109 protein-coding genes, 1 tRNA gene, 1 other RNA gene and 1 riboswitch (2 of these 112 running past the window's edge) are annotated in these 115,343 nt (G+C 38.7%); of the genes, 45 read left to right on the forward strand and 66 right to left on the reverse strand.

The features are described 5' to 3' along the window. The 6 genes from CFY84_RS04805 to CFY84_RS04830 form a co-directional block, all read right to left on the reverse strand. Positions 1-233 carry the 5' portion of a hypothetical protein gene (locus CFY84_RS04805; RefSeq protein ID WP_407640186.1) on the reverse strand. Its footprint begins 181 nt before the window's first position, so 233 of the gene's 414 nt are visible here — the first part of the coding sequence; its start codon is at positions 231-233; the stop codon falls past the left edge of the window. After that, positions 199-498, reverse strand: coding sequence for a YcgL domain-containing protein (locus tag CFY84_RS04810; protein WP_088823045.1), 300 nt, complete (start codon positions 496-498; stop codon positions 199-201). The genes CFY84_RS04805 and CFY84_RS04810 overlap by 35 nt, the downstream gene beginning before the upstream one ends. A 48-nt stretch (positions 499-546) precedes the next feature. Continuing rightward, positions 547-1,698 (reverse strand): ribonuclease D, encoded by a 1,152-nt coding sequence (locus tag CFY84_RS04815; RefSeq protein ID WP_088823046.1) that lies wholly within the window; start codon positions 1,696-1,698, stop codon positions 547-549. A 129-nt stretch (positions 1,699-1,827) separates the two neighbouring features. After that, positions 1,828-2,424 carry a recombination mediator RecR gene (gene recR, locus CFY84_RS04820; protein ID WP_088823047.1) on the reverse strand — a complete coding sequence of 199 codons (597 nt, stop codon included), beginning with the start codon at positions 2,422-2,424 and terminating at the stop codon, positions 1,828-1,830. A 15-nt stretch (positions 2,425-2,439) separates the two neighbouring features. Continuing rightward, positions 2,440-2,769 (reverse strand): YbaB/EbfC family nucleoid-associated protein, encoded by a 330-nt coding sequence (locus CFY84_RS04825; RefSeq protein ID WP_088823048.1) that lies wholly within the window; start codon positions 2,767-2,769, stop codon positions 2,440-2,442. Between the two features lie 15 nt (positions 2,770-2,784). Next, on the reverse strand, positions 2,785-3,972 hold the full coding sequence (locus tag CFY84_RS04830; protein ID WP_088823049.1) for an O-succinylhomoserine sulfhydrylase: 1,188 nt from the start codon (positions 3,970-3,972) through the stop codon (positions 2,785-2,787). A 180-nt stretch (positions 3,973-4,152) separates the two neighbouring features. On the opposite strand from CFY84_RS04830, the gene CFY84_RS04835 reads away from it, so the two are divergent. From CFY84_RS04835 to CFY84_RS04845, 3 genes are all read left to right on the forward strand, one after another. Next, positions 4,153-5,058 carry an NAD(P)-dependent oxidoreductase gene (locus tag CFY84_RS04835; RefSeq protein ID WP_265734645.1) on the forward strand — a complete coding sequence of 302 codons (906 nt, stop codon included), beginning with the start codon at positions 4,153-4,155 and terminating at the stop codon, positions 5,056-5,058. A 100-nt stretch (positions 5,059-5,158) separates the two neighbouring features. Then, positions 5,159-5,428 carry a YARHG domain-containing protein gene (locus tag CFY84_RS04840; RefSeq protein ID WP_088823050.1) on the forward strand — a complete coding sequence of 90 codons (270 nt, stop codon included), beginning with the start codon at positions 5,159-5,161 and terminating at the stop codon, positions 5,426-5,428. A gap of 67 nt (positions 5,429-5,495) precedes the next feature. Continuing rightward, positions 5,496-5,924 (forward strand): HIT family protein, encoded by a 429-nt coding sequence (locus CFY84_RS04845; RefSeq protein ID WP_088823051.1) that lies wholly within the window; start codon positions 5,496-5,498, stop codon positions 5,922-5,924. 40 nt (positions 5,925-5,964) lie between these two features. On the opposite strand, the gene CFY84_RS04850 is transcribed toward CFY84_RS04845, so the two are convergent. Beyond that, entirely contained in the window at positions 5,965-6,915 is a 951-nt protein-coding gene (locus CFY84_RS04850; RefSeq protein ID WP_088823052.1) for a LysR family transcriptional regulator, read from the reverse strand. Positions 6,916-7,101: 186 nt separating this feature from the next. On the opposite strand from CFY84_RS04850, the gene CFY84_RS04855 reads away from it, so the two are divergent. After that, entirely contained in the window at positions 7,102-7,734 is a 633-nt protein-coding gene (locus tag CFY84_RS04855) for a LysE family translocator (protein ID WP_088823053.1), read from the forward strand. A gap of 55 nt (positions 7,735-7,789) precedes the next feature. On the opposite strand, the gene CFY84_RS04860 is transcribed toward CFY84_RS04855, so the two are convergent. Further along, positions 7,790-8,404, reverse strand: a complete 615-nt coding sequence (locus tag CFY84_RS04860) for a YidB family protein (protein WP_088823054.1) — start codon at positions 8,402-8,404, stop codon at positions 7,790-7,792. A gap of 83 nt (positions 8,405-8,487) precedes the next feature. Next, entirely contained in the window at positions 8,488-8,955 is a 468-nt protein-coding gene (locus CFY84_RS04865) for a DUF6231 family protein (RefSeq protein WP_088823055.1), read from the reverse strand. A 34-nt stretch (positions 8,956-8,989) separates the two neighbouring features. On the opposite strand from CFY84_RS04865, the gene CFY84_RS04870 reads away from it, so the two are divergent. Then, complete coding sequence (locus CFY84_RS04870; protein WP_088823056.1) at positions 8,990-9,859, forward strand: DUF2797 domain-containing protein; 870 nt, start codon at positions 8,990-8,992, stop codon at positions 9,857-9,859. Here the strand turns inward: CFY84_RS04870 and lpxB are convergent. Further along, positions 9,842-11,020, reverse strand: coding sequence for a lipid-A-disaccharide synthase (lpxB, locus tag CFY84_RS04875; protein WP_088823391.1), 1,179 nt, complete (start codon positions 11,018-11,020; stop codon positions 9,842-9,844). The two genes, CFY84_RS04870 and lpxB, sit on opposite strands and share 18 nt — an antisense overlap. Before the next feature lie 233 nt (positions 11,021-11,253). On the opposite strand from lpxB, the gene CFY84_RS04880 reads away from it, so the two are divergent. Further along, positions 11,254-13,362 (forward strand): TonB-dependent siderophore receptor, encoded by a 2,109-nt coding sequence (locus tag CFY84_RS04880; RefSeq protein ID WP_088823057.1) that lies wholly within the window; start codon positions 11,254-11,256, stop codon positions 13,360-13,362. 83 nt (positions 13,363-13,445) lie between these two features. Here CFY84_RS04880 and CFY84_RS11365 read toward each other — a convergent pair whose 3' ends face one another. After that, the gene (locus tag CFY84_RS11365) at positions 13,446-13,568 is read right to left on the reverse strand and encodes a hypothetical protein (RefSeq protein ID WP_265734646.1); all 123 of its coding nucleotides are present in this window, start codon (positions 13,566-13,568) and stop codon (positions 13,446-13,448) included. Positions 13,569-13,668: 100 nt separating this feature from the next. Between CFY84_RS11365 and CFY84_RS04885 the strand changes: the two genes are divergently transcribed. The 3 genes from CFY84_RS04885 to CFY84_RS04900 all read left to right on the forward strand — a co-directional run bounded on the left by CFY84_RS04885 (position 13,669) and on the right by CFY84_RS04900 (position 18,363). Beyond that, positions 13,669-15,234 (forward strand): PepSY-associated TM helix domain-containing protein, encoded by a 1,566-nt coding sequence (locus CFY84_RS04885; protein WP_088823058.1) that lies wholly within the window; start codon positions 13,669-13,671, stop codon positions 15,232-15,234. A 978-nt stretch (positions 15,235-16,212) separates the two neighbouring features. Then, complete coding sequence (locus CFY84_RS04895) at positions 16,213-17,595, forward strand: GntP family permease (protein ID WP_088823060.1); 1,383 nt, start codon at positions 16,213-16,215, stop codon at positions 17,593-17,595. A 9-nt stretch (positions 17,596-17,604) separates the two neighbouring features. Then, the gene (locus CFY84_RS04900) at positions 17,605-18,363 is read left to right on the forward strand and encodes a glucose 1-dehydrogenase (protein ID WP_088823061.1); all 759 of its coding nucleotides are present in this window, start codon (positions 17,605-17,607) and stop codon (positions 18,361-18,363) included. A gap of 247 nt (positions 18,364-18,610) precedes the next feature. Here the strand turns inward: CFY84_RS04900 and CFY84_RS04905 are convergent, their stop codons facing one another. The 5 genes from CFY84_RS04905 to CFY84_RS04930 all read right to left on the reverse strand — a co-directional run bounded on the left by CFY84_RS04905 (position 18,611) and on the right by CFY84_RS04930 (position 25,880). Next, positions 18,611-19,120, reverse strand: a complete 510-nt coding sequence (locus CFY84_RS04905) for a gluconokinase (protein ID WP_088823062.1) — start codon at positions 19,118-19,120, stop codon at positions 18,611-18,613. A 398-nt stretch (positions 19,121-19,518) separates the two neighbouring features. Further along, positions 19,519-20,148, reverse strand: a complete 630-nt coding sequence (gene eda, locus CFY84_RS04915; RefSeq protein WP_088823064.1) for a bifunctional 4-hydroxy-2-oxoglutarate aldolase/2-dehydro-3-deoxy-phosphogluconate aldolase — start codon at positions 20,146-20,148, stop codon at positions 19,519-19,521. 46 nt (positions 20,149-20,194) lie between these two features. Further along, positions 20,195-22,027, reverse strand: a complete 1,833-nt coding sequence (gene edd, locus CFY84_RS04920) for a phosphogluconate dehydratase (RefSeq protein ID WP_088823065.1) — start codon at positions 22,025-22,027, stop codon at positions 20,195-20,197. Positions 22,028-22,416: 389 nt separating this feature from the next. After that, the gene (locus CFY84_RS04925) at positions 22,417-24,669 is read right to left on the reverse strand and encodes a TonB-dependent siderophore receptor (protein ID WP_088823066.1); all 2,253 of its coding nucleotides are present in this window, start codon (positions 24,667-24,669) and stop codon (positions 22,417-22,419) included. A gap of 131 nt (positions 24,670-24,800) precedes the next feature. Then, positions 24,801-25,880, reverse strand: coding sequence for an ABC transporter substrate-binding protein (locus tag CFY84_RS04930; protein ID WP_088823067.1), 1,080 nt, complete (start codon positions 25,878-25,880; stop codon positions 24,801-24,803). A gap of 373 nt (positions 25,881-26,253) precedes the next feature. On the opposite strand from CFY84_RS04930, the gene CFY84_RS04935 reads away from it, so the two are divergent. Then, positions 26,254-27,093 (forward strand): Crp/Fnr family transcriptional regulator, encoded by an 840-nt coding sequence (locus tag CFY84_RS04935; protein ID WP_228149599.1) that lies wholly within the window; start codon positions 26,254-26,256, stop codon positions 27,091-27,093. Positions 27,094-27,219: 126 nt separating this feature from the next. Then, the gene (locus CFY84_RS04940; protein ID WP_088823068.1) at positions 27,220-28,890 is read left to right on the forward strand and encodes an arylsulfatase; all 1,671 of its coding nucleotides are present in this window, start codon (positions 27,220-27,222) and stop codon (positions 28,888-28,890) included. 63 nt (positions 28,891-28,953) lie between these two features. On the opposite strand, the gene CFY84_RS04945 is transcribed toward CFY84_RS04940, so the two are convergent. From CFY84_RS04945 to CFY84_RS04970, 6 genes are all read right to left on the reverse strand, one after another. Next, entirely contained in the window at positions 28,954-31,155 is a 2,202-nt protein-coding gene (locus tag CFY84_RS04945) for a TonB-dependent receptor (protein WP_088823393.1), read from the reverse strand. 121 nt (positions 31,156-31,276) lie between these two features. Continuing rightward, entirely contained in the window at positions 31,277-32,299 is a 1,023-nt protein-coding gene (locus tag CFY84_RS04950; RefSeq protein WP_088823394.1) for an ABC transporter substrate-binding protein, read from the reverse strand. Positions 32,300-32,370: 71 nt separating this feature from the next. Next, positions 32,371-33,294 carry a TauD/TfdA dioxygenase family protein gene (locus tag CFY84_RS04955; protein ID WP_088823069.1) on the reverse strand — a complete coding sequence of 308 codons (924 nt, stop codon included), beginning with the start codon at positions 33,292-33,294 and terminating at the stop codon, positions 32,371-32,373. 225 nt (positions 33,295-33,519) lie between these two features. Continuing rightward, positions 33,520-34,308, reverse strand: coding sequence for an ABC transporter ATP-binding protein (locus CFY84_RS04960; protein ID WP_407640187.1), 789 nt, complete (start codon positions 34,306-34,308; stop codon positions 33,520-33,522). After that, on the reverse strand, positions 34,305-35,924 hold the full coding sequence (locus CFY84_RS04965) for an ABC transporter permease (RefSeq protein ID WP_088823070.1): 1,620 nt from the start codon (positions 35,922-35,924) through the stop codon (positions 34,305-34,307). The genes CFY84_RS04960 and CFY84_RS04965 overlap by 4 nt, the downstream gene beginning before the upstream one ends. Positions 35,925-36,309: 385 nt before the next feature. Further along, on the reverse strand, positions 36,310-37,377 hold the full coding sequence (locus CFY84_RS04970; RefSeq protein WP_088823071.1) for a DUF475 domain-containing protein: 1,068 nt from the start codon (positions 37,375-37,377) through the stop codon (positions 36,310-36,312). Between the two features lie 74 nt (positions 37,378-37,451). Continuing rightward, positions 37,452-37,577, reverse strand: a riboswitch (yybP-ykoY riboswitch). Between the two features lie 411 nt (positions 37,578-37,988). Here CFY84_RS04970 and CFY84_RS04975 point away from each other — a divergent pair. Together CFY84_RS04975 and CFY84_RS04980 are read left to right on the forward strand one after the other, a co-directional pair. Further along, a complete protein-coding gene (locus tag CFY84_RS04975) occupies positions 37,989-39,080 on the forward strand; it encodes a 3-deoxy-7-phosphoheptulonate synthase (RefSeq protein WP_088823072.1) in 1,092 nt (363 codons plus the stop codon). 48 nt (positions 39,081-39,128) lie between these two features. Beyond that, positions 39,129-39,650 carry a protein tyrosine phosphatase family protein gene (locus CFY84_RS04980; protein ID WP_088823073.1) on the forward strand — a complete coding sequence of 174 codons (522 nt, stop codon included), beginning with the start codon at positions 39,129-39,131 and terminating at the stop codon, positions 39,648-39,650. Here CFY84_RS04980 and ispF read toward each other — a convergent pair. After that, positions 39,647-40,132 carry a 2-C-methyl-D-erythritol 2,4-cyclodiphosphate synthase gene (gene ispF, locus CFY84_RS04985; protein ID WP_088823074.1) on the reverse strand — a complete coding sequence of 162 codons (486 nt, stop codon included), beginning with the start codon at positions 40,130-40,132 and terminating at the stop codon, positions 39,647-39,649. The genes CFY84_RS04980 and ispF overlap by 4 nt on opposite strands. A gap of 161 nt (positions 40,133-40,293) precedes the next feature. Here ispF and CFY84_RS04990 point away from each other — a divergent pair, with 161 nt between their 5' ends. After that, positions 40,294-40,872, forward strand: a complete 579-nt coding sequence (locus CFY84_RS04990) for an A1S_1983 family putative colistin resistance protein (protein WP_143218760.1) — start codon at positions 40,294-40,296, stop codon at positions 40,870-40,872. Here CFY84_RS04990 and ispD read toward each other — a convergent pair. From ispD to CFY84_RS05015, 5 genes are read right to left on the reverse strand one after another with little or no spacing between them, the layout of a single operon-like run. Beyond that, positions 40,861-41,604 (reverse strand): 2-C-methyl-D-erythritol 4-phosphate cytidylyltransferase, encoded by a 744-nt coding sequence (gene ispD / locus CFY84_RS04995; protein ID WP_088823076.1) that lies wholly within the window; start codon positions 41,602-41,604, stop codon positions 40,861-40,863. The genes CFY84_RS04990 and ispD overlap by 12 nt on opposite strands. Beyond that, positions 41,570-41,968 (reverse strand): septum formation initiator family protein, encoded by a 399-nt coding sequence (locus tag CFY84_RS05000; protein WP_088823077.1) that lies wholly within the window; start codon positions 41,966-41,968, stop codon positions 41,570-41,572. The genes ispD and CFY84_RS05000 overlap by 35 nt, the downstream gene beginning before the upstream one ends. Positions 41,969-41,972: 4 nt before the next feature. Continuing rightward, positions 41,973-43,262: a phosphopyruvate hydratase gene (gene eno, locus CFY84_RS05005; protein ID WP_088823078.1), complete on the reverse strand. Its 1,290-nt coding sequence runs from the start codon at positions 43,260-43,262 to the stop codon at positions 41,973-41,975. A gap of 40 nt (positions 43,263-43,302) precedes the next feature. Next, positions 43,303-44,163, reverse strand: coding sequence for a 3-deoxy-8-phosphooctulonate synthase (gene kdsA, locus CFY84_RS05010; protein WP_088823079.1), 861 nt, complete (start codon positions 44,161-44,163; stop codon positions 43,303-43,305). Positions 44,164-44,183: 20 nt separating this feature from the next. Then, entirely contained in the window at positions 44,184-45,821 is a 1,638-nt protein-coding gene (locus CFY84_RS05015) for a CTP synthase (protein ID WP_088823080.1), read from the reverse strand. A gap of 256 nt (positions 45,822-46,077) precedes the next feature. Between CFY84_RS05015 and CFY84_RS05020 the strand changes: the two genes are divergently transcribed. Continuing rightward, positions 46,078-46,545, forward strand: coding sequence for a hypothetical protein (locus tag CFY84_RS05020; protein ID WP_143218761.1), 468 nt, complete (start codon positions 46,078-46,080; stop codon positions 46,543-46,545). A 66-nt stretch (positions 46,546-46,611) separates the two neighbouring features. Here CFY84_RS05020 and CFY84_RS05025 read toward each other — a convergent pair whose 3' ends face one another. Further along, entirely contained in the window at positions 46,612-48,021 is a 1,410-nt protein-coding gene (locus CFY84_RS05025) for an aminotransferase-like domain-containing protein (protein ID WP_088823082.1), read from the reverse strand. 217 nt (positions 48,022-48,238) lie between these two features. On the opposite strand from CFY84_RS05025, the gene CFY84_RS11285 reads away from it, so the two are divergent. Then, positions 48,239-48,388, forward strand: a complete 150-nt coding sequence (locus CFY84_RS11285) for a hypothetical protein (RefSeq protein WP_171289003.1) — start codon at positions 48,239-48,241, stop codon at positions 48,386-48,388. Positions 48,389-48,441: 53 nt separating this feature from the next. On the opposite strand, the gene CFY84_RS05030 is transcribed toward CFY84_RS11285, so the two are convergent. Next, entirely contained in the window at positions 48,442-48,927 is a 486-nt protein-coding gene (locus CFY84_RS05030) for an Lrp/AsnC ligand binding domain-containing protein (RefSeq protein WP_088823083.1), read from the reverse strand. Positions 48,928-49,053: 126 nt separating this feature from the next. Between CFY84_RS05030 and putA the strand changes: the two genes are divergently transcribed. The 6 genes from putA to CFY84_RS05060 all read left to right on the forward strand — a co-directional run bounded on the left by putA (position 49,054) and on the right by CFY84_RS05060 (position 57,140). Continuing rightward, a complete protein-coding gene (putA, locus tag CFY84_RS05035) occupies positions 49,054-52,788 on the forward strand; it encodes a trifunctional transcriptional regulator/proline dehydrogenase/L-glutamate gamma-semialdehyde dehydrogenase (RefSeq protein ID WP_088823084.1) in 3,735 nt (1,244 codons plus the stop codon). 112 nt (positions 52,789-52,900) lie between these two features. Continuing rightward, on the forward strand, positions 52,901-53,986 hold the full coding sequence (gene trmA, locus CFY84_RS05040; protein WP_088823085.1) for a tRNA (uridine(54)-C5)-methyltransferase TrmA: 1,086 nt from the start codon (positions 52,901-52,903) through the stop codon (positions 53,984-53,986). A gap of 330 nt (positions 53,987-54,316) precedes the next feature. Then, positions 54,317-54,541 (forward strand): hypothetical protein, encoded by a 225-nt coding sequence (locus CFY84_RS05045; protein ID WP_088823086.1) that lies wholly within the window; start codon positions 54,317-54,319, stop codon positions 54,539-54,541. Positions 54,542-54,645: 104 nt separating this feature from the next. Continuing rightward, complete coding sequence (prmA, locus tag CFY84_RS05050) at positions 54,646-55,551, forward strand: 50S ribosomal protein L11 methyltransferase (protein WP_088823087.1); 906 nt, start codon at positions 54,646-54,648, stop codon at positions 55,549-55,551. Between the two features lie 6 nt (positions 55,552-55,557). After that, positions 55,558-56,028, forward strand: a complete 471-nt coding sequence (locus CFY84_RS05055; RefSeq protein ID WP_088823088.1) for a zinc-ribbon domain-containing protein — start codon at positions 55,558-55,560, stop codon at positions 56,026-56,028. Positions 56,029-56,156: 128 nt separating this feature from the next. Continuing rightward, a complete protein-coding gene (locus tag CFY84_RS05060; RefSeq protein WP_088823089.1) occupies positions 56,157-57,140 on the forward strand; it encodes an alpha/beta hydrolase family protein in 984 nt (327 codons plus the stop codon). Positions 57,141-57,401: 261 nt separating this feature from the next. On the opposite strand, the gene CFY84_RS05065 is transcribed toward CFY84_RS05060, so the two are convergent. Continuing rightward, on the reverse strand, positions 57,402-57,671 hold the full coding sequence (locus tag CFY84_RS05065) for a hypothetical protein (RefSeq protein ID WP_088823090.1): 270 nt from the start codon (positions 57,669-57,671) through the stop codon (positions 57,402-57,404). 72 nt (positions 57,672-57,743) lie between these two features. On the opposite strand from CFY84_RS05065, the gene fis reads away from it, so the two are divergent. The 6 genes from fis (at position 57,744) to CFY84_RS05095 (ending at position 64,042) form a co-directional block, all read left to right on the forward strand. Next, positions 57,744-58,013: a DNA-binding transcriptional regulator Fis gene (gene fis, locus CFY84_RS05070; protein ID WP_005014868.1), complete on the forward strand. Its 270-nt coding sequence runs from the start codon at positions 57,744-57,746 to the stop codon at positions 58,011-58,013. 70 nt (positions 58,014-58,083) lie between these two features. Continuing rightward, positions 58,084-59,658, forward strand: coding sequence for a bifunctional phosphoribosylaminoimidazolecarboxamide formyltransferase/IMP cyclohydrolase (gene purH / locus CFY84_RS05075; RefSeq protein WP_088823091.1), 1,575 nt, complete (start codon positions 58,084-58,086; stop codon positions 59,656-59,658). Positions 59,659-59,733: 75 nt separating this feature from the next. Next, positions 59,734-61,017, forward strand: coding sequence for a phosphoribosylamine--glycine ligase (gene purD / locus CFY84_RS05080; protein WP_088823092.1), 1,284 nt, complete (start codon positions 59,734-59,736; stop codon positions 61,015-61,017). Positions 61,018-61,381: 364 nt separating this feature from the next. After that, positions 61,382-62,254 (forward strand): MetQ/NlpA family ABC transporter substrate-binding protein, encoded by an 873-nt coding sequence (locus tag CFY84_RS05085; RefSeq protein ID WP_088823093.1) that lies wholly within the window; start codon positions 61,382-61,384, stop codon positions 62,252-62,254. Between the two features lie 76 nt (positions 62,255-62,330). Further along, positions 62,331-63,350 (forward strand): methionine ABC transporter ATP-binding protein, encoded by a 1,020-nt coding sequence (locus CFY84_RS05090; protein WP_088823094.1) that lies wholly within the window; start codon positions 62,331-62,333, stop codon positions 63,348-63,350. After that, a complete protein-coding gene (locus CFY84_RS05095) occupies positions 63,347-64,042 on the forward strand; it encodes a methionine ABC transporter permease (protein WP_088823095.1) in 696 nt (231 codons plus the stop codon). Before CFY84_RS05090 ends, CFY84_RS05095 begins: the two co-directional genes overlap by 4 nt. Positions 64,043-64,091: 49 nt before the next feature. On the opposite strand, the gene CFY84_RS05100 is transcribed toward CFY84_RS05095, so the two are convergent. Beyond that, the gene (locus tag CFY84_RS05100) at positions 64,092-64,742 is read right to left on the reverse strand and encodes a hypothetical protein (protein ID WP_143218763.1); all 651 of its coding nucleotides are present in this window, start codon (positions 64,740-64,742) and stop codon (positions 64,092-64,094) included. Positions 64,743-65,097: 355 nt separating this feature from the next. Between CFY84_RS05100 and dapD the strand changes: the two genes are divergently transcribed. The 5 genes from dapD (at position 65,098) to CFY84_RS05125 (ending at position 68,339) form a co-directional block, all read left to right on the forward strand. Beyond that, positions 65,098-65,919: a 2,3,4,5-tetrahydropyridine-2,6-dicarboxylate N-succinyltransferase gene (gene dapD / locus CFY84_RS05105; protein ID WP_088823097.1), complete on the forward strand. Its 822-nt coding sequence runs from the start codon at positions 65,098-65,100 to the stop codon at positions 65,917-65,919. 75 nt (positions 65,920-65,994) lie between these two features. Further along, on the forward strand, positions 65,995-66,711 hold the full coding sequence (gene queE, locus CFY84_RS05110) for a 7-carboxy-7-deazaguanine synthase QueE (protein WP_088823098.1): 717 nt from the start codon (positions 65,995-65,997) through the stop codon (positions 66,709-66,711). A gap of 23 nt (positions 66,712-66,734) precedes the next feature. Further along, on the forward strand, positions 66,735-67,400 hold the full coding sequence (queC, locus tag CFY84_RS05115; protein WP_213062819.1) for a 7-cyano-7-deazaguanine synthase QueC: 666 nt from the start codon (positions 66,735-66,737) through the stop codon (positions 67,398-67,400). Positions 67,401-67,419: 19 nt separating this feature from the next. Next, positions 67,420-67,821, forward strand: a complete 402-nt coding sequence (locus CFY84_RS05120) for a hypothetical protein (protein WP_088823100.1) — start codon at positions 67,420-67,422, stop codon at positions 67,819-67,821. A 59-nt stretch (positions 67,822-67,880) separates the two neighbouring features. Next, the gene (locus CFY84_RS05125) at positions 67,881-68,339 is read left to right on the forward strand and encodes a peroxiredoxin (RefSeq protein ID WP_088823101.1); all 459 of its coding nucleotides are present in this window, start codon (positions 67,881-67,883) and stop codon (positions 68,337-68,339) included. Positions 68,340-68,343: 4 nt separating this feature from the next. Here the strand turns inward: CFY84_RS05125 and CFY84_RS05130 are convergent, their stop codons facing one another. The 8 genes from CFY84_RS05130 to CFY84_RS05165 all read right to left on the reverse strand — a co-directional run bounded on the left by CFY84_RS05130 (position 68,344) and on the right by CFY84_RS05165 (position 77,605). Beyond that, on the reverse strand, positions 68,344-68,916 hold the full coding sequence (locus tag CFY84_RS05130; RefSeq protein ID WP_088823102.1) for a YceI family protein: 573 nt from the start codon (positions 68,914-68,916) through the stop codon (positions 68,344-68,346). A 32-nt stretch (positions 68,917-68,948) separates the two neighbouring features. Then, positions 68,949-69,506, reverse strand: a complete 558-nt coding sequence (locus tag CFY84_RS05135) for a nicotinate-nicotinamide nucleotide adenylyltransferase (protein WP_088823103.1) — start codon at positions 69,504-69,506, stop codon at positions 68,949-68,951. Positions 69,507-69,682: 176 nt separating this feature from the next. Beyond that, complete coding sequence (gene pstB / locus CFY84_RS05140; RefSeq protein ID WP_088823104.1) at positions 69,683-70,603, reverse strand: phosphate ABC transporter ATP-binding protein PstB; 921 nt, start codon at positions 70,601-70,603, stop codon at positions 69,683-69,685. 15 nt (positions 70,604-70,618) lie between these two features. Next, the gene (gene pstA / locus CFY84_RS05145; RefSeq protein ID WP_088823105.1) at positions 70,619-72,007 is read right to left on the reverse strand and encodes a phosphate ABC transporter permease PstA; all 1,389 of its coding nucleotides are present in this window, start codon (positions 72,005-72,007) and stop codon (positions 70,619-70,621) included. After that, positions 72,004-73,383 carry a phosphate ABC transporter permease subunit PstC gene (gene pstC / locus CFY84_RS05150; RefSeq protein WP_088823106.1) on the reverse strand — a complete coding sequence of 460 codons (1,380 nt, stop codon included), beginning with the start codon at positions 73,381-73,383 and terminating at the stop codon, positions 72,004-72,006. The genes pstA and pstC overlap by 4 nt, the downstream gene beginning before the upstream one ends. A gap of 79 nt (positions 73,384-73,462) precedes the next feature. Further along, positions 73,463-74,494 carry a substrate-binding domain-containing protein gene (locus CFY84_RS05155; protein ID WP_088823107.1) on the reverse strand — a complete coding sequence of 344 codons (1,032 nt, stop codon included), beginning with the start codon at positions 74,492-74,494 and terminating at the stop codon, positions 73,463-73,465. A gap of 217 nt (positions 74,495-74,711) precedes the next feature. After that, positions 74,712-76,229: a pyridoxal phosphate-dependent decarboxylase family protein gene (locus CFY84_RS05160; protein WP_088823108.1), complete on the reverse strand. Its 1,518-nt coding sequence runs from the start codon at positions 76,227-76,229 to the stop codon at positions 74,712-74,714. A gap of 2 nt (positions 76,230-76,231) precedes the next feature. Continuing rightward, positions 76,232-77,605 carry a diaminobutyrate--2-oxoglutarate transaminase gene (locus CFY84_RS05165; RefSeq protein WP_088823109.1) on the reverse strand — a complete coding sequence of 458 codons (1,374 nt, stop codon included), beginning with the start codon at positions 77,603-77,605 and terminating at the stop codon, positions 76,232-76,234. Between the two features lie 455 nt (positions 77,606-78,060). Between CFY84_RS05165 and CFY84_RS05170 the strand changes: the two genes are divergently transcribed. Then, a complete protein-coding gene (locus tag CFY84_RS05170) occupies positions 78,061-78,765 on the forward strand; it encodes an SIMPL domain-containing protein (RefSeq protein WP_088823110.1) in 705 nt (234 codons plus the stop codon). Between the two features lie 57 nt (positions 78,766-78,822). Further along, positions 78,823-79,218 carry a hypothetical protein gene (locus CFY84_RS05175; protein WP_143218764.1) on the forward strand — a complete coding sequence of 132 codons (396 nt, stop codon included), beginning with the start codon at positions 78,823-78,825 and terminating at the stop codon, positions 79,216-79,218. A 39-nt stretch (positions 79,219-79,257) separates the two neighbouring features. On the opposite strand, the gene CFY84_RS05180 is transcribed toward CFY84_RS05175, so the two are convergent. Both CFY84_RS05180 and CFY84_RS05185 read right to left on the reverse strand, forming a co-directional pair. Next, positions 79,258-80,352 carry a fatty acid desaturase family protein gene (locus tag CFY84_RS05180; protein WP_088823112.1) on the reverse strand — a complete coding sequence of 365 codons (1,095 nt, stop codon included), beginning with the start codon at positions 80,350-80,352 and terminating at the stop codon, positions 79,258-79,260. Between the two features lie 15 nt (positions 80,353-80,367). Then, positions 80,368-81,438 carry a flavin reductase family protein gene (locus CFY84_RS05185; protein WP_088823113.1) on the reverse strand — a complete coding sequence of 357 codons (1,071 nt, stop codon included), beginning with the start codon at positions 81,436-81,438 and terminating at the stop codon, positions 80,368-80,370. Between the two features lie 142 nt (positions 81,439-81,580). On the opposite strand from CFY84_RS05185, the gene fabR reads away from it, so the two are divergent. Together fabR and CFY84_RS05195 are read left to right on the forward strand one after the other, a co-directional pair. Next, a complete protein-coding gene (gene fabR / locus CFY84_RS05190) occupies positions 81,581-82,282 on the forward strand; it encodes an HTH-type transcriptional repressor FabR (protein WP_088823396.1) in 702 nt (233 codons plus the stop codon). An 86-nt stretch (positions 82,283-82,368) separates the two neighbouring features. Then, positions 82,369-83,391: an AI-2E family transporter gene (locus CFY84_RS05195; protein ID WP_088823397.1), complete on the forward strand. Its 1,023-nt coding sequence runs from the start codon at positions 82,369-82,371 to the stop codon at positions 83,389-83,391. A 38-nt stretch (positions 83,392-83,429) separates the two neighbouring features. Here the strand turns inward: CFY84_RS05195 and rapA are convergent, their stop codons facing one another. From rapA to CFY84_RS05220, 5 genes are all read right to left on the reverse strand, one after another. Beyond that, positions 83,430-86,267, reverse strand: coding sequence for an RNA polymerase-associated protein RapA (gene rapA / locus CFY84_RS05200; protein ID WP_088823114.1), 2,838 nt, complete (start codon positions 86,265-86,267; stop codon positions 83,430-83,432). 126 nt (positions 86,268-86,393) lie between these two features. Continuing rightward, positions 86,394-87,038 carry an RluA family pseudouridine synthase gene (locus CFY84_RS05205; RefSeq protein ID WP_171289034.1) on the reverse strand — a complete coding sequence of 215 codons (645 nt, stop codon included), beginning with the start codon at positions 87,036-87,038 and terminating at the stop codon, positions 86,394-86,396. Positions 87,039-87,204: 166 nt separating this feature from the next. Then, positions 87,205-88,506, reverse strand: coding sequence for a glutamate-1-semialdehyde 2,1-aminomutase (gene hemL / locus CFY84_RS05210; protein ID WP_088823115.1), 1,302 nt, complete (start codon positions 88,504-88,506; stop codon positions 87,205-87,207). A gap of 23 nt (positions 88,507-88,529) precedes the next feature. Next, the gene (gene thiE / locus CFY84_RS05215; protein WP_088823116.1) at positions 88,530-89,138 is read right to left on the reverse strand and encodes a thiamine phosphate synthase; all 609 of its coding nucleotides are present in this window, start codon (positions 89,136-89,138) and stop codon (positions 88,530-88,532) included. Positions 89,139-89,305: 167 nt separating this feature from the next. Then, complete coding sequence (locus CFY84_RS05220; protein ID WP_088823117.1) at positions 89,306-90,076, reverse strand: OmpW/AlkL family protein; 771 nt, start codon at positions 90,074-90,076, stop codon at positions 89,306-89,308. 326 nt (positions 90,077-90,402) lie between these two features. Between CFY84_RS05220 and CFY84_RS05225 the strand changes: the two genes are divergently transcribed. Further along, positions 90,403-91,830 (forward strand): CYTH domain-containing protein, encoded by a 1,428-nt coding sequence (locus CFY84_RS05225; RefSeq protein ID WP_088823118.1) that lies wholly within the window; start codon positions 90,403-90,405, stop codon positions 91,828-91,830. Between the two features lie 38 nt (positions 91,831-91,868). On the opposite strand, the gene CFY84_RS05230 is transcribed toward CFY84_RS05225, so the two are convergent. The 9 genes from CFY84_RS05230 to CFY84_RS05270 all read right to left on the reverse strand — a co-directional run bounded on the left by CFY84_RS05230 (position 91,869) and on the right by CFY84_RS05270 (position 102,384). Further along, on the reverse strand, positions 91,869-92,501 hold the full coding sequence (locus CFY84_RS05230) for a hypothetical protein (protein ID WP_088823119.1): 633 nt from the start codon (positions 92,499-92,501) through the stop codon (positions 91,869-91,871). Between the two features lie 73 nt (positions 92,502-92,574). Further along, a complete protein-coding gene (locus CFY84_RS05235) occupies positions 92,575-95,340 on the reverse strand; it encodes a M16 family metallopeptidase (RefSeq protein WP_143218765.1) in 2,766 nt (921 codons plus the stop codon). A gap of 27 nt (positions 95,341-95,367) precedes the next feature. Continuing rightward, a complete protein-coding gene (locus CFY84_RS05240; RefSeq protein ID WP_171289035.1) occupies positions 95,368-96,039 on the reverse strand; it encodes a DUF421 domain-containing protein in 672 nt (223 codons plus the stop codon). 72 nt (positions 96,040-96,111) lie between these two features. Next, positions 96,112-96,684, reverse strand: coding sequence for a nicotinamide riboside transporter PnuC (gene pnuC / locus CFY84_RS05245; protein ID WP_088823122.1), 573 nt, complete (start codon positions 96,682-96,684; stop codon positions 96,112-96,114). 34 nt (positions 96,685-96,718) lie between these two features. Next, the gene (locus CFY84_RS05250; RefSeq protein WP_088823123.1) at positions 96,719-97,846 is read right to left on the reverse strand and encodes an acyltransferase family protein; all 1,128 of its coding nucleotides are present in this window, start codon (positions 97,844-97,846) and stop codon (positions 96,719-96,721) included. Between the two features lie 92 nt (positions 97,847-97,938). Continuing rightward, the gene (pgaD, locus tag CFY84_RS05255) at positions 97,939-98,352 is read right to left on the reverse strand and encodes a poly-beta-1,6-N-acetyl-D-glucosamine biosynthesis protein PgaD (RefSeq protein ID WP_088823124.1); all 414 of its coding nucleotides are present in this window, start codon (positions 98,350-98,352) and stop codon (positions 97,939-97,941) included. A gap of 10 nt (positions 98,353-98,362) precedes the next feature. Further along, positions 98,363-99,634, reverse strand: coding sequence for a poly-beta-1,6-N-acetyl-D-glucosamine synthase (pgaC, locus tag CFY84_RS05260; RefSeq protein WP_088823125.1), 1,272 nt, complete (start codon positions 99,632-99,634; stop codon positions 98,363-98,365). Between the two features lie 16 nt (positions 99,635-99,650). Next, entirely contained in the window at positions 99,651-101,654 is a 2,004-nt protein-coding gene (gene pgaB, locus CFY84_RS05265; RefSeq protein ID WP_088823126.1) for a poly-beta-1,6-N-acetyl-D-glucosamine N-deacetylase PgaB, read from the reverse strand. A gap of 382 nt (positions 101,655-102,036) precedes the next feature. Continuing rightward, complete coding sequence (locus tag CFY84_RS05270; RefSeq protein ID WP_088823127.1) at positions 102,037-102,384, reverse strand: FKBP-type peptidyl-prolyl cis-trans isomerase; 348 nt, start codon at positions 102,382-102,384, stop codon at positions 102,037-102,039. A 352-nt stretch (positions 102,385-102,736) separates the two neighbouring features. On the opposite strand from CFY84_RS05270, the gene CFY84_RS05275 reads away from it, so the two are divergent. After that, positions 102,737-102,958, forward strand: coding sequence for a hypothetical protein (locus CFY84_RS05275; protein WP_088823128.1), 222 nt, complete (start codon positions 102,737-102,739; stop codon positions 102,956-102,958). Here CFY84_RS05275 and CFY84_RS05280 read toward each other — a convergent pair whose 3' ends face one another. The 3 genes from CFY84_RS05280 to CFY84_RS05290 all read right to left on the reverse strand — a co-directional run bounded on the left by CFY84_RS05280 (position 102,959) and on the right by CFY84_RS05290 (position 104,860). Next, positions 102,959-103,495: an acyl-CoA thioesterase gene (locus tag CFY84_RS05280; protein ID WP_088823129.1), complete on the reverse strand. Its 537-nt coding sequence runs from the start codon at positions 103,493-103,495 to the stop codon at positions 102,959-102,961. Between the two features lie 119 nt (positions 103,496-103,614). Continuing rightward, positions 103,615-103,869 carry a putative hemolysin gene (locus tag CFY84_RS05285; protein ID WP_228149601.1) on the reverse strand — a complete coding sequence of 85 codons (255 nt, stop codon included), beginning with the start codon at positions 103,867-103,869 and terminating at the stop codon, positions 103,615-103,617. Positions 103,870-103,906: 37 nt separating this feature from the next. After that, positions 103,907-104,860 carry a patatin-like phospholipase family protein gene (locus CFY84_RS05290; protein WP_088823130.1) on the reverse strand — a complete coding sequence of 318 codons (954 nt, stop codon included), beginning with the start codon at positions 104,858-104,860 and terminating at the stop codon, positions 103,907-103,909. A 137-nt stretch (positions 104,861-104,997) separates the two neighbouring features. Here CFY84_RS05290 and CFY84_RS05295 point away from each other — a divergent pair, with 137 nt between their 5' ends. Together CFY84_RS05295 and CFY84_RS05300 are read left to right on the forward strand one after the other, a co-directional pair. Next, positions 104,998-105,804 carry a YdcF family protein gene (locus CFY84_RS05295; protein WP_088823131.1) on the forward strand — a complete coding sequence of 269 codons (807 nt, stop codon included), beginning with the start codon at positions 104,998-105,000 and terminating at the stop codon, positions 105,802-105,804. A 143-nt stretch (positions 105,805-105,947) separates the two neighbouring features. Then, on the forward strand, positions 105,948-106,718 hold the full coding sequence (locus CFY84_RS05300) for a DUF481 domain-containing protein (protein WP_228149603.1): 771 nt from the start codon (positions 105,948-105,950) through the stop codon (positions 106,716-106,718). A gap of 52 nt (positions 106,719-106,770) precedes the next feature. Here the strand turns inward: CFY84_RS05300 and eat are convergent, their stop codons facing one another. Beyond that, positions 106,771-108,126: an ethanolamine permease gene (eat, locus tag CFY84_RS05305; RefSeq protein ID WP_088823133.1), complete on the reverse strand. Its 1,356-nt coding sequence runs from the start codon at positions 108,124-108,126 to the stop codon at positions 106,771-106,773. A gap of 234 nt (positions 108,127-108,360) precedes the next feature. Here eat and CFY84_RS05310 point away from each other — a divergent pair, with 234 nt between their 5' ends. Both CFY84_RS05310 and qhpR read left to right on the forward strand, forming a co-directional pair. Next, on the forward strand, positions 108,361-109,365 hold the full coding sequence (locus tag CFY84_RS05310; protein ID WP_088823134.1) for a phosphotransferase enzyme family protein: 1,005 nt from the start codon (positions 108,361-108,363) through the stop codon (positions 109,363-109,365). A gap of 86 nt (positions 109,366-109,451) precedes the next feature. Beyond that, the gene (gene qhpR / locus CFY84_RS05315) at positions 109,452-110,495 is read left to right on the forward strand and encodes an AraC-like transcriptional regulator QhpR (RefSeq protein WP_407640188.1); all 1,044 of its coding nucleotides are present in this window, start codon (positions 109,452-109,454) and stop codon (positions 110,493-110,495) included. Positions 110,496-110,535: 40 nt separating this feature from the next. On the opposite strand, the gene CFY84_RS05320 is transcribed toward qhpR, so the two are convergent. Further along, positions 110,536-111,879, reverse strand: coding sequence for an aspartate aminotransferase family protein (locus tag CFY84_RS05320; RefSeq protein ID WP_088823135.1), 1,344 nt, complete (start codon positions 111,877-111,879; stop codon positions 110,536-110,538). A 164-nt stretch (positions 111,880-112,043) separates the two neighbouring features. Between CFY84_RS05320 and CFY84_RS05325 the strand changes: the two genes are divergently transcribed. Beyond that, positions 112,044-112,817 (forward strand): DeoR/GlpR family DNA-binding transcription regulator, encoded by a 774-nt coding sequence (locus tag CFY84_RS05325; RefSeq protein WP_088823136.1) that lies wholly within the window; start codon positions 112,044-112,046, stop codon positions 112,815-112,817. A gap of 63 nt (positions 112,818-112,880) precedes the next feature. Here CFY84_RS05325 and CFY84_RS05330 read toward each other — a convergent pair. From CFY84_RS05330 to coaD, 4 genes are all read right to left on the reverse strand, one after another. Continuing rightward, a tRNA-Met gene (locus CFY84_RS05330) sits at positions 112,881-112,957 on the reverse strand. A gap of 53 nt (positions 112,958-113,010) precedes the next feature. Next, positions 113,011-113,369: RNase P RNA component class A (gene rnpB / locus CFY84_RS05335), an RNA gene on the reverse strand. A gap of 21 nt (positions 113,370-113,390) precedes the next feature. Beyond that, positions 113,391-113,660 (reverse strand): YfhL family 4Fe-4S dicluster ferredoxin, encoded by a 270-nt coding sequence (locus CFY84_RS05340; protein WP_088823137.1) that lies wholly within the window; start codon positions 113,658-113,660, stop codon positions 113,391-113,393. A 1-nt stretch (position 113,661) separates the two neighbouring features. Beyond that, complete coding sequence (coaD, locus tag CFY84_RS05345; RefSeq protein ID WP_088823138.1) at positions 113,662-114,153, reverse strand: pantetheine-phosphate adenylyltransferase; 492 nt, start codon at positions 114,151-114,153, stop codon at positions 113,662-113,664. 148 nt (positions 114,154-114,301) lie between these two features. On the opposite strand from coaD, the gene smpB reads away from it, so the two are divergent. Further along, a complete protein-coding gene (gene smpB / locus CFY84_RS05350; protein ID WP_088823139.1) occupies positions 114,302-114,778 on the forward strand; it encodes an SsrA-binding protein SmpB in 477 nt (158 codons plus the stop codon). 190 nt (positions 114,779-114,968) lie between these two features. Here smpB and pgeF read toward each other — a convergent pair whose 3' ends face one another. After that, positions 114,969-115,343, reverse strand: partial view of a peptidoglycan editing factor PgeF gene (gene pgeF, locus CFY84_RS05355; protein WP_407640197.1) — the 3' portion only. Its footprint extends 360 nt past the window's final position; 375 of the gene's 735 nt are visible here — the last part of the coding sequence; the start codon falls outside the window, past its right edge; it ends in the stop codon at positions 114,969-114,971.

The following is a 115,343-nucleotide window of genomic DNA, read 5'->3' on the forward strand; positions in this document are numbered from 1 at the left end:
TCAGACACCGTGGGCGTCACTAAGCATGCAAATAAAATAAGTGTTGTGATTGTACAAAAAGCCGAATATGGCTTAGTAATCAAATACCAACTGAGCAAAACCAAAAACACGCCTACACAATAAACAGTGATTGCAATCATCCCTTCTGGAAAGGCATCCAATAAAGAAAGTAATTGATGTAAAACACCGTCTTGTGTATTAAGCACCGCGTAATCCCTCAGGTTCAACCGCATTCGGATTAATTAAGCCTTCAGGCGGTACTTGAATAAAAAAGCCTCTCGTGGTGAGAGAATCAATCACATGGTGAATATTTACACGTGCAAGTTTTTCGCGTGTGCTTAAATCTAAGCTCATTACAAATGTCGCTTTACCAAAGGCAACGCGCATCGCATCAGGAATGACAGACAATGGATCTGTGTTCTCATCTTGCTGTTCTGATCGCGCAATATAAAGGTACATTTCATCTTTTTTGCTTGAGCGGTAAATATCACAATTCATAACAGACCTTTATCGTTAAACAGCTTATCTTTTCAATTATACAAGAGATCAATGCGAGTTTTTCATTTGTTGTGCTAAATTTTGCTCGTCTTGACGTAACAAATCAAGTAGTGGCACAACCAATAACTCATAACGCCAACCGGTTAAATAGCTTGATAAGTGTTGTGTATGATTATGGCGTAACACCACATGATGATACAGCTCACTGAGCCATTTTTTACGCATCAGCACTGCACGTGGTACTTGCGTTTGCTCTGCAACATGATCAATGAGAGCATCTATTTTTTCAGAGACCTCTTTAGTAATAAATTTAACAGGTCGTGCCATACTTGATGGCCAATCATCTTTTGGCGGTAAATTTTTTAATAAATCTAAAATCACACTGCCATATTCACGAATAGTGCTTGGACGAAGCCCTTGAATGCTTGCCAATTGAAAATGATTTTTTGGACTTTTTTCTACAAGCTCAATCATTACATTGTTTTTAATCACAAAGCTTTTTGGAATATTAATCGCTTTAACCAACTGATCACGCCATACACACAACTGTTGTAATTGCATCAATTGACGGCGTGAATGGCGATAATTGGCAACATCTGTATATAACTTTTTAATGGGTGTTTCTTTGGCAATATCACGTGCCAAAGAAGCGCAATCTTCTTCAACATAACTAAGTAGATTTTTCTCAATCAGTGCCTGCTTGATATGATCAGCCAATTCAGGCAAATAGGCGACATCATTCACTGCATAAAGCAATTGTTCATCACTCAGTGGACGCTGTGTCCAATCAGATCTAGTTTGGTCTTTTTCAATATGAATGCCTAAACAATCTTTTAAAGCATTTTGATAACTGGTTTGTAACCCGTAGCCTAAAAAGGACAATGCAAGTTGTGTATCAAAAACATTTTGAAGCGGTTTTTTGCCTGAATAGTAATAAATTAGATCGATATCTTCACTACAGGCATGAAAAATATTTTGCTTTGCATTGGCAATGGTTGTCCAAAAAGCACTGAGATCAAGTGTTGTACCATCAAGCAGAAAAATTTCATGCTCAAAATTAATTTGAAATAAACCCAATTTCGGCCATAACGTGTCGACCTTTATAAATTCGGTGTCTAACGCATAGGTATTTTGATGACCCATTTTATCTAACACACGAGTCAGTTCATCTTGGTGTTGTATAAATTGAAACGTACTCATGTGAAGTGCCTAATGTTAAAAAACAATCATATTGCGGATATGAAGGTTTATATCACGCAAGTCCAATATCTCGTCACCTTTTACAACAAAGGTGTTTTATTTTTATGCAATTAATAAGATATATGCTGATTATTTGAACTGCAAGCGCTGATGTAATGCTTGGCCCAACGTATGGCTGTCCACATATTCAAGTTCACCACCTTGTGGTACACCTTGTGCAATTCGTGTCATTCGTAAAGGCAAATGTTTACATGCTTCAAGCAAATAATGTGCTGTTGCTTGCCCTTCAACGGTGGCATTGGTGGCAAGAATAACTTCTTCAATTTGACCTTGTTGTAGTCGTGCCATTAATGCAGGAATGCCAATTTCTTCTGGACCGATTCCATCTAAAGGCGACAAACGACCGCCCAATACATGATATTTGCCACGAAAGCTTCCTGTTTGCTCAATGGCCATTACATCCGCAGGAGACTCTACCACACACAATAAGCTGTCTTCTCGGTCATAAGCTTGGCAAATGGAACAAATATCATCTTCTGTTAAAGAATGGCAAATGGAACAAGTTTGGATATGATTTACCGCATCATGAAGTGCATTGGCCAATATTTCAGCCCGCTCTTTATTTTTCATAATCAAGTTTAATGCCATGCGCTGAGCCGACTTTGGCCCAACGCTAGGCAAAATACGCAGTGCCTGTACCAATTCATCAAATTTTGGGCTAAACATGCGTATATGTCCTCTTTAAAATAATCCAGCAAGACCTGGTGGCAAGCCTGAACCTGCACTAGCAGATTTCATGGTTTCATCAGCAATCACTTCTGCTTGACGTGATGCATCATTCATTGCCGCAGCAATTAAGTCTTCGATCATGTCTGCATCATCTTGTAATAAATCTGGATTAATTTCTATACGTTTTACAATATGACGACATGTCATCGTCACTTTGACTAAACCGCCACCTGCTTCTGCATGGACTTCAATGCCTGCCAAAGACTCTTTGGCTTTTTTCGCATTTGCTTCGACTTCTTTTTGCATGCGTTGTGCTTGTTGCATCAACATATTAATATTCATCACAAAGCTCCACTATTAAATCAAATCTAAACCGCGAGATAAGTCGCGAATAATATCATGAATATCTTCTAAACCCACAGAAAGTCGGATTAAGCCTTCTTTAATCCCTGCAGCTTGTTTGGCTTCTTCAGATAATTTGCCATGTGTTGTGGTGGCAGGATGGGTAATGGTTGACTTTACATCACCCAAATTTCCTGTAATTGAAATAAATTGTGTACTGTCAATCACGGTCCATGCCGCAGGACGCCCACCTTTGACTTCAAATGAGACAATACCACCAAAGCCTGCTTGTTGCTTTTTCGCAAGCTCATGCCCTGGGTGATTTGGCAATCCTGCATAATAAACTCGCTCAACTTTCTCATGCTGCGCTAGCCATTCAGCAATTTGCTGTGCATTTTCACAATGGGCTTTCATACGGATTTTAAGCGTCTCTAAGCCTTTTAAAAATACCCATGCATTAAATGGACTCATCGATGGCCCAAGTGTACGCACCACAGAAAAGACATCTTCAAGCAATTGATGTTGGCCAACCACGGCACCACCTAATGCACGCCCCTGCCCATCAATGTATTTTGTTGCAGAGTAAACCACCAAATCTGCACCCAACTTTAATGGACGCTGTAATGCTGGTGTACAAAACGTATTATCAACCACTAGTAATGCATTTGATGCATGTGCAATGTTTGCAATCGCTTGGATATCACCAATTACAGCCAATGGATTTGATGGAGATTCCATAAAAAACATTTTGGTGTTTGGACGAACATGCGCTTGCCATGCATCTAAATCTGTTAAATCAACAAAATCAATATCAACGCCAAATTTACGAATGTAACGGTCAAATAAACCCACAATTGAACCAAAAACATCGCGTGAACAAATGACATGGTCGCCTGCGTTTAAATATGCCATTGTCACTGCAAGAATAGCACCCATGCCTGAGCCTGTTGCTACAGCACGTTCACCACCTGCCAAAGCGGCAAGACGTTTTTCAAACATGGCAACTGTTGGATTGGTAAAACGCGAATATACATTTCCAGCTTCTTTGCCCTGAAATTTATTGGCTGCTTCTTGTGCGTTTTTATAGACAAACGAAGAGGTTAAAAAAATCGGTTCGCCGTGTTCACCTTCATGCGTCCGTTCATGCCCTGTTCGAATGGCCAATGTATCTAATGCCAATGAATAATCTTCTTGTTCACTCATACTTGTGCTCTAAATTTACCAGCTTAATTATTATAGTATTGTGAGCGTCTAGATGAATCGTGGTCAAGTAGAAACTGATTTACTCAGCATAAAGATGACATATCAGCACACCATGAAATCAAACAAGACCGACTGATTAATACGAGTTTTATCTAGACGAATTTAAAAATGCCGATTACGATGAAAAAAACACACAAAGAACAAGGACAGCACATGACACAAATCGTATCGTTCATCGGACTTGGTGCAATGGGTTACCGCATGGCAGCACATTTACCTCAAACCTTTTCAGAGGTTCGTGTATGGAACAGAACATTTGAAAAAGCACAACAACATGCCAAAGATTATGGCACACAAGCCACCTCTCTTGAGGAAGCAGCTCAAGCAGATATTATTTTTTCATGTTTGCCAACCAGTCAAGATGTCGAACATCTCATTGCAACGCTTGAGATTAAACCTGGTGCCATTTGGGTGGACTGTACAAGCGGTGTACCTGCAAGCGCCAAAAAACTTATTGCTGAGCTCAAACTAAAAGATGTCGATTATTTAGATGCACCTGTAAGTGGTCAAACCATTGGTGCTGAAAAAGCCACATTAACATTTATGGTGGGTGGCTCAGCTGATGCATTTGAACGTGCCTTACCTGCAATGCAAGTCTTAGGGAAACTCATTAAACATGTGGGCGATTCAGGTGCAGGCTTTGCGGTTAAGGCTGTAAATAATATGATGATGGCAATTCATTTATGCGCGGCATGCGAAGGTGCTTCAACATTAAAGTCACATGGTGTCAATGTGCAAGAAGCATTTGAATGTATTAATGCCTCAAGCGGACAAAGCGCAATTACCACATCTATTTTACCTAACCGTGTATTTAACCGCGCATTCCCATCTACATTTGCCTTGGCCTTGTTAGCGAAAGATACAGGCATTGCATTGGATTTAGTGCAAGAAAATAAGCTCTCAGCACCTATAATTGCAAGCACACAAAGCTTGGTACAAGCGGCAAGCAATTTGGTGGAAGCAGGCAGTGATTTTTCAACTTTAGCCAAAATGTATGAATCTATTAATAAAGTCACGATTGAGTAACCCGACAATGGGGGTCTTGTTTTTTTAATCATAAAGCCCCATATTAAAATACAAGGACATACTATTTTTAGTACCATCCACTGTATAAACGAGGTATCTCATGAATAAGTTTTCTGCTGTATTTCTTGCAAGTTTAGCGTCATTCGCTTGTGCTTCTGCGTTTGCAGCACCAACATCTCAAGAATGCCAAAAGTTGCAAAATGACTATAATTTAATTTACGCATCTAAAGGTTTCTGTTTTAAAGATGCTGATGCTAAAGCAAAATATGGCAATGACAACTGTTTTACCAGTAAGCCAAAATTCTCTGAAAAAGAGCAACAACGTATTGATCAAATCAAAGATCGCCAAAAAGCATTAAACTGTAATTAATGAACCAGCTGCCCTCTTCTTTGGGCAGCTTTTCATTTGAATTTAACTAAAATCGGTTTATTGAACCATGAATAGCACATACGACCCACAAAACATTTTTGCCAAAATTCTTCGTCAAGAAATTCCTGCCATTAAAGTCTATGAAGATGAGCAAACTTTAGCATTTATGGATATCATGCCTCAAGCCAATGGACACACTTTAGTGATTCCTAAAGCAGAAGCTGTGACTTTATTAGATTTATCTGCAGAACAAGCAGCCTACACCATTCAAATTGTACAAAAAGTCGCGCGTGCTATTGAAATTGCATTAGATGCTCAAGGCATTGTACTTATGCAACTCTCAGGTGAAGCTGCAGGTCAAACTGTGCCGCATGTTCACTTCCATTTAATTCCATCTTCAATCCATGAAATGAGACAACATGCCGCTCAAGCAGGCGATCCTGAAGAAATTAAACAGACTGCTTTAAAAATTAAAGCTGCACTTGAGCGTGTATAAAATAGATAGCCATGCAAATCTATGACATGGCTATCTAAAATTACATATTAGGCACTCGATTGAGTAAAGTGAGTGTGGGTTCATCTGCTAATTTTTCTAATAAAAACTGAATTAATACTTTCATTTTACTTGGTAAATAACGCGTGGGCGGATATAACAGCCAAGCTTCGCCACTATAATAGGTTTCAAAAGTCCAATCAGGTAACACTTGGATTAATGTCCCTTCACGAATGGCATGCTGCGCAACAAAATACGGTAAACTCGCAATTCCCATATGCTGTAATGCTGCATTCAAACGAATGCCTGTATGGTTGGCATAATAACGCCCTTGTACAGACACCGTAATACTTTTTTGGACTTGAATAAACTTCCACTTTGCATCACTTGGTTGTTCACCCAAACAAATACACTGATGCTGTTTTAACTCATGTGGTCCAGTTGGCTGACCATACTGTTTCAAATACTGTGGTGTTGCAACCACCACATGAGGAATTGTGGTTAAGCGTTTACCCATGAGTGTTCCTGTTGGTGCATTGGTAATTCGAATCACTGCATCCACAGCATCATCAATAAAGTCAATATATCGGTCTTCTAGCAATAAATGTACAGACACATTGGGATAGCGCTGAAAAAATTCAGGCAAATGTGGATGGATCATATAATGCCCAATCGCTTTAGGCACACTTAACCGAATAACACCATGTGGCTCATCGCTTAAATGTCCTGAGCTTTCTACCACTGCTTGTGCTGCTTTTAACATTTCAGCGCAATGTACATAAATCTGCTGCCCTGACTCACTCAAACCCAATTTTCTCGTGGTACGCTGTAATAATTTAACAGCCAAAGCACGCTCTAAACGTGATACTGCACGACTTACAGCGGATGGCGTTTGCCCCAACTGCCTTGCTGCTTCAGAAAAACTGCCTGTATCCACCACTTTGACAAAAACTGCCATCTCTTGTAGTAAATTTAAACTTTGATTTGTGCTCATAGAGAATAAATGATTTGATTTTTAGATAGATTATCACGTTTAAAACAAGCGTATAAAATAACAATCAAGCGCAAAGAAGCACCATATGCTTTTATATTACGATCATTTTCAACCACAGATTAATTTTGATCATACTCATGTCCATCGCATCTTGAATATGCACCATGCAAGCAGGTAGGTTTAATTATGTTTTTTTCACATGCATTGATTACATTAACCATTGTTCATTTGCTTGCACTGATGTTACCAGGTCCTGACTTTGTATTAATTGTTCGTCAAAGTATTCGTTATGGCCGTAAAATTGCATTGCTAAGTGCTTTAGGCATTGCATGCGGCTTGTCTGTCCATGTTATGTATACCGTATTTGGCTTAGGCTTTATTATAAAAACCACGCCATGGTTATTTACTGTATTTAAATATATTGGTGCAGCTTATTTTGTTTATCTTGGTATTCAACTGCTGAGAACACCACGTCAAGCACAAACCACATTAACAGATGCTCACACTCAAACAGACACACACATGACAGCGACACGTGCTTTTGTCACGGGGGTGATGACCAATGCTTTAAACCCCAAAGCGACCATTTTCTTTTTGGCCATTTTTACCACCATCATTGACCCTCAGACTGCTTTTTCAACCCAACTTCTTTATGGTGTATGGATGTGTATTGTGGCTGCACTTTGGTTTAGTTTGGTCAGTGTGGTATTTTCGCAGCATAAAATTCGCCATGCTTTTTTAAAAAAGGGTTGGTTACTTGATAAAGTGGTTGGGTCAATCTTAATTATTTTGGCAGCAGAGCTGATCATTACACACTAAAACATCATTAAAAAAGGTGGCTCATCGCCACCTTTTTTAATGTCTTATATACGTTTTATTTGATGAATCCTGATACTAAGCCCAATACCTTTTTAATATCATCATTGGCTTCTTTGTTATCAGATTGCTCACCCTGTGGGGTTAATGCATTAATAATTTGTGGTAATACGGTACTGATCGCACTATAAACATCACTTTTTTCACTGTTGGTTTCATTGGCAACTTGTGAAACATCTTGATCATCAAATAGACCCTGTACATGGCTATTTGATACATTATCACCTGCTGCAGATGGATCTACCCAACTTTGCACTTGACTCGTTAAACCTGCACCACGCAATTTATCAAGCGCAGCTTGTAAACCGCCTTGTTGCTGAATCCAAGATAAAATTAATGGCACAACAGCCACTAAAATAGATTGGGCATTCAAACCCCCACCACTACTGCCTTGTTCTGCATTTTGATTATTGTTACTGCCGCCAGTTAATGAACCGACCACTGAACCCAATACACCACCTAGGCCTGATGAGCTTTGATTATTGTTATTGTTGCCAAGCTGACCAATGACTGAACCTAACACGCCACCTAAGCCTGATGAGCTTTGGTTATTTTGTCCGCCGCCTAATGCTTGCTTTGCTAAACCCTCGACAATACTTGCTAAATTGGTCATGTGAAAACCTCTATAATTATATGTTGACTATAAAAATACTAACGTACTTCTAAAATACTGTATGTTACTTTTTGCTATTTATCTTACCAGCGGAATTTATTCCAATGCTCAGGGTTGGCCCAAAAACGTGAATTTAACCAATCAGGTACTTGCTTATAATTTAAAATATTAAATTGCCATACCATCAATTGTTCATCATCTAGAATTTGATTTAACATTTGCGTTAAACCTAATGCTCTTAACTGCTGAGCTTGTTTTTGATCTGCAATCACAATTAAACGTTTGGCCATTAAATCACGGAGCTTCACAATCAGTTGTGATTGCTGTTCATTGGGTAAATCAGAAACAGTTTGCTCATGCAAGACCACCACAGCCAAATCATAACGCTGTGTAAATGGCAGATTTAAAAAATCAGATGCGTTAAAATATTGCCAATTGATTGCTTCAGGCGAGTACACCGTAATATCTTGCCCAAGGCACAATGCAGTATGAATCGGCTGTTGTTGACGTAAATCGTCTAATAAAGACGTTAAAACATGTTGCTCAGCCATGCCTGCACCTTTTCAAATTTGAGAGAGAATTTATATGGAGTTTCAAGGCATTTGCCATAAAATGCATGCCGATTTAGCCAGTCTCAGTATAACAGATCAAGATACTGAACGAGCCAATGTTCAATACACGTTTATTCTCGATCAAGCTAAAATCGACTTACCGCTTACCATAGGTCAGCATATCGAAATTTCATGGACAGGCAAAATTTATTGCACGTCATGTGGTAAAAAAACACCCAAATCTTATGCACAAGGGCATTGTTTTCAATGTTTTAAAACCAAAGCCTCATGTGATATGTGTATTATGAAACCAGAAACTTGTCATTATCATTTAGGCACATGCCGTGAAGATGATTTTGCCAAGCGTATTTGTTTTCAGCCGCATATTGTTTACCTTGCCAATTCAAGCGCGTTAAAAGTTGGAATTACCCGTATTCATCAAATGCCAACCCGTTGGCTTGACCAAGGGGCAAGCCAAGCATTGCCAATTATGAAAGTCGGTTCACGGCGCTTATCCGGCCATTTAGAGGTCATGTTTGCTGAACAAGTTGCAGATAAAACAGATTGGCGTAAATTATTAAAAGGTGATGCCGAACCTATCGATTTAATTTCATTGCGTGATGAGCTTATTGATGAATTCTCAAGCCAAATTGAATTAATAGAAGATGAATTTTCCATGAACTTTGAATTTGATGAGCATGTTGAGCGCTTAGATCAAGCCAAAGTCCAAGAATTTGTTTATCCTGTTTCAAGCTATCCAAGCAAAATCAAATCACATAACCTCGAAAAAGCCTTGACCATTCAAGGTACATTACAAGGAATTAAAGGCCAATATCTCATCTTTGATACCGGCGTGATTAATATTCGTAAATATACAGGCTATGAATTAGTGATTCGGAATTAATGCCATAATTGCAGCCACAGGGTCATCTGTCTCACCTGAAATAAGACGTTTATGCATACTTAGATGTTGCATTTGCTGAATTTTAGCAGTTTCTTCGTGCATCAAATCTATGATGTGCTTTGCTAACTGCTCAGGTGTGGCTTGGTGCTGAACCAATTCCTGAATCACTTGTTTGCCTGCAATAATATTAGGTAAAGAAAAATAAGGAATCTTAATCATACTTTTAATGATGTAATAAGTTAGCCAATGGAGTTTATAAAAGGTCACCATAGGACGATGTAATAACATGGCTTCTAATGTGGCAGTCCCCGATGCTAAAGCCACAATATCACTTGCAGCCATTACTTGACGGCCGATTTTTGATTCTGTCTGCGTATTGTCAAGTAAATGCACTTTGTCTTGTAACGATGTCGGATAAGCCTGAAGTATTGTTTCAATTTGCTGATGTCTAGCTGCATTAATTGCAGGCACAATAAAGTCGTATTCATCTGAAGATTGGCATACACGCGTTGCTGCATCAAAAACCAAAGGTGCAAGACGTTCGACTTCACCACGGCGACTGCCCGGCAATAAAGCAATATATTTTTTATTTGGGTTCAATCCCAATGTCTGTTTGGCCTGTGCTAAGTCATGTTCTAATGGTAATTGCTTCGCCAATGGGTGTCCTACAAAAATTGCAGGCACATCAAATTGGCGATAAAAGTTTTTTTCAAAAGGAAATAAACACATCACAAGATCAATACTTTTCTTGATACCAAAGACACGTTTTTGCCGCCATGCCCATACCGATGGACTCACATATTGCACAGTTTGAATGGGCAGCTTCAGTTGTTTTATTTTTTTGGATAATCTTAAATTAAAATCAGGCGCATCAATACCAACAAAAACATCTACAGGCTGTTTTTGCCAACGCTCGACCAAACCATCTCGGACAGCAAATAAAGTTTTTAAATCTTTTAATACTTCAACAATCCCCATGACTGCCAAAGTTTCCATTTTATAAAAGCTTTCAAACCCCTCAGCAATCATTTGTGGGCCACCAATGCCTTCAAAATGTGCATGAATCCCTGCTGCTCGAAATTGTCTCATTAATTCGGCACCTAAGGTGTCCCCTGAAACTTCACCCACCACAATTCCGATTCTGATTACTTGGTCTGTCACGCCGTTATCCTGCATTCATGTTTGTCACATTATAGGACTTTTTAAGAATTGATAGATACTATTTCACATTCAGCAAGCTTGATTAGTTTCAAAAAAGATATTATGAATTAAATATTTATAATTTTTTTTTATGACGTCATTTAAAAAATTCATGCAAATATATGTTGCGATTATGTGTCTTTTCGTGAATCATACTGAGAATTGTTTACACTTACGCTATCGAGTGCATTACCATGCCATTCAAACGCTCTTCCCTCTCCCTTGCAATCATCAGTATCACTTTAATTTCGACAAGTTTTGCTCAACAAGCGATTGCTGCCGATGATGTTTTTCTTCCAACCATTACCGCACACTCGGATCAAACACAAAATCAAAGCAGTGAAGCCAGCAAGTCATATACAGTCAAAAAGAATGCTAGTGCCACAAAATTAAACATTAGCACCAAAGAAACACCGCAAACGGTGAATGTCGTTACGCGACAGCAAATGGATGATTTTAACTTAACCACAACACGTGATATTTTGAGCAACACGCCAGGTGTTACTGTCACGGGTCTCGAAACCAACCGTACCACCTATACCGCACGTGGCTTTGATATTTCGAATATTTTAGTGGATGGTGTCGGCGTTCCAACGGTCGATAGCTATAACTATAATAACTCTGACAATGATGGTTATTTTTATGACCGCATTGAAGTGATTAAAGGTGCCGATGCACTCACCAATTCACTTGGTGACCCAGGGGCAACCATTAACTATGTTCGAAAAAAGCCAACTCAGACATTTCAAGCCAATGCAGCTATAAGTTATGGTTCTTGGGATACACAGCGTTATGAAGCAGATATTGCAGGTCCATTGACCCAAGATGGTCGAGTACGTGGACGAATTACAGCTTATGAAAAAGCGGGAGACTCGTATTTAGATAAGTACTCTGAAGAAAAAAATGGTGTACAAGCCATTCTTGAAGCAGATCTTACCGATACAACTTTGGCATCTATCGGCTATTCACATACCAACCAGTTAACCAATGGCTCACAATGGGGTGCATTACCTTTGGTCAATCAAGCCGGCCAACAATTAAGTTATGCACGAAGCTATAACTATGCGCCGTCTTGGACCTATTATGATTGGACGATTGATAACTACTTTGCCACCATTGAACAAAAGTTAGGCGACAATTGGACAGCAAAATTACATTACAATGATACCCGCTCTGATTTAACCAACAAAATGTTAAATTTGTGGGGTACACCAAGTGCAACAGACAGCACATCAGGGATTAATCTGTATCCGAATATTTACAACCAAAAGTTTGCCAAACAAACTGCAGATGCCAATATTTCAGGCTCATTTCCTTTATTTGGTCAGCAACATGAAGCAAGCTTTGGTTATACGTGGTCAAAAAGTACCACGCGTAGTACATATGCAAGCGCATCTATTGGTTATACAACGGATCTTGCCAGTTGGTCACCTGCGGAACCAACATGGAACAGCATGACTGTGGTTCCAACAGAGCAATATACTATTCGCTCACTATATGGCTCAGCACGTATTCATCTGAATGATGACTTAAAAGTCATTTTAGGTGCCAACTACTCAGAAATTGATTTTAAAGACACTTATAAGAAAAATAAAACTTCACCATATGCAGGGATTACTTATAACTTCAACCCTACCTATACCGGTTATGTCAGTTATACCTCAATTTTCAGACCACAAACGGTGATTGATTTAGCCACCAAACAAGTGGCTGTGCCTGTTGAAGGTGAAAGTTATGAAACTGGTGTGAAGGGTACATGGCTCAATGACCGTATTACAGGTTCTTTATCTATCTTTAGAACAGAGCAAAGTAATTTTGCATTAAACCCTATCTTTATTGGCAATGGCTATTATTCATATTTAGGGACAGTCCGTTCTCAAGGGGTTGAACTTGGCTTAACAGGCAAAGTAACCGATGATTTAGATTTGATTTTTGGCTATACCAAATTCAGTTTAAAAGACACAAGCAATGGTATCAATCCTCGTCAATATAACCCAACCCAAACCTTTAATGTTTTAGCGACTTATCGTGTTCCACAGTGGCCAAAACTTAAAATTGGTGCAAGTGTTAGATGGCAAGATGACATCGCTGACCCAAGCACAAGTAATGGATATGGTTTGATTCAGCAAGATGCATATGCACTGTTTGGCTTAATGGCAAGTTATGACTTCAATAAATATGTTTCAGTGCAAGTCAATGGTAATAATTTGACCAATGAAAAATATTTAACTGGACTAAATGGTGGTCAAGGGTATTATGGCGCACCAGCCAACTATAGCGTTGCATTTCGCTTTAAATACTAAATAGAGATGACTTTTATGTACATGGATACCATCAAATACAGACTCAACATTTTTTCTCGTGTCGTGCTTTCGTGTGTCGGTGGTTATCTATGTACCATGTATTTTTCTTTGGTCTTGGCAAGTCTGTTCACTTCAGTCATGCCACGTGCTGAAGCAGTCTTTTTATCTGCATTTTTAGCTATCTTATTTTTCGTATTTTTTTTCATGACATCCTTCGCAATCCACTCATTTAAACATGTGATGGTGTTTGGGTTATCTACCACTGCGCTTTTTTATATTTTGTCATATATATTGGGCTAAATAAGTATGAATAAGTCAATCCGCCAATCAATGGCTTGGTTACACTCATGGACAGGATTGCTCTTAGGTTGGCTATTATTCGTTATTTTTGCATTAGGTTCATTATCTTATTACCGTCATACCATCACCACGTGGATGCAGCCTGAATTACAACAAATTCAAGTCAAACAAGAACAGGCTTTAGAGTCTGTTTTTCATTATTTAAGTCATGAAGCGCCTACTGCCAAGGGCTGGTATATTAATTTAGCCTCACAAGAGGCACCTAGCACGCGCGTCTATTGGCAAACTTCAGATGGCAATTATGTCAGTAAAGTACTTGACCCCAACAGTGGACAAGACATGCAATTATCACTCACTCAAGGGGGTGACTTTTTTTATAACTTTCATTTTCAATTGTTTGCAATTCCGATCACGATTGGACGACTGATTGTCTCTTTTGCTGCTTGTATCATGCTGATCGCTTTAATTTCAGGCATCATCACACATAAAAAAATATTTGCTGAATTCTTTACATTAAGAACATTTAAGTCCCAACGCTCATGGCTTGATTTTCATAACATGGTGTCTGTCATTGCATTGCCTTTTTTTCTGATGATTGCTTTTACAGGGCTGGCTATGTTCTTTTACTTGTATCTACCAACAAGCTTACAAAAGCTTTATCCTGAAAATCGCTTCGGTTTTTTTGATGAAATTCGCACAATACAAGCACAACATGTACAAAATAGCGAAGCCAAACCCAGTCCAATGCTTGATTTCACAACCATTCAACAACGCATTAAAACCTTATGGCCAACACAACCTGAAATTGACAGTGTGCAAGTTTTACAGCCTTTTACAGATCAAGCCAAAATTGTGCTCAGACAAAAAGAAGACCACTCCATCACACTCAATGCAGAACAACTGACTCTCTCATTGGTTACAGGTGAATTACTGTCCGACTCAAGAAATCAACACCCTGTTGCTAAGCTCTATGGTGGGATTTATGGTCTACATATGGCACCCTTTGCTACCCCTTTATTAAAACTAGCCTTCTTTTTTTCAGGTATTCTAGGCTGTTTAATGATTGCATCTGGCCTGTTGTTGTGGAGTGTTAAACGTCATATTCAAAACAAAACAGCGCGCTTTCATTTTGGTCATTACATCGTAGATCGTTGCAATGTCGCCACTTTTGTTGGCTTACCCACAGCAATCACAGGTTATTTATATACCAATCGGCTTTATACCTTGTCACATCAAAGTGCGCCAAACCAAGAAATTACAGTGTTTTTTCTCACATGGCTATTAATGCTTTGTCTCGCTTTGGTCACCCCAAAGCAGCGACTTTGGTCAGTACAACTAATTATTTTTATTGTGCTTGCAGGCTTATTGCCGCTGATCAGTAGCTACATATTATATCAAGGTCATTATATTCAAAAGATTAATGATTATTCCGCATATGCTGCATTCGATCTTTTTATTTGGTTATTTGCAGGGCTTGGTTTGTTTATTTGGAAAAATATTCACCCCATTCAAGCGCAAGTACAGAAAAAAATGCAAGCCAAATACCACCCAAAACAAGGTCAATCATCATGATGTATTTAGTGATTTTTAGCTTTATCTATAGTGGATTTTACATTTTATTTTTGCTGAGTGAGAAACGCAAAAAACAAACCGCTGTCTCGCGTTTCAAGTGGGTATTGCTACACCGACGAGCCTTAACAGTATTGGCCTATCTGCTTTTTGTTAGTGCAGGTGTGATGCTAATGTCATTACACAGCATGTCTGTTGGTTTTGTGAGTTGGTGGATTTTTTCAACCCCCTTGTTATTGCTTTTAATTTTAGGTCACTGTCACTTTAAATCAGATAAAAAGTAATGCTTGATTTTAATTATGATAACCATCTCATAATGAGTAGATCATATTAATTTTACAGTAATAGGTATTTTAGAATACACTACTCAATATTTTAAAATATTTAACTGATATTATTAAAATATATAATAAATTAAAGTAATATATTTAAAAATTTTATTTAAATTTATGTGAGCAATACATAAAAAACGAAGATAACTTTACATGTAATGAATGCCATCTCAAGTCATAGCACAGCTTAAAATTACAGCATTATTCTTAAAAACTAAATTACAGCGTACTTTGCCCAACCACTGCAATGTTTGATTTAGCAAAGTTTAAAGATGTAACATGAATACTTATTTAATTTTTAAATTAAAACATTAACTTATAATTTTTAATAAATATGGATTGCATTTTTATCATCATATATTTTTTATAACAACAGAATTAATCCATATTAGGGATTATAAGGCGCATTATATTAAATGGAAAATGGCTTAATAGGAAACACTAAATTCTAGTATATGTAAGTAATAAGTCTTATTTTAAATTTTACCAAAAGTTTTATAGTAGTTTAACTCTTTTTAAATAATGGTCTAACTTTTAAAAAACCACTAAAAAAATTTTTATATGATGCTTAAGGATAGCGTCATAGATCTCAAGCACCAATCACAGAATGATCTGTGACTGTAGCCATGTTCTTATACGGAGATTTAAAATGCAAGAATGGACTCAGACGCTAGGGACACTTCCCCTGCTGAGCATTGCAGCTGGAGCTATCGCGCTCATCTTATTTATGGTTATCAAGCTAAAATTACATGCTTTCTTGGTACTCATCCTTGTATCTTTACTCACTGCAATTGCCACAGGTATTCCGCTTGAAAATATTGCGAAGGTTTTGGTTACTAACTTTAGTACAACTCTTGGTCATGTAGCACTACTAGTCGGTCTTGGTGCGATGCTTGGTAGCTTGGTAGAGTCTAGCGGTGGCGCTCGAATCCTCGCTGATAAAATGGTCAGCATCTTTGGCGAAAAACGTGCACCTTTTGCTCTAGGTATTGCATCTTTAATTATGGGCTTTCCCATATTTTTTGATGCTGGTCTTATCGTCATGCTACCCATTGTATTTGCAGTTGCAAGACGCCTCGGTGGCAAAAATCTACTGCTTTATGGCTTAACTTCTGCTTCAGCACTTTCAGCCATGCACATCTTTTTACCCCCCCATCCAGGTCCTGTTACTGCAACAGCAACCTATGGTGCAAATCTTGGTATTGTGCTGATTCTCGGTTTAATTATTGCTCTTCCAACGTGGTATCTTTCAGGGTATCTATGGGCTAAATTCATTAATAAACGAATTCCCTTACCAGTACTTGCCCTCTTTGGCAGTCCTGACGATGATGTTGAACCCACCAATCCACCATCAGCAAGAACTGTCATCGGTATTATTGCCATTCCTCTGTTACTTATTTTTATGAATACAGGTCTGACTGCGCTGATCTCAGCAGGTGTTCTAAATGGTAATTATCTTTGGGTACGCGCGCTCATTCTAATCGGCACAAGCGAAATCGCTCTTCTGATTGCTCTTATTGTTGCTATGTTTGTACTTGGAACCCGTCGCGGTATCCATGGAAGAGTCCTTGATAAAATTGTTGATCGCTCGCTTGCTCCAATCTGTTCTGTCGTACTCATCACAGGTGCAGGTGGTATGTTTGGAGGAGTACTTCGTGCATCAGGTATTGGCGATGCACTTGCTGAAAGCCTAAACAGCCTTGGATTACCACTTATTTTTGCAGCATATCTGATTGCCGCTATTTTACGTGTTGCACAAGGCTCAGCAACCGTTGCGCTTGTCACAACCGCAGGTCTACTTGCTCCTGCTGTTGCTTCAGCTGGATTTTCACCGATGGCACTTGCATGTATGACCATCGCCACAGCCGCAGGATCGGTTTTTGCAGGTCACGTTAACGATGGTGGTTTTTGGCTCATGGGTCGTTTGATGGGTATGGATGTAAAAACCACTTTAAAAACTTGGACCATGCAGCAGTCTTTAGAATCAATTATAGGTTTTGCTATTACGCTTGTGATTTTCGCAATCATTTAAGGAGTTTTTATGTTCGATCTTAGCAACAAACTCGCACTTGTAACAGGCTCTTCCCGAGGCCTTGGTAATACTTTAGCCCGGGCACTTGCATCAGCTGGCGCACAAGTCATTTTACATGGGCGCGACTTGGCAGCACTTGATCGTGCTGCTGATGAGTGGGAAGTATCCTATGGTACACGCCCGCAGACTATTTTATTTGATGTGCAAAATGCCAAAAGTGTTGAAACTGCAATTCTTGAAATAATTGAGCGTTTTGGTACACCGGATATTCTCGTCAACAATGCTGGAATTCAGCGCCGCGCACCATTTGCAGAGTTCGAAGTTTCAGATTGGGATGACATTATCGCAACTAACCTATCTAGCGTTTTTTATGTATCGCGCTTTATCGCGCCTCATATGATCGCTCGTGGTTCGGGTAAGATTATTAATATTGCATCTGTACAATCCGCCTTGGGACGGCAAACCATTGCTCCATATACTGCAAGTAAAGGTGGTGTTGCCCTATTAACTCGAGGGATGACCGCCGATCTTGCACGTCATAACATTCAAGTCAACACACTGTCTCCGGGCTACTTTGCAACAGACATGAATAGCGCCCTCGTTGCTGATGAGCAATTTACAACATGGCTTGAACAAAGAACACCTGCTGGGCGTTGGGGGCGACCTGAAGAACTTGCTGGGGCTTTGGTATTTTTGGCATCGCCCGCAAGCGACTTTGTCACAGGACAAAATATTTTTGTAGATGGTGGTATGACAGCTGTTGTGTAATTAAAAACCTTGAATTGAACTCAGCTCCCATATGGGAGCTAGCGCAAAAGCCTTACTAAATCGAAATTATTCTTTTAACGCTTATTAATGTATTTCATGATTTAAAAGGATCTTTTAATTCTTTATCTCATATAGACTTAACCCTATAAAATATGTTTTTAAAGCTGCTATAAAAATAATATCTGATCATGATCAGATATTATTTTACATATTACAATGATAAATCGCTCTTTTCATCTTGGTTTATCTAACAAGCCTCCTCATTATTCAAACCAATTTTTTGCATAATCTGCGCTATAATCTGTTCAGGTGTGAGCGTCACATCAATAATCATCGCTTCACTCACATCAGGCTCTTCTAAGGTATCGAGTTGTGTTTGTAATAATGCTGGGTCAAAAAAATGGTCTTTTCTTTCAGCAAGTCGATGCTGTAATAACTCATACGAACCTTTCAAATAAACAAACTGCACATTGCCATCATGACCACGAAGAATATCGCGATAACTCCGTTTCAATGAAGAACAAGTAAAGACTGCCGTTTGCCCTATTGCTTGTTTGGCTTCGATGGCTTGGCGAATCGCTTGCAACCACGGAAAACGGTCTTCATCAGTTAAAGGAATGCCTTGACTCATTTTACGTTTATTCGCCATTGAATGAAGCGTATCGCCATCGATAAACTCACACGCCAAACACTCAGATAATAAACTACCAATTAAGGTTTTACCTGTTCCACAAACACCCATTGCAATAATAATCATAGCGATTCACCTCTGATTAGAATGCAGCGCTGTGAAAAAGATAGAGTAAATATAGAAAGACCACTTTGCAATGAAAGGTAAGTTATACTGATCTGTTTTAGTATTTTAGCAACAGCGAATTGCAGCAGAATAAAATTCACTGTTAAATAGACTGTGGACATTACAATCATGACACTTGAAGTCATAACCATAATTACCTTATTAATCAGTATTATAAACTCCCGAATAATCTCCATATGACACATCTCCTTGTCAAAATTTGATTTGGGCAAACCACCCAAATAAGTGCCTATAATCCGTAAAAACACTCAAGATCAAGACACTCAGTTTTATCCTTAAATAAGATCAATTTTTCTTGATCAGCAAATACAGCATTGAAAAGCGATTCAAACTTATCCTTATTTATTTGTTAATTGGCTGGCAATTTGAGCCAAACGCGTAATTTCAGCCCAATCTTGTGACACAACTGATTGCTTTGGTGTTAACCATGAACCTCCTACACAGACAACATTCGGCTGCGCTAAAAAATTTAAAGCTGTTTCTGCTGTAATACCACCCGTTGGACAAAAACGTAAGTTTGGAAATGGACCGTAAAATGCTTGAAGCATAGCCACACCGCCAGCTTGTTGAGCTGGAAAAAATTTCACAATGTCATAGCCAAGTTCAATCGCTTGAATTAAATCACTGGGTGTCATCACACCAGGTAACAACGGTAAGCCTGCATCTTGTGCAGCCAAATGTAAATCTTTGCTCAAACCAGGTGATACAGCAAATTGAGCCCCTGCCTTTTTGGCTTGGGCACATTGTTCTGGCTTGGTAATGGTGCCAACACCAACCACAATATCATCAGCCAATTGGCTTGCACGCTCAATGGCAGCAAGACCTGCAGCTGTGCGTAAAGTAATTTCAAGAACTTTTACACCACCTGTATGTAGCGCACGCGATACATGCTCTCCTTGTTCTGCTGTATCAAATGCGAGTACTGGAATGACAGGTCCTAATTGAACAATATCTGCAATTTTAATCATGACTAATCTCTCCTTGTTTTATGATTAAAGCCTAAATTTGAACATGTTAGCTAACAAGATCACCAAAAACAGAAGCCCCATGCTCAGCAGGTGCAGCTGCTGCACGGAATACACCAAATAATTCACGACCAAATCCAACTTCGTTTTCGGCTTGATGCATTGGCTGCGCAATAGGACGTGACTGCCACACTGACTCATCTAGCTCAATATCAAGTATCCCTGCTTCTGCATCAATCACCAACATATCACCTGTTTCAACTTTGGCAATTGGCCCATCGAGTAAAGCTTCAGGTGATAAATGAATGACCGCAGGCACTTTGCCTGATGCACCCGACATACGTCCATCTGTGACTAAAGCAACATGAAACCCTTGATCTTGTAATACACCAAGTACTGGCGTTAAACGATGTAGTTCTGGCATACCGTTGGCGCGCGCACCTTGAAAACGTACCACAGCAATAAAGTCTCGGTGTAATTCACCACGATCAAAAGCAGCTTGCACAGCTTCTTGCGAATCAAACACAATGGCAGGTGCTTTAACTTTACGATGTTCAGGTGCAACAGCAGAAATTTTAATGACAGCACGTCCTAAACGACCTTGCATTAAGCGTAAGCCACCATCTGGTTGAAATGGTGCATCCATGCTACGTAATACATTTTCATCAAGACTATGTTCAACTGCATCAACCCAAGTCAGCTTGCCATCAATTAGTTTTGGTTCTTTGGTGTAATGCTGTAAACCCTTTCCTGCAACCGTGATCACATCATTATGTAATAAACCTGCTTCAAGTAATGTGCGAATCAGAAAAGCGACGCCGCCTGCAGCCTGAAAATGGTTTACATCCGCCTTACCATTTGGGTATATTTTTGCAAGTAAAGGTACGACCGCAGATAACTCATCAAAGTCATCCCAATCAATTACAATGCCTGCAGCACGGGCAATCGCAATCAGATGTAACGTATGATTGGTTGAACCGCCTGTAGCGAGTAATGCCACAATGCCATTAATAATGGCTTTTTCATCAACAACATGACCTATTGGCGTATAGTTTCCACGTTCAACAGTTAAATCAAGAACACGTACCGCTGCTTCTTCGGTCAGTGCATCACGCAATGGCGTATGCGGATGAACAAATGCAGCACTTGGCAAATGTAAACCCATGATTTCCATGAGCATTTGATTGCTGTTTGCAGTACCATAGAATGTGCATGTACCTTGTCCATGATACGCTGCAGATTCAGCATCTAACAAAACATCTCGACCAACTTGCCCTGTTGCAAATTGTTGACGAATTTTAGCTTTATTATCATTCGATAAACCACTTGTCATTGGACCTGCAGGTACAAAAATCGTGGGTAAATATCCAAATTGTAAAGCACCAATCAATAACCCTGGCACAATTTTGTCACACACACCTAAGCATAATGCAGCATCAAACATATTATGAGACAGTGCAATTGCTGTACTCATGGCAATGGTTTCACGCGAAAATAATGAAAGTTCCATACCGGCATTACCTTGTGTAATACCATCACACATTGCAGGGACACCACCTGCAAATTGTGCAACACCACCATTTTTTCGCGCAGCTGTTTTAATTAAATCTGGAAAGGTTTTATACGGCGCATGTGCAGAAAGCATTTCATTATAAGAAGATACAATACCAATATTGGGCTCACGTCCAACTTTAATAATTAATTTTTCTGTATCTTCCATGCTGGCAAAACCATGCGCTAAGTTGGCACATGAAAGCGCACCACGCGCGGGAAATTTGCCTTGTGCCTGTTCAATACGCTTTAGATATGCAGCTCGGGTATTTTGACTACGTGCAATGACACGTTGGGTGACTTTTAATAATATTTGATTCGGCAAGTCCATGCTAGGCGCTCCTTTACAACCGGATAAGCTGGCAAACAAAGTATACTTAATTATTTCATAATCAATTGAAAAACATATATAAAATTGTTTGGGTAAAATAACATACATTTAATAAATGCAATTTTACTCGTTTAAGCATACACCTTAATGACACAAAAAAGTGAAGTTTTAGCTCATAAAATCATGCCACTTAATGCATATTATTTTAAACCTAACGTTAAAATACCTGTGAATAATCTCAACAGCAATACGACCAAAGTGATGGGTCATACTTTGCTTTTATTAAGGCTTATAGGGAAAATTCTTGAAAGTTTATAAGTGGCTTATATAGTAAATATTATTGATCTCGTCTGAACGATTTCAAACGAGATGTTCATGTGGCTTATTCATTAAAAATCATAACGAATATTTAAACTTAATGTTCGCGGTGCACCTGCAGTCAAGCCATTTACACCAATAATGGTCGATGGCACCCAATAGTTTTTATTCAATAGATTGTTAATTTCTGCACGATACGTCAGTTGCTGCTGTTGCCCCACTTTCACCTTATAACTCCCTCCCAAACTTAATGTGTTATAAGCTTTGGTTTGTAATGTATTGGTGGTATTCACATATTGTTGACCAATATAATTAAACGTGCTGTGCACCTCTAAGCCGGGAATATAGGCAATATTTTGTTCAAAACCAATATTGCCTTGAAAATGTGGTACTGCAGTGGGTTCATTGCCAATCACTGACGCAATGCCTTTAGTATATTCAGCATCAATCCATGCGCCACCAGCCAATAATTTAAGTCCATCAGTGACCCGATAAGAACCATTGGCTTCTAAACCTTGATAACGCACTAAACCGTCATTTACAAAATAATTTTGTGGATTGGCATACCCTGTACCACGTTCAATCCGAAATAGTGCTGAACTGACGGCCCAATCTTTATGCTCACTTTTCACCCCAATTTCATATTGCTTACTTTCAATAGGAGATAAGGTGGCATAAGCATTTTGATATGTACTTCCTACAGTTCCACCATCCTCTAATGACTCGACATAGCTCGCATAAAATGTGGTGTTTTTGGTGGGTGTGTATAACAACGCATAAGTTGGTGTCAGTGGTTTTTTATGATAGCTACTGACAATATTACCTGCGACATAATAGTTTTTATTGCTGTAATCAAAATGGCGTAGTCCCAATAACAAAGACCACTGATCAGACACACTTAAAGTATCACTAATGAATGCAGATCGTGTCCACCAATTTGAAATTCTAAAGCTGTCTCGTGGTGCGGTGCCTGTATAACTTAAACTCAGTGAGTCACCATATAAATTGCCACTTGGATATATTGCAGTTGGTGAATACACATAGTTTTGCCCACCTGTATTGGTACTTGGATTTAATGCAGGATTCCCAATATTCAAATCGCGTGTTAAACGCTGCCCATCTACACCAAGTACCACTTTATGCTTTAACCACCCCGTATTGAACTCACCCTCTAAATGCGATTGAGCTGAATCAAACACTAACGTTGGGCGATAAAAACGGCGAAATGCCACATTATAATCCCCAAATGCATTTCTTAAATAGATGGTCTCATCTGCTGACTCAATCTGTTTATAAGTGCGAGAATAACTCGCATCAAGACGCCAATTGTCATTAATGTTCCAATCTAACCCTGTAGATGCAGTCCATACTTTAGAATTGTAATATGCATCCTGATCATAAGCGGTTAAATTCTTACTTCCACTGATTGCACTCGGTAAACTTGTGCCTGAATAAGCATACGTTCCTGCCCCACTGATCGCAATATTGGTGATTCCACCTTTTAAATCACGCGTTTGATATAACCCATTAACATGCACTTTTAAGCGCGGGGTAATTTGTGCATCTAAATACAACGATGCTGCTTTACGGTTCACATCTGTACCATTAAAAGCTTCACCGTGTTCATTCACTGCATTGAATCGATAGCCATAACGGTCATCTTGTCCAACATGCCCACCCACATCAATATGTTGGCTAAAAATTCGATCAGAACTATAACCTGCATCAACCGATAAAACCTGTCCAGTGGTCGGCTTTTTAGAGATATAGTTAATGGTGCCACCGGGTGAGCCGACACCATATAAAAATCCTGTTGCACCTTTGAGTAGTTGCACTTGTTCAAACAACTCTAAAGGAAGCTCAACCCCATACATTTGAAATGGGTGGCCATCAATTTTATAGCCATTGACCAAGTCTAATGGTAACCCTCGAACACTCACAGCATAAGCATTTAAATTATAGGTATTGCCTGTTGCAATAACACCAGCTTCACCTTCAAATAGTTTTGCAATCGTGGTTGCTTGCTTATTTTCAATCTCCTTTGCTGTGACAGTCTCTGTTGAATAGGGTGTTTCTAAATTGCTGCGAGACCCCAATGTACCTGCAGCCACAACATTTTTCTTTTTCACATTGGCTGCGACTGTAAGCTTAAGTGTCTCGCCTGATGTGGCGGATGCCTGTTGCAATGATTCTTCAGTAGATTCAAAGCGTTTAGCATGTACTGTCTGAATGACATTTACCCCAATGACAGCATATAAAATGGCACGGGTGAATACATTCAACCGATATAAACGTGTCGGTGCCAATGGTCTATGTACGAACATGCGATCTCTTAAATAAGTCTAAAAACTGTCGCCATTTTTGATCACTTTTAAAGAAAACACTGTCATACAACATACACGTTTCAGCGTTTATTCAGCGATAGATAGAAAAAAATCTCATATCTCACCACGCATTAAGGCCCTGTTGCTGCAAATTTTTGGGTGCTTGACTGAATAAAGCGTTGCTCTGCCCATGCGCGTACATTAACTTGTTTTTTAATTAACTTACTGCTAAAAGCAACATCAGCACCTGACTGTAAATAAGTTAAATATTCTTCATCTAACAATGGTGAAAACAACACCCCTAAATCTTGATCTTTCAAATACTGTTGATATAACGCTAATGGGTAACCTGCGTTTTTTACAGCTTGCATGATGGCTTCTTCGCGATGACTTGGCTGTGCCACCCACTGTGTAGCTTGGGTTAAAACATCAACAATTTGCTGAGTCACTTGAGGGTCTTGGTCAATAAATTCTTGCCGTGCAATCAGTCCTGATTGTGCTGAACCTGCATGATTTGGCGTATTTTGGCTGCCAAAAGGTATATCAACCAATCCTTTATGCTGTAATGCTAAAATGGACATTAAGCCCCATCCTGCATCAATTTGTTTGGCCGCCAATGCTGCATTCATGGCAGATGAGTCTAGATTCACAATTTTAAAGTCTTTTTCAGAAAAACCTTGGCTATGCAAAAAACGATCAAAAGACAATTGCACAGCTGTGCCTTGCCAAATGGCAATACGTTTACCTTTTAACTGTTCTAAACGGGTATAATTTTGATGTGGGATAACCCCCAAATAAGCTTCAAAATGACGACCTGTTGCTGCCAATAAACGCGTATCTATGCCGTTGGCTTTACCAATAATGGCAGCCAAGTCACCGACAAATGCCAAGTCGGCTTGCTTATTGACTAAAGCTTCATTAATTGCAGGACCTGCTCCTTTGAAAAAACGCCATTCAACTTCAATATGCTGTGCTTTGAATTGTTTTTCAAAAAGACGGTTTAATAAAATATGGTCAACCACTAAATTCCCGCTGCTATTATTTTTACTTGCAGTTAAATCAGGTACAGCAATAATTATTTTATGAATTTTTTGTTGGCTACTGTTGGATGCAGCCTGACTATATTGCTGCTGTAAAAAAATAAAACCACCAAGTATCAACAATAAAGCAGGTAACCCCCACCAATATTTCTTATTTGCCGAATTTAACATCACTGACCCATCAAATCATTTCACTAAAGTGGGTCAAAATATCTCATCTCATTTATTTTTTCTGTTCGCAACTTGACTGTATTATGCTTTTTTTAGCACAACCAAATATGAATTAAAGATAACCCTCACAACGAGACATACTGTCTAGTTAAATAGACCAACATGAAAGCACGTTAATTATATAAGATATTGATTTTTAAAAACTATAAATCATTTAAGTAAACTTCATATTGAAAACAAACTTTATTCAACGCATTCAGCCAAAGCTTATAAATGAATCCAATTTGCTTATGTAATATTTGTATTTAAATTCACCTGACATTTTATTTATATTGAAGGCTCAAGCATTTAGAACTGTTCAATGAAGTGATCAGTGACTTTTTTTAATTTAAGTGAGGTTATTGATATGGTGATTGTTGAGTCTAAAAAGTTGAGTGCTTTATCTCATCATTACGATCTTGATGAGATGAGCAGTTATTTTTCATCTTCAGCCGATGTCTTGGAAGCCATTCGTATTCTCGAAAATTATCAATTGATTCAAGACTTAGAAGAACATGATAAGGCATTATTAATTAAACATATTAAAATCAAAAAGTATTACCATAACCAACTAATTTATAAACAAAATACCACCTGTCATGACATTAATTTAATTTTAGATGGCGTGTTAAAACTCGGTTGGACCACAAGTAGTGGTAAGTGCTTAACAGATGCTTTTTTACCTGCAGGCATGTTAATTAATATTGTACCCATATTTTCTAACCGCCCTTTTGTGCATGATTATTTTTCACAAGGCAGTACCGTTATTGCCAACATCCCTGCTGATATTTTTAAACGTGTCATTCAAAATAATGCCAAAGCCTTAACTCAACTGTTAAAACTGATTTGTGCACGTACACAAATTAATCGTGAAAAGCTGTTTTTTTATAGTACTGCCTCATTGCGTACACGTTTGGCAAAAGAATTATTGTTTTTAGTCGATTTTCATTCACAGCAAGACAATAATCAATTTTTAATTAAGCTCAAATTAAATCAAGAAAATTTTGCCGAATTACTTGGCACCACACGCCAAAGCATTAATAAAGAATTTGCTTGGTTTTCAGAGCATGAAATTTTAGAAGTGAAATATAATCAAATCTTAATTTTAAATTATGATGCACTCAACACCATTGCCCAAGGCGAAAACAGCTTATCAGCCACCAAGTTTTATTAGGCTTTAATTATCTATAATCTGAATAAAGATATGCTAAATCAAGCTAGTGTCTGTCGGCAAAACAACAGACCATACCCTTTGATTCGATAAAAATAGATCCATAACTTTTTATCGAATTGTTTCATCATGTCTCAAACTACAACACAACAGCCTAACATTTTATTGATTGTCGCAGATGATCTTGGTTTTTCAGATTTAGGCGCTTTTGGTGGTGAAATTAATACCCCAAACCTTGATGCATTGGCACAAGATGGTTTGCGTTTTACCAATTTCCATACCGCATCCACCTGCTCACCAACTCGCGCTATGCTGTTATCGGGCACCGACCATCATTTAGCCGGATTAGGTACGATGGCAGAAGCCATTACTCCTGAACTTGCAGATAAAGCAGGCTATGAAGGTGTATTAAATGACAAAGTTGCCGCATTGCCTGAGTTATTACATGATGCAGGGTATTACACCATTATGTCAGGTAAATGGCATTTGGGTTTAAAGCCTGAGTTTTTTCCTGCTCAGAAAGGTTTTGAACGTTCATTTGCCTTACTGCCAGGTGCCGCCAATCATTACTCGTTTGAAGCAGATATTGACGAAGAGAAAACCCCTAAACTGCTCAAGTCGACACGCGGTTTATATGCAGAGAATGATCAATTTATTCATAAGCTGCCAGATGACTTTTATTCTTCAGATTACTTTACAACACGGTTACTTGATTTTTTGCAAGATGATGAAACACGTCAAGATCGACCTTTTTTTGCTTACCTGCCTTTTTCTGCCCCGCATTGGCCATTACAAGCTCCGCAAGAAGATATTGATAAATACAAAGGACGCTATGATGGAGGCCCTGCTCAATTAAGAGAACAGCGTTTAGAAAAATTAAAACAATTCAAGTTGGTCGATGCAGACACCACCATTCACCCTGTATTAGCACGCACACCATTTTGGGACACTTTAACAACAGAAGAAAAAGCACATTCTGCACGTATCATGGAAGTTTATGCTGCCATGGTCGATCGGATGGATCAGAACGTTGGCCGTGTAATTACACATCTAAAAGATACAGGGCAATTCGATAATACCATTATTATTTTTCTGTCAGACAATGGTGCAGAAGGTGCACAACTAGAAGCACTGCCTGTCTTTGGTGGCAATCTTAAACAGGTTATTGAACAACACTATGATAATCGCTTGGAGAATATTGGACGCGGCAACTCTTATGTTTGGTATGGTGAACATTGGGCACAAGCTGCGACCGCGCCATCACGTTTATACAAAGCACATACCAGTGAAGGTGGAATTCGTACAGTCTCTTTTATTCATTCACCTTTATTTGCGCGTCAACAGCAAATTAGCCATGAATTTTTAACCGTGATGGATTTACTCCCCACCCTATTAGATTACATTCAAGTTGAACACCCAGGAGACCGTTATAAAGGTCGTTCATTGGTGCCTTTACGTGGACGTTCAATATTGCCATATTTACAACAACAACAAGAACATATCCATACTGAAAACCATATTACAGGATGGGAACTATTTGGACAAAAAGCACTACGCAAAGGTGATTGGAAAGCTCTATTTATTCCAGCACCAAATGGACCAAACCGTTGGCAGTTGTATGATTTAAGCCAAGACCATGGTGAAGTCCATGATTTAGCACAACAACATCCAGACAAGTTAAATGAGTTGTTAGATGATTGGGCAACTTATGTCAAAGACAACGGCGTTATTGAAAATGTGCCGCAAAAACGGCTATTGCATAATGACAGCTTGCCATCTTTTTATCATGACAATCAATAAAGATAAGCAATATAAAAAGCCACTGTATTTCAGTGGCTTTTTATTGACCTTCATTTCATTTGATTAGAAATTCTTATGAAAAGACAGTCCAAAATAGCGTTCATCATCACGTGGCACTTGACGAATAATACGATTGCCATTGGTGCTTAATAATGTGGCATATGATTTATCAAATACATTGCGTACATCAAGTGCAACACGCCAATCTGAGGCTTTATCATTCAATGCCAATGTTAAATTTACAATGCCATAAGATGGCTGAATGGTATTTTGGTTTTGGTCTAAACTAAATTGCACATCACTTTGCCACGCATATTGTGCAGCCAATTCAATCTGCCGATTGCTTGCAATCGGGAAATAACGATTAACTTGTGCATTAACTTTCCAATCAGGAGAAAATGGTAGAGTTTGACCATTTAACTGAGGACAAGATGTATCTGATGCAGGACAAGTAAAGGCATCAACACGTGCATGGGTATACGCTGCTGCAAAATTCAGTATCAGATTCTGATTCCATTTAAATGTACTGTCTAACTCTGCACCTCGAGTATTCACGCTGCCTGCATTAACCAAGCGCGTGATGGGAAAACCACTTGGGTCAAGTGTTCTAAAATTGGCTTGATAATTTTGATATTGAGTATTAAAAATAGCAAAATTGGCACGTAAACGATTGTCTAACCACTGTGTTTTTAAACCCAATTCATAAGCGTTCGCTGTTTCAGGATCAATCACAGGCGTGTCATTTTGTTGCATATTAAAATACACATTGTATGCAGGGCCTTTATAACCACGCGAATAGGTAAAATAGCTATGTATATTTGGTGTGATATCAAACTGAGGACCAATACGTCCAGATAGCCCTGTTTCATCTGTTGAGCCTGAACCTGTAAACCCAGATCGAATGGCATTTCTAATCCCTACACTGCTTGGCACAGTCGAAACTCGGGTATGGTCGTAAGACAATTGATCATGGGTCACACGTAGCCCTGTCACCCAACGCAACCGATCACTGATATGATACGTACCTTCGCCAAATACAGCATAGTTGGTACTGTCAGTATTATAAACTGCACGTCCTAAATCAATTTGATATGCTGATGTCGTGCTGTTATACCATCTTGACTGACGCTGATATGTTTCATCGTTTTTGTTTTTAGAAAAATATAAGCCTGCTACATAATCAATATGCTGAAAGCTAAGCGGTTTGATCCGAAGCTCTTGTGAAAATTGTTTGCTGTTTACAGTACCTAAATCAGCAATTGCTGCAAAATTAGGGGTGGCATTGGCAATTTGATCAGAGTCACCAATTTGGGTGTTTTTCCATTGCCGATAAGCTGTAATTGATGAAATTAAATGATTGCCTACCGTCCAATCGGCGGTTAATGCAAGACCGCGATTGGTGTCATCTGTTGATGCACTGACATTCTCACTCGTGGTACGGTTATGAATTGTTGCAACAATAGGCAGTAATGCAGCAGCATAATTAGCATCTGAATTTTTAACCACCACACCTGTCGGTGCAGTACCATCTTTATGTACATAATCAGCAGATAAGCCCACCACCAAATTGTCATTGGGGGTATAAACAAACTTGGTTCGAAAACCATAATTTTTATAACCATTAACCTCTTTTTGGGTGGTAATATTATCTACATTGCCATCATAACGACCAAGCAACGCTGAAACATTGGCAGTTAATCGGTTGTCAATTAATGTATTTGATGCACCCAATTTAATACGCTGCTCGCCATCATTGGTGGCATACAGATCAACATAGCCTGATGGGTAAGCTGTTGGATTTTTGGTCACAATATTGATTACCCCTGCTGAGGCATTTTTACCAAATAATGTACCTTGTGGACCGCGTAAAACCTCAATTCGGTTAATGTCTAATAAATCTAAAGTGGCTTGTCCAGGACGACTATAAACCACACCATCTACTACGGTAGATACCGATGGTTCGACCCCAGGCGATGTTGAAATTGTCCCAATGCCACGAATAAACAATGATGTATCTTTATTCGATGCGCCTGCTCTAAAATTTACTGTTGGAATGGTTGCCACAATGCTATCAATGGCATTTCTCTGCTGTTGCTCAAGCTGTTTACCATTAATCACTGAGACTGCTATAGGCACTGTTTGCAAAGATTGCTCACGGCGTGTGGCTGTCACCACGACCGTTTCTAATTTACTGCTGTCTGCAATACTAGCAGTATGTTTTGGTGTAGTTGTTTCTGCTGCAAATGTCCCCGTACTCAGGAGCATGGCACTCAACACATACATTCCATGCCGCTGAAACGGTATCCAATACAATACACGGTGTTGACAAAATAATGGCATAGCTGTTTTTCCAAAATCCTATAGAATGAACGAGTTAAATTCCGTTTTAATGTTTAAGATAAGCGTAATGTGTGGTAGGCGTCCAAAACAGTTCCAGCTTTAACGTGCTGATGGCGTGCTGAACAAAAGTAGGATTCACCCATGGTTTTAGATCAAGAGGCTGACGAATTAAGCCTTGGCTATGTGCAAGTTTTATTTTTTCTTCGAGCTGACCTAGATAATAGGCATCAAACAAGGGGGAATATAAAAACTTTAAATTCACATTGTTTAATTCTTGCGCATAAACTGAGGCAGGATAACCAGATTGGGTAAAGAAAATTGCAATTTGTGGCACCTTATTTTTGTCTTCAGACAGCCATGCCAACCCTTTCACTACCTGATTAACCACACGTTGTGTTTCTTGTGGATGCTTTTGAATAAATGCTGTAGTGCCTAAAAAAATACCTTGAGATGCACCTGCACCATTGAGTTGACGTGTACTTAATGGCAATTGAACAATTTTACGATCACGTAATGCAAAAAAACGTGAACCGCCCCAAGAAGCATCAATTTTTTGTGCTGCCAATGCTGCATTCACGGCATTAAAATCTAAGTTGACTAAACGCACATCTTTGGTGGTCAAACCTTGGCTATGTAAAGCTGCAACAAATGACAATTCATCGGCTGTACCGCGCAATAAACCAACGCGCTGCCCTTTTAATCCCTGTAAATTATTTACCTTTACATCTTGTCGAACCACCAAATAATTGGTTAGACCCCGTGCAGTTGGCACCAATAATTGAGTATCTAAACCGCCTGCTTTACCAATGATGGGCGGTAAATCACCCAAAAATGCAAAATCAATTTGTTGATTGGCCAATGCCTCATTGATGGCAGGACCCGCGCCTTTAAAGAAATGCCATTCAACTTGAATATGTTCTTTCGCAAACTCCTGCTCAATCCAATGTTTGGTATACAGCACATCAACAACGCCACTGCCTGCATGTTTACTGCCTGTCGTTAAGTCAGGCGATGCAATACGAATGACTGACGGTGCTTGTGCATAAACATTTTGTAAAAATGCAGTCATCAACAAAGCAATCGATGTCTGCCAAACTTTTTTTTTCAACGATGAAACACGCATTATAAAATCCTTATGGATTACGCAGCAGGCGCTTGTTGTTGTGTATAGGGTTTAATTTGCTGACTACGTTCGCCATGTACACTCAGTGGCACTTCACCTTCGACTGTGACACGGTGCATCACCCGATGTGCATCTAAATAATCATTGACTGCCAAATGCTGCGTTGCGCGGTTGTCCCAAATGGCAATATCACCGACTTGCCATTTCCAGCGCACTGTATTTTCAGGTCGTGTGACATGATCTTGAAAAATTTCAAAGACTTTATTGGACTCTTTATTGGTTAAACCTACAAAACGTTTTAAAAATTGGCCCAAAACTAAGCTTTTACGACCAGTATCAGGATGCACGCGAACCACAGGATGTTCTGCTTCATAAATGGTAGAGGCAAACACGTTTTTGTATTTATCTAATGCTTCTTGATTGGCATTTGGAGTAAATCCGCCATAATCAAAATCATTACTATGAATCCCTTTAAGTGCTTCAGCCAAAGCTTGTAATGGCACAGGCAATTCTTCATAGGCCGTTTCTGTATTTGCCCATGTGGTATCACCACCTGTTTCAGGCACAATCACTGCTCTTAAAATGCTTAATTTAGGGTAACGGTCAATAAATGTAATATCTGTATGCCACACATTGGCTCGACCACCATGTTTTGAATTAAGCTCAAAAATATGTTTACTGTTCGATGCCACAGGTACAGTTGGATGTGACAATGGCTTGCCAAACAAAGTGGCAAACTGCTCTTGTTCTACTTGATTTAAATGATTTTGACCACGAAAAAAAATGACTTTATGTTCAAGTAACGCGTCATAAATGACTTTAAATATTTCAGGACTTAAATTACCTGACAGATGGACGCCTTTAATTTCTGCACCCACACGTTGGGTCAGTGGAGTCACAATAATTGTAGAATCTTGAATTTGATGATGAACTGAACTCATAAGATAGGTCTCTATAAAGAATCAGTTCATCATAGTCAGCATCGTGTCTATAACTCTGTCACTCAAATGACATCTAACTGCTTAAATTCAGAAAAATTAATCAGGTTTAGTGCTAATCATTTGATGCTTGTATTTCATCTTACTTTTTAGTTGAAAATAAGTGAGTTACTTGATTTATCAATGAAATATAGATCAGTTTAAAACCAAAAATTGCATATCAAAACGCTATGCAATTTTATCTTCAGTTAAAATATGAAAGACTTGCTCTTTTAACTGATGTAATTCAAAGCTTGAACGATTGCGCGGTCTTGCTAGATTTACATCAATAATCTGTTCAATCCGACCAGGTTTTGGTTTTAAAATCACCACGCGATCTGCCAAAGTGACTGCTTCTTCAACATCATGCGTAATAAATAAAGTGGTGATTTTTTGTTGGCTTTGTATGCGTAATAATTCATTTTGCATTTGGTGACGTGTCAAAGCATCAAGTGCACCAAATGGTTCATCAAGTAAAAAAATACGTGGCTGCGTCACTAAGCTTCGGGCAATGGCAACCCGCTGTGACATGCCACCAGAGAGCTGATGCGGGTAAGCTTTTTCAAAGCCATTTAAGCCAATCAAATCAATATAATGTTGAATGCGCTGTTTTTTTTGCTGTGCTGATAGTGGTTCATGCACTAAACCCAACTCAATATTTTGTGTCACATTCAGCCATGGAAACAAACGATGTTCTTGAAATACCACAGCACGATCTTGACCAATCCCTGTGATTAAACTGCCTGCAATCTTAATCTGACCGTCAAAATCTAAATCAAGTCCAGCCAATAGACGTAATAAAGTCGACTTACCACAGCCACTGCTGCCAACAATTGCAATAAACTCGCCTTCTATAATATCCAAATTAAAGTTTTCAATTACTTTGACCGGCTTTTGATCCACCACAAAAGTTTTATGGACTTGATTAAATTGAACCAATGGTTTGGCATGCTGTGGTGTTGATGTGCTGATACTCATGATGATCCCTCTGTGTTTCGCCAAGCCGTGACACGATGTTCTAAGGTTTTACCGAGCCAAAATAAAAGTGCGCCAAGGACTGCAACCAACATGGTGGCAGCAATCACGCGATCCATTTCAAAGTTTTGCTGTGCTGCCATCATATAACTGCCAATACCTACACCTGAACCCATTAAGTATTCCGCACCAAAGGATGCCATCCATGAATAAAGCAGTGCCAAACGGAACCCTGCAAAAATTGACGGGGTAATACTTGGTAATATTAAAACGCGTAATCGCTGTAGTACGCTTAATCGTAAAATAAGCGCAGCCTCATACAAGTTATGTGGTACATTTGACACGCCTTTCCAAGTTGCAATACACATCGGAAAAAATGTTGCGATTGAAATAAATACAATTTTGGATAAATCTGCTAGACCAAACCATGCTGTGATCAATGGGATCCATGCAAAAATAGCAATTAAACGCAGTGTATTTAATGTTGGTGCAAAAACATCTTCTAAAGGCTTAAACATGCCAAGCAGTAATCCGGTGAACAAACCAATGCTGCCGCCCAAAAGTAACCCCAACAGTGCGCGCCATAGGCTATAGAACATGGCATCTAACAATGAATGATCTGACATGCCTGCACTCAATGCCGACCACACTGCCAAAGGTGATGGTAAAACTTGTTCAGCCACCCAATGAAACCCTGTTGAGGTAAACCACAACAAGAGTAAAGTTACAGGGATCACCCAAGGTGTCACAGATTGCCACTTTTGTTTTTTTTGCGCATGATGAGCAGATAATGTGGCATGTGGCCAAAATATAAATCGCTGTTCAATACTTTGAAAGATTCGATCGAGCAAAAGTCCAACAAGGGCAATTAATGCAATAGCGACAAACACAATATCCAATTGAAATAACTGTCGCCCAGTTACCATTAAATAACCAATTCCTTCAGATGATGCCAACAATTCAACAGCAATTAATGTGGTCCACCCTGCTGCCAATGCCAACCGAAAACCGATAAAAAAATGAGGCAATGCCGAAGGCAGAATTAATTTAAACAATAGATCCTGTTTACCCAGTTGTAATACCTGCGCCATTTCTTTAAGTCGGGGCTGAATATCTCGTACCCCTGTTTGGGTATGTAAAGTAATGGGAATCAAAGTGGCTTTAAAAATTAAGAATACTTTTAATGCATTTTCAATTCCCAGCCAAATCATCAGTAATGGTAACCATGCTAAAGTCGGCACAATTGCTAATGCATAAAATATAGAAGATAAATACCGCTCTGCTGTTGGGCTATAACCCAACAAAAAACCAAAGGCAATACCGCCAACCACACCAAGAGCCAACCCCTGAAACAAACGCCCTAAACTGATTGCCAATTGCTGAAATAAGTCTTCGCCTGCTAAGTTTAAAAAGGTATGCCATGTGGCTTGAGGTGTTGGTAAAATTTGTGCAGGCATCCATTGATGGTTGGATGCCAACCACCATAATAAAAACAAACTGACAGGAACTAACAAACGAACAGCGATCCAATTAATAGACCAAAATAAATCGCTTAACCAAATGGGTGATTTTTTTTCTATTGATAATTCATCTGTTTGCTTATTAATTAAATATTTCATATTCTCAAACGCCAAAAATAGAATAAGAAACATTAAAAAGATTGTGTTTAATCACGATAAACATCACTTATTCAATGCATCTGAATACTCATGTCCTAAATATATACCAATGCTGCATTTAAAGGTTGCACGGCATTGACATCACATGCATTGAGCATACGTGGCTGTTTATGCAAATAATGTTATTAAAAAGACAGTTTTTAGCTTTATTCTTGATGTGTAAATCTTATTTTTAGATGAATGTGTTTAGTACACGCAATCAAAATACGGCATTTCATTTATGCTTTAGAGATAGATTAATACATCGACAAGATTGAAAAAGCATCAATAAAAAAAGCATAAGCGTAATAAACGCTTATGCTTTTTTTATTTTATGACAAGTATTTCATTTATTTTTTTGCGGTACATGTTGTCTGTTATGCGATATTGATGAAATCGTAGACCAAGCAATAAAAAATATTCCAATGAGTCCTGTGATAATCTCTGAAATATGCAAGCCTGTCCCACCAGAAATCATAATAAATGCCAATGCACCAATGGCATAATGAGCGCCATGTTCTAAGTAGATATAAGCATCTAATGTACCTTTCTCAACCAAATACACTGTCAGTGAACGAACGAACATTGCGCCAATGGCTAAACCAATCATAATGGTTACTACATCACTCGTAATAGCAAATGCACCGAGTACACCATCAAAACTAAAAGATGCATCTAATATTTCTAGGTATAAAAAGCCACTCATACCACCTTTGACAAAAGTTTTTCCTAATTCAACATTATTGTTTTTATCTGAATTGCCTTCTAACAGTGAGCCAATAACCTGTACACCCACATACACCATAATGCCCCATAAACCTGCCATAGTGACACTATGATGAGATGCGCCTGTCACATATTCACTCATAATCATTAAACAAGAAATGGCAACAAAAATTGAAATAGCAGGTGCACGACCTAAAGCAGACAGATGAGATTCAATCCATTTAAACCAATGGGTTTCTTTATTATTATCAAAAATAAAGTTAAGAAAAACAAGCAATAAGAACATACCACCAAAAGATACAATCTCAGCATGGTGAAGCGTCAATTGTTTGGCATATTCTGCAGGATTGCTAATGGCAAGATTGGCAACATCAACCATTGTCATATTTGCAGTGAAACCTACAATTAACAATGGAAACACCAATCTCATTCCAAACACGGCAACCAACATACCAACAGTTAAGAATAAATTTTTCCAAAAAGGATTCCAGTGTTTTAAAACTGATGCATTGACTACAGCGTTATCGAAAGATAAAGACACTTCCATGACTGCAAGTAATAGGGTCACAGCAAGTACTTTAGACATGTTGGCTAAACCAGCATTTGGACCATGGGTATAGCCCCAGTATGCTGAAAGCACAAGACATATGAGTGTGAAGATGATAGAGAATCTGAAATGTTTTAACATTGTAGAATCCTTTAGCCAGCAGCATAAAGCCAATGATCTACCTTTCTTGCTAGCTAAATATACTGAGAAAGATAAATCAAAGGTCTTGCCAACAAAAGAATTTTGGTCTTTGCTATGATGGCCATGTTTAAAAAAACAAGTATGTTGACCATCACCCGTTTACTTAATGTAAACAGAGGCTACTCCCCAATGAAGTATGTTTATTATAGTAACTTTATGATGAGTGTCAAAATTTTATTGCTTAAAATCTAAGTTTACCCCAGCTCAACACAAAATAAATAACAATTAAGTACCTGATTTTTATTTATAAAATTTAATATATTTTTCATTTTATTTTTCATGATGGTGAACTGAAATTGTAATATAGCTTCGTTACAATCAGATCAGATATTTTACAAATGAATAAAATACAGTTGCAACATGAATGAATTTTAGACACATTCTCATCATGTCAAAATTAATTCATCAATTTCAAACGAAAACATGTCACTGAGCACCTACTATGGTTTAGACTAAAGATTAGATCTTCTATATACAATTCGCAGTATGATAGAGTTTGTTATACACATGAGCTAAACAGTTCACCTTTTAATCCGCAATCAGTGACGACAATGAATAATTCACACACTAATACAACGACCTCTAATGATATTGACGATGTCAATATCAGCAGTATGCAACCACTTATTACGCCAGCTCAACTCAAAGCGGAACTGCCTTTATCAGCGCAAGCATATCAAACTGTACTTAAAGGCCGTGAAAGTGTGCGTAAAATTTTAGATGGTGAAGACAAACGCCTATTTGTTGTGATTGGCCCATGTTCCATTCATGACCCAAAAGCCGCACATGAATATGCAGACCGTTTAAAAGCATTAAGCGAAAAAGTGCAAGATACATTGTATATTGTCATGCGTGTTTATTTTGAAAAACCAAGAACAACAGTAGGTTGGAAAGGTTTAATTAATGACCCTGATATGGATGACTCATTTGATATTGAAAAGGGTCTACGCATTGGACGTCAATTGCTTTTAAGCTTAAATGAAAAAGGCTTGCCTTGTGCCACAGAAGCCCTCGATCCAAACTCGCCACAATATTTACAAGATTTAATTTCTTGGTCTGCAATTGGTGCGCGTACCACAGAAAGCCAAACTCACCGTGAAATGTCATCAGGCTTATCATCCCCTGTTGGCTTTAAAAATGGTACAGATGGTGGTTTTTCAGTTGCCATCAATGCCATGCAAGCTGTGCAACATGGGCATAACTTTTTAGGTTTAAATAACGAAGGTCAAGTGTCTATTATCCGTACCCGTGGTAACCAATATGGGCATGTGGTATTACGTGGTGGTAATGGAAAACCGAATTATGATGCAACGTCTGTTGCTCAAGCAGAAGATGCATTGATCAAAGCAAAAGTAAGCCAAAATATCATGGTAGATGCAAGCCATGCCAACTCAAACAAAGACCCATACTTACAACCATTGGTCTTAAAAAATGTAACTGAGCAAATTTTAAATGGCAATAAATCCATTGTTGGTTTAATGGTTGAGAGTCATTTGAAAGGCGGTCGACAAAACATTCCTGAAAACCTGTGTGATTTAGAATATGGTCAATCAGTTACTGATGGCTGTATTGATTGGGAAACCACAGAAAACGTGTTGCTTGAAATGCATGAAGCACTAAAAGATGTATTACCGCATCGTTAATTTTATAACTCGCCATCGTTGATGGCGTTTTTTTTATGACTCAATAATATGAATTTAGAACAAGTACTGAGCCAAACGCCTCATTTTCAATATATCCATGAGCGACTATTTACATCAGGGCAACCAAGTGCCATCCAATTACAACACATTAAAGAATATGGTATCAGCACTGTTATTAACATTGCACTAAGTACCTCGCCTGACCACTTAGCACATGAAGATCAAATTTGTTTAGACTTGGGGTTAAATTATATTCAACTGCCTATCCTTTGGGATATGCCAAACCCAGAACAAGCTATTTTTGCATTAGATACAATTAATTTTTTAGTCCAAGAACAATTGGTATGGATTCACTGTTCAGATAACTACCGTGTAAGTGTACTCATGTACTTATACCGAAAGTTTTATATGAACATTGAACAAGATATTGCCCATGAACAACTTGAACAAGTGTGGCAACCCAATGACACATGGACAGGACTCATGCACAGCGTTGCTTTGCAGCTTCAAGGCCGTAAAGCAACACATGAATTACAACAGTCCATGATCCAACATAACGACTCATATTAATCTTGATAAATTAACACGCTTGCTGTTGCCAAGATCCCCTCTTGGCGACCTGTAAAACCAAGTTTCTCTGTGGTGGTCGCTTTTACGCTAATGTCTGCCACATCAACATTTAAAACAGCAGCAATACTCTCTCGCATAGCAAGATTATGCTTAGCAAGCTTAGGCTGTTCACATGCTACAGTAATATCTGCATTCACCAGTTGATAACCACGTGCTTGAATTAATGCATAGACGTTTTGCAATAGCACACGACTATCTGCACCTTTGTAAGCAGGATCTGTATCAGGAAAATGCTGTCCAATATCACCCAGTGCCAATGCACCTAGCAAAGCATCACTTAATGCATGTAGTACCACGTCACCATCTGAATGGGCTTTTAAGCCTTGATGATGTGGAATCTGAATACCTGCTAGGGTAACAAATTCACCTGCTTCAAATGCATGAACATCCAAGCCTTGACCAATTCTATATTTTGCAACCAATGTAAAACTTCCTTAGAAATAAAATGATTCTTGTACTTTTGATAGAGGTTTCGCTATATTAGCATCAGCATCACATTATCAAAGTATAAGCGATCATGTTGTCTCTTTTGTATTCTCAATTTAAAAAACCTTTTTATATTTTGCTAATCAATATGCTATTTATGTCGATTGCGCAAGCCAGTCTGCTATGCCAGCCTAAAGCATTTAGCAAGAAGAACCATGCTCTCGTCTGTAAAAATAGCTTTAATATAGAGCGTGCTACTTTTTCTCAGGTCTTTAACAATGTTGTATTAATGACCAATGCCCCACTCACGGTATTGCAAGCCACTCAGCACATGTGGCAAGAGCGCATTTATGCTTGTAAAAATAAAGCTTGCGTCCAACAAGAGTTTAATTTAAGAACCGATGAGCTCAATGCATTAGCTTCGTTAAATCAAAGTTTAACCAAGCATTTTATTAAATATAAACAAGGTGTGGTTGCCAAACCACATACATTGATTCAAATTCATCAGTTAGACAAAAATAAAATTAAAATTGAAGGCGTGGCTTATCAAAACCTGAACCAGCATGCAGGACATCATACATTTTTGGCATACAGTCCAAGTGGTCAGCAAATTGAAATTCTAAATAACGAAGATAACTGTAAATATCGTTTTCAAATTGAAAAAGCCATACTCAGCATTGCTTCTGAACAAAAGCAATGCCAACAATTTGCAGGAATATACCGTTTATATGATTGATGCTGCATCGTCTTGGGTGTTTAAACGCGCAGTGAGTACCAAATGTGCAAAGTTTAAATCTTCAGGATAAGTAATTTTAATATTGTCTGAACGGCCTGTAACCACATGTACACTGTGTCCTGCAAATTCAAGCGCACTCGCTTCATCAGTAATCTCAGCGCCTGATGCCAAAGCTGCCTCTAATGCAGCCACCAATTGACCAATTTGTGCAACTTGCGGGGTTTGTGCTTGCCATAATTGGCGACGATCGACCGTTTGTTCAATCACATGCTCGGATACACGCTTTAACGTGTCACGCACAGGAATGGCCAAAATAGCTGCAGACTGCTGTACAAGAGCTGTTTCGACTAAATTGAATAAACAAGCCTCACTGACACATGGTCGTGCTGCATCGTGTACCAACACCCAATCATCATCATCTGCCATGCCTTTTAAAACATAAAGTGCATTTAACACCGAGTGCACACGCTCTTGCCCACCTTCGCAAAAAAACAACTGTTTTTGATGCTGAAATTTAATGCGGTGGATAGCATGGTCATTGGCATGAATTGCCAACACACAACCTGCTAATGGCAATTGAAATAATGCATTCACACTATGTTCAATCACTGTTTGATGTTGAATGATCTGATATTGTTTCAATTCTGTAGGAGAAAACCGACGTCCTGAACCTGCTGCTGGCATCACAGCCCAAATCTTATGGGAGGTTTGAACCTTCTTCTTCTTCTTCATATTTACCGTCTGTGCTGCCTGTTGGGATGTTGCTTTCTTTAAACTGTGCAGGCGTAAGCGTGCTCATTTGAATAAATGTTTCATTGGGCTTAATTAAGCCTAAATCTAAACGGGCATGTTCTTCAACTGCTTCTGCGCCATTTTTTAAATCATAGACTTCTGCGCCTAAAATTCGGTTTCTTTCTTTTAAATCTCGATTACTGTCTGATTGTTGTTGTATTTGTTGCATCAGTCTTAGATGATCATAATAACCACCTTCTCCAAACCAGTACATATACTGAAAGCCTGCTATCAAAATGATAGCAAGCCCCAATATGAGTCGACTTGAAAAAGAGTCAAATGTCTCTTTAAAATAAGTCACCATGAATTTAGTTTAGACCTTTAAACTCAGCACGTCCGCGATACACAGCTTTTGTGATCTCTTCAATACGTAGTAATTGGTTGTATTTTGCAACACGGTCAGAGCGTGACAATGAACCTGTTTTGATTTGACCTGCAGCAGTACCTACAGCAAGATCTGCAATCGTTGAGTCTTCAGTTTCACCTGAACGATGTGAAATCACAGTGGTATAACCGTTTTGTTTTGCCAAATAAATCGCATCTAGCGTTTCAGTCAACGTGCCAATTTGGTTATATTTGATTAAGATTGAGTTACCTACTTTCTCATCAATACCACGCTGTAAGATTTTTGGATTAGTTACAAATAAATCATCACCAACCAATTGGATCTTATCGCCTAGAATTGAAGTTAAATAAGACCAACCTTCCCAATCTGACTCATCCAAACCATCTTCAATAGAAATAATCGGATACTGTTTTGCAAGACCTGCTAAATAATCTGCAAATTGATTGCTTGTGAATGCTTTATTGCCTTCACCTGCCAAAACATATTGACCATTGCTATAAAACTCAGATGCAGCACAATCTAATGCAAGCATAATATCTGAACCTGCTTTATAGCCAGTTTGTTCAATTGCTTCTAAAATAACAGTAATCGCTTCTTCATTTGAGCGTAAATTTGGTGCAAAACCGCCTTCATCGCCCACTGCTGTATTTAAGCCTTTTTTCTTTAACACTGACTTTAAAGCGTGGAATGTTTCAGCACCCGCACGTAAGCTTTCAGCAAATGATGTAAAGCCGACAGGCTCAATCATAAACTCTTGAATATCAACAGTATTGTCTGCATGCGCACCACCGTTGATGATGTTCATCATTGGTACAGGCATAGACAAAGTTTTTTGACCACGTAAGTCCGCAATATATTGGAATAACGGTGTTTTCTGTTCTTCAGCAGCAGCACGTGCAGCAGCCAATGAAACAGCAAGTGTTGCATTTGCCCCAAGCTTGGCTTTATTTTCAGTGCCATCTAATGCAATCATGGCATCATCAAGTGCTTTTTGCTCAAACACATTATGACCCACCAACGCTTGTTTGATGGCAGTGTTTACATTTTCAACTGCTTGACGAACACCTTTACCTAAATAACGTGATTTATCGCCATCACGTAGTTCCAATGCTTCACGCGAGCCTGTAGATGCGCCTGATGGTGCACATGCACGGCCAACTACACCTGATGCTAAAACCACATCTGCTTCAATCGTAGGGTTACCGCGTGAATCTAAGATTTCACGTGCATGAATATTAACGATTTGGCTCATAAAAACTCCTGTGTATTATTATGCTAATGCAGTCTGTGCATTAGTGCGTGTCTAGTTTATTAAATCCCTTTACAAGCGTATCTAGTTCTTTAGTCTGTGCTAAAAATGGTTCGAGTTGAGACAGCCTTAGTGCACATGGTCCATCACATTTTGCTTGATCTGGATTTGGATGTGCTTCTAAAAATAATCCTGCTAAACCGGTTGCCATTCCTGCACGTGCCAAGGTTGTGATTTGTGCACGGCGTCCACCTGCCGAGTCTGCACGACCACCTGGCTTTTGTAATGCATGTGTGACATCAAAGATGATAGGAACATCCATGGCTTTCATGGTGTCAAAGCCAAGCATATCCACCACCAAATTATTATAACCAAATGCTGAACCACGCTCACAAAGAATCAGCTTATCATTACCTGCTTCTAAACACTTTTGCAAGATATGCTGCATCTCTTGTGGCGCTAAAAACTGTGCTTTTTTAATGTTCACCACAGCACCTGTTCTTGCAATGGCTTCCACTAAATCAGTTTGACGGCTAAGAAAAGCCGGCAACTGAACCACATCAGCCACTTCAGCCACAAGTGCAGCTTGATGTGGCTCATGAACATCAGTAATGATTGGAATGTTCAACTGTTTTTTCAGCTCACCAAGCCACTCCACACCTTTTTCAAGCCCTGGACCACGATAAGAATGCAAACTTGAACGATTGGCCTTATCAAAGCTGGCTTTAAAAACATAAGGAATGTCTAAACGCTTACAAATTTCAATGTATGACTCTGCAATCTCAAATGCAAGATCTTTTGATTCAAGCACATTCATACCACCAAAGAGTACAAATGGTAAATCGTTTGCAACGCGAATATCATCGCCAATTTGAACAACGCTTTGTGGTGTTAACTGAGACATATGAACTTCCTAAAATATCATTATTTGGTGTTTTGGTATTGTTTTTTAGCCGCTTCGATAAAGCGTGCAAACAGCGGATGTCCATCACGTGGCGAGCTGGTAAATTCTGGATGGAATTGTACCGCAATAAACCATGGGTGATTTGGAATCTCAATGGTTTCAACCAAATGTTGGTCTGCAGAATAACCTGACACCACCATGCCTGCTTCTGCAAGTGGTTCAATGAAACGGTCATTCATTTCATAGCGGTGACGATGACGCTCTGTAATTTCAGCCTTACCATAGACTTCACGAGTTTTTGTACCAGCAACCAATTCAGATTTCTGTGCACCCAAACGCATTGTACCGCCCAAATCTGACTCAGCATGACGTTGCTGTAACTCACCACGCTCATCCATCCATTCGGTAATTAAACCAATTAAAGGATATTTGGTTGAACGATTGAATTCTGTTGAGCTTGCCTCTGGCATACCTGCAACATTACGTGCATATTCAATCACTGCAAGTTGCATACCTAAACAAATCCCTAAAAACGGAATACCTTGTTCACGTGCATAACGAATGGCTGCCATTTTGCCTTCTGTACCACGCTCACCAAAACCACCTGGCACTAAAATCGCATCAGCAGTAGATAGCACTGAGATATCTTGTGACTCTAAGCCTTCGGCATCCACATAGTCAATTTGGACTTTGACACGGTTTTGAATACCTGCATGCAATAATGCTTCATTCACTGACTTATATGCATCTGGCAATTCAATATATTTACCCACCATAGCAACACGTACTGTGTACTCTGGGTTAAATAATGCTTCACATACCTGATCCCAATCAGACAAGTCGGCTTCAGGTAAATCATGAAATCCAAAACGTTCACAGATGAGATCATCAACGTTTTGCTCAGAAAAATTACGTGGAATTTGATAAATCGTTTTGGCATCTTTACAAACAATCACTGCGCGTGCTTGTACATTGGTAAATAATGCAATTTTACGTGTTGTGTCAGCATCGACATCATGTTCAGTACGACAAATTAAAATGTCTGGCTGAATACCAATTGACAATAACTCTTTTACCGAGTGCTGTGTTGGCTTGGTTTTTAATTCAGCTGCTGAACGAACATATGGCAAGAGGGTCAAATGCATGAGCATGCTGTGCTTATCGCCTAGCTCAACCATCAATTGACGAACAGATTCCATAAAAGGAAGTGATTCAATGTCACCTACTGTGCCACCAATTTCAACAATCGCAACATCATAGCCTTCGCCTGCACGAAGTACGCGTGCTTTGATGTTGTCAGTAATATGTGGAATCACTTGAACTGTGCCGCCCAAATAATCACCACGGCGTTCTTTATTTAAAACATCTTGGTAAACACGACCACTTGTAAAGTTATTTAACTTGGTCATTTTTGCACGGCGCAAAAAGCGCTCATAGTAACCCAAATCAAGGTCAGTCTCAGCACCGTCTTCAGTGACAAATACTTCACCGTGCTGAAATGGGCTCATTGTCCCTGGATCGACATTAATGTATGGATCCATTTTAACCATGGTGACACTTAAACCACGTGCCTCTAAAAGTGCAGCAACAGAAGCAGCAGAAATACCTTTACCTAGTGATGATACAACACCACCCGTAACGAAAATAAAATGGGTCATTGAGTTTCTCGTACAATCAAGCCTAAATAGGCATGCAATGTTTTGAAATTTTACTTTACTCTGCCACTAGAAAGCAAAGTCATTCCGCATGTATTCACACAACAACTAACAGTTGTATATTTTATCACCAAATTAATTTAATTTGAATGTGACAATGCCATATTTGCAAGTGCTATTTTGCTGTTATACTGCATCTGTCATCCATTCAATTAACTTGTATAATATGAACAAAAAGCTTTTTATATGTAGTGCCATCATGATTGGCTTGATCGTTACTGCATGCTCGAAAAAAGAAGAACAACCAAACAATAATCAAGCTAGCGAGCAAACGCCTACACAACAACCTGCATCTGAGCAATTTCATTCACTGAGTAAAGCAGAAGCATCTGCGGTGATGGCTGAAGGTTCAGCAACGGCTTCAACACCTGCATCTGAACCACACGCAAAGCATCATAAAGACCATAAAAACGCTGAGGAGACAAAAACAGCTCAAGCATTGCCTGATGAACATCGAGAAACAACACATACTACTACGACAATTCATCGCGAATATAAAGAACCAACCGCTCAAGCTGATAAACCTGCGGTTCAGCCGGTTAAAGCACAAACTGCATCTACTGATGCAAAACCGAAATACAGTGGTGAAGGTAAATCATCTAAAGCCAATTTAACAGAAGATGATGCTGTTGAAGCAGCAATGTCTGCAGCGAAGCCTGCGCTATAACATCTCTATACATTCAGGTCACCAATCAAACATCATTCACTTAAATGATGTTTGACCTGAGTGTTTTCATGATACTGAATTCCACTCTTTAATTATTTTTGAAATGAATTCAAATATTTGACTATATCTATCATTCCATTCATAAGAACAGTTTACGCGAAAATGCGACTGTTTAGCGGTATGCTTTTGAAATAATATGCTTGGTGTAATCACAATGTCATGCATTAACAACGTTTCATAAAGCGCGGTACTGTCAATATGCTTTGGCAATTCAATCCATAAAAAATAGCCACTTGAATAATAAAAAATATGACAGCTTTCGGGCAAGATGGCTTTAATGTTCTGATAGAAGCTTTGCTTACGCTTTGCCAATTGGCTACGTATTTGCCGTAAGTGTTTTTCATAATGCAAAGTTGCGGTAAATTCTGCCAATGCATATTGCAACATTGGATTAACCGACAACGAGCTCATTAATTGCTGGTGCTGAATTTTGTCAGAAAACTGCCCTGCACGTACCCAACCAATTCGAGCCCCTGCTCCCAATACTTTTGAAAACGACGAACAATGTAATACCCACTGATCTTGATCATAATATTGTACAGGCAATGGCTTTTCTAAACCAAAATACAGCTCTTGATAGACATCATCTTCAACCAAATATACTTGATATGTTGCCAATAACTGAGCAATCTTTGCCTTTACCGTTTGACTGACTGTAAAACCAATCGGATTATGGCTGTTTAACATTAACCAACACACTTTAATCGGATATTTTTTTAAAGCTGCCTCAAATGCATCAAGATTGATCTCATGGTCTGAAGGGAACGTAATCACTTTTAAACCAAACTTCTCAGCCAACTGCCATGCACCATAAAACACAGTAGACTGTAATAAAATATAATCTCCTGGTGTGGTCAGCACCTGTAATGACAAATTTAATGCATCTAAAGCCCCTGAAGTAATCACAATATCATCCGCCTGCGTTGGAATGCCTTGCAGGGTATATTTATGGGCAATAAATTGTCTTAATGTGGCGTTACCCGGTGGCATAGCATCACCACTATAGTAGCTCTTTCGGTATTTTGCATTTCTTGCAATGGTATTCATTAAGCGGGAATTGCCCAAAACATCGGGATCAGGAAAGGCAGAACCAAGTGATGCATGTGTATATTGGGTTAATGCTTTTAAATACTGAAATACGCGAGAGTTCACTTGTACTTTTGAAGTGACTTCAACAGCCTGTACATCGGTCTGCTTTGCCATTGATGCTTGTGCTGCCACGAAAAAGCCTGATTTTTCTTTGGCATAGACTAGTCCCAATGCTTCCAATCTTTGGTAAGCTGAAAAAATGGTAACCACACTAAAGCCTGTTTGTTGTGCATACGCACGTAAAGACGGCAACTTGGTATGTGACTGCAATGTGCCATTTTCAATCAATACCGCAATATTGTGTACAACCTGTTCAGACTTTAACATGGTTTATTGGTCTCAAAATGCGCATTCTTTTATCGGCTTAGCTTGTCATATCTCACACCATACAGATTACAGCACAGCATGAAATATACTTCAGTTGTTGTTGATTCCATTTCAATGAAGTCTGTTATTATATTTTTACATTCATCTGTTTCTATTTAAATGCATCACATTATCTCATAATTTAGCCAAGAACAGGCTCATGTTTAAGGAGATGACAATGGATGATAATAAACCTAAAGCACCTAAATATGCTGACAGCACCATTTCAGAAAAAGCATTTAAACGTGCCATCATATGGTTTACTTTATATACTTTATTGTTTTGTTTAGGTGTTTATGTCGCAGTGGCGGCAGATATGGCGCGTTAACCCCTGCCATAAAACAAATACAGCGCACTGCGCTGTATTGTTATTTTTGACACTTACTTTTTGGCAGTGAGTTTAAGCTCCCAACTTTCTTTAACCACTTGCATGACAGGATAACTTCTAGTTTCTTTGACACCCGGGAGTTTCCATAAAATAAGCCCCGATAAACGGCGAAAATCTTCCATATTTTTGCTGCGTAATTTAATTAAAAAATCAAAACCACCACTTGTCATATGACATTCTGTAATTTCAGGCAATTCTTGGACTGCTTCAGCGAACTCATCAAGCACTTGTGATGAGGTTTTATCGAGTACCACTTCAACAAAAACTAAGAAGCCGGCATCAAGTTTCTCAGGGTTTAATTTGGTGTGATAACTCAAGATATATTTCTCGGCAACCAAGCGTTGCACACGTGCCAAAACTGCTGTTGGAGAGAGGCTTACCATTTCAGCCAATTTAGCATTGGATATCCGTCCATCTTTCTGTAATAAATCCAATATTTTCAGATCAATACGATCAGGCTGAAAATTTCCTTCGGGCATAGCATAATTCTCTAAAAAAGGGGCAAATTATGGTGAGATATTCGGTAATAATTTTGCAATGATTAACAACATTAAGCAACGTAAAAAACTGCTAAGTTTGTCACACGCGTATTAGGACGTCATGGTATGAATGCACAGCAACACAATGTATTACTTCGCCCTACTTCTTTTGAAGATATTACCCCACTTCCAAAGAAGACGTCTTTAGAACAAGCCATCAATGCAAAATGGCGTGCTCAAGAGACAGCCACTGTTGAAAGTTTATTGCAATTTACTGATATATCAAACGAATTAGATCAAAAAATCTATCAGTTGGCGTTTGATCTTTCACAGCATTTGCGTGAAAACAACAAAGCTTCGGGTAAAGCAGGTATTGTACAAGGTTTATTACAAGAATTTTCTTTATCTTCTCAAGAGGGTATTGCCCTCATGTGTTTGGCTGAAGCATTGCTTCGTATCCCTGACAAAGCAACGCGTGATCAATTGATTCGTGACAAAATTGGTCAAGGTAATTGGAAAGAACACATCGGTCAAAGTGGCTTAGTCTTTGTGAATGCAGCAGCTTGGGGCTTAATGCTGACAGGTAAAATTGTCACACCGCAAACAGGCAAAAGCATGTCAAGCATCTTGACATCTATCCTTGCGCGTAGTGGTCAAGGCATCATCCGTAAAGCGGTTGATGTGGCCATGCGTATGATGGGTGAGCAATTTGTGACAGGTGAAACCATTCAAAGTGCACTAACAAAATCAAAAGCGCTTGAAAACGAAGGTTTCTTATATTCATATGACATGCTCGGTGAAGCTGCCTTAACAGATCATGATGCTGATCGTTATATGAAAGACTATGTCAATGCAATCCATGCCATTGGTCAATCATCAAAAAATAAAGGCGTATACGATAGCGCAGGCATTTCAATTAAACTCTCTGCGCTACATCCACGTTATCAGCGTGCACAAATTGAACGTGTACATGCTGAACTGTATCCAAAAATTCTTGAGCTTGCATTATTGGCTCAAAAATATGATATCGGCTTAAATATTGATGCTGAAGAAAGTGAACGCTTAGAAATGTCACTTGAGCTATTAGAACGCTTATGTTTTGAACCTCAGCTCAAAGGATGGAATGGTGTTGGCTTTGTCATTCAAGCCTATCAAAAACGCTGTTTTGAATTGGTCGATTATTTAGTTGATCTTGGCACACGTAGTGAAAAGCGTTTAATGATTCGCTTGGTCAAAGGTGCGTATTGGGACAGCGAAATCAAAAAAGCGCAAGTTGAAGGTTTAAATGACTATCCTGTATTTACACGTAAAGTGTATACCGACTTGTCATATATTGCTTGTGCAAAAAAACTTCTTGCTGCACCCAAGCAAATCTATCCGCAGTTTGCAACACACAATGCACAAACCTTAGCAACCATTTATGAACTTGGCGGTGCTGATGCATATACCAAGCATCAATATGAGTTTCAATGTTTGCATGGTATGGGTGAGCCACTGTATAAAAAAGTAGTACGTCAATTCGGTATTCCGTGCCGTATTTATGCACCTGTGGGCAACCATGAAACTTTACTTGCTTACTTGGTTCGTCGTTTGTTAGAAAATGGAGCAAATACATCATTTGTGAACCGTATTTCAGACAAAGCCATCCAAATTGATGAATTAATTCGCTCACCAATTGCAGAAATTCGTGAGTTGGCAGAGAAAGAACATGGTATTGGTCAAAAGCACCCTGCTATTCCATTGCCTCAAGATTTATATGGCACAGGACGTACCAACTCAGTTGGATTTGACTTGGCCAATGACACACGTTTATCTGAGTTAAATGAAATATCGAAACAGTATCATGAACATCAATGGGTTAGCACACCATTAATTGCCAATCATACTGAACTTGCTGAGCACACAAAGCAAGCTGTGACCAACCCTGCACAACATCAAGATATTGTTGGTCATGTGATTGAAAGCTCAGAACAAGATGTTGAGCTGGCATTACAACAGGCTGAAGCCGCACAGCATGCATGGGCAACCACCCCAATTGCAACGCGTGCTCAGGCTTTAGAGACCGCAGCCAATCATATGGAAAGCCGTTTGCTTGAGCTTTTGGTGTTGTTGTGCCGCGAAAGTGGTAAGACTTATGCCAATGCGATTGCTGAAGTGAGAGAAGCTGTTGATTTCTTACGCTACTATGCCAAACAAGTCCGATCACTAGACCCTGCTCAGCCAACTCAACCTTTGGGTACGGTACTGTGTATTAGTCCATGGAACTTCCCATTGGCTATTTTTACCGGTCAAGTGGCTGCTGCACTGGTCATGGGTAACTGTGTTATTGCCAAACCTGCAGAACAAACCCCATTGGTGGCATATGAAGCCATTCAAATGTTACATGCCGCAGGTATCCCTGAAAATGCATTACAGTTCTTACCTGGTGATGGTGCAACAGTTGGTGCAAAACTCAGTGCAGATGCACGTATCCATGGCATTATGTTTACAGGCTCAACTGAAGTGGCAAAAATTTTGCAAAAAACTGTGGCTAAACGTGTGACACCACATGGTCAGCCTGTCACACTCATTGCTGAAACTGGCGGTCAAAATGCCATGATTGTGGACTCATCTGCACTCACAGAGCAAGTGGTGTTAGATACAGTAAGCTCTGCATTTGACAGTGCAGGACAACGCTGCTCTGCCTTACGTATTTTATGTTTGCAAGAAGATTCAGCACAACCTGTATTAACCATGTTAAAAGGTGCCATGCGAGAGCTTCGCCTCGGTAACCCACACTTTTTAAATACCGATGTAGGTCCTGTAATTGATCTTGAAGCACAGCAAACCATTCAACGTCATATTGACAAAATGAAAGGCAAAGGCTATGCCGTACATCAGCATACACCTGCAAACCAAGATCAAGTCTTTCAAGACGGTACATTTATTGCCCCAACCTTGATTGAACTACCACACCTTGATGACTTAGAGCGTGAAGTATTTGGTCCTGTGTTGCATGTCATCACCTATAAACAGCACCAACTTGATCAACTCATTCAGCAAATTAATGATAAAGGCTATGGTTTAACCATGGGCATTCATACGCGGATTGATGAGACCATTCAGAAAGTGATTCAACAGTCTGAAGTTGGCAATTTATATGTGAACCGTAACATTGTTGGTGCTGTGGTTGGTGTACAACCATTTGGTGGAGAAGGCTTGTCTGGAACAGGACCTAAAGCTGGCGGACCATTATATGTTCACCGTTTGGCCGAAGCAAATTCATTTCAGCATACTGAAACGCCATTTGCCGTGAAACAACAAATCACTGCAGCGCCATCACATTATTTTGAGCACTTTAATGTGTTTAAAGCATGGGTGAAAGACACCTTCTCTGACCTTGATGTGTCAAAGCACCAACCATTTATGGTCGGTCAAACTTATGAACTACAAGGTCCAACAGGTGAAAGCAATCAATACACCATGCAACCTAGACACCGTGTATTAAGCCTTGCACATACAGAGCAAGAATATATCGATCAACTGTTGGCGATTTTCTCTGTGAATGCGCGTCCTGTTATCAAAAAAGGATCTGCATTTTTTGAGAAATATTTAAATCAAATGCCAACTGTCATCAAGCAACATATTGAAATGATCGATCAATTAGATCATGCAGGATTTGATGCTGTATTACATCATGGTTCGACAGAACAACTGCTGGCGCTACAACATGAAATTGCATTGCATCAAGGTGCGATTGTTTCTATCCATCAGCTGGCACCACACAGCCGCGATATTCCAATCGAACGCTTGGTCATTGAACATGCAGTAAGCATCAACACCACAGCAGCAGGTGGTAATGCAAGCTTAATGACCATGTAAAACTTAATATGGTCTGATCAGATCCATTTTTTCAACGCCCCTGAACTAGGTTTCAGGGGCGTTGTTTGTTAAGATGGCCGCTTCTATTTTTTAGCGTGTGATCATGAGCCTTATGTCATCTGCCTATCAGCATCAATTGCAAGAAAAAATTGAGCGCATCACCACTCAATTTCAAGCGTTCAAGCCACCTCAACTTGAAGTTTTTGAATCGCCTGAACAGCACTTTCGCATGCGTGCAGAATTTAGAATTTGGCATACCGATGATGATGTGTTTTATGCCATGTTTGAACGCGATGAAAGTGGAAAAAACAAACAAGTCGTGCGCGTAGATACGTTTCCAATTGCATCAGCACAAATCAATCAGCTCATGCCTGTCTTGCTTGATGCACTTAAACAAGATTCACGCCTGCATCACCGCTTATTTGAAATTGACTTTTTAGGCACTTTAAACGGTGAAATGTTAGTCAGTCTGATTTATCACCGCCGTTTAGATGAGACATGGCAACAGTTGGCTCAAGCACTTGCAGCACAGCTTAATATTAAAATTATTGGACGAAGTCGTGGACAAAAATTGGTGTTAAGTGATGACTTTGTGATTGAAACATTTCAAGTTCAAGGACAAACGTACCGCTATAAGCAAATTGAAAATGGATTCACCCAACCGAATGCTATCATTTGTGAAAAAATGCTCAATTGGGCAGCACGTGTTGCTGAAGACTGTCAAGGTGACTTATTAGAACTTTATTGTGGTAATGGCAATTTTACCCTGCCTCTTGCCAAACACTTTAAACGTGTCTTGGCCACAGAGCTTGCTAAATCTTCTGTTTATGCTGCTGAATGGAACATTGCCACCAACCAAATTAACAATATTGAAATTGCACGTTTAGCTGCTGAAGAATTTACAGAAGCATATCGTGGAGAGCGTGAATTTAGACGCTTGCAAGAAGCCAATATTGATTTAAGCAGCTATGATTTCGGTACTGTTTTTGTTGACCCACCCCGTGCTGGGATTGATGATCAGACCCTTGCACTATTACAGTCATTTAAGCATATTATTTATATCTCATGTAATCCTGATACCCTTGCTGACAACTTAAATACGCTCACCCAAACACATCAAATTAAACGCTTTGCTTTATTTGACCAATTTCCATATAGCCATCATGTAGAAAGCGCGGTGCTATTAGAGAAAATATAAGCCTATACGGTGGTCAATGATTCCTCAATTGCCTTGACCACCTCATTACTCATGTCAGCATTATATCTATTTTTCTGATGTAGAATTTGACTTAAAATGAGTAAAATTGCTGAACAAATCGGTTATTTATTTTTAGCCAAAAAAAGTGTTTCAAAATATTTAATTGGAATTACATTTTATTCATAAATAATTCAATATCTTCACGCGAGGTATACAATACTGTCCACTTCAAACTATATTTTTATACATCTGTATAGAATAAAACAAGGCTTGTTTTTTTGATGTTTTAATTTATATTGCAACTTATGTTAGGTCGCAAAGAAAGCTCTTATGAGTATCTGGCAAAAATTATTTAGTACCCGTGAAATCCAAAATTTTGATAAAAACCACACCGCATGTGTGACGAATGACTGCTTACGCAAAAGCAATGAACAGCTCATTCAAACACTCAAGGCAACACGAGATGCATGTGTCTTGAAAGGCATCAAACGCGTGTTGATGTCGCGAGGATATAGTAAAAAAGAATTAGACTCGATCCAACACAGTATACAGTAATCTTCAAAAGGCCATCTTCGGATGGTCTTTTCTTTTTTGCCCTTTCCCTATTGCTTTGAATTTCGTTACACTATCCCCTGAAACACAATCATTAGGATATTGACGTGAAGTGGCTACAAATTCATATTACTGTTGACCAACCCTTGGTTGAGCAAACTGAACAATTGCTACTGTCATTGGGCGCAGTGAGTGTCACATTAGATGATGCAGAAGATCAAGCTTTGCTTGAACCACTTCCTGGTGAAACACCGCTTTGGAACAAAGTGATTGTCACAGGGATCTATCAAAATACTGAAGATGACCCGATTAACACCCATGCATTAATCGCATTTGCTACATCTCAACTGCCAGATTCAACCCCAATCACCCATGATGAATTAGAAGACCAAGTGTGGGAACGCAGTTGGATGGATTATTATGAGCCAATCCAAATTACAGACACCTTTTGGGTGGTGCCAGAATGGCTTGAACCCCCTAATGCTCAGGCCGTCAATTTAAAGCTTGATCCAGGCTTGGCTTTTGGTACAGGTAATCATGCGAGTACATTCTTATGTTTAGAATGGCTCGGTCAAACTGATTTAACAGATAAAGTGGTGATTGATTACGGCTGTGGTTCAGGCATTTTAGGTGTTGCTGCATTGTTGCTTGGTGCGAAATATGTTTATGCCACAGATATTGACCCACAAGCTGTGCTTGCCACACAGCAAAATGCAGAATTAAACGGCGTGTTAGACCGCTTATTTGTCGGATTACCTGAAGAATTCAACCAAGTCTTTAAGCCAAAACAAGCCGATGTATTGGTCGCGAACATTCTTGCAGGGCCGCTCATGTCATTGGTTGAAGAATTTAGCCAATTAACGCGCCCTCATGCGGCATTTGCATTAGCAGGTATTATTGAAGAACAAGTTGATGATGTTGCAGCAGCATATACTAATTATTTTCATGTAACTGATCGTGCAAAACGAGAAGATACATGGTTCCGTTTATCAGGAACCCGCCAAGGCGAATAAATCATTATGCAAAGCATTAAAACAGCCTGTCCACATTGCCAAAAGCGATATACAGTCTCTGTGTTAAAGCTCAGAGTCGCACAAGGTCATGTCACCTGTGCGACTTGCCATCATGTATTTAATGCATATCGGCAAATGTTAAGTAGCAATATTAAAAACCATATTGCAATCGAAACTGCGCCTCCAACGCGGTTAACCCATCCTGTTCTTTCCAACCACGAAGCACTGCAAATTTTTGAGACAAAAACCAAATCGTCAAATATCGATTTACAAACCTATTTAAACACCATTCAAACTTTTCAGCTTAATGCCATTAAACCATCTAATGGTCCATTGCCTCATTTACTATTTAAAGATACTGACAAATCGAATGCGCAGCTTTATTGGATTTTTATCTTTTTATGCATCTGTTTTGCGCTAACCGTATTACCCTTATTTTATTATGCAATTATTCATAGCACATGGACGCTCTTTTAATCAAAAAGAATCATTAAAAGATATTAAACACATTATTAAATAAAAATGTATTATGTTTATCATAAATATATGCCATTTTACCCTTTATGCCACATTTTAGCCGTCGACTAATATTTTGGATCACCTGCATGGTCATGCTGGGTGGTTTAATATATAGCCGTTTAGCTTTTTTTGAGTTACCACAGAATCAACAACATACCATTCATTTTCGACATCATTCTGATGTTTTAGAAGGTACTTTACTCTTACCAGAAGGCACGTCATCACCACCTGTGGCAATTCTTGTCCATGGAGATGGCGCTCAAGATCGTTGGTCTAATGGCGGCTATGCTCTACTGAGTCAATTTTTAGTATCTAAAGGCATAGCTGTATTCTCTTGGGATAAGCCTGGAATACAGGCAAGCCAAGGCAATTGGCTTGCACAACGTATGTCAGACCGTGCAGCAGAGGCGGCAGAAGCTGCCCGTGCAGTGAAAATGCATCCTGCCTTGGCAAAGAGCAGAATCGGTTTTTTAGGATTTTCTCAAGCGGGTTGGGTTATTCCTCAAGCCAGCCAACTTGTGCATACTGATTTTATTATTCTGATTGGCGCAGCAATTAATTGGCGTAAACAAGGTATATATTATACTGGACAGCGATTAAAAGCCGAAGGCTGGTCTGATTCGGCAATAACCCATGCACAGCAAGATGAAGCTTTAAAATTTGATACCACATTTACAACAAAAAGCAGTGCTCTACCCTGCCAATCAATCTGCACGCGTGATGATTTTGAGCGTATAAATGCGTTATCAGATGCAAAAGTGGATATTATGCAGGTTCAATCGCCAACATTACTTTTAATGGGCGCAGATGATTTAAATGTTAATGCAGTAGAAAGTGTTGCTACATGGCAAAATATGCTTCCTGCACAAACACCACGTTGCATCTATCAAGTACCACATGCAACACATGGGTTATTAAAAAGCGAATGGTTCAATTATCAACTCATCGCAGAATGGCCAATATGGAAACAAGGCGTATACCTCATGATGGCAAGATCAGCTTACGCACCAAGCACCCTTGATCAGCTTGCTGATTGGATCTTAAAACAAAAATGTGACATTAAAACCTGATATTGTGTCAGTTGAATTAAATAGAATCTCGATAAAAGGCAGTCGATGCTTTATTTCCTCATATCATTGCCAATTCAACCTGTAATTCGCTTTCAAATGGACGCTTAAAAGAGGTATTTACCCTTTATTTATAGGCCATCAAGACAGCACATCAATTGTTAACTTATGTAAATTTACTATAAAATCAACACTTGAAATTCATTGACAAGGTACTTAAATCTAAAAAAATTATAAGTTGGATATTTTTATCTAAAAAAACGATTAAATTAACAAAAAAACTGCATCTATTTTACTCACTTTTTTTGACATGATGTTATTATACGCGCCACCAAAGCTTGACCACTCTACACTCTCATAACGTCCCAGACAATAAACTAGCCAATATGCAATAGCTTCTGCTGCGTATACAGCTTTTTTGTTTTTTGAAAAGGTCGCTGTAACAATTTTTAAATATTTGTTATGCTTCTTTTTTGACCAATGCGTGTTGAATATGGCAAGCTGTATTGAATTTATAAGAGCAGCATTTCGCATGCTGCCTCTTGACCTTTAAATATAATTACTTCTTCCTCTGGAGTAATTTTGATTAATTTCGGATTAAAACGCATGAATAGCAAATCTCCTATTTTTACTGCACAATCTGATGTAGCGCTTCGTATTCACGTGGATCGCGCGGTTCGTCACTATTTCGCATCTTTGCAAGGTGAACAACCTTCTCAGGTTTATGACATGGTGTTAGCAGAAATGGAGAAACCTCTTTTATCTGTTGTACTAGAGTACACACGCGGTAACCAAACACGCGCTGCTGAAATTCTAGGCCTAAATCGCGGTACGTTACGCAAAAAGTTAAAAGCTCACGGACTGATGAGTGAATAAATGATAAAATGCCCACGTTTTCGTGGGCATTTTTTTTGCCTTTGTGTTTAACCTTAAGAATAAATCGATCATGACTATCAAGCGTGCTTTAATCTCAGTTTCTGACAAAACAGGTATTATCGAGTTTGCAAAACAACTTGCAGACTTTGGCATTGAAATTTTATCTACTGGCGGAACATACAAGCTACTTAAAGAAAACAACATCTCTGTCATTGAAGTCTCTGACCACACAGGCTTCCCTGAAATGATGGACGGCCGTGTTAAAACCCTTCACCCCAAAATTCATGGTGGTATTCTAGCCCGCCGTGGCATCGATGAAGATGTCATGCAAGCGCATCAAATTGCTGCCATTGACTTGGTGGTTGTCAACCTATATCCATTTGCTCAAACTGTCGCAAAGCCAGATTGTACACTTGAAGATGCGATTGAAAATATTGACATCGGTGGACCAACTATGGTCCGTGCTGCAGCAAAAAACCATGCGTCTGTAGGGATCATTGTCAATGCATCAGACTATGATGCTGTCATTGATGAAATCAAAACTCAACATAGCCTATCTCATGCAACCCGTTTTGATTTGGCAGTAAAAGCATTTGAACACACCGCGCAATACGATGGCATGATTGCCTCTTACCTCGGTGCGCGCGTGGGCAAAGCACAAGATGATGCTGACACGTTCCCAAGAACATTCAACACACAGCTCATCAAGGCACAGGATTTACGCTACGGCGAAAATCCTCATCAAGCAGCGGCATTTTATGTAGAAGCAACCGCAACAGAAGCATCTGTTGCAACCGCAAAACAACTTCAAGGTAAAGAACTTTCATACAACAATATTGCAGATACAGACGCTGCTTTAGAATGTGTAAAGAGTTTTGTAAAACCTGCCTGCGTGATTGTGAAACATGCCAATCCATGTGGCGTATCTGTATCGACAGATGGCATTCAAACAGCATACAACTTAGCGTATGCAACCGACCCTGAGTCTGCATTTGGTGGCATTATTGCTTTCAACCGTGAGCTTGATGTGGACACGGCAAAAAGCATTGTAACGCGCCAATTTGTTGAAGTAATTATTGCACCAAGCATTGCAGATGGTGTACTTGATGTCACAGCTGCAAAGAAAAATATTCGTGTACTCACATGTGGCGAATTACCGTCTATTGATGCACTCGCACCACAGCTTGACTATAAACGTGTAAATGGCGGCTTACTGATTCAAGACCAAGACTTAGGTATGATTCATGCTGCTGATTTAAAAGTCGTGACCAAACGTGCACCAACAGAAGCTGAAATTGATGACCTTATTTTTGCTTGGAAAGTTGCAAAATATGTGAAATCTAATGCCATTGTTTATGCGAAAAACCGTCAAACTATTGGGGTTGGCGCAGGACAAATGAGCCGTGTCAATTCAGCACGTATTGCAGGCATTAAAGCAGAACATGCAGGTCTGAGTGTTGAAGGTGCTGTTATGGCATCAGATGCATTCTTCCCATTTCGCGATGGCATCGACAATGCTGCCAAAGCTGGCATTAAATGCATTATTCAGCCAGGTGGTTCAATGCGCGATGAAGAAGTCATCCAAGCTGCAGATGAAGCTGGTATTGCAATGGTATTTACTGGCATGCGTCATTTCCGTCACTAATTCACTATCCTGATACCTTGAATTGACATGTCTTCATCACGGATGAAGACATCTTTCTAAATTGGAGAACATTCGATGAATATTTTAGTACTCGGCGGCGGCGGTCGTGAACATGCTTTGGCATGGAAGATTGCACAAGACAGTCAAGTGAGTACCGTATTTGTTGCCCCAGGAAATGCAGGAACAGCAACAGAACCTAAATGTCAGAATTTAGCACTTAATATTTTAGACAATGCTGCGATTATTGAATTTGCACAAACGCAAAATATTGAACTGATTGTCGTTGGTCCTGAAGCACCATTGGTAAACGGTGTAGTTGATGCTGCACAACAAGCAGGTCTTAAAATTTGGGGACCTACCCAATACGCAGCGCAGCTTGAAGGTTCAAAAGCATTTGCCAAAGACTTTTTAAAACGTCATCAAATTCCAACTGCTTTTTATGATGTATTTACTGAGGTTGACGCAGCCAAAGCATATATCAGCAAACATGGTGCACCAATTGTCATTAAAGCTGATGGCTTAGCGGCAGGTAAAGGCGTCATTGTTGCATTAACCAATGAAGAGGCGTTTGCTGCAATTGACGATATGTTAGCAGGTAACAAATTTGGCGATGCTGGTAGTCGTGTTGTGATCGAAGAATTCCTTGCTGGCGAAGAAGCAAGTTTTATTTGTATGGTCGATGGCGATCACATCTTGCCTATGGCAACATCACAAGATCACAAACGCATTTTTGAAGGCGATCAAGGACCTAATACTGGCGGCATGGGTGCATATTCGCCTGCGCCTGTTGTGACAGATGAAGTTTTCAATCGTGTCATGCATGACATCATGCATCCAACCATTGAAGGCATGAAAAAAGATGGCCATGCTTATACAGGATTTTTATATGCAGGGCTAATGATTGATGAACACAATCAGCCACGTGTCATTGAATTTAATTGTCGCTTTGGTGACCCTGAAACACAACCAATTATGATGCGTTTAAAATCATCGTTAGTTGATTTAATCACTGCCGGTATTGATGGTCAATTGCCTGCAAGTGCTGATTGGGATGAACGTAAATCGATTGGAATTGTGCTTGCATCAAAAGGCTATCCTGACAGTTCACACACAGGCGATGTCATTTCAGGTTTAGGACAATCACCTGTAGGCACCAAAGTATTTCATGCAGGAACAAAAACTGATGAAAATGGACGTATCTTAACTGCAGGCGGTCGTGTACTGTGTGTCACTGCTTTAGGTGACAGCGTATTAGAAGCGCAAGTGAATGCCATTGAAGTATGTGGTCAAATTAGTTTTGAAGGCATGCAATATCGTACTGATATTGGTTACCGTGCCATTGCAAGAGAACAAAGCTAACTGCTTATTTTTAAAAATAAATCTCTGTAATAGACGTGCTTATATAGCACGTTTATTACACTTTAATCGTAAAATATAAATATTGTAATGAATATTTTTCATAACGATTTTGAATTTTATTGTTTTGACATCTAAAATCTAGACTTTATACTGCCCTACTTTAAACAACCCCATGACCATCATATTCATACTTGACTGATGTATTTTGCACAGACTGTATCGAATAATCATTTCTTGTTATGATGGGATAAATGTTCATAATCATTACATGTTCATGAACTGTTTACGCTCTATAAACAGTGCCCATGGGCTTGAAATATCAATAAGACCTCCGCGTCTATACAGAATTAGGATTATTCGCCTCATGAAAAAATTATTGAGTGTTTTTTTAGGTGCAGGCCTGTTGTTTTCTGCTGGATGTAGCAAAGCACCATCAGATCAAGCAACAACACAAGATGGGCAAAAGCTCACTAAAATTGTTTTAGCATCTGACGGTTCAGACACAGATGTATGGCGTTATATCGCAACTTTACCTGCGACAAAAGCTGCAGGCATTGAGCTTGACGTCAAAAATATGCCTGACTATGTGGCAATGAACAAAGCAACTGCATCAGGTGAAATTGATGTCAATGCATTTCAATCATATAACTACTTGGTTGCATACAACACCCAAAACCCTGATAAATTAGTGCCGTTTGCAACCACGTATATTGAACCGATGGGCATCTACTCAAGCAAATACAAAAAAGTAGATGAAATTAAAAATAAAGCTGAAATTGCAATTCCAAATGACACATCAAACCAAGCACGTGCATTGTCTTTACTGAAAAGTGCGGGCTTAATTGATCTTAAAGCAGGCTTTGATCCAATTCATGGTCAACTTAAAGATATTACTGCAAACCCAAAACAACTACAGTTTAAATTGATTCCAATGGCAACTGCTGTACGTGTAATGAGTGATGTTGATGCAATTGTACTTGGTAATACGCTTGCACTTGAAGGTGGTCTTAATGTATTAAAAGATGCATTATTCTATGAGCCAATTAACCAATCAACTAAACTCAACATTAACTTGCTTGTTACTTCTGAAGCGAAAAAAGACAACCCAGCATTCCAAAAACTGGTTCCGCTCTACCACAGCGAAGAAGTGAAGAAATTTATTGCTGATCGTTTTGGCGGTACGAAAATTGATGTAAATAAACCAATTAGCTATCTGACTGAAACACAGTCTCAGTAGATTTCACCACTTACTCAAAACAGGTAAAGTTCGTTTCACTTTACCTGTTTTTATTTATCATATAGTTCTTGACCACATGATTGAATTTAAAAATATTTCCAAGCATTACATGCTGAATGGCCAACGTATTACGGCTTTAAATCAGATTAATCTTACCATTCCTGAAGGCAGTATTTTCGGCATTATTGGCTATAGTGGTGCTGGGAAAAGTACATTAATACGTTTAATCAATCTATTAGAACGTCCAAGTGCAGGACAGATTATCATTAATCAAAAAGACTTCACTGCATTAGATGCGCGGGCGTTACGTCAAGAGCGTGCCAATATTGGCATGATTTTTCAGCATTTTAATTTAATGCAAACCAAAACTGTCTCAGAAAATATTGAAATGCCAATGCGTTTACTTGGCTATAATAAATCGGAGCGTCAAAAGCGACTAAATGAGCTGCTTGAGTTTATTGACCTAACACATAAAAAAAATGCTTATCCTGATGAACTGTCAGGTGGTCAAAAACAACGTGTTGGCATTGCACGAGCACTGACCAATCACCCTAAAATTTTACTTTGTGATGAGGCAACCTCTGCCCTAGATCCACAAACCACGCAGTCAGTACTTGATCTATTAAAAAAGATTAATCGCGAACAAAACATCACGATTGTGATGGTCACCCATGAAATGGATGTGATTGAAAAAGTCTGTGACCATATTGCTGTTATGGAAGCAGGTGATGTGATTGAACAAGGTGCTACCGTTGAAATTTTCAGTCGTCCAAAGCATCCCACAACACAAAACTTTATTCAAACGGTATTACAACAGCACTTGCCTGTAAATATTTTAAATCAGCTTGAAAACCAACAACAACATAGTATTTATCGCTTACAGTTTTTAGGTCGCTCAGCGCAAACACCCGTTATTCAAGCCATGATTAAACAGTTTGATATTAGTCTCAATATTTTGTTCGCCAATATGACTGAAATTGATGGCACGGTAATTGGCCAAATGTTTGTCCAACTGCTTGGCCCTGATGTCAATCAAGCCATCGAACACCTTAAACAACATGATGTGTCTGTATCTCACGCAGGAGTCGACCAATGAGAGATATAATTGTTCAATGGCTCACAAAGCTTACCGCTCCTGTTTGGCATAGCTTTGTTAGTGTAGATGATTTCATTACCGCTTTAGAACAAACCATTTACATGGTATTTATTGCGTTTATATTTGGCGCAATTTGGGGGTTTTTACAAGCAATTACCCTATTACTGACTCGCCCAAATGGAATTTTACCCAACCAAGCGATTTATCAAATACTAAACCCGATTGTGAATGCACTCCGTTCATTGCCTTTTGTTATTTTAATGATTGCCATGATTCCCATCACCAAACTCATCACAGGTCGTACTATTGGTACTGCTGCTGCGATTGTCCCTTTGGTGGCATATATTGGACCTTATATGGGACGACTCATTGAAACTTCACTGCTAGAAGTCAATGAAGGTATTATTGAATCTGCACAAGCTATGGGAGCCTCACCTTTACAGATTGTGTTTAAATTTATTTTACCTGAAGCAAAAAGTTCATTGATTTTGAATCTGACCACCGCAAATATCAGCTTAATTGGTGCAACTGCAATGGCTGGTGTGGTCGGCGGTGGTGGCATTGGAGATTTGGCATATGCCTATGGTTATCAACGTTTCGATAACTTTATTATGATTGTCACTGTGATTGCACTTTTACTCTTGGTCCAAATTGCACAGACCGTCGGCACATGGTTATCGCAGCGCCGTTAAAATACTAAAAGCGAGTCATTGACTCGCTTTTTTCTCACTTGCAATGTCATTAAAATCGATACATCACGCCTAATTTTGCCATTGGCTGCCATGCTTCACCGCGAGACAATTTAACATCTGATTTTTGTGCTGCTGTATCTACATGATCCATGATTAAATGAAGCTGTGGATGACCTGTATAATACATACCAACTTCTGCCACCATTCCCCAATGCAATCCTAAAATGGGGCGTATACCGATCCCTAAATAGGGCGCGATCGTATTTTTATATTCGAGCTGTCCAAATGCTTGCCCATCTGTTTTAGAGGTTAAATTATAGGTTTGATCCATATAAGCAAAACCACCTGCCATATAAAATGACTTTAATATGATATTTGAATGTCGATTCCACGGTTCAATGGCGGTATTTACATACCAAAAACGCTGATCCTGTTGCTTGGTATGATAGCGAACGCCTCCCACACGCATGCTACGCGGTGAAACCACTTCGCCACGTGCATATCCTGCAATGACATTCACTTTAGGATGTACATCCCAAATAACAGAACCTCCATACCCCATGGTTCCGATATCAAGACTCAATGCAATCGGTATATATTGCTCAGCAGTTGAATTACCTCCAACGATCACTTGTTCGTCTGCCATAACAGGCATGCTCATCCAATAAGCAACCAAGCAACATACAGTTTTTAGATTCATTTAAATCAAACTTCTATAAAATATAATGTATTTAAATCAATAGAATATAGCTTTCAATCACCACACTCATTTAATCCGATACTTTGTTGCCATTATCATAAAAGAATGAAAGGTGGGATTCAATGTTGAATGGTTTGAAATCCTAATCAGGCACCAAAGCATAAGGATCTATACAAAATTTAAACGATCTTCCCTATCCATTTATTCTAAAGCCGATAAAATAAAAGTCATTATGCAATTCGTTTCACGCCATACCAATTCATCACACTTGAGTTAGCCTAAAATTTAGCCTCCTTAATCTAATTTTTTAGTGTAAAATCAATGCAAATTTAAACGGGACTTGGAAATTAAGACTATGTCAGAACTCACAACGATTATTGAACAAGCTTTTGAAAACCGTGCTAACTTTACTGCGGCAGATTGCCCCGCAGAAATTCGTCAAGCTGTAGAAACTGCGCTTGAAGGTTTAGACAATGGGTCTTTACGTGTTGCAGAAAAAATTGATGGCGAATGGGTTGTTCACCAATGGTTGAAAAAAGCAGTACTTTTATCATTTAAATTAAATGACAATAAGCCAGTTGAAGCAGGTGACCTTGCATTTTTTGACAAAGTAGACACTAAATTTTCAGGTTGGACTGAAGCACAATTTAAAGAAGCAAATATCCGTGTGGTACCACCTGCTGTTGCACGTCGTGGTAGCTTCCAAGCTAAAAATGTAATTTTGATGCCATCTTACGTCAACATTGGTGCTTATGTGGGTGAAAACACTATGGTTGACACATGGGCAACTGTAGGTTCATGTGCACAAATTGGTAAAAATGTTCACTTATCTGGCGGTGTAGGAATTGGTGGTGTACTTGAGCCATTACAAGCAAACCCGACAATTATTGAAGACAACTGCTTTATCGGTGCACGTTCAGAAATCGTTGAAGGTGTGATTGTAGAAGAAGGCGCTGTTATTTCTATGGGCGTTTATATTGGTCAATCAACTCGTATTTATGACCGTGAAACAGGTGAAATTCACTACGGCCGTGTACCAGCAGGTTCAGTTGTTGTTCCAGGTAGCTTACCGTCTAAAGATGGCAAATATAGCTTATATGCTGCAATCATCGTGAAAAAAGTAGATGCACAAACACGTGCTAAAACCAGCTTAAATGATTTATTACGTGCTGACTAATTGATTTGGTTCACACAGTCTCTACGATCATCAGATCGTAGGGATTTTTCTTTTTAAAGTAGGGCTCATTCTGCTATGACAACATCTTCTCTTCGCTCTCAAGCAATTCCTGTGACCAATCCTTCAGCAGGACTTAGAATCACAGAAATTTTTTACTCTTTGCAAGGTGAGGCTGACACAGCAGGACTCCCTACCGTTTTTATTCGTCTCACAGGCTGTCCATTACGCTGTACTTATTGTGACACCACCTATTCATTTGAAGGTGGGCAACGCCAAACCTTAGAGTCAATTATTGACACAGCCAAAAGTCATAACACTCCTTATATTTGTGTCACAGGCGGTGAACCATTGGCACAGCCAAACTGTATACCGCTACTTAAACAACTGTGTGACTTAGGTTTTGATGTGTCTTTAGAAACCAGCGGTGCATTAGACGTATCACAGGTCGACCCACGTGTCTCAAAAGTTTTAGACTTAAAAACGCCTGCATCAGGTGAATCTCATCGCAATTTAATGAGTAACCTTGATCATTTAACACCAAGAGACCAAATTAAATTTGTCATTTGTGACCGTAACGATTATGAATGGTCTAAACAACAAGTTTTAGATTATCAGCTTAACCAAAAAGTAAATACTGTTTGGTTTTCACCTGCATTTGCAGTTGACAAAACGCAAGCAAAATTGCCTCGCTTTGCTCGTGATTTAGCACAATGGCTGTTAGAAGATCATATTCCTGTACGCTTTCAACTTCAGCTTCATAAACTGTTATGGCAAGATGAAATGGGTCGCTAAATTAAAAAGAATTGGAGAAATGTATGCGCACGCGTGCGATTGTTTTATTGTCTGGTGGATTAGATTCAACAACCTGTTTAGCTTGGGCTCAAGCCAATTACGACTGCGTTGCATTAAGCTTCCAATATGGCCAGCGCTCATCGACTGAACTTGAAGCTGCAAAAAAATTAGCTGAACAGTCTAATGTCCCTCATCACATCATTAACATTGATTTAGGACGCTTAGGTGGCTCAGCATTAACAGATCACAGCATAGATGTGCCAGAGCAATTGAATGAAGGGATACCTGTAACCTATGTTCCTGCACGTAATACCATTTTTCTATCTTATGCCCTTGCTGCAGCAGAGGTTTATGAAGCACAAGCCATTGTGATTGGGGTTAATGCCGTAGATTATTCCGGCTATCCAGATTGCCGACCAGAATATATTGATGCCTTTGCAAAACTTGCAACTTTAGCGACCAAAGCGGGTGTTGAAGGTACACCATTAAAAATTGAAACACCTCTGTTACATTTATCTAAAGCGAATATCATACGCTTAGGTCTAGAACATGGTGTAGACTACAGTCAAACGGTCTCTTGTTACCAAGCGGATAGTCAAGGCCAAGCCTGCGGTAAATGTGACAGTTGTCGCTTACGTAAAGATGGCTTTGCTGAAGCTGGAGTTGAAGACCCAACACGCTATGTCTAGACATAAAAGGGACAACCATATGAACTTTTTAAAATCAAAAACTGTATATTCTACCCTATTTGCTTTGGTCAGCTTGACTGCAACTGCATCACATGCAGCACAAGACCCATCAAAAAGTTCAAATGTTCGCGGTACATTAATCAGTAACTGTAAAGAAAGCGCGACCAAGGCTGGCAAATTAAGCGCTGGTGAAGTTGATAAATTCTGTACCTGTCAAGTTGATGCTGAAGGCAGCTTAACTAAAGCACAAGAATGGCAAATTATCAGTACAGTAAACCAAAAGAAAAGCCCTAGCAGCTTGCCATTTATCCAACAACAAAACAAATCAATCCAAACATGTTTTGGTCCACAGTTAACCGCTAAATTAAAACAGTTAACTGAAGAAGCAATGAAGTCTCAAGCTGCTGCACCAAAACAATAACTGATATACTGTTATTTTCTAGCCACTTCGGTGGCTAGTTTTTATTGAGGCAGATAACTATGGAAACCATTACCCTTCCCGATCATGTGTTTTTAACAGCACAAGGTGAAATTAATTTAACCCAATTAGACACAGATTGGCTGGTGTTATACTTTTATCCTAAAGACTCAACACCTGGCTGTACCACACAGGCTGTTGGTTTTTCATGTTTAATTGATCAATTTAATGACCGCCAGACGAGAGTGATTGGCATTTCACGTGATTCTGTGAAAACCCATCAAAACTTTATCGCAAAGCAAGCACTCACTATTGACCTCATCAGCGATAAAGACGAAACCCTGTGTAAACATTTTGATGTAATTAAAGAAAAAAATATGTATGGCAAACAAGTCATGGGAATTGAGCGTTCAACCTTTATTTTCCATCAAGGTCAACTTGTTCAAAGCTATCGTAAAGTTAAAGCTGCAGGACATGCAGAACAAGTCCTTGCTGACTTAACCACACTACAAGCACAATAATCTATTATTTGGGAATTAACTCACCTTCAACATAGATGTTCACTCGATCTGTTAAAGCACCAAACTTTGATTTCATGGCAAAATTTCGACTTTCAATTTGTGTATTGGCTTCAAAGTCTAAATTTTGACCCTCTTTTTGTGGAATAATACTGGTATTAAACACGACAGGTCGAGTTTTTCCTTTAATTGTAAGATTGCCAAAAATATTATATTGATGATGACCTAACGATTGAATTTGGGTACTTTGAAAAGTGATTTCTTTAAACTTTTGCGCATTGAATAAATCTTCACCTAACATCATTGTCTGTAAAGAACTATTGCCTGTTTTCATACTTGGTACTTGAATTACAAAATTAATTTGAGTTTGATCAAGATGTGCCTCATCAAAGACCAAACGAGAGTTCACCTGTTCAAACTCTGCTTCAACAACTTTCAAGCCCAACTTTTTAATATAAAAGCCAACATCACCATCACTAGATAAATGATAGGTTTCCGCACGCGCAAATGAACTACTGATTCCCCATAAACATAGCGTTAATAAAAACAGAATATGCCTGTAGTGTGTTTTCGATAACATCAATTCAGCTTACTCCACTGATAAAACAAAATTTATTTTTTATGCTCAAAATATGCTTGTTTGAGATTGAGATAATCATCCGTCTGTATAAATTGCTCTAAAAACTCAATCGTACCTGACGGAAAATGCACTTGATCAATTTGACCTTGATAATATGCTTCTCGTAATGGTGTCGCAGAAATTGCATTTTCTAAACTCTCTAGCGGTACCAACTCCCATTCTGAGAACAATTTTAGATAATACGATGAATCGTCTTTAAAGTGACCAATTAAACCGACCTTGCCGTGTTGAACAGGTATTTTCTCAGCAACGCGATCTTTAACTTCCTTTACCCATTTTTCATCATTGTGTACATCCGGAATATGCGCAAATTGGACTCTTTGCTGATCATCTGTACTCAAGCTTGATAAAATCATTTTCTCTCGCTCATGGGCAAAAAAAGGATTTTTTAAATCACGCTGCTGTTGTACTGACCCTAAAGCCAAAATCAAGTGTTCACTTTGCTCTAATGCAATTTGAATGGTTTTTAAATGTGCAAGATGGAAAGGCTGAAATCTTCCAATATATATTAAGTAGTCAAATTGTTTCATAAGGCATATTTATAAATTTATGTGAAAAAGAATACTAAAAAATGCAATGTATTCAGCAAATCATTATTATCTATTATGATCTGAGTTGAGGTAAGCAAACGTATTATTTTGTATCTGATTTTCAATAAAAAATCCTTGCCAAAGCAAGGATTTTTTAAACAATATATAATGAATAATTAACCAAAACGTCCCGTAATATACGCTTCTGTCAATTGGTGCTCAGGCTGCGTAAATACTTTTTCAGTAGAGTTGACTTCAATTAAATCGCCTAAATGGAAATAAGCTGTACGATTTGATACACGTGCTGCTTGTTGCATTGAGTGTGTCACAATTGCAATTGTATATTGCGTTGACAGCTCAGAAATAAGTTCTTCAATTTTTGCTGTAGCAATTGGATCAAGTGCTGAACAAGGCTCATCCATTAAAATCACTTCAGGACTAACAGCAATGGTGCGTGCAATACATAAGCGCTGCTGCTGACCACCTGACAACCCAGTACCTGGTTGATGCAAACGGTCTTTAACTTCTTCCCAAAGCCCTGCTTTACGTAAGCTGTTTTGAACAATTTCTTCTAAATCGTATTTATTACGTGCTAAACCATGTAATTTTGGTCCGTAAGCCACATTTTCAAAAATAGATTTAGGAAATGGGTTTGGCTTTTGGAACACAATTCCAACTTGTGCACGAAGCAACACAACATCAAGATTTGGATCATAAATATCTTGCTGATCAAGTGTTACTTTACCTGTAACGCGGCAACTGTCAATCGTATCATTCATACGGTTTAAAGTACGCAGGAAAGTTGATTTACCACAACCTGATGGACCAATAAAAGCAATCACTTCATTTTGATAAATATCAAGATCAATGCCTTTAATCGCTTCTGTTTCGCCATAATAGACATGTACATCTTTGGTGCTAATCTTTATCTCTTTTTCTGGAGTCTCAGATTTTGCAGATGCATCTGGCTTTTCAAAACTACCAATACTAATTTTTGGCTGTACTTTTTGCGAAGTATGGTCTTGATTCTCTGACTGTGACGGCACTTGATTTTCCTGCTGTTGTGGACGAGTTGACTCTACTGTGTTCGTTGTCATGATATAACTCCCTAATTACCAGCGTACTTCAAATTTCTTTCTTAACCAAATGGCTAAACTGTTCAAACCAACCATCATCGCAAGCAAGACAATAATCGCTGCTGCTGTACGGCCCTCGAAGAAGTTTCTTAGCTCATTTCCTTGCCATAAAAAGACTTGTACTGGTAGTGCTGTCGACTGATCCAAAGGTGTTGATGGAATATTTGCAACGAATGCACTCATACCGATTAAAAGTAATGGTGCAGTTTCACCAAGTGCTTGCGCAACACCAATAATGGCTCCAGTTAAAATACCTGGTAATGCAAGCGGCAACACATGGTGGAAAACCGTTTGTACATTCGATGCACCTAGACCTTGTGCAGCTTGGCGAATAGATGGTGGAACTGCTTTTAACGATGCACGTGTTGTAATAATGACCGTCGGTAATGTCATTAAACTTAACACTAAGCCACCCACTAAAGGTGCTGATAGCGGTAAATGCATCCACCCGATAAAGATTGAAGCACCAAGTAAACCAAATACAATTGAAGGTACAGCTGCAAGGTTGTTGATGTTAACTTCAATAATATCCGTCACAACATTCTTTTTCGCAAACTCTTCTAAATAAATTGCGCTGGCAACACCAATTGGAATAGATATAAATATTACAATAAGCATCATGAATAGTGAACCCATGAATGCACCTGCTAAACCACTACTTGCAGGCGAACTTCTTGAGTCTGTATTCGTAAATATCTGGAAGTTAAATGTGTTTTCCAAAATACCACGTGCTTTTAATGTATCTGAAAGTTGACGTACTTCTGGGCTTAATTGCTGTTGGCTGTCTGGTAAACCGCGATCAATTTTGCCTGATAACCATACATCTACATTGGCATCTGCTAAAAATTTAAGTTCAACCGTTTGTCCAACCAAGCTTGGTTTTTCAAACACCATATCTCTTAAACGATAGACTTCTGAACCTGTATAAATGCTGCTTAAATCACTTTCTTTACCCGCTAAAGATTTGTCTTTAGCAACTAAAGATTTAGTAATAATCGCATCCCAGTCCACCATACTCATTTTACTTTGCCATTCTACATAACGCTCTTGGTAAACGGCTGGTGATTCACCACGTTGTTGAACGGGTGGCGGGCCTGCATCAATGATCTTTGGATCAAAGTGTACAGGGATGGTCATGCTGGTTTGCCAAAATGCTGGTAAGCCTTTATAAAGAATACTTCCAAACAGTAAAGCAACAAAGAATAGTCCAATTACAACTGCTGATAAGCCAAAAAGTCTAAAACGTTTTTCTTTGCTATGGCGTTTTGAAAGAGAAAGCATAATCGTACGCTTTCGCTCATCTCTTATTTCATTTGGTGTTCTATTATCTACTGCTGAGTCTACAGTGCTATCTTTCATATTCATTCATATTGCTCACGATATTTACGCACAATGTACAGTGCAATAATATTTAGACCTAGAGTAATGACAAAAAGCGTCAAGCCCAATGCAAAGGCAACAAGTGCCTGCGGACTTGCAAAGTCTGTATCGCCCGTAAGCTGATTTACGATTGTCACTGTGACTGTAGACACAGCCTCTAAAGGATTGATTTGTAATAGCGGGCTATTCCCTGCAGCCAAAACAACAATCATCGTTTCACCAATTGCACGCGATGCTGCAAGTAAAAATGCACCTACAATACCCGGCAATGCAGCAGGTAAAACAACTTGTCTAATCGTTTCTGATCGTGTTGACCCTAAACCTAAAGAACCATCTCTTAATGTTCTTGGTACTTGTGTAATGATGTCATCTGATAATGAAGATACAAATGGAATGATCATGATACCCATAACAAACCCTGCAGTTAATGCACTGGTTGCATTGATATCGATTCCGATACTATCTCCAATGCTTTTGAAAAATGGTCCAATAACCATTAATGCAAAAACACCATATACAATGGTTGGAATTCCCGCGAGCACTTCAATAATTGGCTTTGCCCATGCTCTTAAACGTGGTGATGCATATTCTGCTAAATAAATTGCAATAAACAGTCCGACTGGAATCGAAACGAGTAATGCAATAATACTGACAAGTATTGTTCCCCAAAGAAGTGGTAATAGTCCGTAGCTGCCCCCAGCATTGCCTGTGGTACTAAAACCAGGATCCCATTGTGTGCCAAAGAAAAATTCACTTGGACTAACAAAATGGAAAAATCTTAATGCCTCACTTAACATTGACATTACAATTCCGATCGTTGTAAGAATTGCAACGCCAGAACATAATGCAAGACTCACACGAACAACGCGTTCAACATGATTTCTTGCACGGTATTTTTGATTAATTTGTTTATTTGCAAAAACCAACCCAACCAAAGCAATACATATCACAACAACAAATTGAGCATAGTCACCAATTTGCATTGCGCGTCCATACTGTTCAGCTGCTGTTAATTCGTATGGCTTGGCTTGGTCTGTAACACCAAAGCCTGATGCAATTGCTTGTACTCGATTCAAAAGCACTTCTTTACTAGAAGGATCTAAATGAGATAAAACATCTGCAGGCACTTGACTAAATACAATATTGCGGAGCAGCATTGGCTCAACAAAATTCCAAAGTAAGAAAATGAGAATTGCTGGTATACCGCACCATAATGCAACCAAAGTCCCATAATATCCAGGACGTGAATGAAGTAAGGCTGAATTTTTGCCTTCACCTGCGATACGACGACTTTTTTTCAATCCGAATTGATAGCCAACCGCAATCAGTGCAAGTAGTACGCCCAAAAGAAGCAGATTCATCTTATCTCCGCTGTTTACATTTCAAAAACTAAAAAAGGTGGGAATGAGTTTCCTCATTCACACCTTAACTGACACAACATTACTTAACAGATTTACCTGCTTTGAAATCTGCAAGAACTTGAGCACGCTCAGTATCTGACATTGGGATTAAACCTGCACGATCAAGCTTAGAACCTTTACCTGAAGCTTTTTTGCTGATGAAGTATTCAACATATTGCGGTAAGCCTTTGATCACTTTAGTATGCTCGCCTTTCACATAGAAAAACAATGGACGAGATACAGGATATGTACCATTTAGAACTGTGTGTTCACTTGGCTCAATACCATTTACAGTTGCAACACGTAAGCGGTCTTTGTTTTGGTCATAGAAGCCTAAACCAAATACACCTACAGCATTTGGTGATGTTTTAAGACGTGCTAATGTTTCTGTGTAATCACCAGAAATTTCAACAACACGGCCATCTTTACGGAAGTTAGAACATGCTTTCACTTGTGCATCTTTGTCTAGCTTTTTGAAATATTCGTAAGTATGGCAACCTGCTTCAACCATTTTTTCTTGGAATACTTCACGTGTTCCATGGTTTGAAGCTGGAATAACTAAAGTAATTGGCTCATTTGGTAATGATGCGTCAATTTGGCTCCAGTTCGTATATGGGTTTGCAACCAATTTACCGTTCGATGGTAATTGAGCAGCAAGTGCTGTAAATACATGAACAGGCTTTAATTTAAAAGCAGGACGTGATGAGTTAGATGCAAATACAATGCCGTCATAACCAATTTTGATTTCTTGGATCTTTTTCACGCCAGCTTTGTGACAGCTTTCAATCTCGCCTTCTTTAATTTTTCTTGAGGCATTTGCGATATCAGTTGTGTTGTCACCAACACCTTGACAGAATTGTTTTAAACCGCCAGATGTACCACCAGAACCTACAACTGGGGTTTTGTATTGAGGAAAAGTATTACCAAACTCTTCTGCAACAATACTTGCATACGGCAATACTGTTGAAGAACCTGAAATTTGAATGGTATCACGCGCTGCATTGGCATTTACTGCAAATGCGACGCTAGAAATAGCTAGTGCAAGTGTTGCATATTTTTTACTTAACTTCATTGTCATCTCTCAATGCCTCATGCCTCAAATTAACATCATTTTTTTATTTGAAAATGATGTCGTTTCTGTATTTTCATGCGGTTATTTTGGATTTATTTTATGACAGTTAAGTTACATGCCGATTAATTTTTAAATATTTTTGTGACATAAATATCGTAAAACTAAACTATAAAATTACAAAAAGGCCACCGAAGTGACCTTTTCTTGGAATTTTATATTAAGCAATTGGCGAAATATAACTTCCGTCAACAATTGAGTCTTTAATACGGTCAGATTCAACTTGAATTTGTGACAATAAATCTTTCACGTTTTCAAGCGTTGCAACCGGGCTTAACAATGTCATTTTCAATGATTGGGTTTCGCCAACTTTGGTTACACCAACATTCGCTTCGCCACGAGCAAATAGCTCATCCGCAATATTTTGATTCAATATATCAATATATTGCTCAGGATAACCATTTGGCACAATACGGAATAACACTGAGGCAAATTGAGGTTCAATCAGCAACTCAAAGCCATTTGTATCTTTTAAATATTGTGCAACTTCTTTTGACAGCTTTACACCATGATCAATCATTGATCCATAAAGCTCTTCACCAAGCGCCTCAATTGTCATCCACAACTTTAACGCATCAAAGCGTCTTGTCGTTTGTAACGATTTTGACACTAAGTTTGGCACACCATGCTCTTCATCATATGCTGAATTCAAATATTCAGCTTCATAATGCATAAAGCGGTAGTCACTTTCATTTTTCAATAAAAACGCGCCACAACTAATGGTTTGGAAGTAATGCTTATGAAAATCAAGGGTTACAGAATCTGCTAGTTCTAATCCTGCTAACCAATCACGATAGTCATTTGACAACAACAAAGCACCACCCCAAGCTGCATCAACATGCATCCAAGTGTCATACTTTTGGGTAATCTGACTGATCTTTTGTAATGGGTCAATCGCACCAGCATCTGTGGTTCCTGCTGTTGCAACAACACATGCAACCACTTTACCTTCAGATTGAAGATATTGAATGGTTTGTTCTAGCGCATCGACATCCATTTGAGCTTGATCATTCACAGGTACAGTAACCACCGACTGAAAGCCCATGCCCATCAATGCCATATTCTTTTGTACTGAAAAATGTGCATTCTCAGAACAAATAACTTTGACATTTTGCATGGCATCACTTGGAATACCTTCACGCTGTACCGAATGACCTGACCAATGTTTTGCAATACATTTGTCACGCGCTAACAACACACCCATCAGGTTTGATTGCGTACCGCCTGAAGTGAATACACCAGCTTGACCTGAACCGTATCCAACTTTTTGACGTAACCAATCAATCAGCTGCACTTCCATCAATGATCCTGCCGGGCTTTGATCCCATGAGTCCATTGATTGGTTAGTTGCATTAATTAAAACTTCTGCAACTTGACTCACCACCATTGTTGGGCAGTGTAAGTGAGCTAAAGAATGTGGATGATGCACTTTTAAGCTTTTATTCAAAAACAGCTCAATCATACGCTCTAGCGATTGCTGTACACCTAAACCATCTTTGGTTGCATTAAATGAAATTGCTGAACGCAACTTTTTAATACTGCCGCCGGTATACATCTTGTCGTTTTGCAACCAAGCTGTAACAGCTTGGGTTGCTTTTGCCATTGCTGACTCATAGTCAGCAATGGATTGTGCATCATTACATAGCAGCGATTGACGATGTTTCACAAAATCAACCATGATTAAGCGCCTCTTACAGTGACTAAAGCCTCAGCCACCGCCTTTTTAAAGCGTTTAATTAACTCTTCTGCTTCTTCTTGCTTGATGATCAATGGGCAAAGCAAGCGAATTACTGTGCCATGACGTCCACCTTTTTCAAGTAGAAGCTGGTTGTTAAAACACGCAGTTTGAATAGCAGCAGTTAATTGTGGATCTGCTGGCAATGAACCCATATGGTCTGGTGCTTGACGATCATCAACAATCTCAATACCAATCATCAAACCACGACCACGGACATTACCAAGACATGGGAATTCTTGTGCTAGTTTTTTAATTTCAGCTTGAATGAATTCACCGCGCTCTTGAGCATTTTGTGCCAAGTTTTGCTCTTTGATGACTTGTAAAGAAGCTAAACCTGTACCCATTGCCAATTGGTTACCACGGAATGTACCTGTGTGTGCACCTGGCTGCCACGCATCAAATTTGCGTTTAATACCAAGTACAGCAAGCGGTAAACTACCACCCACAGCTTTTGACATTACAATGATATCTGGTTCAATCCCTGCATGTTCAAATGCAAACATTTTACCTGAACGAGAAAAACCTGCTTGTACTTCATCTAAAATTAATACAATGCCATGTTTTTCAGTAACTTCACGGATTTTACGTAACCATTTTGTTGGCGCAACTACAACACCACCTTCACCTTGAATAGCTTCAAGAATCACAGCAGCAGGTTTTGTTACACCACTTTCAACATCTTCAATGAATTGTTCAAAGTAATACGTTAAAGCATCTACCCCAGCCTCACCACCTAAGCCCAATGGGCAACGGTATTCATGCGGATATGGTAAAAACTGTACGCCTGGCATGAGGTTACTTACAGGATTTTTTGCCCCTAAGTTGCCTGTCACAGACAATGAACCATGCGTCATACCATGGTAACCACCAGAAAAGCTGATGATTGCACCACGACCAGTATAAGTTTTAGCAAGTTTCATTGCTGCTTCTGTTGCATCTGCACCAGATGGGCCACAGAATTGTAAACAATATGCTTCTTTACCACCTGGTAAATAAGACAATAAAGTTTCTGAAAACTTATCTTTTAACGGTGTTGTTAAATCCAAAGTATGCAATGGTACGCCACTTGCTAGTGTATCTTGGATACTTTGAATTACAGCCGGGTGATTATGGCCTAGAGCCAATGTTCCTGCTCCAGCTAAACAATCAAGGTACTCTCTACCTTCAACATCAGTAACCCAACAGCCTTGTGCTTTCGCTATCGCTAACGGTAATTTACGTGGATAACTACGCACATTTGATTCCATCTGACTTTGGCGAGTCAGGTAATATTCATTTGTGGAATTGCTGGCAGGATTTACAGAATTAACGCTCATATCGGATTACCATCTCTGATAAGGGTTGAAAGAAATAAGTCTGGCGACGTAAAGGTCATTTGACTCGGTGCTTTAGGATTTTCTAGTTATTATTTATTGATTTAAAAATAACTAGGAGGGCGATGATACGCTTTTTTTTGTAAAAATAAAGACCCTTAAAACTTTATTTTTATTTTATAAAAGCTTGACCTCTTCAAAGGAACGATTACATTCTAAGCATGATTGTTCAAAATCACAAAATCAGCCACTTACCATTGAATTACAGATCACTTAAAAAAAATAATATAAGCTGTAATTCATTCAATCATTAAAACCTAAGTTATTGTATAGTAAACTATTTTATAATCTAAGTACACTTATTCTAGTGAAAATATATTACAAAGTAGCTACAAAAAAATGCATTTTTACTTTATTGGTTTTCGTAACTTTTTCTTACTTTTTAAAAGAGGCAATGTATGCATAAAATTTTACTTTCAGCAGTGTTATTTGGCCTAGGCAGTAGTGCGATTGCAGCAGATCAAACCGCATTAAACTACAATGTCGTGCAGTTACAAGCGGAAGCATCGCGCGAAGTTAGCAACGATCAAATGCAAGTTGTCTTATATGTTGAAAAAACCAGCAAACAGCCTGCAGATCTTGCAGCTCAAATTACACAAAATATGAATGCCGCCCTACGTTTGAGTCAAAAGTATCCTCAAATTCAAACCAAAACAGGAACCCAAAGTACGTATCCTATCTATACCAATGAAAATAGAAGTTTAAAAGAATGGCGTGCTCGCGCAGAAATACGTTTTCAAACTCATGATTTTAAAGCCATGAGCCAACTCATTAGTGAGCTACAAAGTTCTTTCCAAACGGAATCTATTCAATTTACGGTATCAGACCAACAGCGCCAATTGGTTGAAAATGAACTGATTACTGAGGCATCTCAAAACTTTCAAAAAAGAGCAAAAAGCTTAGTACAGGTTTGGAATAAAACAAACTATCAAGTGGTAAGTTTAAATGTAGAAACCAATAACCAACAGTACACGCCACAGCCTTATATGCGTGCAAGTTTTGCCAAAATGGCAGCTGCAGATGCACCTGTTGCACAAGACATTAGTGCTGGAAATAGTAAGATTAATGTCAATATTAATGGCAGCATTCAATTAGAGAAGTAATCAATCTGTCAAATAATAAATTACATTTGTCATAATGGGTCATATTTGTGTTCAAATATGACCCATCTTTCATTCTTAATCGTCTTTATGAAATACTTTACCGCAACATCCATTTACAGTACCACAGATGAAGATACCATTAGCCTCGCCTTTTATGACGATGCAGATGATCCTATTGATTTTGTGATTTTAACTCATCAGTTAAAAAACCACGCATCATTTAATATGCATGATACAGGCTTACTTTTGAATGATACTGACCGCGAATTCTTCAATGTAATTGAAAGTATGAAGCTTTTTCATGATGAGTTGGTCATTACCATTTGTGCAGTTGATCATGAACACGTAGAGTACGACAAAATCGTTATTGATTTAAATCAAGCCGATCCATCTGATTTACGTGATGATTTAAGATTATTCTGCCAGCACACAAATATTAGCTTAAACGCATAAAAAAGCAGCTCTTTTGAGCTGCTTTTTTTTAACTATATTTTACTTTTTAAAAGGTAACGCATATTTAAAGATACGTCCAATCACTTGACCATACTGTTTTGCCAAGCTTGCATTGTTATAGTTAATGCCATATTTTTTACACACAGCTTCAACTTTAGGTGCCATTTTGCGATAACGACGTGCAGGCACTTCAGGGAATAAATGATGCTCAATTTGATGGCTTAAATGGCCAGTCAAAATATGAAATAATTCTGAACCTGTTAGGTTAGAAGAACCTCGAATTTGACGCATATACCAATGCCCTTTACTTTCATTTTGTAATACACTCTTAGGGAACACTTCTACGTCTTTGGTAAAGTGTCCACAAAAGATAATACTAAATGTCCATACATTTCGCATGCCGTTAGCGACCATATTTCCTGCTAAAACAGGAAGCGCACTTGGACCTGCAATCAAAGGGAAAAACACATAGTCTTTAAATAAAAGTTTAGAAACTTTATTTTGAATTGGCTTCCACTCTTCCCACAATTGCTGCTTGGTTTTACGACCAATGAATACGCGTCCAATTTCTAAGTTTTGAATCGCAACACCCCATTGGAAGAATAAACAAAATGGAATGCTATAAAGTGGCTGTAATAAATGACCTTTCTTCCAACGCTGCTCTGGAAATAAACGTAATAAGCCATACCCAATATCATCATCCATACCTTTAATATTGGTATATGTATGATGCTGGAAGTTATGCGATTGACGCCAATTGTCTGCTGTACCAACAATATCCCACTCATAGCTTTGACCCATAAGTTTTGGATCATTCATCCAATCATATTGCCCATGCATGACATTATGACCTACTTCCATATTTTCTAAAATTTTAGAAACACCGAGTAAACCTGTACCTAACACCCAAGCTGGTGGAAACCAACCAGCAAATAACAATGCTCGTCCAGTAATATTGGTATAACGTACCGCAGAATAAACACGTCGGATGTATTTGGCGTCTTTTTCACCTAAATCATCAAGAACTTCTTGTTTAATCTGATCAAGTTCACGTGCCAAAGTATCAAGTTCTGCGTCTGTTAATTCCTTGTTTTTAGGATTTTTAAAATACTGTGTTTTTACCTGCATATTCATAATAAGGCTCTCTTCTTAAAGATCTAAAACAAGGTCAGATTTTGCTGAGTTAACACAAATACGTACCGGACTACCCGGCTCGGCATGCTCTGCTTGATTAGTAATATTTGTGGTTACGCCACTAATTTTGTTACATGAACATTTATTACAAATTCCCATACGGCAGCCATAGACAGGACGCTCATTGGCTTCTTCTAAGGCTTCTAAAATTGACCGATTCTTTGGAATCACAAATATTTTTTGTGATTTCTTCAATGTCACTGTGACTGTACCTTCTTCGGTAATTTCAATCGGTGACAATGTAAATGCTTCACTTTTAAATAAGCGTGCAGCATGAAATAAATCACGTGCGCTATTTACAAAGCCTGATGGTCCGCATGCAAATACTGCATGTTCATGTAAATCACCATAGGCTTCAACATGCTGTTCATTCAATCGTGCTGCAGCACCTTCATCTTGCGTACAAAAAATTTGATATTTAAAATTTGGATATTGATGAGACCATGTTTCAAACTGATCTTTAAATGCAGCTTCATCTACATGCTTTACCCAATACATTAATGTCATGTGATACGCTGCGAGCTGACCTGTATGTGCAAGTTGATGCAGCATACTAAACATTGGCGTAATACCACTGCCCGCTGCCAACAGCACTACATCTTTTTCAGGATAGCCTTCACACAACATGTCACCATAAGGCTGACCAAATTCAATAATGTCGCCTATTTGTGCCATATCAGCCAACCACGTACTGACTGTACCACCTGATACTGTTTTGAATGTCAGTTGAACATGCGTTGCATCTAAACGAGTTAAACTGTATGTGCGTTCTAAACGGCGCCCTGCAATCTCAACAATAACAGGATGATGTTGTCCTGCAACGCCATAATTCATACGCTTATTGCATTCCACAGTTAACGAAACCATACCTTTTGCAACATGTTCTTTTTTGGTGATACGTCCAAGCATTTGATCCATTGACCAAAGCGGATTTATCTTTTGTGCCCAAAAATTTAGAATATGTGTGTCGTATATGCTGCTTGATAAAAACTTCAAGGCAGGATTCTTTCGCTGTGTTACATGCATTTCGGCCATCTCAATTTATGACTTTTGAATTATTATACACATGTATATATATATGTATAGTATTAAAACATTTCATGACAATATTTCTAATTCAACTGAGATCAGGCTATAATCAAAAATAAAGAGATTTTGAATGGATAGCATGGCTTCTGCACCGACAATGACAAAGCATCAAACGCTCGGCTTAACTGACAAAGAAGCCAAAACCTCACCTAGAACGGTGGGCAGAAAAGCAACGATTACGAAAGAAGAATTATTCCAAGCAACTTTGAATTTAATTGGGCCACAAAAAAGTATTTCATCTTTAAGCTTACGTGAAGTGGCAAGAGAAGCAGGCATTGCGCCAAATAGTTTTTATCGCCACTTTCGTGATATTGATGAACTGACGATTGAGCTGATTAATCGCGCAGGTTTGGTTTTACGCCAAATCATTCGTGAAGCACGCCTGCGGGCAACAAAACAAGAACGTATTATTCGCACCTCTGTAGAAATATTTTTACAACAACTTGATGCGGATGAAGGTTATTTAAGTCTTTTGCTCAGAGAAGGTTATACTGGTTCTATCTCTTATAAACAAGCTGTTGAACAGCAACTTAAGTTTTTCCAACAAGAGTTACAAGAAGATTTAATTCGAATTGAAGCCTTAAATCACAGTAAAATGGCGCATCCTGAAATTGTGGCTATTGGCATTACTCAGCTTGTATTTAATATGGGGGCTAAAATTATTGATTTGCCTCTTAAAGAGCGTCGAAGGACGGCCGAGCAAACCATGTTAATGATTCGAATGATATTAGAAGGTGCTCGCTGTTTAGATCAAGATCATCGTTCAAAAAATAATACTTAAAATGTTATACTTCGGTGCGATCAATTTTTCGATGCATCTTTTTGCTTTTTTCGTGTCATTTAATGCTCCATCAGTTTGGTATGGCCATGAAACAACTCACCGATTATCATATCACCGCGATTAGCTATTTTATTATTAGCGTCGCTTTAGCATGTATTATCCCATTACATTTATTGGCAAGTTTTTTTGCTGGCTTTTTAATTTATGAAACCATCTTGTCATTAGACAAAGTAATTAACCGTTATACACAAAACCGTCGCACCAAATTAATTATTAGCATTGCCCTCAGTGTCGCTATTCTGTCTACCTTGGCATTTGCCATGTCAAGTTTGATTAGCTTTGCCTTATATGATTTACAAGGTCATGGCATGGCAACATTTAATCAGCATATTGATCACACGTTAATGAGTGTCCAACAAGAAATCTCACATTATTTACCAAGTTATATTCCCGCCAATGTAGCTGATTTAAAAAATAGTTTATTAGAGCTGATTAAAAACAATTTAGAGTTACTCAAAACCGCAGGCACTGACCTAATTCATAACATTGCCACCACGCTCATTGGTTTAATTATTGGGATTTTAGTGTCGATTCAACAACCACGCTCGCCAAATAAGCAAGTTTATCCTGTATTTAAGCAAGCTTTGATTGACCGTGTACAACGATTAGCAGATTCATTTCGCAATGTCGTATTTGCTCAAATAAAAATTTCTTTGATCAATACTGGTCTATTTATTATTTTTTGTTTTGTTATTTTACCTCTCTTTGGTGTTTCATTGCCTTTTGCCAAGACACTGACCATTATCACCTTTATTTTTGGCTTAATCCCTATTGTGGGTAATTTACTATCTAACTCATTAATTGTGGTTTCAGGTTTAACTATTTCACTACCTGTAGCATTGTCATGTTTACTGTATTTGGTGTTAATTCATAAACTTGAATATTTTATTAATGCACAAATTATTGGGACTAAAATTAATGCCAAAGCATGGGAAGTGTTATTGGCCATGTTAATTTTTGAGTCTATTTTTGGTTTAAGCGGCTTAATTGTGGCACCCATCTTTTATGCTTATTTAAAGCTTGAACTCAGCTGTGCCAAAATGATTTAACAGATAAAAAAATCCCCTCAATATGAGGGGATTTTTTATTAAGGTTTAACAGCCACTAAAATTTGTATGGCTTCTGGTGTTAAAGATAAATGATCTAAACGCTCAAGCCCTTCTTTTTGCAATTTTTGCAGACGATCAATTTCATCTTGACGAATACTTGGATTAAACTGCTTTAAATACACCAAACGGTCAATCTCATACTGCCATTGTTTACTGTAATTGATTTTTGCTTGCTCTTGTAGCTTTGGCAAATGGACTTTTGCAATGTCTAAAGCTTGGGTATAGCGTGCTTCAATCACTTCACGGCGTGCTTTGACAATTTGTCGACAACTGTTGCCATCGAGGTGTTTTAGATGCGGTTTCAAAATATGCGCATCAATTTTTTGCGATAGATCTTGACCATTTTCACTCAAAAGCACACGAATTAATTGTGACGGCACACTCGCTAAAACATTTAAAGCTTTTGGCGCAACAACATCTATTTTAAACCAAATCTCAATTAACACAGTACCAGGCTTAATTGCATTTGATTTAAGCAATGCTACATTGGTGCTTCCAAAGGATTGAGTACGAATCATCTCCATGATGCTCTCAACAAATGGATGCTCAAGTGTTAAATAATTGGCATCTTCTCGGATTTGAGCTTGGTCACGATAAAATGTCGCTGTCATGCCATCTTCATCCAATGAAATACCCTGTACTTGCATTTGATCTGTTGGCTTAATAATTACCGTACCATTGCTTTGCTCATCAAAATCAATGTTGGTAGATGACATGAATTGCTTGATAAACATTGGTAATGTTGAATTATCATCATAATTGTCTAACGCATTGACAATATTTTGTGCCACCACAGGTCGGCATGAGTTGTACTCTAATAAACGATCACGCCCTTCTTGCAGCTCTTTCTCCAAAGCTTGACGCTGAACAGTCACCGCTTGCAGTAACTCATCAAATGATGAACCTAAATCTGCTAATAAATGTCCTTTTAACTCTGCAATAAAGTTCTCTTGCAAAGTTTGTGCAGTTGGTGAAATTTGGTTGAAGATATTGAGTGCTTCATTATACCAACGGAACATACGCTCTTGTGCTGTACCTAATAGGTAAGGCACATGAATTTGAATACGGTTTTCTTGACCAATTCGGTCTAAACGACCAATTCGCTGCTCAAGTACATCTGGGTTCGATGGCAAGTCAAACAAAATGAGGTCACTTGCAAATTGGAAGTTACGCCCTTCTGAACCGATTTCAGAACACAATAAAATTTGTGCACCGTTCACATCTTCAGCAAAATATGCTGCAGCTTGATCTCGTTCTAATAAACTCATACCTTCATGGAACATGGCGGTACGAATCCCTGCATGTAAACGAAGGACATTTTCAAGTGCTTCAACCACAGGACCGCTTCTTGCAATCAATAGCACTTTTTTATGTTTTAATGCCTTTCGCAGCGTTTCCATCAACCATGTCACACGCGGATCAGTTTGCATCCATGAGCCATCAATTTGTGCCTCTTCAGGCCACATTTGCTCACGCAGCTTGCCATTTTTAGACCAATTTTCAGGTGCAGCCAATGCCACAGGTTGGCAGTCACGACCTGGAAAACCTTGAATGGCTTCACGGGTATTTCTAAACAAAATACGCCCAGTGCCATGACGGTCTAACAATTCTTGAATAGCTTGATAACGTTGTTCAGGTACATCTTGGATACGATGACCAAGCAAATGATCCAATACAACCAAGTGTTGTTCATTGAGCTGAGCGTCAGACAACAATACTTCGGCAATTTTTGCAGTTTCTTTGTATTTATCTTCTTCATCCAAGAAGGTATCTAAATTGCTAAAACGCTGAGGATCAAGTAAACGTAGGCGTGCAAAATGGCTTTCAACACCGAGTTGTTCAGGCGTTGCTGTAAGTAATAACACCCCTGCTGTTTGCTCAGCAAATTCTTCAATTAAGTCATAGCGGTCATTGCCGCCTTCTTCTTCATTCCACATCAAATGATGGGCTTCATCGACAACAAGTAAATCAAACCCTGCAGCCAGTGCTTGTTCACGTAAATCATCATGGTCAATCATCAAATCAATACTTGCAATAATATATTGCTCTGTTTGAAATGGATTTAAATCAGGGTCATTTTCACGCATTGCTGCTGTGCGTGTTAAATCGAAAATTGAGAAGTTGAGATTAAAACGACGACGCATTTCAATCATCCACTGATATTGCAGTGAATCAGGTACTAAAATCAGCACACGTTCAGCACGTGAAGTTTTTAATTGCTGATGGATAATCAAACCTGCTTCAATGGTTTTTCCAAGCCCAACTTCATCTGCGAGCAATACGCGTGGCGCAAAACGCTTACCCACTTCATGTGCAATATATAGTTGGTGTGGAATTAATCCGACACGTGCACCCAATAACCCACGTAATGGATTGGTATGCATATTGGCTTGCATTTGTAAGGCTTCTATACGTAAGTCATACCATGCTTTGATATCAACTTGACTTGCCAATAAACGGTCAAGTGGCTTTGACAATTGGATTTGTGCGCCAATTCGTGTTTCATTTAGCGTTTTACGCTCAAGCTCACCATTGTCTAATGTACGTACTGCATGGTAGCGAATCACACCAAAACGCTCTTCAAATGATTCAACTTTCCAAGTGCTTCCTTCTTGATCTTGAAGTTCATCATTTACATTAAAAACAATACGAGATAAAGGTGCATTGTTCTTAGCATAAACTCGTGTTTCATCACTTTTTGGAAATAAAATGCTGACAGAACGCTCATCTACATCAATCACGATACCTAAACCAAGCTCTGTTTCTGTATCGGATAACCAACGTTGACCAATAGCAAATTGTTGCAATTTTTTCACCTTTTTCAGTTTACACTAAACACCTTTATACTCAGATTGAGTGATGGCTTTAGCTTTAATTTAAATATTGTTGCCGCTTAAATACATTTTAATATGTACCTAGCTGCTAAAAAACATTTCACCACATTAAAATGGTACAGGACATTCAAAATGTAATACATGCTCTGTTTTCGGGTGCTTAAAACCCAATTGATAAGCATGCAAACACAGCCTGTCTTTTAATTGCTGTTGCTCAGCATCTGCATATAGTGTATCACCAATAATTGGATGTCCTAAATATTGCATATGTACACGAAGTTGATGCGCACGCCCTGTAATTGGAACCAATTTTATTCGTGTGACCGGATAGCCATTGATCTCAAACTGCTCTAAAGCACTCCAATGTGTCAGAGCTTGTTTAGAATGGGTTTGATCTACAATGTGTAATGGCGGACGGGTTTCATCATAAATGACAGGAATATCAATGGTTCCTTTATCATAAATATGTCCTGCCACAATGGCTTGGTAAGTTTTAGTGGTTTCACGAAGTTGAAATTGTTTTGAAATCCGATTTTGCCCTAAACGTGTTAAAGCAAACACCAAAATTCCTGAAGTATCTCGGTCTAAACGATGAATTAATAATGTTTTGGGCTCAACTGCGACTAAACGCGTTAATACGCTGTCATAAAGCGCATCACCACGCCCAGGCACACTGAGTAATCCTGCGGGCTTATGAATAACAATAAAGTCTTCATCTTGATGAATTAAATGCTTTGTTAAAAAGTCGCTCAACGGATCATCCTCAAGCCATGATCAAAATAAGGCGTGCCATCATAAGGAGCTTGGGTCAGAAACACAAGTTATCTCAAGCAATTGTATAGATTACACGTTATTTTCATCACAACATCATCATGAAATCAAACAAAGGCATGTCATTTTGACATGCCTTTGTTTCAAATTATCGGCTGTTTTTAATTTGTGTAAATACAGCACGCGCTGCATCTAACGTAAATTGAATGTCTTCATCTGTATGGGCAGATGAAATAAATCCAGCTTCAAAAGCAGACGGCGCAAAATGAATACCGTGGTCAAGCATGCCATGGAAGAATATTTTAAATGCATCTGTATCGCATTTTAAAATATCATCAAAGCTTTTAATTTCTGTTTGTTCTGTAAAATACAATCCAAACATTGCTCCTGCTTGTTCTGTATGTAATGCAACACCCACTTCATCAGCAACACGTTTTAAGCCTGCCAACAATGTGCCAAGCTGCGCTGTCAGTTTGCTATAAAAATCAGGCTGGCGTAAATGCTTAAACATGGTAATTCCTGCACGCATTGCCAATGGATTACCTGACAATGTACCTGCCTGATACACCCCACCTAATGGTGCAATATGCGACATAATTTCTCGCTTACCACCAAATGCGCCCACAGGAAGTCCTGCACCAATAATTTTACCTAATGTCGTTAAGTCAGGCGTTACGCCATAGTGTGCTTGTGCACCACCAAGTGCAACACGGAAGCCTGTCATGACTTCATCAATAATAAATACTGATTGATACTGATCACATACATCACGTATTGCTTGTAAAAAGCCATCAATTGGCTTCACTAAGTTCATGTTGCCTGCGACAGGTTCAACAATAACCCCTGCAATTTCATGCCCATATTTTTCAAAACAAGCTTTTAATGCTTCAATGTCATTATATGGCACAGTCAAAGTATGTTTAGCAAAATCAACAGGTACACCTTTTGATGTTGGCTCACCGAGCGTTAATAAGCCCGATCCTGCTTTCACCAACAATGAGTCTGAGTGACCATGATAACAGCCTTCAAACTTTAGAATTTTGTCGCGTCCAGTATAGCCACGTGCCAAACGAATCGCGGACATGGTTGCTTCAGTCCCTGAATTGGTCATACGCACCATCTCAATCGATGGCACAACTTCACATATAATGTCAGCCAATGTGGTTTCATGAACCGTTGGTGCACCAAAACTTAGACCATCTTCTGCAGCACGTTGAACAGCTTCAACAATATCAGGATGTGAGTGACCTAGAATCATCGGTCCCCATGAACCAATGTAGTCAACATAGCGTTTACCGTCGACATCCCAAAGATAAGCACCTTTGGCTTTCTCAATAAAAATTGGTGTTCCACCTACGCCATTAAATGCACGTACAGGTGAATTAACACCACCTGGGATATGTTTATTTGCTTGTTGAAATAATTGTACTTGTTTTGCTGACAGCGCCATAGATTTACACTCTTTTTCAATATTTAAAATTTATTTGCCCAGGCATGAACACGATCTGGAATTGCATCTGTATCAAGTGCCAAGACATCACTAATCACAGCACATAAATCTGCGCCTGCATCAATCACTGATGCTGCATTTTCTACTGTTAATCCGCCAATTGCACAGATTGGCACATCAAATGTTTGTTTGGCTTTACGCAAGATATCTAATCCAACATCGCCTGCTTCAGGTTTTGTTGCTGTCGCAAAAATAGCGCCAAATGCAACATATGTTGCACCTTGCTGAATTGCATCAGCTGCAAGCTCAATTGAATTTGCACACGTTCGACCAATAATTGCATGATCTAACAAATGTGTTTTTGCATCAGTGACTTCACCATCAGATTGCCCCAAATGCACACCAAGACCAAATGACTGTGCAAGGCTTAGATCATCATTAATAATGAAAGGTGTATGGTATTTTTCACACAGTAGTTTGATGTGCTGTATTTCATCAACTTGTGCACTTGGCAATATTTTTTTACGGCGATACTGTAAAATTTTTATCTGGTTGGTGGCTAAGGCAACTTCTAGTTTTTTTATTAATACATTAAAGGGATCATCATTGGTGATGAGGTATAATCCTCGCATATATGCCTCAGTCATTTTTAGTCTGTTCATGATTTTACGATGATCTCTGTGAAATTGCCAATCATTCACGCATAAAAATCATGACAATCGCATCATGACCTTAAGCATCGACATAAAAAAACCTGAGCAAGAAGACCTGCTCAGGTTGAACTCAATAAACTATTGGTTTAGAAGCGGTAACCAAAGCCCAAATAAGTTACAACTGGATTGATTTCCACTTTCGCTGACCCTTGTACTTTGTAGCTGCCTGCCAATGGATGTGTTCCATTTACATCCAAACTTGCATGTGTATTTAAATGTACATAGCTTATTGATGCGGTCACAAACCATTCTTTTGTAATTGAATAATCAAATCCAGCAAGAACAACGGGTGCAATAGTGTTATCAACTTTTACATTGGTGATTGAACCTTTAGTCGCTTTAAGTAATGGATCGTTCACAAGCTCTGAATCTAAGTTAAAATCTGAAAAGCGTGCATACATCAGACCAACACCCACATATGGGCGTAATTTGTTTTCAACTGTACCAAAATGATATTTACCTGTAATCACTGGGCTATAAATTTTGATATCACCCACTTTATTAAATTTATCTAAATTCAATTGGTTGTTCAGTAAAGACCCCTTACCTTTAATGTCAACCTTTGGTGGCATACCTAAAACTAAACCTAAACTCACATTGTCATTCACAAGATAGTCAAATTTAATTTCAGCAGTATTTGAATTTTCAAATTCAAAACCTGAATTTGATGTAAAACCTGTTGAACTGACAGCTCTATTGTTGCTGTCTGTGTAAACCCCTTGTTGCTCACCTTGAGGCATGATGTGTGCCCAACCTAAAGACACCGCAAATTGTTTGCCATCACTTGTTGCTGCATGCGTCGCAAAACTTGCTGTTGCAAACACAACTGGAATCATGATCTGAGCTAATTTATTCATCAAAAAAATCCAAAAAGTAAGGCCGCTCATAATAGGCGAGCAGCAAATTGAGTGAATTATTAGAATATTTACTTTAATTTTCAAGCGGTATTTTAAACTTTTTTCCGCATCATCGTTATCACCGATAAAAATCACAATAGTAATTAAAGCTTTAGCTCTAAATTTATTTAATTTGGCAAAACATGTATTTGTTCATTTTTTATGCATAAATGTAAAATATATTGCAGAGCGCGCGTTTTTGATTAAATTTCAGCATGCTTTTTCATACAGCCGATGTATTATTTCTTAAAGTACATTATCTTGATATGAACTCCCCTTGATTAACCATGCGAGATTTGGTCATGTATGAAGTTGAATTAAAACTACAAATTCCAAAACAGAAAAAGGCACAAATTCAAAAGGCAGTACAGGCCCTTTCTCCTCAAACCATTGCATTACATGCACAATACTTTGATACCGATGATTTTATTCTTGCTCAACACTTTATTGCTATTCGGTTGAGAAAAGAACATCAAGCATGGACTCAAACACTTAAAAGCGCTGGCAAAAATGCCTTAGAACGTTATGAAAATGATGTACATCGCGGTGAATTTAGTGATGTTCCTGCGCTTGATCTAACTGTATATGAGCATGATGTATTGGCCACCAAAGCCTTACAGCCTATCATTCACAACGGTCAATTTTTACTTGTACGCATGCAATTTGAAACTGTGGTAGAGCGGACATATCAAGTTGTTGAACATCAAGGTGCACAAATTGAAATTTGTTTAGATTTAGGCCACCTTGGTAATTCGACTCATCAAGAAGAAATTTGTGAAATTGAATTTGAGTTGGTATCTGGCAGTCCTTTGGCACTGATTGATTTAGTACAAATTTGGGTTAAAAAATATGGCATTTGGCTAGATATTCGTAGCAAAGCAGAACGAGGCAATTTGATTGCACGTTCACTTTTGGTCAGCCCAGCCAAAAAAACAACCTATCCAATATTCTCATCACATAGTCGTTTAGCTGAAGCATTTCCAAGGTTTTTATTACACTATACACAAAGCTTTTTACCACATCTTGCTGCAATTGCAGACCAAATTGCAGAGCAAGAACACTATATACAAGCAGAAAAAAGTCTTGCGCATGTGCTTTACTTAACCACTGAATTTGATGCCGAGCAGCAATGGATTGCCTCGCAACATATTCAATCATTGCAGCACATTCAAAAACAATTACAGCATTATTTAGCGCTAAGTGCAGTTGACCAGCGCTTGAATGACACACTGACCGAACACCAACTAAATGGACTAAGTAAAGGCGTAACTCAACTGCAAGCTCAATTGGCCAAAGACATTATTACTAGTGATGTCACATGGGCTGTACTCGAATTATTACGACTTGGCTTTAAAGATGCGACTGTTTTTGCAGATGATTTGCCAAATACATCATGGCATGATGCGCTAAAACAACAACATAAACAGATTAAAAACAGCCCTATTTATACCGTATTTGAGTCTTTATCAGATGCAAGTTTAAGCACTATTGTTAAGCTAGATTTATTACATCATTATTTAAATAAAAAATCCTATGTACCTGCAAAGTTTGTATATGCGGCGCAAGACGTTATTCGTATTAACTTGGCTGATGAACAAATTGCAGCACTTCGGATGCTTAAAACAGAACAGTTTTTACTGACAGGTTGGCTGCTTGCAGAAAAAGAATATACATTAAAACGTTATGAAAAACAGTGGGCTAAGCTAAACCCATAATTTATTATCAATCAGACAGATAGCTTAGAACATCTAAGCTATCTGTATTTACCAAATACTTTCCATACAGAGTTATCTGCTAATGGATCATGATAACTGTCACTACGTTGCTTTCTTGGTTTATCTCGTGCGTCGACCAATTTAAAATTTGACTCAGTCCCAAGCACAATACCATTGACATAAAAACGAGTCCGCGTGTATTCATTACTTCCATGTTGAAAAACATAGGTTCTTAAATCAACAAATTCACGATGCGCGACCAATGCAGCAGTATCATCATGTTCGATCCATGCCTTCATAGCCAACAATTCATTTTGCTCAAACTGTCCACATTTATCAACCAAGCTGATGGTGCTGCGAAAGGTTTTGGACTCTTTGGCACGGGTTTTATTAATACGAATTCGATCGACATGAAAGAAAAACAAGGGTAAATTTAAATGGCTTGGTAAATGAATTTCATCAATGGGCTCATCTTGCATAAATGGACGACATAATATTTTTGCACGTTCAATCAATGGCTTCCATGCAACATAATAAGCATCAACATCGCGCTGTGAAGCATAATAAATAGGCAAACCTTCAACAAACTGTAAGTTTTGAGGTGGCCAAACTTGTTGCCGTAACAACTGAATATCTTGCTTTAAATTTTGGATTTCAATTGCATCTGCCATCGCCCATCTCCAGTGTTAAGGCATCATTGATGGCTAACACAGGATTAGCCATCAATTTAATGTGAATCATCAATTATAGTGTCTTGGTTTTACCATACTCATCTGCCGAAACTTCAATGAGTTGATTCAAATCAATATATTTTTTAATCACAGCATCAACTTCAGCTTTAGTCAGTGATTGAATCTTTTCATCTCGTCGTATGCGATCAGCCATCGTTTTATTCATCTCAAGCATACTGTCTAACGTTTGATGAATACGACGACTATCATCTAAAGAGTTACTGCGTATTTTCATAATTTTAAGCTTTGCCAATTCAAGCTCACGCGTAGTAACCCCATTTGCGACCAATTCTGTCAGCACATCATGTACTGTTTTTGACACTTGTGTAGCATAGCCTGACTGATATTTTGCATTAATGCCCAATAAACCCGCATGACTTTGCGGATCAAGATTGAAACTTGCACTGACGCCATAAACCAACTGTTTATTTTCTCGTAATGCCTTACTTAAACGTGATGTTTGCTGAGAACCATTTAAAATTTCACCTACAATATAAAGGGCTTCGGTATCTTCATCACTTGCACCAACAGGCACATGTAATACGCCTAAATAGGTTCCTGCAGCCGTTTTCTCAGCCAATGCATGAACTTGCTTAGCAGGAAAACGAGTATATTGTGTTGCCATCAAAGCATAAGGTTGTTTATTTTTCCATGTACCAAACGTATTTTGCAGTAACGTTTTCATGTGCTTGGCATCATAATCACCCGTTACAGCAATTTCTGATTGATTAAAGGCAAAGAATTTTTGATACAGTGCCACCACATCAGCACGCGTTGCTGCTTGAATTTGCTGCTTTTGTAAATCAGGCTCAAAGTGATAACGCAAATCACCCGGTTGATAAATCTCAATCAGACGGTCTAAAGTGATGTCTGCAACCACATCAGGTTCAGTGTATGGGCGATTTAAACTCGATAAATATTGTTGCTGGATTAAATCAAATTCAGACTGAGGAAACAGCGGTTGCTTTAATACATTCATAATGTATTTAAAATATTCAATAAAATGTGTTTGGTCTGCAGAAATGGTAATTTGCAAGCCATTGTCCATCACATCAACAGAAGCTTGCCCATCTAATGCAATGGACTGATCCATAATTTGTTGTCTTGTATAACCACGACTGCCTTTAAACAGCAAATCAGACAACATAGCTAAATTGATACTTTGATTTTTTAACGTCTCTGGCGTACCAAAATGCATGTTGATGGTGGCGTATATTTTTTTATCAAAAGTTTGGGTTGGATATAAAGCATAGCGAACTCCATCACTGAGTTGTCCGCGCTGAATCATTTTTTCAATGTGTGTCAGTTTGGTTTTCGAGGTACTGACATATTGCTGTGTTTCTTTTTGATATTCCTCTGGGGTTTTTAACGCCTCATCATGCTCATCAGATGTAGATGGATCAGAAGATGCATTTGGCGTTTGCGTGTCTAATGACGGTACGCCACCTGCAACATTCTGCGAAGGCTTAATGGTTGCAGTAATTCGATGACTCGGTACAAAAAAACGATCTGCTAACGTGTTGAGATCATTTGCAGTCCATGCTTGTAATTGCTTTTTGTCTACAAAATAAGGTTGCCAATCACCATATTGGACAATATATTCTTGTAAAACAGACTGAAATGATTGTGGACTGACTTCAATCGACTTAATGCCATTGGTGATGATTTTTTTCACCCGATCCACATCTGATGCATTAAATTGAGCTGGTTGTTCAATAGTATGAGTCAGTGAATCAAGCACCTTTTTTTCATCATGATTGGGGGCATACAGTGCACTGACAAAACCTAAAGTCAGATCTTTATTGGAAAAGCTTTTTATACCGACTGCGGTAGCAATACCTTTTTCTTCAACATTTTTATATAACAAGCCATTGGGCTTTAAGGTATATAACAAGCCAATTGCCGACAATAAATTTTGCTCTGCTGTACTATTACTCACATAAATATTGTTTTTGACATAATTACTGCCTTTTTCAACCACAATATTTTTAAACTTATCTTGTTGTAACGTACTCAAATCTAATTTTGGAATCTGAGCAATAACAGGCAATGGTTTTTGAGCAATGGCGCTAAAGTTTTTATCAATTGACTCAATAACTTGTTTTTGATCAAAATTACCGGTCAAAATAATTATTGCATTGTTCGGTACATACCATGTTTGATAAAAATCTTTTAAATCTTTTTGTGTGATCGATTGAATATCTTTTAAATCACCAATGATAGATCGACCATAATATTGATTACCATATAATTTCTCATAAATGGTATCCATGAGTAATACTGACGGGTTATCTAAGCGCCCTTCTCGCTCACGACGAACAATCGAAATTTCGGTCGGGACATAGTGTGCTTTTAACTCTAATGCCCCCATGCGCTGTGCTTCTAAATATAAAACTTCATTAATTGCTTGTAAGTTTGGTTGAATCCGGTTGATATAACTGGTTCGATCAAAATTGGTATAAGCATTTTGATATAGTGTATTTTTTTGCAAGCGCTGGATAAATGACTTTTCATCAACCTCTTTTGTGCCTTTGAAAGCAAGATGTTCTAATAAATGTGCAAGACCACTTTTTCCTTGCGGATCATTCAGTGACCCTGTCAAATAGGTTGTGCTCATAAAAACCTGATTGCTGTTTTTATTGGGTGCAAGAATCACCCGCAAGCCGTTGTCTAAACGAAACTCAGACACCATCTCTTCTGACTTAACAAGATGGTACTGAGCAAAAACAGGAAAACTGAGCGTCGTTAAATAAATGACAAATAATTTTTTTAAAAACAAAAGCACACCTCACTAATTTCTTCCATATTATGACTGGTTGATATTGTGTCCACGCATATCAAACGTTTTTTCTTGACGATCCATGTAAGTAACATATAGTTTTTGGTCGTGATACTCTCCAATGAAAACTTGATCAATGGGAATATTCTGCTTTTCAAGATACTGTTCAAATCGTTCTTTGTCTATCTTTTGCTCTTCAATAATCGTATTTAGAATCGCCCCTTCATGAATCAGGATTTCAGAGGGTGCTACAGGCGTGTCTTTGACTGCCGCCAATTGACCATCTGGTTGAATTTCTGCATAGTGTACTTCTTGGAAAGAATGAAATCCCATGGTGTGTAATTGAGACAACACACGAAGCATATCAATCTTTCTTTTTTTCTGCTCAATTTCATCTAATAAAAAACGACCATTTTTTATAATGGTAATTGATTCCCCCACAGCCAATTTGCGAAAACGCATAACTTTTCTAGATAAGTAATTTAAGAACCACATGAACAAAACACTAATGGTTAAAAATAAAGAAAATTCAAGCAGCGTTAATTTATCGTTATAAATCGAACCACCAATTACTGCACCTAGAATGAAGTTACCAATCAGATCGACAGCGGTATATTGTGTAATCTGTGTTTTACCAATAGAGCTCATATAAGTAATGACAATGGTAAAAGACACAATTAATTTTAAAAGTAGCAGCACATAGAAATCAAAGCCCATTGTTATTATTTCCGCATATTGAATGTTGTTGTTTTAAATGAGGATGGCTGAGCGTTAACGCATCGCCATTTGTTGTTTTTTCACAATAGCCCAAGTATACCAACCGTAGCCTGCCATAAGGGTAAATGCAGCGTAAAGTCCTGCTGTTAAATGTAAATTTTTATATATAAACATCGCAACATAAATGGTGTCTACCACAATCCATAAAATCCAAGTTGCAATATATTTTTGGCTGGTCCAATACGTGGCTAATAAACTAAATGCAGCCAACTGTGCATCTAATAAAGGTACAGCAGCTTTGGTAAAATACTGCAACATCAGACCAAATACACCACCTAAAGCACATGTTCCTATCACTTGATAAACTGCAAATTGAGGAGATAACGTTTCAATGACTAATGTCTCATTTATTTTTTTGGTTTTTATCCATACCAAATAGCCATAAATATTCATCACAACAAAAATAACTTGTAAGGTCACTTCACCAAATAATAAATACTCATAAAATAAAACAGCATATAAAATGCACGCCACAATATTGAATAACCAGCACAACACATGACGCTTAATGGTTAATCCAACACCAATTAAACTGACCATTACAGCAATGATTTCTAAAGTAGACATACGCTTAATTCAAAAATGAAGAAGAATAAACCACTTAAACTTTAGATTTAAGCAGACCTTTTGCAAGAGCATGACTGCACTTTACAGCGAAATCATCCACATATCGACTATACACACTTGAGATTAAAAGCAGCAGTACAAAAAATACCAGAACAGCACTGAATACAGCAATATGATATGACCAGCCTAAATACTGCATGAAATTAAATAAAGGCAAGCAAATTAAATACAATACGCTCATGTGCAATAAATATATTGAAAATGAAAGTTTACCTAAATAGACCAACGGTTTTTTATCTAGCCACTGACTAATTTGAGGCGTCATTAAAATGCTATAGACAATGAGAATACCCGAGGCAAAATTCACATAATCATAGCTGCGATACCCTAGTATTTGATATAACCACTGATAAGCATGGCTTGTGTTATGTACGCCTGCACAATAAAGTCCAACGATAAATATAACCAAACCTGCTTTAAAGGAAAGCTGTTTAGCATACAAATAAATATAACACCCAATGACAAAGCTCAATAACCCCAAGAAAAAGCGTTCACCTAAATATAATCCGATCAATGGTAAAATTAAGGAGGCCATCCAAAAAGAGAGTTTGTGATAGTTTAATAAAATCAGTAAAACAAAAAGCAGTAATGAACCAAAAAACTCAATTTGCATGGTCCAAAGTACCCAATTAATGGCACTACTACCAAACAAAAATGAACCAATACTCCCCTCATATAAGGCTTGTTGTAATCCAATGTTTTGTTTGGCATAAACTTGAAACCAATGGTTTACTAAGCTGCTGTCTATCGCTGAAAAGGCCAAGATCGCCCAAGCAATTAGGCAAGATACAAAAGTAGGGATGGCTAAGCGAGGATAACGCTTAATGGTCATTTCTAAGACTTTTCGAGGAATATTATTATTTTTAACAATGGCATACGTTAATACAAAACCACTTAATACAAAAAAAACAAATACAGCAGCGGTACCTGAATATAAAAATGCAAATGGTGAGTGATGAATGAAATAGTCAAATTGCCCCTTGGCTTGGTCTTGACGGTCAAAGCGGTGCAAATAGGGATAAAAGGTTAAACTTAAATGGGAGAGCACAACAGCTACACAGGCCAAACCACGAATACTTTCTGCAGCATTTAATTTTGCCATGAGTAACCATCGTTAAATTTTAAGCCTGCAAGCATATAAATGCCGATGTATGCTTGCAAGCAAAATTTCTATATGTTTACATTTTTTTAAAACTATTCAACACGAATAATTTTACCTTGCTCATTGTGATAAACCGTTGTGATTTTTTGACTACGGCAAAAATTAATTTCTTGCTCAGGCAATGCAAAGTGACGTGCATAGTCTGAGGTGGTTTTGCTTTTCACTTGCTTAATGGTGTGTGCAGGAATCAATTTACACCATAGACATAACACCCCTGCACAAAGCAGTAAAGAAATCATGTCCATTTGTAAACCGAACCAAAAAGCATTCCATAGCTTATGCATGCCATATGGTGTGCTATACACCAAGAACGTGACCAATAAAAGCATTGGACGCCACAATAAAAACCAACCACCCCACAGCAAAGCTGTTGTTGTGGTTGACATATATCTCCGGTGCCAAGGCAACTGCTGGCGTAAATCGATAATCAGTGATTGTGTACTCATAGCGAGACCTTTAATTTTGCGATTTTGAACGTATGCCGCGATCAGGACTTACCCAGCGTGCACGTTTGCCACCACGGCGAACAAGCACTTTTGGAAAAGCAATAATACTAGCCGTTACTGTAATGAGCCAAAATATAAATGGATACCAAATCATCCAATAATAATTCTTAAATAGTCTTGGCTCGTAACGACTATCCATCCACTTGCTAATCACAAACTGAAATAAACACGTTGCACCTAACAGAATTCCAACCCCTTCTGGGAAAAATGGCGACCCCATAACAGGAAGCACATGGTTAGGTACAAATAAGTTAAATAACCAAATGAGTGACATAATAAGGAGTAAATATGACCAAATGAGTGTCAAACATAATTCGATAATCAAAGGCCACAAAAAATTAAGGCTTGGCTTAAATAACACATCAAAGTTTTTAATTAAAACCTGTGCCCCACCCATTGCCCAGCGCAAGCGCTGTTTATATAAACCCTTCAAGGTTTCAGGCATTAAAATCCAAACCAACGCGTTTGGCTCGAACTGTACGTCCCAGCCTGCACGTTGCAACTTCCACGTAATATCAATATCTTCAGTCAACATATCTGGCGACCAATATCCAACATCATGAACAGCACTCTTACGAAACGCAGTCACGACACCAGACACTGTAAACAAACGTCCAAATACACGTTGTGCACGCTTGATCATGCCAACAATTGACGAAAACTCACCAACTTGAATACGACCCAACAAGGTTGACCGTGTACGGATTCTTGGATTTCCCGTCACAGCAGCCACAGTTGGATCAGCTAGAAAGTGACGCATCATCCATGTTGCCGCATGTGCATCAAGTAACGCATCACCATCAATACCTAGTAAATATTCAGCATCTGTTAGTAAGCTGCCTGCTTGCAATGCCATGGCTTTACCTTGATTCTCTGCCAAATGCACAACACGCAATTTACTATACTTTTCAGCCAAAGCATCAAGGACTTGAGCCGTATTGTCTGAACTGCCATCATTGATGGCAATCACTTCAAAATCAGGATATTCAAGATTCAACGCATGAGAAATTGTTTCTTCTGCGTTATCACCTTCATTAAAACATGGCACCAACACAGCAACTTTTGGATATTCTGCCAAAGGGTGTGGCTGTGTGTAATGTGGATCTTTACGCTCTTTGGTATAAAATGCAATCGCGCCGATCATCCACAGATATGACATAAACAGTGGATAGTAGAACACGAACGCAAGTGCAGACTGCCAAAAATGTTGTAATGCTGACATAACAGGTCACCTGTTCCTAAGGCTGAATACGGCTCACTTTGCTATCAAACACCTTGCGCATAATTGTCGTATCTGGTAACCCTTTAATGGGGTCATCTGGATAATAACCAACATGCATGACACCTTGTTGATACAATGATTTTATTGTATCTGCCAGCTCAACCGATGGAATTGGCGTGCTATTTTTTCTCCAATCGACCGCTTGTAATTCAACAACAGCCTTACTTAATCCATTAGGATATTGTTTTAAACGTTTTACAATATCTGCATAAAATTGCGTTTTATCTTTGGCTTGCTCCATGTATGGCATTGCCATAATTGCGGTAAAGTCATAACGATTTAATGACTTTTGCAATGATTGCGAATACCAAGTTTCAGCATATGGGTTCAACACCACTTGGGCATACATATTACGTGCTGTCAGCAATGCAGGCTGATATTGACGTACTTCTGCTGCCAACTGTAAAGCAAAGTTATCTAAATAATCTGTTTTAAAGGCTGTCCATTTCTGTAAGCTTTTGTCATCATTACGTAGTGTTGCTAAGTCTGTTGAAAAGCCAGCTTTTGCATACGCTTGCAATGCTTCAGGACTTGCATCTTCATAATCGGATAACGTCACATCATCATGAAAAATAATGCCATCAAATGTCGCAGACTTACCTAAATCTTGGTAAATCCCCTCAATAACACGGCGTGCAGGTGCTGAAAATGGTGAGAGACGAATATAGCCCATATTTAAATGGTCACTGTTTTTCGGCTGCTGTGTGACCACCAAGTTTTTAGACACAGGATTTTTCTTGGGTAACTCCCACGCCAACAATGGCATCCAAGCATATACACGTTGTACTTGAGTACGTGAAGCAATTTGCCATGCAACACGATTAAATAAATCTTGGCGCACAGGAATATAACGGTTTGGGAAATACACCATATCTGCTGAACCATTGGCATCTGGGTCAGAGAAAGCTTGTAAATACACAGTGGTTATATTCATTTTTTGAATACGGTCTAACAAGTTGCCCAAATTACGCTCTTCTTGCTTTTCATCTTTGTCATAGATGTAATCTAAGTCAACATGCATAATTTTTTGCGGACGCGCATTATCACCTAAATTTTTCTCACGGTTTTCAATCTCTTGACTTAAATTATCAAGTGTCATGTCATGCTCAACCAAAATTCGGTTTAACGCACCAAGTGATTTACGCAAATACACAGGGCCATCATCTAAACTGATTGTAATTGGCATACCCAAATGCTTGGCAATACGTACAGTTTCTAGGTTATAGCGTCCATAAGGCCACACCATAACACGTGGACTTGGAATGCCTTTTGACTTAATCAGTTCATTGTTTTTCTTTAAATCATCATAAATTCGTTTGTTATAGTCCCCATCACCTTCATATTTTTTGGTTTTTGGGTTGTATAAACGTGTGGTTGCTGCAGGCTCAGAATTCTTCTGCGGATTGCCTACAATCCCTTTATGCAAATCATAACTATGGCTTGCTATTTCAACATAGCCACTGTCACTCATTTCTTTAATTTGTGACCAAGTCAGAATTTTATCACGATCAATTTTATCATCACCAAACTGAACTTGCTGATCGGCAGGTGTATTCACCCATGCCCCAACAATAGCAAGTACAACTGGAATTTTATTTTCTTTCACATATGGATAAATGTTGGTATAGAACGACTCGTAACCATCATCAACCGTAAGTAAAACAGGTTTTTCAGGCAAAATAAGCTTGCCTTCATGTGCTTTAAGCAACTGTGTCACTGAAATAAAATGAAAACCATTTTTTTGCAACCACTTTACTTGTGTTTCAAAATTCTTTGAACTTACAGCATAAAATGGAATAAGTGCACTTTTTGCATCATTCGTTACTTCATGATAGCCAATGACTGTTAACGTCTGTGGGTTAATATGTGGTTTTTTTGCTGCATAGGTTGTGGCTGCTGTTCCAAGTAAAGCGATACTGACACATGTCTTAAGTACTGAACCTAAAAAACGATTGAACATATTTTTTCCGTTTATAAATTTCACTGGCTGATCGAGACATTAAGTGCAGGGATGTTGCAAAATCCTTTTGCTTGACTTATGAAAATCTGAATCAGAGATGAGTATGCATTGTTAAAAATTAAACTGAAATACAGCTTAAAAATATCGCTTCTGCATTTAAAATTGATGATGATTTATGTATCCAAATAAATTCTAATGACTGATTTAAAAGACTTTTATTTTCATACTTACAAATTACCTATGTTACAAAACATGCATAAATAAAATAATTTAAAATAAAATGATGTATCTTTTACAACACAGCATCAATGCTTGATTTACATACATTGTCATGACACATCTTCTGCCTTTTTTGGCCAATCTTTTCCGCTTACTTTGTCGGTTAAATCACATCATCATCATGGGTTTTAACATCAAATAACTCAATTTCAAATAGCAAATCTGAATGCGGAGGAATCTTTTGACCCATTTGACGCTCACCATATGCAAGCGTTGATGGCACATGCAAACGGCGTTTACCACCTACTTTCATGCCCATTAAACCTTGGTCCCAACCTTGAATAACTCGGCCTGTACCAATCACACATTCAAAGTAGCGATTTCGCATATGTGAAGAATCAAATACCGTACCATCTGCCAACCATCCTGTATAATGGGTGGTAATTAAAGCCCCTTTCACCACAGCTTTTCCTGTGCCTTCAACAAGGTCAACCACATTTAATTCATTCATACCGACAGTAACAGATTAAAATTTGCGGTATTTTATTGAGTGACTAAAGTAATGTCTAGTTGTTTATATTGAGCCGTTATAATTTATATTCATTATAAGTAAAGTTTCAGATGATTTCATTGCAGACTGAATCAATGATTACATTTATTTCTTCATAATTTACCCGTTTCACATATAAGCGTGCGCTTTATTTACAATCACTTCATGAACGTATCATAGGCGTAAAACCTCGTCATCTTTTGTCATTTTAATTGAAATAAAAAATTTAGAATTCTAGGATGAAGAAAGTTGCTTATACGTATTATCAATATTTTAGCAACACAACAATAAATGAAACCTAAGGATAATTATCATGAAATCAACCACACACAGTATATTTGCCACATCGCTTACCCTTGCAGCAAATCACGCGTCTGAACATATTTCATTATTGACATATGCCCATAAAAATTCACCAGCACTACAACATGCTGAACCAGCTCAACATGTTGACAACCGCAGATTAAATGCCAACCAACACCCAGGCACATTTTATAATGCAAGCGAATTACAACAGCACAAGTTGCTTCACTGATTATGGCTCGTTTTTTGATTCATCACTTTTGTTTTTATACATTGCACAAGAAAGCTTGTGTTGGTGCTGTAAACGCAGTGCCTTCCTTTGCTCAGCAGCTTCAAAATGGCAACGTTTCCAATCATTATCGAGCTTTAGTTTAGGTACAGCTTGTGGTTTACCGTGTTCATCAACAGCAACCATTGTAAAATAACAACTGTTGGTATGACGTTGTGTACGGGTACGAATATTTTGAGCTTCAACACGAATGCCAACTTCCATCGATGTACGTCCAACATGATTCACCGAAGCCATAAACGTAACCAATTCACCCACATAAATAGGCTCTTTAAAGGTGACTTGGTCAACCGATAAAGTCACGACATAACTGCCTGAAAAGCGACTTGCACATGCATAGGCTGCTTGGTCTAACAACTTTAAAATTGTTCCACCATGGACATTTCCTGAGAAATTTGCCATGTCAGGTGTCATTAACACTGTCATTGTCAGCTCAGATTGCTCATCTGATGCTTGTACCACATTTTGATCCAAAGACATTTCAAAATATCCTATGACGATGTTGTTATCATCATAAAATTATAGCTGATTTATTCAGACAATAGGGAAAGCTTGAATATATTCATTGTTCTTTTTATACCTAGACAATGAAATAGTATTTATTTTGGATGATCTCGATGAAACAGTGCCCATTCTTCAATCACTTCACCATTTTTTAGTGTGCAAATACCTTGTTCACCGTCTTTGGTTTTTTCAATTTTTAGCTGACCACCTTGCGAAATACAATATTGGCTTGCAGGATTGGCCATGCCTATATTATGCGATGAACGGCCAGCCATTTTATTTGATAAAGACTCACATGCTGTTAAAATAATCACCACGGCTGTCATCCCTAAAACAAGTTTTTCATTCATTCGCTGGCCTCTCCTCTTTGGTCATTTGATGCGCTGATCATTGCACCATCTGTGTCTTCTGTATTGTATTTTGCAAATAAGTAAACTTTTCTGATTTTTGGTCAATAATTTGTTTAATGTCGTTCACTTTTGCTTGCGTGGCAAAAGCACCTGCCAAAATGGTTTTATAGCGCTCTTTAATATTAAAAATATGTGCCTTTTCACGAATATCAGGTTGAATGACAATATCTGCATTTTTCATTTCGATCTGTGATAAGCGCTGCTGCATAATATTTATATTTTGATTAAAAAGCCCCCACATATTTGTGGTTTCTGTGTATTGCGGTTGTTGCAATATATCAACAGCTATCACAATATCTGCACCCAATTGACGTGCAACATCGACAGGTACAGGACTGACAAGCCCTCCATCGACATATTCAAGCCCTGCGATTTTTACAGGGACAAACATACTTGGAATGGCAGTTGAAGCTTGTACGGCTTGACCTGTATTCCCATAGTTAAAAATAGTTTTTTGTCCTGTTTTTAGTTCGGTAGCGACCACATAAAACGGAATTTTCATTTGCTCTAAACGCAAGTTATTAATTTTTTTATTAATAAAATCGGCAACTTTTTCACCATCTAAAAAACCTTGCTTGGTAATGGTAATACCGCGAACCTCATTAACTTTCATATTCAGTGCGATATCTTCAATTTCTTGAGCATCTTTACCACTGGCATATAGTGCACCAACCAAACTTCCTGCACTGGTCCCAACAATAAAATCAGGATGAATCCCTTGTTTTTCAAGAACATCTATTGCACCAATATGTGCATATCCTCTTGCGCCTCCACTGCCTAATACCAATGCAATAATTGGCCGACGAAGTATTTTCTTCATCAGGTTAAAATCATATTGACTTGGTTTTTGCTGGGGTGCTTCTGTCATAGATGTCAACCCTGCATGTGTAGGTTGTACAACATCAGCATATAATGGATGACAGACCCCCATCCAAAGCAACAACACAAAGAGGCATTTATTCATGTTAAAAAAGAGTCAGTCAGTCAAAAAATCAGATAGCTTAGTGTACTGACTTCAAACATTTATGTTTACTTTTTTCTTTATATAATTGTTTATAGGATGGCAGTATGAGTTTCCTACCTAAACGGTGGCACAAATCACGCTTAAAAAAGCAAAGCTTACTGATCATTGGTGCTTTGCTTTTAGTGCAAAGTGGCTATTTATTGTCATTACGGAAAACACATATTGGCATCATCATTCCTTTTTTGATTGCGCTTTGCTTTATTTTTATAAGTTTTTATTGGCACATCATTCAAGATTATTTAGACCAACACCCTACTGCAAAAACATTGTGGCATTTGGCATGGCTTGTTTTTGCAGTTTGGCTGCTGAGTGTTGCCGTTTTTTTTATCATCTTACAACACAACAAACAGCACATTGAGCATATTCCTCCCATCGATGCCATGATTGTGCTAGGCAGTGGTGTATCAAAAGGTCAACCCACCGCAATTTTAGCGCATCGCTTAGATGCTGCAGCTGCATTGGCATTACAACAGCCAAAGACATGCATTGTTTTATCAGGTGGTTTTACAACTGACCCTCAAATGAGTGAAGCTGATGTGATGGCACATTACTTAACCACTCATTATCACCTTTCAAAAGATCGTTTTCTTTTGGATTCACAAAGTAAAAGTACAAGCACTAATTTTAAATATAGTGCATCTCTATTGGCTCAAGCAGGGCTGTCAAAAGAAGCTCCGATTGCTGTAATTACTAGTGATTTTCATACCTTACGTGCCAAAGCCATTGCAAAAAAACAAGGTTTTCAGCACATTTATCTGGTCGGTGCACCCACCCCACGACTTACACGATATCCCGTTTGGCTACGAGAATATTTTGCATTTATTCACGGGAAAATTTTACAAGAATTTTAAACTTGTTTTTGTCAGTGCTATTTTTATGTATTAATATGTCATTTTCTAGGCTTTCGTTAGAAAAGTTAGAAGAATGAACAGGCAGCGAACATACTGATGAATTATATAAAGTGCCTATGCTTTAAGTTAAACGAGATTATAAAATGTATAAAATAATGATCACAGGGTTACTCATTACACTCACAGGGACGTCATTTGCAGCATCACTTGGGCCAACACGAACTGGTGCAGGCGGTGTTAAAATTGATGAAAATAAACCATTTCGGTTAGAGGGTGAAGTCGGTTATTTATTAAACGATACTGAGTCAACAAATGGAACATCAACCAAAAAAAGTAATTTAACTGGCCGAATTTTATTTCAGCGACAAGCTGGGATTTGGGGACAAGAAATTCTCGCCAATGCGATTAGTACCAATGATGATACAGCCACCAATAACATTGAACGCTATTTAATTGCAGGTAAGTTATCTCGCAGTAGCTCAGATACAGTTTATCAATTTGGTAAATTGACTGCAGAAAAAGATTTAAGCAGTGCTTTTGATTACCAAATCAGTGCCACAGGTGGGATCGGCGCAAACTTCATTAAAACAGACAAGCAATCTTTATCGGCAGAAGCAGGCTTAGGTTATCGTTTTAGTAAAGAACGTGTTGAACCGAAAGAAACTAATAATGAAATTATTGGTACGCTTGCTGCATTTTATGAATACCGATTCAATGCTGCTGTACGCTTTAATCAAGACTTAGGTTATGAGTTTGGTCAAGATTCACAAATTTTCCGCTCTCGTACTGCTTTAACTACAGATTTAACCAAGCATTTTGCAGCATCTGCAAGTTATAACATTCGTGATGTTCAAGCAGATGCTGGCAATAGCCGTGACTCATTGCTCTCGCTCGGTGTTAACTACAAATACTAAAATAAAACCATTAAAAAGGATGCCAATGCATCCTTTTTTTTATAGCATTAATTTACCCGTTTATAGATTCTTCGCTCATTGCTCGCTGTTTTGCAGTTAGCCTAAAATAAATATAGCCAACAATTAAAAAGCCAATAAATACAGCACCAATGGTTGGATTAAAAATAAACATGGAAGCAAAACAGATCACAGCAATGACCAATGCAATTGCTGGAATCACAGGGTATCCTGGCGCAAGAAATGAACGTGCTAAATTGGGTGCAGAACGGCGTAACTTAAATAAGCTGAGCATACTCATAATATACATCAATAAAGCACCAAAACATGCCATCGTGACAATGGCTGCTGTTAAGGTCATGCCTTGGATTTGAATAAAACTGTCACTAAAAATAGCGACCATCCCGACAATACCACCTGCGATCACAGCACGATGTGGTGTGCCAAAACGAGAGAGCTTTGCCAAGCTGCTTGGTAAAAACCCTGCCCGACCCAATGCAAAAATTTGCCGTGAATACCCTAAAATAATGCCATGAAAACTTGCAACCAAACCAAATAAGCCAATCCAAACCAACATATGCATCCATGGTGAATTATGTCCAACAACAGTTTTCATTGCTTGTGGTAATGGATCGTTAATATTGGCAAGCTTACTCCAGTCCCCGACACCACCTGCAAATAACATCACTAAAATTGCTAACACAACAAGCGTTAAAATACCGCTGATATATGCACGAGGAATAGTTTTTTGTGGATCTTTGGCTTCTTCAGCAGCCATGGCAGCGCCTTCAATGGCTAAAAAGAACCAAATAGCAAATGGAATGGCTGCAATAATGCCACTGACTGTAGATAAACTAAATGTATTTGAACCTGCCCAACCATTTAAAGCGAAATTTGAAAAACTAAAACTCGGCTGTACCACGCCAACAAAAACCAACAGCTCAATCACCGCTAAAATAGTCACCACCAGCTCAAATGTGGCTGCAATCTTCACGCCAACAATATTTAATCCCATAAACACAATATAAGCGCCAACAGCAATTAATTTTGGGTTCAGTTCTGGATATTGCACATTTAAATATGCACCAATTGCCATAGCGATGGCAGGCGGTGCAAACACAAATTCAATTAATGTTGCAATACCGGCAATAAAACCACCTGTGTCACCAAAAGCTTTACGGCTATATGCAAATGGTCCACCTGCATGTGGTATTGCAGTGGTTAATTCGGTAAAACTAAAAATAAAACAGGTGTACATGGTCGCAATCACTAAAGTAGTGACTAAAAAGCCTAACGTTCCTGCCACACCCCAACCATAACTCCAACCAAAATACTCACCTGAAATCACCAACCCAACAGCAATCCCCCATAAGTGAAAAACACCTAAAGTTGGTTTTAACTTTTCTGTCATCGCATTTTCCTCAAGTTGAAGAATTACTTCATTGATTGTATTTATGTGATTATAAAATCATGTCTACAATCAATAATGCGCTGAGCTTGCTGTAAAAACTTGACTTTAGCCAACAGCTTTTTAGGGGCTAAGGTCAAGTGAGAGAAAAATCTTTTAACTATGATAATTTCATACCATCACGATCATTCATGATGACATACATGTATGAATTGCCCTGCGCTGTGAGAGAAGATTATGCAAATCGAGCAAAATGAATATTTAACCCTATCTGAACTCTACCAGATTGCCCATCAGGCTGTTTCGCAATATCAAGATACTCAACACGCAGATGTAAAGTTGCTCTGCCAATCTGAAAATGCCACCTTTGTGGTCACAACAGGGCAAACCCGTTATGCACTGCGTATTCACCGTCCAAACTATCATTGCAAACAAACCATTCAAAGTGAATTGGATTGGTTAGATGCTTTAAAACAGCATGGTATTTCTGTACCACAAGCAAAAACCAGTTTACATGGCGACGTGATTTTAACCTGCTCAACACAAAATTCAGATGTGCGCTATGCTGTATTATTTGATTGGATTGCAGGCGATATGCCAACTACAGAAGTAGATTTAACGGCCTTCCAACAGTTGGGAAAAATTACCGCACAATTACATCAGCACAGTAAAGCATGGCAACGCTCAGCGGCATTTAAACGAATTATTTGGGATCATCACAGCATGGTCAGCCCCAAAAGCCATTGGGGAGATTGGCGTGATGCCCCACACTTGAAAACAACAGATCATCGTATCATTGAAGACACTGTACAAAAAATTGCATATCAACTTCAATCCATTGGCAAAACGCCTGAATATTATGGGCTGATTCATGCAGACTTACGTTTAACCAATTTATTACTCAAAGATCAGCAAATTGGTGTCATTGATTTTGACGACTGCGGAATGGGTTGGTTTATGCATGATTTGGCTGCGGCCATAAGCTTTAATGAACATCATGCCAATGCCAAACAGTGGATAGACCATTGGCTTGAAGGCTATGAAACACAAGCGCATATTAGCCAAGTTGAATATGATTTAATCCCAACATTTGTCATGCAAAGACGAATTCAAATGTTGGCATGGACAGGGTCTCATGCAGATACAGACATGACTCGAAGCTTAGGATTGCATTGGGCAGATGAAACCACACGGTTATGTAAAAAATATTTAGATCATGACCAATTGCCTGTCGGTGCTTAATGATTATTATAAATACTGAGCTCTTTTTTATAATGGTATAGTTTTTGCTTCATTGATGTAGATATCGCATAAATGAAGCTTTTATTATGATTAAAGAAATGCATCAGTTGAGCAACACCGATCAAATCATTCGTGGCAATAAAGGCGTCCTTTCTGCAGCAGCAACAGGCCTAACCGATTTTATTCTTCAAACTGGTGCTGATGCAGATCGTATTTTTCATACCAGTGGCATTAACACCCAACTTTTAGAAAGCCCGACATTAAGCTTACAATTGCCAACCTATTGCCGAGTACTTGAACATGCTGCTGTACAATCAGGATGTGATAACTTTGGTTTACTCTATGGGCAACAATTTCAACCCAAAGCATTGGGACTGATTGGTTATATTGCATTGTGCTCACCAACGTTAGAATACGCATTAAAAAACATGGTGAATCACTTTCACTTGCACCAAAAAGATACACTCACCCGCTTGGTTGAATTGCCTGATTGCTGGCGCTTGGATTACCAAATTCAACACGGCGCAATTTTGTCACGGCGTCAAGATGCCGAGCTCACCTTAGGTATGTTCATGAATGTGATTCGTAGTGTTCTTGGCTCACATTATTCACCACGAGAAATTCATTTTGAACATACGCGACCGCTCTTTTGCCAAGATCACAGCAAATTGTTCAATGCACCTGTATTTTTTGATCAGCCATATAACTCTATTTTAATCTCAAAAGCAGACACCCACATTAAAATGCCAAGTAGTGACCCCATGCTACTCACAGTCATGCAAAACACGCTACATTTACTCAATACCGCATCATCTAGTGAACAGAATCTTGCAGATCAAGTGCGAGCTGCTATTCAATTGGCTCTGAGCCATGGTGAACCTTGCCTTGATCATATTTCCCATGATCTTCATATGTCGAGTGCCTGTTTAACACGTCGCCTCAAAGCACTTGGTACCACATTTTCAAGCTTGGTGGATTTGGTACGTTGTGAACTAGCTGAACACTATATTAAACAAGGGCATATTTCAATTTCAGAAATGGCGCTATTACTTGGCTATTCAGAAGTTAGTGCATTTTCAAGAGCATTTAAACGTTGGTTTAATATCACACCGCGCCAATGGCGCCACTAAAAAACCGAGCGGCTTCGCTCGGTTTTTAAAAAATAATCAATTATGCTGTTAATTTGGTTAAAGTCTGATCTAAGGCACCAACTAACCAGTCAATATCATGTTGTTGAAAAGCCAATGGTGGACGAAGCTTTAATACATTGCCATGAGGACCTGCCACTGAAGTTAATACACGATGTGTATTTCGTAATTCTTCAATAACATTAAGTGCAAGTGTTTTATTCGGTGCCTGACTTAAACGATCAGTGACCAACTCAAAACCAATAAACAATCCTGCACCACGCACATCGCCAATACATTCATGACGCTGCATTAACTGTGTAAGTTCATCACGCAATAACTGACCGACACGTTGGCTATGTTGCTGTAATTCTTCTTCTTGAATCACTTTTAATACAGCTTGTGCCGCCGCCATAGAAACGGGATTACCGCCAAATGTATTAAAATAAGGAATCTGATCACTAAATGCAGACAATACATTCTGTTTAGCCAATAAGCCTGAGACAGGAATACCATTGCCCATAGGTTTACCTGTGGTAATAATATCAGGGACTACGCCATGACGGGCAAATCCCCAAAAAGAATCACCTGTTCGAGCAAAACCAGGCTGTACTTCATCGGCAATGAAAATACCACCATTGGCATGAACCACATCTACCGCTTTTTTCAAAAAGCCAATCGGATGCGACATCACACCATCCGATGAAAAAATTGAATCCGCCAAAAAGCCTGCAAACTTAATGCCTTTATCATTCATATCATGAATTTGCTGTTGAATTTGCGCAGCAAACCAATCGCCTAAGTCGTCACCTGAAAAGCGATAACTGTCTGGCGCAGGCACTAAGCGTGTAGTTGCAGCCAAAGGCTGACCCGAACCCAGCGCAGGAGAACACCCTGAAGTCAACTCACTGGTTCCATGATAAGCCTCTTGAGAAACAATAATTCCTGTTCCACCACTATATTCACGTGCAATACGAATAGCCAAGTCATTCGCTTCTGAGCCTGTACACATATACATTGCGCGATTTATTTCACTCGGCACAGTTTTGAGCAATTCATCAGTATAATTCAAAATATTTTCATGCAAATAACGTGTATGTGTATTGAGCTGTTGCATCTGCTCATGTACCGCACTGACTACCGCGGGATGGCAGTGACCAATGCTTGCAACATTATTATAGACATCAAGATATTTGTCGCCTGCTGCATCCCACAAATACTGTCCTTGACCTTTTACCAAATGTACAGGATTACGATAAAACAACCGATAAGACTCACCCAGTACATCATTCCGTTTATCGGTTAATGCACGTGTCTGTTCATCTAATGCTGCTGCATCTTCAGCACGAAAACTATTGGTATCCATGATTGTTGATCGAGTTGCCATCAGAAACCTCTGCTTTAAGGTTGTATTGTCTTGATGATTTGATAGTAAATCTGTTTTAAATAAAATGCAATAAAATACACAAATACTTTTTTATACACAAATGCTCGATTTAAAACATAAGAAAGATTATGATTTAGCACTCTTTTTATTGTTTTGGAATGCTGATGCTGCCACAAGAGCGCTTACACCGTATTCACTCTTTATTAATTCAATTTAAACGGATCAGTACCGAACAGATCATGAATGAATTAAATGTATCAAGAGAAACTGCGCGGCGGGACATGATCGAATTAGAGGCCTTAGGCAGTGCAAAACGTGTACATGGTGGTTTAGTCCTTTCAACTGAAATGGATGCAGAAGCACCACTACAAATACGTAATACACAAATGGTGAAAGAGAAACGTTTAATTTGTCGTGCTGCCATCCAACAACTTCGAGCAGGTCAAACTATTTTTATTGATGCAGGTAGCACAACCACCATTTTGGCAGAAGAACTAAGAACACTTTCAGGTCTTACTATTATTACTAATAGCTTACATGCTGCCTTACAACTGATGAACACGAGTGAACAGTCACAAGCACCCCATAAAATTATTTTATTGGGTGGAAGAGTAAGTCATTTGCCACAAACTCAAGGTGAAGCTGTCATTGCAGAAATATATCGTTACCAAGCAGATGTTTGCCTACTCTCTCCTGCAGGAGTAGATCAGCATCATGGTGCAAGCAACTATGCAATTGAAGAAGCACATATTGCACAAGCTATGGTGAAATGTAGTCAAAGAACCATTATTTTGGCAGATGAAAGAAAATTAGGCAGAGTAAGCCGAATCAATTATGCCAAAGCAGATGAAATTACAATGCTGATTACCAACCAAAGCAAAAACAAAGAACTACTTAATGATTTTAAACGTTATTTTAAAGAAGTACTTGTGGTTTAATTATTTAAAATAATATTTTAGGCATAAAAAAAGATCATGCAAAGGGTGCATGATCTATAAAAATGGTGGCTATGACGGGACTCGAACCTGTGACCCCAGCATTATGAGTGCTGTGCTCTAACCAACTGAGCTACATAGCCAAAAACTGTCCGCGAATTGTATATACGAATACAACGCGTGTCAAGATAAAATTAAAAGAAGTGAGCCTATAAGCCGGGTTCTGTCAAGAACGATCATTCCTCTAGGCATATAATCACTTATATGCTCAAGCGACCTACCCGAATCCAGTATGGGCCATACCTATGCGGATTCCTATTTGGTCTTGCTTCAGGTGGGGTTTACCATGCCATGTACTGTTACCAGACACGCGGTGTGCTCTTACCACACCCTTTCACCCTTACCATTTAAAAAATGGCGGTCTACTCTCTGCTGCACTTTCCGTCGGCTCACGCCGCCCAGGCATTACCTGGCACCTTGCCCTTTAAAGCCCGGACTTTCCTCCCCTACTTCAGTCACGAAGACCTCCATAGCAGCGACCGTCCAGCTCACTTCGGACGCATATACTAACAAACCTTAATCTAAATTGCTTGTCTTTTTTTGCGTTAAAATACGTTGATATTTACCAAATAATTCATCGTATGTTTCTTCATGCTCAGGATCTTTCGGTATGCAATCGACTGGGCAAAATAATTGACACTGTGGTTGATCATAATGACCAATACATTCAGTACATAAATTGGGATCAATTTCATAAATCAATTCGCCCAAATAAATAGCTTCATTCGGGCATACTGGTTCACACACATCGCAATTAATACATTCATCTGTAATATAAAGTGACACATCACTCCCCAAGTTCAAATTTGCGCTGAAACGCTTCAACCACATGATCTGGTACGAACTTTGACACATCACCGCCTAAGCGGGCAATTTCACGAACCATGGTTGATGAAATAAATGAGTATTGCTGTGACGGTGTTAAAAATACCGTTTCAAACTCACAATCGAGTGTACGGTTCATATTTGCCAATTGAAATTCATACTCAAAATCTGAAATTGCACGTAAGCCACGCAAAACAGCTGTGGCATGTTGTTCTCTTGCTAAATGTACAAGTAACCCATCAAAACTCAAAAAAGTTACATTGTCGAGATGACTTAGTGATTTTTTTGCAAATTCAACTCGTTCTTCTAAAGAAAAAATTGGGTGTTTATGATGACCGATGGCTATCGCGACCACCACTTCTTCAAAAATCTTAGAAGCGCGCACGACTAAATCAATATGCCCATTTGTAATTGGATCAAATGTCCCTGGATAAATAATACGTGCTTTAGACATGCTCGCTTCACTCTATTTGGCTTTGTTTTGCTATTCTAGCAAAAACTTGATTTTTATAAAATCGACCCAACATTGAATTAAAACATGAAACACTTCACCTCGCCTAAAGTTTACGGCACAATAGATGCAGATTTGGAATGAATAGATTATGGCGAAAGTAAACGTAGTTAAAAAAAATAACGGCGGCACCATTGCGCAAAACAAACGTGCCCGTCACGATTATTTTATTGAAGAAAAATTTGAAGCAGGCCTGTCTTTACAAGGTTGGGAAGTCAAGTCATTGCGTGCAGGACGCATGACTTTAGTTGAGAGTTATATCATTTTTAAAAATGGCGAGGCATTTTTATTTGGTGCTCAAATTCAACAACTTTTATCAGCATCGACCCATGTGGTTCCAGAGTCCACGCGAACTCGGAAACTGTTGTTATCTCGCAGACAAATTGATCTGCTAATGGGTGCTGTAAACCAAAAAGGTTATTCTTGTGTGCCATTGGCATGTTATTGGAAAGGTCATTTGGTAAAACTTGAAATTGCTTTGGTGAAAGGTAAACAACTCCATGACAAACGCGCAAGTGAAAAAGACCGTGATTGGCAGCGTGATAAAGCACGTTTATTTCATAAATAAACGTGCTTTATGCCTGTTGTGCTCACAATGAATAAATATTAACCCGCAATATAGGCTAAAATGCATGATTTCAAGCCATAAAAAGAACCTACTTATAACAATTAGGTTTAGTCTTTATAGTTGTGCATCATTAGCTTAGGAGCAATTAACATTTCAGGTTACCACACGTAATTAATAACGTTAATGATGATTATTGGATGAAAATAAAAGTCGCCATTCTGCCTGTTTTAGGGTGACGTCGGTATGAATAATACTGATCATTTGCTTGATAAGTACATGACCCTCCACCGTAAACATGCTGTACACCACACTGGTTTAAAATATGCTGTGCAATAGCATATAAATCAGCAAAATACTTACCGTTTTCTGAGGGTATAAAAGCAAAGTCAACTGCATATTTTTGACAAAAGGTTTCTTTCACCTCTTCCCCGACCTCAAAGCAGGCTTGGCTAATACAAGCCCCAAGCCATGCCCAAGTTACTGGGGTTTGCATGGCATGCAGTGTATTTTCAATCATGCCATGCGCTAAGCCTCGCCACCCTGCATGCAAATTCGCAACTTCATT

The sequence above is a fragment of the Acinetobacter apis genome (assembly GCF_900197575.1).
Taxonomy (GTDB): domain Bacteria; phylum Pseudomonadota; class Gammaproteobacteria; order Pseudomonadales; family Moraxellaceae; genus Acinetobacter; species Acinetobacter apis.

What these genes read in the sequence shown, in the direction of transcription:
- CFY84_RS04810 (WP_088823045.1), bottom strand. Translation starts at nt 498, where the DNA reads ATGAATTGTGATATTTACCGCTCAAGCAAAAAAGATGAAATGTACCTT.
- CFY84_RS04815 (WP_088823046.1), bottom strand. Translation starts at nt 1,698, where the DNA reads ATGAGTACGTTTCAATTTATACAACACCAAGATGAACTGACTCGTGTG.
- recR (WP_088823047.1), bottom strand. Translation starts at nt 2,424, where the DNA reads ATGTTTAGCCCAAAATTTGATGAATTGGTACAGGCACTGCGTATTTTG.
- CFY84_RS04825 (WP_088823048.1), bottom strand. Translation starts at nt 2,769, where the DNA reads ATGAATATTAATATGTTGATGCAACAAGCACAACGCATGCAAAAAGAA.
- CFY84_RS04830 (WP_088823049.1), bottom strand. Translation starts at nt 3,972, where the DNA reads ATGAGTGAACAAGAAGATTATTCATTGGCATTAGATACATTGGCCATT.
- CFY84_RS04835 (WP_265734645.1), top strand. Translation starts at nt 4,153, where the DNA reads ATGAAAAAAACACACAAAGAACAAGGACAGCACATGACACAAATCGTA.
- CFY84_RS04840 (WP_088823050.1), top strand. Translation starts at nt 5,159, where the DNA reads ATGAATAAGTTTTCTGCTGTATTTCTTGCAAGTTTAGCGTCATTCGCT.
- CFY84_RS04845 (WP_088823051.1), top strand. Translation starts at nt 5,496, where the DNA reads ATGAATAGCACATACGACCCACAAAACATTTTTGCCAAAATTCTTCGT.
- CFY84_RS04850 (WP_088823052.1), bottom strand. Translation starts at nt 6,915, where the DNA reads ATGAGCACAAATCAAAGTTTAAATTTACTACAAGAGATGGCAGTTTTT.
- CFY84_RS04855 (WP_088823053.1), top strand. Translation starts at nt 7,102, where the DNA reads ATGTTTTTTTCACATGCATTGATTACATTAACCATTGTTCATTTGCTT.
- CFY84_RS04860 (WP_088823054.1), bottom strand. Translation starts at nt 8,404, where the DNA reads ATGACCAATTTAGCAAGTATTGTCGAGGGTTTAGCAAAGCAAGCATTA.
- CFY84_RS04865 (WP_088823055.1), bottom strand. Translation starts at nt 8,955, where the DNA reads ATGGCTGAGCAACATGTTTTAACGTCTTTATTAGACGATTTACGTCAA.
- CFY84_RS04870 (WP_088823056.1), top strand. Translation starts at nt 8,990, where the DNA reads ATGGAGTTTCAAGGCATTTGCCATAAAATGCATGCCGATTTAGCCAGT.
- CFY84_RS04880 (WP_088823057.1), top strand. Translation starts at nt 11,254, where the DNA reads ATGCCATTCAAACGCTCTTCCCTCTCCCTTGCAATCATCAGTATCACT.
- CFY84_RS11365 (WP_265734646.1), bottom strand. Translation starts at nt 13,568, where the DNA reads ATGAAAAAAAATACGAAAAATAAGATAGCTAAAAATGCAGATAAAAAG.
- CFY84_RS04885 (WP_088823058.1), top strand. Translation starts at nt 13,669, where the DNA reads ATGAATAAGTCAATCCGCCAATCAATGGCTTGGTTACACTCATGGACA.
- CFY84_RS04895 (WP_088823060.1), top strand. Translation starts at nt 16,213, where the DNA reads ATGCAAGAATGGACTCAGACGCTAGGGACACTTCCCCTGCTGAGCATT.
- CFY84_RS04900 (WP_088823061.1), top strand. Translation starts at nt 17,605, where the DNA reads ATGTTCGATCTTAGCAACAAACTCGCACTTGTAACAGGCTCTTCCCGA.
- CFY84_RS04905 (WP_088823062.1), bottom strand. Translation starts at nt 19,120, where the DNA reads ATGATTATTATTGCAATGGGTGTTTGTGGAACAGGTAAAACCTTAATT.
- eda (WP_088823064.1), bottom strand. Translation starts at nt 20,148, where the DNA reads ATGATTAAAATTGCAGATATTGTTCAATTAGGACCTGTCATTCCAGTA.
- edd (WP_088823065.1), bottom strand. Translation starts at nt 22,027, where the DNA reads ATGGACTTGCCGAATCAAATATTATTAAAAGTCACCCAACGTGTCATT.
- CFY84_RS04925 (WP_088823066.1), bottom strand. Translation starts at nt 24,669, where the DNA reads ATGTTCGTACATAGACCATTGGCACCGACACGTTTATATCGGTTGAAT.
- CFY84_RS04930 (WP_088823067.1), bottom strand. Translation starts at nt 25,880, where the DNA reads ATGTTAAATTCGGCAAATAAGAAATATTGGTGGGGGTTACCTGCTTTA.
- CFY84_RS04940 (WP_088823068.1), top strand. Translation starts at nt 27,220, where the DNA reads ATGTCTCAAACTACAACACAACAGCCTAACATTTTATTGATTGTCGCA.
- CFY84_RS04945 (WP_088823393.1), bottom strand. Translation starts at nt 31,155, where the DNA reads ATGCTCCTGAGTACGGGGACATTTGCAGCAGAAACAACTACACCAAAA.
- CFY84_RS04950 (WP_088823394.1), bottom strand. Translation starts at nt 32,299, where the DNA reads ATGACTGCATTTTTACAAAATGTTTATGCACAAGCACCGTCAGTCATT.
- CFY84_RS04955 (WP_088823069.1), bottom strand. Translation starts at nt 33,294, where the DNA reads ATGAGTTCAGTTCATCATCAAATTCAAGATTCTACAATTATTGTGACT.
- CFY84_RS04960 (WP_407640187.1), bottom strand. Translation starts at nt 34,308, where the DNA reads ATGAGTATCAGCACATCAACACCACAGCATGCCAAACCATTGGTTCAA.
- CFY84_RS04965 (WP_088823070.1), bottom strand. Translation starts at nt 35,924, where the DNA reads ATGAAATATTTAATTAATAAGCAAACAGATGAATTATCAATAGAAAAA.
- CFY84_RS04970 (WP_088823071.1), bottom strand. Translation starts at nt 37,377, where the DNA reads ATGTTAAAACATTTCAGATTCTCTATCATCTTCACACTCATATGTCTT.
- CFY84_RS04975 (WP_088823072.1), top strand. Translation starts at nt 37,989, where the DNA reads ATGAATAATTCACACACTAATACAACGACCTCTAATGATATTGACGAT.
- CFY84_RS04980 (WP_088823073.1), top strand. Translation starts at nt 39,129, where the DNA reads ATGAATTTAGAACAAGTACTGAGCCAAACGCCTCATTTTCAATATATC.
- CFY84_RS04990 (WP_143218760.1), top strand. Translation starts at nt 40,294, where the DNA reads ATGTCGATTGCGCAAGCCAGTCTGCTATGCCAGCCTAAAGCATTTAGC.
- ispD (WP_088823076.1), bottom strand. Translation starts at nt 41,604, where the DNA reads ATGAAGAAGAAGAAGAAGGTTCAAACCTCCCATAAGATTTGGGCTGTG.
- CFY84_RS05000 (WP_088823077.1), bottom strand. Translation starts at nt 41,968, where the DNA reads ATGGTGACTTATTTTAAAGAGACATTTGACTCTTTTTCAAGTCGACTC.
- eno (WP_088823078.1), bottom strand. Translation starts at nt 43,262, where the DNA reads ATGAGCCAAATCGTTAATATTCATGCACGTGAAATCTTAGATTCACGC.
- kdsA (WP_088823079.1), bottom strand. Translation starts at nt 44,163, where the DNA reads ATGTCTCAGTTAACACCACAAAGCGTTGTTCAAATTGGCGATGATATT.
- CFY84_RS05015 (WP_088823080.1), bottom strand. Translation starts at nt 45,821, where the DNA reads ATGACCCATTTTATTTTCGTTACGGGTGGTGTTGTATCATCACTAGGT.
- CFY84_RS05020 (WP_143218761.1), top strand. Translation starts at nt 46,078, where the DNA reads ATGATTGGCTTGATCGTTACTGCATGCTCGAAAAAAGAAGAACAACCA.
- CFY84_RS05025 (WP_088823082.1), bottom strand. Translation starts at nt 48,021, where the DNA reads ATGTTAAAGTCTGAACAGGTTGTACACAATATTGCGGTATTGATTGAA.
- CFY84_RS11285 (WP_171289003.1), top strand. Translation starts at nt 48,239, where the DNA reads ATGGATGATAATAAACCTAAAGCACCTAAATATGCTGACAGCACCATT.
- CFY84_RS05030 (WP_088823083.1), bottom strand. Translation starts at nt 48,927, where the DNA reads ATGCCCGAAGGAAATTTTCAGCCTGATCGTATTGATCTGAAAATATTG.
- putA (WP_088823084.1), top strand. Translation starts at nt 49,054, where the DNA reads ATGAATGCACAGCAACACAATGTATTACTTCGCCCTACTTCTTTTGAA.
- trmA (WP_088823085.1), top strand. Translation starts at nt 52,901, where the DNA reads ATGTCATCTGCCTATCAGCATCAATTGCAAGAAAAAATTGAGCGCATC.
- CFY84_RS05045 (WP_088823086.1), top strand. Translation starts at nt 54,317, where the DNA reads ATGAGTATCTGGCAAAAATTATTTAGTACCCGTGAAATCCAAAATTTT.
- CFY84_RS05055 (WP_088823088.1), top strand. Translation starts at nt 55,558, where the DNA reads ATGCAAAGCATTAAAACAGCCTGTCCACATTGCCAAAAGCGATATACA.
- CFY84_RS05060 (WP_088823089.1), top strand. Translation starts at nt 56,157, where the DNA reads ATGGTCATGCTGGGTGGTTTAATATATAGCCGTTTAGCTTTTTTTGAG.
- CFY84_RS05065 (WP_088823090.1), bottom strand. Translation starts at nt 57,671, where the DNA reads ATGCGAAATGCTGCTCTTATAAATTCAATACAGCTTGCCATATTCAAC.
- fis (WP_005014868.1), top strand. Translation starts at nt 57,744, where the DNA reads ATGAATAGCAAATCTCCTATTTTTACTGCACAATCTGATGTAGCGCTT.
- purH (WP_088823091.1), top strand. Translation starts at nt 58,084, where the DNA reads ATGACTATCAAGCGTGCTTTAATCTCAGTTTCTGACAAAACAGGTATT.
- purD (WP_088823092.1), top strand. Translation starts at nt 59,734, where the DNA reads ATGAATATTTTAGTACTCGGCGGCGGCGGTCGTGAACATGCTTTGGCA.
- CFY84_RS05085 (WP_088823093.1), top strand. Translation starts at nt 61,382, where the DNA reads ATGAAAAAATTATTGAGTGTTTTTTTAGGTGCAGGCCTGTTGTTTTCT.
- CFY84_RS05090 (WP_088823094.1), top strand. Translation starts at nt 62,331, where the DNA reads ATGATTGAATTTAAAAATATTTCCAAGCATTACATGCTGAATGGCCAA.
- CFY84_RS05095 (WP_088823095.1), top strand. Translation starts at nt 63,347, where the DNA reads ATGAGAGATATAATTGTTCAATGGCTCACAAAGCTTACCGCTCCTGTT.
- CFY84_RS05100 (WP_143218763.1), bottom strand. Translation starts at nt 64,742, where the DNA reads ATGAATCTAAAAACTGTATGTTGCTTGGTTGCTTATTGGATGAGCATG.
- dapD (WP_088823097.1), top strand. Translation starts at nt 65,098, where the DNA reads ATGTCAGAACTCACAACGATTATTGAACAAGCTTTTGAAAACCGTGCT.
- queE (WP_088823098.1), top strand. Translation starts at nt 65,995, where the DNA reads ATGACAACATCTTCTCTTCGCTCTCAAGCAATTCCTGTGACCAATCCT.
- queC (WP_213062819.1), top strand. Translation starts at nt 66,735, where the DNA reads ATGCGCACGCGTGCGATTGTTTTATTGTCTGGTGGATTAGATTCAACA.
- CFY84_RS05120 (WP_088823100.1), top strand. Translation starts at nt 67,420, where the DNA reads ATGAACTTTTTAAAATCAAAAACTGTATATTCTACCCTATTTGCTTTG.
- CFY84_RS05125 (WP_088823101.1), top strand. Translation starts at nt 67,881, where the DNA reads ATGGAAACCATTACCCTTCCCGATCATGTGTTTTTAACAGCACAAGGT.
- CFY84_RS05130 (WP_088823102.1), bottom strand. Translation starts at nt 68,916, where the DNA reads ATGTTATCGAAAACACACTACAGGCATATTCTGTTTTTATTAACGCTA.
- CFY84_RS05135 (WP_088823103.1), bottom strand. Translation starts at nt 69,506, where the DNA reads ATGAAACAATTTGACTACTTAATATATATTGGAAGATTTCAGCCTTTC.
- pstB (WP_088823104.1), bottom strand. Translation starts at nt 70,603, where the DNA reads ATGACAACGAACACAGTAGAGTCAACTCGTCCACAACAGCAGGAAAAT.
- pstA (WP_088823105.1), bottom strand. Translation starts at nt 72,007, where the DNA reads ATGAATATGAAAGATAGCACTGTAGACTCAGCAGTAGATAATAGAACA.
- pstC (WP_088823106.1), bottom strand. Translation starts at nt 73,383, where the DNA reads ATGAATCTGCTTCTTTTGGGCGTACTACTTGCACTGATTGCGGTTGGC.
- CFY84_RS05155 (WP_088823107.1), bottom strand. Translation starts at nt 74,494, where the DNA reads ATGAAGTTAAGTAAAAAATATGCAACACTTGCACTAGCTATTTCTAGC.
- CFY84_RS05160 (WP_088823108.1), bottom strand. Translation starts at nt 76,229, where the DNA reads ATGGTTGATTTTGTGAAACATCGTCAATCGCTGCTATGTAATGATGCA.
- CFY84_RS05165 (WP_088823109.1), bottom strand. Translation starts at nt 77,605, where the DNA reads ATGAGCGTTAATTCTGTAAATCCTGCCAGCAATTCCACAAATGAATAT.
- CFY84_RS05170 (WP_088823110.1), top strand. Translation starts at nt 78,061, where the DNA reads ATGCATAAAATTTTACTTTCAGCAGTGTTATTTGGCCTAGGCAGTAGT.
- CFY84_RS05175 (WP_143218764.1), top strand. Translation starts at nt 78,823, where the DNA reads ATGACCCATCTTTCATTCTTAATCGTCTTTATGAAATACTTTACCGCA.
- CFY84_RS05180 (WP_088823112.1), bottom strand. Translation starts at nt 80,352, where the DNA reads ATGAATATGCAGGTAAAAACACAGTATTTTAAAAATCCTAAAAACAAG.
- CFY84_RS05185 (WP_088823113.1), bottom strand. Translation starts at nt 81,438, where the DNA reads ATGCATGTAACACAGCGAAAGAATCCTGCCTTGAAGTTTTTATCAAGC.
- fabR (WP_088823396.1), top strand. Translation starts at nt 81,581, where the DNA reads ATGGCTTCTGCACCGACAATGACAAAGCATCAAACGCTCGGCTTAACT.
- CFY84_RS05195 (WP_088823397.1), top strand. Translation starts at nt 82,369, where the DNA reads ATGAAACAACTCACCGATTATCATATCACCGCGATTAGCTATTTTATT.
- hemL (WP_088823115.1), bottom strand. Translation starts at nt 88,506, where the DNA reads ATGGCGCTGTCAGCAAAACAAGTACAATTATTTCAACAAGCAAATAAA.
- thiE (WP_088823116.1), bottom strand. Translation starts at nt 89,138, where the DNA reads ATGCGAGGATTATACCTCATCACCAATGATGATCCCTTTAATGTATTA.
- CFY84_RS05220 (WP_088823117.1), bottom strand. Translation starts at nt 90,076, where the DNA reads ATGAATAAATTAGCTCAGATCATGATTCCAGTTGTGTTTGCAACAGCA.
- CFY84_RS05225 (WP_088823118.1), top strand. Translation starts at nt 90,403, where the DNA reads ATGCGAGATTTGGTCATGTATGAAGTTGAATTAAAACTACAAATTCCA.
- CFY84_RS05230 (WP_088823119.1), bottom strand. Translation starts at nt 92,501, where the DNA reads ATGGCAGATGCAATTGAAATCCAAAATTTAAAGCAAGATATTCAGTTG.
- pnuC (WP_088823122.1), bottom strand. Translation starts at nt 96,684, where the DNA reads ATGTCTACTTTAGAAATCATTGCTGTAATGGTCAGTTTAATTGGTGTT.
- CFY84_RS05250 (WP_088823123.1), bottom strand. Translation starts at nt 97,846, where the DNA reads ATGGCAAAATTAAATGCTGCAGAAAGTATTCGTGGTTTGGCCTGTGTA.
- pgaD (WP_088823124.1), bottom strand. Translation starts at nt 98,352, where the DNA reads ATGAGTACACAATCACTGATTATCGATTTACGCCAGCAGTTGCCTTGG.
- pgaC (WP_088823125.1), bottom strand. Translation starts at nt 99,634, where the DNA reads ATGTCAGCATTACAACATTTTTGGCAGTCTGCACTTGCGTTCGTGTTC.
- pgaB (WP_088823126.1), bottom strand. Translation starts at nt 101,654, where the DNA reads ATGTTCAATCGTTTTTTAGGTTCAGTACTTAAGACATGTGTCAGTATC.
- CFY84_RS05270 (WP_088823127.1), bottom strand. Translation starts at nt 102,384, where the DNA reads ATGAATGAATTAAATGTGGTTGACCTTGTTGAAGGCACAGGAAAAGCT.
- CFY84_RS05275 (WP_088823128.1), top strand. Translation starts at nt 102,737, where the DNA reads ATGAAATCAACCACACACAGTATATTTGCCACATCGCTTACCCTTGCA.
- CFY84_RS05280 (WP_088823129.1), bottom strand. Translation starts at nt 103,495, where the DNA reads ATGTCTTTGGATCAAAATGTGGTACAAGCATCAGATGAGCAATCTGAG.
- CFY84_RS05285 (WP_228149601.1), bottom strand. Translation starts at nt 103,869, where the DNA reads ATGAATGAAAAACTTGTTTTAGGGATGACAGCCGTGGTGATTATTTTA.
- CFY84_RS05290 (WP_088823130.1), bottom strand. Translation starts at nt 104,860, where the DNA reads ATGGGGGTCTGTCATCCATTATATGCTGATGTTGTACAACCTACACAT.
- CFY84_RS05295 (WP_088823131.1), top strand. Translation starts at nt 104,998, where the DNA reads ATGAGTTTCCTACCTAAACGGTGGCACAAATCACGCTTAAAAAAGCAA.
- CFY84_RS05300 (WP_228149603.1), top strand. Translation starts at nt 105,948, where the DNA reads ATGTATAAAATAATGATCACAGGGTTACTCATTACACTCACAGGGACG.
- eat (WP_088823133.1), bottom strand. Translation starts at nt 108,126, where the DNA reads ATGACAGAAAAGTTAAAACCAACTTTAGGTGTTTTTCACTTATGGGGG.
- CFY84_RS05310 (WP_088823134.1), top strand. Translation starts at nt 108,361, where the DNA reads ATGCAAATCGAGCAAAATGAATATTTAACCCTATCTGAACTCTACCAG.
- qhpR (WP_407640188.1), top strand. Translation starts at nt 109,452, where the DNA reads ATGATTAAAGAAATGCATCAGTTGAGCAACACCGATCAAATCATTCGT.
- CFY84_RS05320 (WP_088823135.1), bottom strand. Translation starts at nt 111,879, where the DNA reads ATGGCAACTCGATCAACAATCATGGATACCAATAGTTTTCGTGCTGAA.
- CFY84_RS05325 (WP_088823136.1), top strand. Translation starts at nt 112,044, where the DNA reads ATGCTGCCACAAGAGCGCTTACACCGTATTCACTCTTTATTAATTCAA.
- coaD (WP_088823138.1), bottom strand. Translation starts at nt 114,153, where the DNA reads ATGTCTAAAGCACGTATTATTTATCCAGGGACATTTGATCCAATTACA.
- smpB (WP_088823139.1), top strand. Translation starts at nt 114,302, where the DNA reads ATGGCGAAAGTAAACGTAGTTAAAAAAAATAACGGCGGCACCATTGCG.